The sequence below is a fragment of the Burkholderia sp. WSM2230 genome (genome assembly GCF_000472445.1).
Classification (GTDB): Bacteria; Pseudomonadota; Gammaproteobacteria; order Burkholderiales; family Burkholderiaceae; genus Paraburkholderia.
On record NZ_AXAJ01000003.1, the window covers coordinates 1 to 115,343 of the forward strand.

Consider the following 115,343-nt stretch of genomic DNA (forward strand, 5'->3'; position numbering starts at 1 on the left):
CGCTGGCGGACATCCGGCTGGACAACCTGTACGGGCCGACGGAGACGACCGTGGCCGCGCTGTACCGCCATACACGCGATGAGGACGTGCATCAGGTGACGGTGCCGATCGGTCATCCGTATCCGGGGCGCACGGCGCGGGTGCTGGACGCNTCCGGNGATGAAGCGCCGGTGGGCGGCCTGGGGGAGCTGTGCATCGGCGGGCCGACGGTGGCGCGCGGGTATCTGGGCAGACCGGCGCTGACGGCAGAGCGGTTCGTGCCGGATCCGTACGGCGCGCCGGGCGCGCGTCTTTACCGCAGCGGCGACCTGTGCCGGATGCGCGCGGACGGCACCGTCGAATTCCTCGGACGGCTCGATCAGCAGGTGAAGCTGCGCGGCCAGCGCATCGAACTGGGCGAGATCGAGGCGGTGCTGCGCCAGTGCGAGGGCGTGCGCGAGGCGGCGGTGATTGTCGTTGGCGAGGGGCAGAAGCAGAGAGTCGCGGCGTATGTGGTGGGGGAAGGCGAGAGAGCCCGGGCAGGGAACGCTCATGCGGGCGATGCACAGGCAGGTGAGAACCGGGCAGGGAACAACAGAGCCGGGGACGCTGCGAACACCCATGCAGAAAACGCAAACGCGGCGGCCTCAGCAACGCTCGACGCCGCCCATCTGCAACGTGAACTGGAACAGAGGCTGCCGGGCTACATGGTGCCGTCCTCGGTGACGGTGCTTGCGCGGCTGCCGTGGATGCCCAACGGCAAGCTCGACCGCGCCGCGCTGCCCGCGCCGCAGACGGAGGTGCGCGAGCGTATGGCGCCATCGAACGAGGTCGAATCGGTGCTGCTGTCGATCTGGAGCGCGGTGCTCGGGCGCGATGATCTCGGTGTTGCCGACAACTTCTTCGAAGCCGGCGGCGACTCGATCCAGAGCCTGCAGATCATCGCGCGGGCACGCGAGGCGGGCTGGCGGCTCACGCCGCGGCAGATCTTCGAGCATCCGACAGTCAGCGGTCTCGCGCAGCGCGCACAGCGGCTGGACACACGCGCGACGCAGGAGGTCGACGACGGCGCCGCGCTCGCGTTGACGCCGATCCAGCGGCTGTTCTTCGAGCGTTATCCGCAAGGCGAGTCGCACTGGAACCAGGCGGTGCTGCTGAAGGTCAAGGGCCGGCTCGTGCCTGCGGCGCTGGAGCGCGCGGTGGCGGCGCTGGAGGCGCGTCACGACGCGCTGCGGCTGCGGTTCGTGCGGGAGGCGGGGGAGTGGAGGCAGGTGGCGGTGCCGGCGCGGGTGGGTGAAGCCGCGCCGGTGGTAGAAGGGTCGCAAGGCTCCGACGCACCACAAGCCTCAGAAGCACCACGCGCCTCAGAAGCACCGCAAGCCTCCGGAGCATTACAACCCTCGGACCCATCGCAAACCGCGATCATCCACCACGAGAAACTGCCCTGCCTCACACACCTCACAGCCGCCTGCGAGCGTATCCAGTCGAGCCTGAACATCGAGCACGGCCCGGTGTGGCGCATCGGCCACTTCGAGACGCCAGACGAAACCCGTCTGCTGATCGCAATTCACCACCTGTCGGTGGACGGCGTCTCGTGGCGCGTGCTGCTCGAGGAACTGCAGACCGCCTACGGGCAGGCCGAACGCAACGAGCCCATCCAACTGCCCGCCGCGTCGATGCCGTGGCGTGCCTGGGTGCGCGAACTTCATCAGTATGCCGAATCATCGGAGCGCCTCGCGGAACTGGCATGGTGGCAAACGGCGCTCGACTCGCCAGCACTGCGCGCCGGTCCACTGTTTCCTGCCGTTACGCCGGAACCTCAGCCGCAAAAGACCCTGCTGAAAAAGCTCTCTCCAGAGCTGACCGCCGCGCTGCTGCGGGAAGCGCCGCGCGCGTACCGCATGCGCGTCGACGAAGTGCTGCTTGCCGCGCTCGCGCGCGCCATCGGCAATGCGCTCTCGCGCGACGAAGTGCTGATCGAACTGGAAGGCCACGGTCGAGAGGACGTGATCGACGGTGCCGACCTGAGCCGCACCGTCGGCTGGTTCACGACCCAGTACCCGCTCGCGTTGCCGCGCGGCACCGGTTCTGCGGACGCGCTCCTGCGCGTGCGCGAGCGTCTCGCGGCGGTGCCGCTGCGCGGGCTCGGCTGGGGGCTGCTCGCCTGTTGCGCGGACGCCGCGAGTCAGGCCGCATTGCGCGCGCTGCCCACGCCGGAGATCGGCTTCAACTATCTGGGCCGCTTCGATCAAACGTTCGACGGCGCAAGCCGCTTCGGCTTTGCCACCGAAGCGTCGGGCGACGCCATCGCGCCTCGCGCGAGGCTGCCGGACCGAGCCCTCGACATCAATGGCTGGATCGCCGGCGATTCGCTTACGCTCAACTGGGGCTACGCGCCGCAGTTCATGTCCGAGGCGCTTGCGGAAAAACTGCTTGCGTCGTTCGAGTCCGTGCTTCGCGAGCTGTTGGAGCATCTGCGCATCGTCGCGCCGCAATCCGAGGCGCCCGCGCTGCGTCGACCGGTTCCCGAGTCGCTAGAGACGCTGGCGCAGCACGATGCCGTCGCCGCGAGCTGGGCCGCGCGCGCCGTCTACGAGGCAAGCCTGCCTGTGCCTTGCGCCGACGCGCTAGCCGCCTGGTTCGCACGACGCCGGTCGTCAGACGCGAAGTTGCGTGCTGGCGCTGCGCTGCTGGCGGCCGTGCCGTTGAACGCGCTCGGCGCACCCTCCACCCTGTTCTGTCTGCACCCCGGCTACGGCATGGTGGGCGAATATCGGACGCTTGCGCAGGCGCTCAACGGCCACGTGACATTGATCGCGATCCAGGCGCCAGCGGTGCGCGGCGAGCCGTGGCGGGGCGACACCTTCGAGGCGCTCGCCGCGCACTACGCCGACTGCATTCAAGCGCTGCAGCCGCACGGCGACTACGCGCTCCTCGGATGGTCGTTCGGCGGCCGGCTCGCGATCGCCATTGCGGATCATTTCGAACGGCTCGGAATGGGTGTGTCGTTCGTCGGAATCGTCGATGCCGCGACGCATCGGGAGCAGGGCGCTGATTTTGCCGCGGACGCCGACGCGAGCACCACGGCCGCTGCCACCACCCCCGAACAAGGTCCGCCAGCCCCCGCGCTTGCGCTGCTCGAGCACGCGGGGCCGTCGCTGCTAGGGGACGCCCTTGCCGCCGACGCCTTGCATGCCGAGTTGATGTCGCGGCATGCGCTGCCGCGCGTCGGTTGCGATCTGCACGTGTGGCGCGCGCTGCGCATCGCCGATCCGGGGCGCAGGATGGCGTGGGCGGAGCACACGCGCGGCCGGCTGCGCGAGTTCGAGGTGGACGCGAGCCATTCGAGCATCGTCCATCACCCGCTTCTGGCCGCCCAACTCGCGCAGTGGTTCACGCTGCGTCGGTCCGAGGGTGATGCAAGGCCCGCATGATGCGGTGAACGGCGCCACCGACATCGCCACGAAGATCATCCAACCACCGCGCATGACGTAGGCGGAACACATGCGCGGCCAAACTGCGGGCGTTCGAGCTCGACGCGAGCCACCGAGCATCGTCCACCACCCGCTGCCGGCCACGCAGTTCGCGCGGTTCCACCCACGCTGTCGCCCGTTTGCCACAAAATATCCGCACTGAATGCGAACGATTATTGTTTACATTAGCATCCCATCTTGAGAAAATTGCTGGGCACGCAGGAACGGCGTTCACGCGCCGAGCCCGGCTCGGGGATACAAGAATGGGGATCAAGAAGAATGAAGGTTGAGAAAGCAGGTAAATGCAGTTCTCTGTGGGAGCGCGGTTTGCCGCACCCGCGCCCGATTTACGTCGCATTGATGTTGGGTCTCGCCAGCATTGGCGCGCATGCCCAGGAGTCGCCGGCCGCCGCCTCCGGCACCTCCACGGAACTGCCCGCCGTTCAGGTGCGTAGCTCTGCTGAAGATCCGCAAGGACCGGGCGTCGGCTATGTCGCCAAACGTTCGACGACCGGGACCAAGACGGACTCCTCGTTGCTCACGAATCCGCAGAGCGTGTCCGTCATCACGCGTCAGCAGATGGACGACCAGGGCGCGCAGACCGTCGACCAGGCGCTGCGCTACACGCCGGGCGTCTACTCGCAGGACGGTACCGACATTCGCTTCGACCAGCTGTACGGCCGCGGCTTTGCACTCGACTCGTATCTGGACGGCCTGCATCTGTATCAGTCGCCTCGTTTTGCGACGCCGCGTATCGACCCGTACTTCATGGAGCGCATGGAAGTGCTGCATGGTCCCGCTTCGGTGTTGTACGGGCAGGGCAGTCCGGGCGGTCTCGTCAACTACGTGAGCAAGCTGCCGACCGAGCAGCCGTATCACGAAGTGATGATGCAGATTGGCAACCACAACAACTATCAGCTGGGCTTCGATTTCAGCGGCCCAGTCGACAAGGACGGCACCGTGCTGTACCGGCTGACGGGCGTGGCCCGCACGGCTGAGACACAGGTCAGCGAGATCAAGGACCAGCGGCTTGCCATCGCGCCTTCGGTCACCATCCGCCCGAACCGCGATACGACGTTTACGCTACAAGGCAGTTTCCAGCGCGATCCGAACGGCGGCTTGTTCAATCCCGTGCCGGCAGGTGCAACATTGTTTAGTAACCCGAATGGTCAGCTCGGGCCGGACAAGTATTTCGGCGATCCGGACCGCGACGGCATGCACCGCACGCAGTACTGGTTCGGCTATCAGTTCGACCACGCGATCAACGACAAGATCAGCGTGTCGCAGAACCTGCGCTATCTGCATATCGACCAGCATTACTACCAGACCTCGGTGACGAGTGCGCTCGGCGCCAATCAGCGCACGGTGTCGATGTGGGGCAACGTCGACAACGAGCACTACACGCAATTCCAGGTCGACACGCACGCGCAGGCCAGGCTCGCGACAGGCGCGGTGCAGCACACGTTGCTGTTCGGTCTCGACTACCAGCGCTCGATGCTTGGCGACACCGAAGGCAATTCCGTCATCGGCACGGTCGATCTGTACAACCCGAACTTCTCCGCGCTGCCCACGCAACAGGCCAACACGCGCCTCGACTATTCGTTGAGCACGGTCGGAGTGTATGCGCAGGACGAAGCGCGCTGGCGCAACTGGGTGCTGACGTTCGGCGTTCGCCAGGACTGGACCGGCGGCAATCAGCAGACCACGTTGCTCAGTACGGGAGCCGGCACGACCTATCACTCGAACGACCACGCGTTCACCTGGCGCGCCGGTCTTGCCTATGAGTTCGAAAACGGCATCGCGCCGTATATCGGCTATTCGCGCTCGTTCCAGCCAGTGCTCGGCGCAACGTATTCGGGCGCCCCGTTTGCGCCGACCAAGGGCCGTCAGGTCGAAGCGGGCGTGCGTTATCAGCCGAAGTGGTTCGATGGATTCTTCTCGCTCGCGGCATTCTCGCTCACGCAGGACAACGTGTCGGTGACCGATCCGAACCATCCGACCAACGCGATACAAACCGGTCAGATCCGCTCGCGCGGTGTCGAATTGGAAGCGCACGCCAACGTCACCGCGGACGTGAAAGTGATTGCTTCGTACACGTATCTCAACCAGGAGGTAACGAACAGCACGATGGTCAACCTGGGCAAGCGCCCGACCATCGCGCCGCGCAACACGGCTTCGCTGTGGGCGGATTACACGTTCCACCGCGGACCGCTGCGCAACTTCGGCGTCGGCTCGGGCGTGCGCTATATGAGCAGTTCGGCAGGCGATGCAGCCAACACGTTCACGGTGCCGGGGCGCGTGCTCGTCGACCTGGGCGCGCATTACGATATCCAGAACTGGCGCCTGTCGCTCAATCTGAACAACGTGTTCGACCGCGAGTACATCTCCTACTGCACGACAGCGGCGGTGTGCTACTGGGGCGCGACGCGTACCGTGCTCGGAACGGCGCGCTACCAATGGTGACGGCAATGCGGGAGGCCCGCGCGCATGGCCTGCGGCTCACGCGGTCATGACGGCAGGCACGCGGTTTAGCGGCAAGCGGCGCCTCGCGCTTGCAGGGTTCGGCGCCACGGCGCTCGCGGCGGCAGGCGCTGCGTTCGCACGCGCGGCGGCGGACGGCCCGGCGAGCGTTCCGGTGGCCGTCCCGTCAAAAGGCGCGAGCCGCGAGCCGCCCGCTCGCGTCGTGGTGCTCGACTGGCCGCTGACCGAAGTCGTGCTGTCGCTCGGGGTCGTGCCGGTCGGCGTTTCGCGTCCCGCGTGGTATGCGAAGCTCGACGGCGTTCCGGCGTTGCCGCCGTCGGTCGTCGATACGGGCTTGCTATATCAGCCGAACTTCGAGGTGCTCGCGGAGCTGAAGCCCGAGCTCATCGTCATCACGCCGTGGCACGCGCCGCTGCGCGGCTTGCTCGAACGGATCGCGCCGACGCTCACGGTGCAGCTGTTCGGTCCCGGCATCGACGTTTATCCGGCGGTGCAGGCCGCGACTCGCAAGCTCGCCGACACGCTTGGCCGCGGGGCCGCGGCCGATGCGCTGTTCGCGCGAGCCGATGCGGGCCTCGTTGACGCGCGCGCGCGTCTCGCGGGTTTTCGCGCGACACGACGCCCTCTCTATCTGCTTCGTCCAATCGACGACCGGCATATCGCCGTGTTCGGCAGAAACAGCCTGTTTGGCGGAGTGCTCGACGCGCTCGGCATCGACAACGCATGGCAGGACGCCGCCGATCCGCAAGGCATGACGGAAGCGGACCTCGGCGCGCTCGCAAAACATGCCGATGCGCAGGTCGTCACAATCGGCGTGCCGCCCGGCGTTGCCGCACAACTCGCGCGCAGCCCGCTATGGGGCGCGTTGCCGTTCGTGAGGCAAAACCGCGTGCAGCACATCGGCCCGCTTCCCGCGCTTGGCGGCGTCGTCGCGTCGATGCGTTGCGCCGCCAGCCTCGCGAACGCACTCGAAGGAGTCACCACATGAACCGCCCGACGGCAACTCTCGCCGCCGCCGCGCCGCGCGCGTGGCGGCTGCCCGCGCTGCTGCTGATGCTGGCCGCGTGGCTCGTATATCACACGCTGTCGGCCCGGCTCCCTGTCGCGCAATGGCCAGGCGCGTTGCTGCCGGGCACCGACGCCACGCTGCCGCAACTCGTGGTGCGCTATGGCTGGCTGCCGCGTCTTGCCATCGCGCTGATTGCCGGGGCGGCGTTGTCGCTTGCCGGCGTCGTGTTCCAGCAGGTGCTGCGCAATCCGCTGGCGGAGCCGCTCACGCTCGGGGTGTCGGCGGGCGCCTATCTGGCGTTGACGATAGCCGCGGTGGTCGCGCCCGCGCTCGCCGCGGACCTGCGCTTCACGGTCGCGCTGGCGGGCGCCGCGCTCGCGATGCTCGCGGCCATGGCGATGACGTGGCGCAAGGGCTTCGCCGCGGTCTCCATCGTGCTGGCAGGGATGATCGTCAACCTGTACTGCGGCGCATTATCGGTCATCCTAACTATTGTGTTCGAGCGGTCGCTCACGTCCGTGTTCATATGGGGCGGCGGCTCGCTCGTGCAGAACGGCTGGGCCGGCGTGCTATGGCTGCTGCCGCGCGTGGTCGCGTGCGGGGTCGCCACCGCGCTGCTGGTGCGCCCCCTCACGCTGTTTTCACTCGATGACGGCAGCGCGAGCCAGCTCGGCATGTCGCTCAAATGGACGCGGCCCGTTGCGCTCGCCGTCGCCGTCACTTTGAGCGCGTTTGTGGCGAGCGCGGTGGGCGTCATCGGCTTCATTGGACTGGGCGGGCCGGTGCTGGCGCGCCTTATGGGCGCGCGGCGCGTGCGCGACCAGTTGCTGTGGGCGCCGCTCGTCGGCGCGCTGCTGTTAGCGATTGCCGACCAGGCCGTGCAAAGCCTGCCGAGCGTGCCCGGAGAACTGCTGCCGACGGGCGCTGCTGTCGCGCTTTGCGGCGGCCCGCTGCTGTTGTGGATGCTGCGCCGCGTGCACATCGAGGCGCCGCGTCCGGCGTCGGCCGATAGTGCGCCACCGCGTCGCAAGCTGACGATGCCAGCGCTGTTGCTCGGCGGTCTGCTCGTTGCCGGGGCAGTCGTATCCCTGCGTTTCTCCATGACGCTGCACGGCTGGCAATGGAGCGACGCGCAGCAATGGAGCGACGTGTGGTTCTGGCGCATGCCGCGCCTCGTTGCCTCGCTCGGCGCGGGCGTGATGGTGGCGCTTGCGGGCACCATCCTGCAACGTGTCACCGGCAATCCGATGGCGAGCCCCGATCTGCTCGGCGTTAGCGGCGGAGCGATGCTCGGCATGCTGGCCGCTGCCGTCCTCGCGGCCGCGCCGTCGACGCCCGTATTGCTTGCGGGCTCGTCGGCGGGCGCGCTGATCTGCCTCGTGACAATCGTCGCGCTTGGTCGACGCAGCGGTTTTGCACCTGAGCACGTGCTGCTCGCGGGCATCGCCATTAGTGCGTTTTCGCAGGCAGTGGTCATGCTAGCAACGGCGAGCGGCGGCGCGTATGCCAACCTGCTGCGTCCGCTGCAGTACGGCTCGACCTATCTGATCGTGCCCGCGACGGCGACCGCCGTCGGTGCCTGCACGGTGCTCGCCGTGGTCATCGCGTATCTGGGCGCGCGCTGGCTCGAGATCCTGCCGCTCGGCGCCAACGTTGCCAACGCGCTCGGCGTCGGCGCAGGACGCGCGCGGCTGATGCTGCTGGTGGTCGCCGCGGTTCTGACCGCGGGCGCGACCGTCGTGATCGGCCCGATGTCGTTTGTCGGTCTGATGGCGCCGCATCTCGCGCGCCTGATCGGCTTTCCGCGCGCACGTTCGCAGATGCTCGTGGCGGCGCTGATCGGCGGCTTGCTGATGGTGCTGTCGGACTGGCTCGGGCGGAACATGATCTTCCCGCAGCAGATGCCGGCAGGGGTGATTGCTACGCTGCTAGGCGGGCCTTATCTGATGTGGTTATTGCGTCGTTGATGCAGTGACAGGGGCCCGCTTTGGGCCGACTTGGGCAGCTTCCTCGCGATTGCTGAAGTCAGGGCGCCGAGCGCCCCGACTCATAGCCGGACGCCCTCAAAACGAAAACGTCGTATTCAGCATCACCAGCCGCGACTCGCCCACCGCGATAATCAGATTACTGTTGCTCGACGGATAGTAGGTCTTGTCGAAAACGTTCTTCACGTTCAGCTGCACGTGCGTCGGGATCTTGCCGATCTTCGTGTCGTAGGCGGCGAACACATCGGCTACGACATAACCCGGCAGCGTGAAGCTGTTCGCCGTATCGCCCGGCCGCTTGCTCACGAGCCGAGCACCGCCGCCAAAGCGCCATTGTCCGGGCAGATACGGCAGCATCGTGTCGTAGACGGCGAACAGGCTGCCGGTATGACGTGCCGCATTGACAAGGCGCGTGCCGTCGTCGCGGTCCGTCGCGTTGGTGTATGCATAGCTGCCGATCACGCTGACATGCTGCGTGAGCCGCCCGGCGAGATCCAGCTCGATACCGCGCGACCGCGCGCTGCCCACCGTTTCAGTTGTATCGCCGACGGTTACTGCCACGTTCTGCTTGTCGATCTGATAGACGGCGAGCGTGCCGGTGATGCCATGCGCGTCGAACTTGAGGCCCGTTTCAAAGACACGCCCGCGCTCCGGCGCGAGCGGCTCGCTGACCTGAGTGGCGACGTTCGGCACGAACGACTTGCTGAAGTTCGCGTACGCGGAAAGCGCGGGCGTGAGCCGGTAGACGAGGCCGAATTGCGGCAGCCACACCTGTCCATGCGAGTGATCGGCAATCACGAACGGACGGCCCACGCCCGACAGTTGCTGCCAGTTCTCCCAGCGCACGCCGCCGACCGCAATCAGCCTGTCGGTCAGATGAACTGTGTCCTGAGTGACAACCGAATAGGTGTGGACCTTGGACAGGCTGTCGCTTTGCGTGCGGCTCGGCGTGCCGCCGGGCGACAGCGTTCCATAGACGGGGTCGTACAGATCGAAGCCGGACACCGCCTTGCCGCGAATCGTATCGCCACGGAAGCTGCGCTGGCGTTCGTACTCGCCGCCCACGTACAGTTCGTGACGCATGCCCGCCAGGTTGAGATTGCCGATCACGCCGACGGTCGCGATCTCGTCCGAATCGTTGCGTTGCAGATTGGCATCGGACGAGCGGCTCATGATGCCGGTCGTGCTGTTGAACGCCGTCGCGCGCGTGATGTACTGGTCGTAGCGATCGCGGCTCCACCCGTAAGTCGCGCGCACGCGCCATTCGTCGGAAAAGCGATGTTCGATCTTCGCGCGCAGCGTTTCCTGTTCGCCCGAAGTCTGCGCCCAGGCTTCTTCGTAGCGCGTGTAGCGCAGCGCATCGTCGGGATGGCCGTTGACGAGCACCGTGCCGCGGTCGAACGGTGTCGTGTAGTCGACGTACTGATAGCTCACGTCGATCGACGTGTTTGCGTCGTGCCACGACAGCGACGGCGCGATCAGCGCGTCGCGCTGACGTCCGAAGCTGCGCCAGTAGCGCGCCGTGTTGTACTCGCCGGTCAGGCGGAACGCCAGCGTGCCGCCCGCCACCTGGCCCGGTTGACCGATAGGCCCGGTCAGATCGAAGCCCGTACCGCTGCCGCGATGGCTAGTGTAGTTCGCGGACACCGAGCCGTGAAAGGTGTCTTCCGGTTTGCGTGTGATCAGGTTAATCACGCCGCCCGGCTCCTGAATGCCGTAGAGCAGCGAAGCAGGGCCTTTGAGCACTTCGACGCGGTCTATCGTCGCAAGATAGTTGTGAAGCGTCGGCGAGCGGATGCCGTCGACGAGGATCGAGCCGTCGTCGTTCGAACCGAAGCCGCGCTTGATGAACGCATCGCGGGTTCCGCCCAGCGTGTTCGTCTGCGTGATGCCGCTCACGTTGCCGAGCACGTCGTCGAGCGTGCGCGCCTGCTGGTCCTGCATGACGCTCGAACTGACCACCGCGACGGATTGCGGAATGTCGCTGATTTTCGTCGCGATGCCGCTCGCCGTTTCGCTGGTGCGCGGCCGGTAACCGGCGGTCGGATCGGCGAGCGGCGCGGCCTGCACGGCCACCGCCGGCAGTTCGGTCGAGGCGGCGGGCTGGGCGCTCGTGCCATCGGAGGGCGCCGCGGCCAGCGCGGCGGGCGCCGTCGCCAGGTACATCAACATCGAGACGGGGAGGCGGATAGCGGAACGGCGAGGGCGGCCTGGCGGCGCCGAAGTTTTGACGAAGCGCATTGATTGTTCGGACGACGCGGTATTCCACCCCAGAGCGGTCGGGAAGGGCCGGCGCCGTCAGTTCTTATTAAGGATGCGAGAGGATAATGTAAATGAGAATGATTATCAAACAAAAACTCGATGACCCAGCCCCGAGCATGCTGGGCCGCTTGCGCCTGCCTTGTAATCAACCGTGACAGGCGGGCGCCGAGCCGATGCCCGACGCACAAGCAAGACCTATTGCGTTGCTCTAAACTAGCTGCCGCTCAAGCCAGCCACGTCTTACTACGACCTCGATGCCTCCCGTGCCTGCCGACTCCAACGACGCCACCGATTCCTCCACCGTCAGCCTGCCGAAACAACCGGCGTTTCAACGCTTCTGGTGCACGCGCATTTTCTCGTCGCTGTCGTTTCAGATGCTCGCGGTCGCAATGGGCTGGCATATCTACGCGCTCACGCACAGCGCGTTTGCGCTCGGCCTCGTCGGCCTGGCGCAGTTCCTGCCGATGTTCCTGCTGACGCTCGTCGTCGGCCACTTCGCGGACCGCTATGACCGCCGGCGCATCGCGGCCATCTGTCAAAGCCTCGAAAGCGTCGCGGCATTGCTGTTTGCGTGCGGCACTTTCGGCGGCTGGATCAGCGCGCCGGTGATCTACGTGCTCGCGGCATGCGTGGGCGCGGCGCGCGCATTTGAATCGCCGGCGGTCGCATCGCTGCTGCCGGGCGTCGTGCCGCGCGGGCAATTGCCGAAGGCGACAGCCTGGGCCACTTCGGCGAATCAGACAGCGCAGATCGCCGGTCCCGCGCTCGGCGGTCTGCTTTACGGCATCGGTCCGGGCGCCGCCTATCTCGCCTGCACGCTGTCGTTCGCGGCAGCGGCCATGGCCGTGTGGGGCATTCCGCTGCGCGCCAGGCCGGCGAGCCGCGCGCCCGTGACGCTCGAATCGGTGTTCTCCGGCATCGCGTTCATTCGCCGCGAGCCGGTGATACTCGGGGCGTTGTCGCTCGATCTGTTCGCGGTGCTGTTCGGTGGCGCGACCGCGCTGTTGCCGGTGTTCGCACGCGACGTGCTGCATACGGGGCCGCTCGGGCTCGGCCTGTTGCGCTCGGGCACGGCGATTGGCGCGCTTGCGGGCACCATCTGGCTCGCGCATTTTCCGCTGCGCAACCGGCCGGGCGCGGCGATGTTCGGCGGCGTGATCGCGTTTGGTGCGGCTACGCTCGTGTTCGGCATGTCGCATCAGTTCATCGTCTCGCTGCTTGCGCTGATGGCGCTCGGCGCGTCGGACACCATTAGCGTCGTCGTGCGTTTGTCGCTCGTGCAACTGCGCACGCCGGACGAAATGCTCGGACGTGTCAGCGCCGTCAATTCGCTTTTCATTGGGACATCGAATCAATTGGGCGAATTCGAATCCGGCGTCACCGCCGGCTGGTGGGGCGCGCGAACCGCCGTACTGGTGGGCGGCATCGCGACCATCACCGTCGCGTTGCTGTGGATGAAGCTCTTCCCCGAACTGAGAAACACGCGTTCGCTCGAGCGCGAACGGGAACTGGCACCGAGCGCGTGAGCGCCTGGGCGGGGTGCACGGCCTGACGCAGCGTGTATGCGGCTTGGCGCAGCGCTTCTCCCGTTCGGTGAGAAACTGATTCTCGCTGAAGCGGGCTTCCGCGCGACGTCTCACGCGCGTAGAGTGGGCTGCCTCACCTGCGGGACAGCCCGCCAAGGAGCTGGTTCATGACACGCCTCGAATCACTGCCGCATGTTTATCCGAGCGACATCGCCTTCACGCCCACCGTGAAGGCATTGCAAAGCCGCCATGGCTCGCGCGATGCGTATGCGCGCATGGAAGAAGAGCACGGCTGGCAAACGCGCCTCACGCCGGACGTCGCGCGTTTCATCGAGCAGCAGACGAGCGTGTTTCTCGCCACCGTGAACTCGGAAGGGCAGCCGTATATCCAGCATCGCGGCGGTCCCGCCGGTTTTCTGCATGTGCTGGACGATCACACCATTGCCTTTGCCGATTTTGCCGGCAACCGCCAGTACGTGACAGCCGGCAATCTCGCCGACAACCCGAAGGCGCATCTGTTTCTGCTCGACTACGCGCACCGGCGGCGCATCAAGATATGGGGCGAGGCACGCGTGATCGACGACGATCCCGCGCTGCTCGCGAAGCTGATGCCCGCGGGTTACAAGGCGCGCGGCGAACGCGTGCTGGCGATGACCGTGCGCGCGTGGGACGTGAATTGCCCGAAGCACATTCCGCAGCGTTTCGACGCGGGCGAGGTGGCTGCCGCGTTGCAGGAACGCGACGAGCGGATTCAGGAACTGGAGGCGGAAGTGGCCGAGCTGAGACGTCGGAAAGGGGAGGCAGGCTTCGGCACCGATCCGGTGAAAGCGTGACGCGGAGCTTGCCGCGACACGCCAGATGCGCCGCGCGCCAGCGCCCGGCGCTCCCGCAATTACCTCAGGCGGCTTCCGTAGCCGACATGAGCGCCGTCCGTATGGCGTTCGCCAGTTCACCGGCCTGGAACTTCGCGACATAGCCGTTAGCGCCGGCGTTCTTCACATGCGCCTCGTTGGCCGCGCCCGTCAGCGACGAATGGATGATCACCGGAATGTCGCGGGTGCGTTCGTCGGCCTTGATCTGACGGGTCAGCATGAAGCCGTCCATCTCGGGCATTTCCAGGTCGGTCAGCACGAGCGCGATGCTGTCCTTCACGCGCGCGCCGTTGGACTGCGCTTCGTCGGCGACCTGCTGCAAGGTCTGCCAGGCCTCTTCGCCGGTCTTGGTCATCACGAATTCGGCGCCGATCGCGGTCAACGCCTGCTCGATCAGCTTGCGGGCGAAGCCCGAGTCGTCGGCGGCGAGAATCTTTGCGCCCGGGCGAATGCCGAGCGCGTCGCCGACCGACCCCGGATCCACGCTCGGATGCTGCGATGGGAACACATCGCGCAGCACCTGCTCGACGTCGATCACCTGTGCGAGCCGCGAGTCGCCGGTATTGCCGTCGATCCGCGCAATGCTCGTGACCAGATTGCCGCCTGCCGCGCCTTCCGCGGAAAGCACCTGGTTCCATTCGAGCCGCACGATGTCGTCGACTTCCTCGACCGCGAAAGCCTGCGTGGAGCGGGCGAATTCCGTCACCAGCAGAATGTTCAGCCCGCGCGTGGGCTCGCAGCCCATTAGCCGCGGCAGGTCGATGACGGGAATGATCTGCCCGCGAATGTCCACCGCGCCCATCACGAAAGGCGACGAGCCGGCGATCGGCGTGACCGGCGGCATCGTCGAAATTTCGCGGACCTTGAACACGTTGATGCCGTAAAGCTCGTGCGCGTCGCTGCCCGGCACCGAGCCGAGCCGGTACAGCAGCAGCTCGAATTTGTTGGAACTGGTCAGGTTGGTGCGTTCATCGTGCGAGCGGTTATCTGCTGCCATCGAATCTCTCCGGGATTGCTGTGCGTGGGCGCGCGCGTGCTTTGGTGGATGCCGGCGCGCTTCTTACTGATTGTTATCGGCGCGGCTGCCGAAAAATTCAGCGCCCGGCCGGTTTTCTGCTGGCAATCCCTGGGTCGTGGTCGAATCGTTCCCACGAGCCGGCGTCATTCGTGTGAAGGTTACCTAACGTTACAGAAGCCACAGCGTCGTATCACATGGCGTGGCGCGCCGCTTCTAGAATTTTTCGGGCGATGAAAACCGCGGGGCGGTGGTACTTGAGCATGCTTCGAAGCGAGAAGCCCCCAGCTCCCGCATCGTCGCTGTTTCGCTTCCAATCCAAGGAGAACACATGATCCGCTTGCCTCTCGCCACTTTCTCGAGCGCCTGCATGGCCAGCCTGCTGATGCTCGCCGTATCGGCCACGACGGCCAGCGCCCAGACCGCGCCGGCCGCGGGTCGTCTGCATGCCGCCGACCAGACGTTCATCGCCGAGGGCACCAAGGCCGTCGCCACCCAACGCGACGCAGCGCGCATCGCGACCTCGCGCTCGACGGACCGTGACGTGAAGGCCTTTGCCGAGCGTGTCTCGGCGGACAACGCCAAAATCTCCGACGCGCTGCGCGCAGCAAGCCCGCGCGGCGTCGACGTGCCGAAGAACAACCCCGACACCGCGGTGCTCGCAAGCATCAACAACCTGCGCGGCGCCGAGTTCGACAAGACGTATATCGAGCAGGTCGCGCTCGCCGGCGAGCAGAAGGCGCTGTCCGCGTTCCAGGCCGAGATCGCTTCCGGCCGCGATCCGCAGTTGAAGGACGCGGCGCAAAAGGCGTTGCCGACCATCCAGGAGCATTACGCAATGGCGCAGGAACTGGCCAAACGCAAGCATCTGCCGACCGCCGCCCAGTAAGGTCGTGCACGCAGTGTGCAGCGCGCTCGCCGGCGACGCTCGCGCGCCGACCGGCGTAGACTGAATCTCCGTTCAAACGACGGCTATGCCACGGAGATCCATCAATGGAATATAGACATCTGGGTGCATCTGGTTTCAAGGTGCCGGTGCTGAGTTTCGGCACGGGCACGTTCGGCGGCAAGGGCGAGTTCTTTCAGGCGTGGGGCTCGACGGAGGTGGACGAGGCGCGGCGTCTGATCGACATCTGCTTCGATGCAGGCGTCACGATGTTCGATACCGCGGACATCTATTCGAGCGGCGCGTCCGAGTCGGTGCTCGGGCAAGCGCTGAAGGGCAAACGCGACAAGGCGATCATCTCGACCAAGGCGACCTTCCGTTTCGACGACGGTCCGAACAACGTCGGCTCGTCGCGCTTCCATTTGATCCAGGCGGTCGACGCGGCGCTCAGGCGCCTGCAAACCGATTACATCGACCTCTTTCAATTGCATGGTTTCGACGCCCGCACGCCGGTCGCCGAGGTGCTGTCCACGCTCGACGACCTGGTGCGCGCCGGCAAGATTCGCTACACGGGTGTGTCCAACTTTTCGGGCTGGCATCTGATGAAGTCGCTCGATACCGCGGACCGCTACGGCTATCCGCGCTATGTCGCGAACCAGACGTATTACTCGCTCGTCGGCCGCGATTACGAGTGGGAGCTGATGCCGCTCGGCATCGACCAGGGCGTGGGCGCGGTGGTGTGGAGTCCGCTCGGCTGGGGGCGTCTGACGGGCAAGCTCAAGCGCGGTCAGCCGTTGCCGGATACGAGCCGCTTGCACAAGACCGCCGACATGGGGCCGCCGGTGCCGGAAGAGTACCTGTTCCGCGTGCTCGACGCGATCGACGAGATTGCCTCGGAAACCGGCAAGACCGTGCCGCAGATCGCACTGAACTGGCTGCTGCAGCGTCCGACCGTGTCGACGGTGCTGATCGGCGCTCGCAATGAAGAGCAGCTGCGGCAGAACCTGGGCGCGGTCGGCTGGAATCTGACGCCCGAGCAGGTGGCGCGGCTCGACGCGGCGAGCGCCGTGCGGCCCGCTTATCCGTACTGGCATCAGGAAGGGTTTGTCGAGCGCAACCCGAAAGCGGTGTAAGCGGGAGGCTCACGCCCCTTTCCGCTGCGTTGGTTCGGCACTGTTGTCCAGTGTCCGAACCAGCGTTTTGCGTCAAGCCAGCCCGCCGTTCGCGCGCAATACCTGGCCATTGACCCAGCCGGCCTGCGAACTTGCGAGAAACGCCACCACCGATGCAATGTCCTCAGGTTGGCCGAGGCGCTCCAGCGGCGGCATTTTCGCGAAGTTCTGGATCTGCTCCTCGGTCTTGCCGTCGAGGAAAAGCGCCGTCGCGACCGGCCCTGGCGCCACCGCGTTCACCGTGATGTTGCGCCCGCGCAGCTCCTTCGCGAACACATGCGTGAATGCTTCCACCGAGGCCTTCGTCGCGTTGTAAATCGCATAGCCCGGCATGTTCAGCGCGAGCGTGGTGCTCGAAAAGTTGACGATGCGGCCGCCGTCGTTCATGCGGCCCGCCGCTTCGCGCAACGTGTTGAAGGTGCCGCGCACGTTGATCCCAAACGCGCGGTCGTACAGTTCGTCGCTCGTGTCGGCAAGCGGCGTCGGCTTGTTCACGCCGGCATTGTTGACCAGCACGTCAACCTTTCCCAGTTGCTGCTCCGCCGTCTCGAACATGCGGCGCACGTCGCCGGCTTTGGAGACGTCGGCTTTCACCGCGATTGCCCGGCCGCCCGCAGCGTTGAGTTCGGAGACGAGCGCATCGGCTTCGTCCGAACTTGCTGCGTAATTCACGACGACAGCGAAACCGTCGGCCGACAGGCGGCGTGCGATGGCCGCGCCGATGCCGCGCGAGGCGCCGGTCACGATAGCAATCTGAGCGTTTCTGGTCGTGTTCATGGTGCGTTTCCTGTGAAGTGTTGAGTGGGTGAACGAATGATGGATCCTTTTTCTTCTGGGATAATCTGGTCAGCGTGACCATCATCATTCCAAGCGCTTTAACAATATTCGCGAGAGGGCGCACCAGACATGGATCGTTTCGAGGAAATGCGTGTTTTCGTCCGGGTCGCCGAGCGGCAGAGCTTCACGCGCGCGTCGGACGACCTGCAGATACCGCGCGCGACCGTCACTAACCTCGTCAAGCGCATGGAGGAGCGGCTCGGGGTGCGGCTGCTCGAGCGCACCACGCGTACCGTTCGCCTGACACCGGACGGGCAGGCGTACTACGGCCGCTGTGTGCAGCTCATCGCCGATCTCGAGGAGGCCGAGGGCTCGTTCTCCAACCTCGCGCCGAAAGGACTGTTGCGGGTCAATCTGCAAGGCACGCTCGCGCGGCACTTCATCGTGCCGGCCTTGCCGGCGTTCCTTGCGCGCTACCCCGACATCGAACTGACCATCGGCGAGGACGACCGGCTCGTCGACCTCGTGCGCGAGGGCATAGATTGCGTGCTGCGCGCGGGCAACCTGCAGGATTCGTCGATGGTGGGGCGGCGCGTCGCGCACCTGCCGCAAGTTACGGTGGCGAGCCCGGCGTATCTTGAGAAGTACGGCGAGCCGGCCGATCCGCAGGCGCTCTGTGCACACCGCGCCGTCAACTATGTATCGAGCGCAACGGGCAAGCCGCTACCGCTGGAATTCAGCATCGACGGACGCAATACGCCGATACTGCTGCCGGGCGCGGTTTCGGTGACGGGCGTCGAGGTTTACACCGGCTCGGCGGTCGCCGGGCTCGGAATCGTGCAGGTGCCGCGCTACCGGGTGCGGCACGAACTGGCGGACGGGCGTCTGAAGGTCATTCTCGCCGGGTTCCCGCCGCCTTCACTGCCGGTGTCGGTGCTGTATCCGCAGAATCGGCAACTGTCGTCACGCGTGCGTGTGTTTGCGCAGTGGCTGCGCGACATTTTCGAGACGGCGGCCACGGCGTAGGGGCGGCGGCGCCTCCGAGAAAGCGCTGGTTCGGCGCGTGGAAAACTGTATAGATATACAGTATAGTGTCCAACTGCACGCGGGCGCGCGCCTCCACCTCGCCGCGCCGCTTGCGCTGAACTTGCGCGGGCGCGAGGCGTCCGTGAGAGGTGGCCCACTCATTCAGACGGTCGAAAAATTGTCATCCAACGGCATTATCAAGATTCGCGGCGCGCGCCAGCACAACCTGAAGAACGTCGATCTCGACGTGAAAACCGGCGAAATGACGGTTGTGACGGGCCCGTCGGGTTCCGGCAAGTCGAGCCTCGTGTTCGACACGCTTTACGCTGAAGGGCAGCGGCGCTACGTCGAAACGTTCAGCGCCTACGCGCGGCAGTTTCTCGACCGCATGGACCGGCCGCAGGTCGACCGGGTGGACGGCGTGCCGCCCGCCATCGCGATCGACCAGACCAACCCGGTGCGCAGTTCGCGCTCCACGGTCGGCACCATGACGGAGCTCAACGATCACCTGAAGCTCCTCTATGCGCGCGCGGCCGAGCTGTTCGACCGCAAGACGGCGCGCCAGGTGCGTCACGACACGCCGGAGACCATCTACGCGGAGCTGCTCGAGCGCACGGCCGGCAGCGACCCGCGGCTTGTGGTCACGTTTCCAGTCGAGTTGCCCGAGTCGGCTTCCGAGCAGGAGGTCGAGCAATGGCTCTCGGCAAGCGGCTATACGCGCGTCCAGGCACAGCGCGAGGTCGATTCGCCCACCGGTAAGCGCAAGCTGCTCGACGTGGTGGCCGACCGCTTTCGGGTGCGCCAGGCCGACAAGCAGCGGGTGATCGAGGCGGTGGAGGCATCGCTCAAGCGCGGTGGCGGGCGCGTCAATATCTACGTGCTGCCGGCGTCGGAGGCGCCGCTCGCGCCCGAGGCGCAACAGCCGGAGGCGGAAATCTGGCGCTTCTCAACGGGTCTGCACAGTCCGGAGAGCGATCTGCGCTATGCCGATCCGCAGCCCGCGCTGTTCTCGTTCAACTCGGCCTATGGCGCATGCGAAGTCTGCCGCGGCTTTGGCCGCGTGATCGGCGTCGACCTCGGCCTCGTCATCCCTGACGCGCGCAAGACCCTGCGCGACGGCGCGATCAAGCCGATGCAAACGCCCGCGTGGAAGGAGTGTCAGGACGATCTGATGCGCTACGCGGCCAAGGCCGACATCCGCCGTGGCACGCCGTGGGGCGAACTGACGGACGCCGAGCGCGACTGGGTCATCAACGGTTCGCCGGACTGGAACGGCAAGTGGCAAAGCCAGTGGTATGGCGTCAAACGCTTCTTCGAGTATCTCGAATCGAAAGCGTACAAGATGCATATTCGCGTGCTGCTATCCAAGTACCGCAGCTACACGCCTTGCGAAACCTGTGGCGGCGCGCGCCTGAAAACCGAATCGCTGTTGTGGCGTCTGGGCAGCAAGGCGAATGCGGATCAGGTCCTGCCGGCCGCGCAGCGCTTCATGCCGCGCGGCGTCGAATGGAACCGCGCGCAGCTCGAGGCGCTGCCGGGTCTGACCGTCCACGACCTGATGCTGATGCCGATCGAGCGCATTCGCCGCTTCTTCGACGAAATCAGCTTGCCGAGCGCCTTGCTCGACGACGCGCTCAAGCTATTGCTCGCTGAAGTGCGCACGCGCCTCAAGTATCTGTGCGACGTCGGGCTCGGTTATCTGACGCTCGACCGACAAAGCCGCACGCTGTCGGGCGGTGAAGTGCAGCGGATCAATCTGACCACCGCGCTCGGCACGTCGCTCACGAAAACGCTGTTTGTGCTGGACGAGCCCAGCATCGGGCTGCATCCGCGCGACCTGAACCGGATCGTGGAGGCGATGCACCGCCTGCGCGACGCGGGCAATACGCTGGTGGTGGTCGAGCACGACCCGTCCGTCATGCTGGCCGCGGATCGGTTGATCGACATGGGGCCGGGACCGGGCGAGCGCGGCGGCTCCATCATTTTCGACGGCGCGCCGGAGGCCATTCGCTCGTCGGGTACGCTGACGGGCGAATATCTCGGTGGGCGCCGCCATGTCGCGGACGCCGCGCACTGGTCGCGGCGCGCCGTAGATGCAGGTACGCCGCGCATCGTGCTGGAAGGCGCGAGCGAGCACAATCTGCGCGACGTCACGGTGGAGATTCCGCTGCAGCGGCTCGTCTGCGTGACCGGCGTATCGGGTTCGGGCAAGTCGACGCTGTTGCAGGACGTGCTGTATCCGGCCATGGCGCGGCACTTCGGTCTTGCGACGGAATCGCCGGGCGCGTTCCGCAATCTCACTGGCGCGGACCAGGTCACCGACGTGGTGTTCGTCGACCAGTCGCCGATCGGCAAGACCGCGCGCTCGAATCCTGCCAGCTACGTGGGCGCATTCGACGAAATCCGCAAGCTCTTCGCGAAGGCGCCGCTCGCGCAGCAACGCGGCTATGGCCCTGGCATGTTCAGCTTCAATTCGGGCGACGGGCGTTGTCCGACTTGCGGCGGATCTGGCTTCGAGCACATCGAAATGCAGTTTCTGAGCGACGTGTACCTGCGCTGCCCGGATTGCGACGGGCGCCGTTATCGCGCCGAACTGCTCGAGGTGAAAATCGAGCGCGGCGAGCAGACGCGTGCATTGAGCATTGCGGATGTGTTGGAGCTGACCGTCAGCGAGGCCGCTGCCTACTTCGCGAACGACGCGGAAGTCTTGCGGGTGCTGCAACCCATCGTCGATGTCGGTCTGGAATATGTGAAGCTCGGTCAGCCGGTGCCCACCTTGTCCGGCGGCGAAGCACAGCGGCTCAAGCTGGCGGGCTTTCTGGCCGAATCGGCGCAGGCGCGCAGCGCCCGCAACGTGAAGCAGGCGGTCGCCAGGCGGCTCTTCATGTTCGACGAGCCCACTACGGGTCTGCATTTCGACGACATCGCGAAGCTGATGCAGGCGTTCGGCAAGCTGCTCGCAAGCGGCCATTCGCTGATCGTGATCGAGCATAACCTCGACGTGATCCGCGCGGCTGACTGGATCATCGACCTCGGTCCCGAAGGCGGCGACGGCGGCGGCCGCCTGCTGTGCGCGGGCACACCCGAAGAGGTCAAGGCCTGTGCGGAATCGCATACCGGCGAGGCGCTGTTGCAGTACGACCTCGCCATGAGCGCGGCCACGCAAGCGGCAGATGCCGCGTCGCAAGGCATTCCATTACAGAAGGCGCTGAGCGCCGCACGTGCGCGCCGCGCGGTCGAAGGCGAGGACGTGGTCCGCATCGTCAATGCGCGCGAACACAACCTGAAGGCGCTGGACGTCGACATTCCGCACGGCAAGTTCAATGTGATCACAGGCGTGTCGGGTTCCGGCAAGTCGACGCTCGCTTTCGACATTCTTTTCCACGAAGGGCAGCGCCGTTATCTCGAATCTCTGAATGCGTACGCGCGCTCCATCGTGCAGCCTGCGGGGCGCCCTGAGGTCGACGCCGTGTACGGCATTCCGCCGACCGTCGCGATCGAGCAGCGTCTGTCGCGCGGCGGTCGCAAGAGTACGGTCGCAACCACCTCCGAGGTATGGCATTTCCTGCGTCTGCTGTATGTGAAGCTCGGTCTGCAGCATTGCATTCATGACGGCACGCCGGTCACGTCGCAGAGTGTCGAGTCGATCGCGGCGCAGCTGCTGCGCGATCACAAGGGGCAACACGTCGGCTTCCTCGCACCGCTCGTGGTGAACCGCAAGGGCGTCTACACCGATCTGGCGAAGTGGGCCAAAGCGCGCGGCAATACACATCTGCGCGTGGACGGCGAATTCTTGCCAGTGGACCCGTGGCCGAAGCTCGACCGCTTCCGCGAGCACACCATCGAATTGCCGGTGGCCGACCTGATCGTCTCGGCGGACAACGAATCGGAACTGCGTCAGGCGCTCGACCAGACGCTCGAAATCGGCAAGGGCGTGATGCATCTGCTTGCGCCGCTCGACGGCTTGCATGACGCTATGCACGGCGGGCTGCCCACCGCGAAGCTCGGCGCCGTGAAGGTGCTGTCCACGAAGCGTGCATGTCCGGTGTGCGGTACGAGCTATCCGGAACTCGATCCGCGCATGTTCTCGTATAACAGCAAGCACGGCTGGTGCACCACCTGTGTCGGCACGGGCCTCGCGCTCACGCGCGAGCAACGTGCCGCATACGACGACACGATTGTCGTCGACGACAATCGCGGTCGCGAACAGAGCTTGCCGTCGGAAGAGCAGGAACCCGAAGGCCTCGTCGACGAACCGTGTCCGGACTGCGCGGGCACGCGTCTGAATCCGACCGCGCGCGCTGTCACGTTCGACGCGCAGGCCATTACCGACGTCGCGCAATGGACCGTCTCGGACACGCGCGCGTGGATCGACAGTTTGCAGATGACAGGGCGTGACGCGGAAATCGCGCGAGACGTGGTCAGCGAAATCGGCAGCCGCCTGCAGTTCCTGGAGGAAGTCGGGCTCGGTTATCTGAGCCTCGATCGGGCGGCGCCCAGCCTGTCTGGCGGCGAGGCGCAGCGCATCCGGCTGGCCGCGCAGTTGGGCAGCAACCTGCAAGGCGTCTGTTATGTGCTGGACGAGCCGACCATCGGTCTGCATCCGCGCGACAACCAGATTCTTTTGAACGCGCTGCGCAAGCTCGGCGACAAGGGCAACACGCTCGTGGTCGTCGAGCATGACGAAGACACGATCCGGCGCGCCGATCACATCATCGACATTGGGCCGGGCGCCGGCAAGCGCGGCGGCACGCTGATCGCACAGGGGAGTGTGGCGGATCTCTCCGCGCAGCCCGAATCGCTCACTGGGCAGTTTCTTGCCGCGCCGATCGTGCATCCGCTGCAGCCGCGCCGCAAAGTCGTCCCGCCGGGCAAACGCGCGGCGGCGGTGCCCGAGAACTGGCTGACCGTGCACGGCGGCAAGCTGCACAATCTGCGCAACGTGACGGTGGGCATTCCGCTCTCGCGCCTCGTCGCGGTAACGGGCGTCAGCGGGTCGGGCAAGTCCACGCTCGCGCGCGACGTGCTGATGGCCAATCTGCTCGACGCGGTTGGCCGTTCAGTGTTGTCGTCGCCTGCCACGCGGCGCGCCCGCGCGGCCGCTCAGGAGCAGCCGGCCGCCAATCGTCGTTCGAGCGTGCTGGCGCGCAGTGCGCCGCGTGCGCCGCTGAACGTCACGCATGCGTGGCAGGGCTGCGATTCGATCACGGGCTGGGAAAGCATCGACCGGGTGCTGGAGGTCGATCAGACGCCCATCGGCAAAACGCCGCGCTCGTGTCCCGCAACCTATATCGGTGTGTGGGACGCGATTCGCAAGCTGTTCGCCGGCACGCTGGAGGCGCGGGCGCGCGGCTACACCGCGTCACGCTTTTCCTTCAATACGGGCGAGGGCCGTTGCCCCGCATGCGAAGGGCAGGGCGTGCGGACCATCGGCATGAGTTTTTTGCCGGACGTGAAAGTGCCATGCGACGTATGCCATGGTCAGCGCTTCAATCCGGAAACCCTGGCCGTGACCTGGCGCGGTAAGAATATCGGTGACGTGCTGACAATGGAAATCGACGAGGCTGTCGAGTTCTTTGCACCCATCTCCAACATCGCTCACCCGTTGCAGTTGATGAAAGACGTCGGGCTCGGTTACCTCACGCTCGGTCAGCCGTCGCCCACGTTATCGGGCGGCGAGGCGCAGCGCATCAAGCTCGTCACGGAATTGAGCAAGGTGCGCGACGACGTGACGCGGCGCGGTCAGAAGGCGCCGCATACGTTGTACGTCCTCGACGAGCCCACCGTCGGCCTGCATATGGCAGATGTCGCGAAGCTGATTCGTGTGCTGCATCGTTTGACGGACGGCGGGCATAGCGTCGTCGTGATCGAGCACGATCTCGACGTGATCGCCGAGGCCGACTGGATCATTGACCTCGGTCCGGAAGGCGGCGTGGGTGGAGGCACCATTGTCGCCGCGACGAATCCGGAGGGCATAGTCCAGGTTCGCGAAAGTCATACCGGTGCCGCGCTGAAGCCGGTGCTCGAACGCACCGCGAATGGCGGCGCGCCCGTCACACGCGAGGAAGCAGGCGAGGGCACGCACGGGTAGGAGAGGGTCATCAGGCTTAATGCAGTTCCGCATCCAGGCAAGGATGCGGAGCTGTTGCGCGCCTGCGGCGCACGCGAACCTTTTCCGATACCGTTAATCGTCTGCAATAAGCGCAAGCGAATTGAAGGGATTGTCCCAGACCTTAAATCCGACGAATTGCACTCCAACGTTTCATAACTGAAACATTTTCGGCGCTTCCGCGAGCTGCATATAAATCTCTAATTCCCCGTTTTGAATCGAACATCCCTAATTGCCAATGCAAAAGCGGCAGATTCAGGAGGGGCGAATAACAAATGCAATTAAAAGGGCCAATGTGGCGCATGCGGGTGTTCAGCTTTGAAACATTTTTTCGCGAGATAGAAATGCAGGCGCCGCAGTCGTCAATGCATATCACATCGTGAAGCGCCGAGCGGGCGCGGGCCGCAGACGCGCGCCCGCTGCCACTCTGCCAACGGATCATCTGCCGTGACGGTACCTTTTTCCGCCGGATATCAATGCGCTGCTATTTATTACTTGCACCAAATGAGAATATTTTTCGTCATACATTTATTGGGTGGCTATTTCCCTTCTTTTCAAATTTACTAACGCGATTCATTCGGCTAACATCGCTCATAATCCATCAAGCGGCGTTTGCCGATGTCGAATTGCGATTATCAATTCGCTGATATCGTCGGACTAACGCGCGTCCTCGTCCAACCAAGTAGACATTTTGAGGAAGACCATGTCCCACATCCACGTCGATTCCGCGAGGGTTACCTGGTTACATACGCCGACCGTCAACGTCCGTACTGCCGCGCGCCGAATTGGTGTGTTGCTGTTCGATGGTTTCTGGCTGCTGGGCCCCGGCACCGTCGTCGAAATGTTTCAGACCGCCAACGAACTGGCCGGCACGCGCCCCGGCGAAGAGCCGCCGTACGAGGTGCAGTTCCTGTCGCTTGACGGCGGCAGTGTGCCGAGTTCCTCCGCCGCGCGCATCTGGACTGACCGCATCGACACGCGCTATGGAACCGGCTTCGATGTTCTGTTCATTGCCGGTGGACACGGCGCGCACCAGGCGGCGCGCGACCAGCGGCTGCTCGGCTGGCTGCGCTCGGTACAGGCGCGCACTCGTGCTATCGAAACCATCGGCGAAGGACGGCTCGTGCTGGAAGCCGCCAATCCCGGCGAACCGGAGGCACTGCAGATTGGCCGCTATGGCCACGGCGCCGCAGATGCGATTCTCAGCGCGTCGAACGATCGCAACGACTGCGCCCGCAGCGCGCTCATGTTCATCAAACGCGATCTCGGCGCCGAACTTGCGCGCAGCGTCGCCGAGCGCGTGATGCCGGGCATGGCCGCGACATGGGTGCCGCTGCCGGCCGAGGGCGGAACGCTGAGCGTCGCCGAGAAGATCCGCGCGGCGGCGCGCTGGATGGAAGCGAACTGCGACCGTCCGGTGTCGGTTGCAGACGCGGCCCAGGTCGCCGCCATGAGCGAGCGCAATTTCCTGCGGCGCTTCAAGCACGAAATGCATGTCACACCGTCCGACTATCTCCTGCAGGTGCGTCTGCGGATTGCCTGCAACTTCCTGACCGAAACGGAATTACCCGTCGACAAGATCGCGCGCCGCAGCGGCACCGGCAACGGCGACCGTCTCGCGAAGATTTTCCGCAAGCGCATGGCATTGTCGCCAACCGAGTACCGCGCCCGCAGCCGACTCGCCTCGTCGGAGCTCTGACAGTCAGCAGCGCCTGAGAGGCAGGCGTGCAACGACCGCCGCGCGAGCGCGCGGCATCCGTTTTTGTCGAGCAGCTTCTAACGGGCACAGTGGCATGGGTAACCAGGTGTTGACAACGGCACTACCGGAAGTGAAACTTATCGAACCCGAGGTGTTTGGCGACGAATCCGGTTTCTGTTACGAGAGCTTCAGTGCCGACGAGTTCATGGGCGACGTCGCGCGCGGTTTCGACTTCGTGCAGGACCGTCACCTGCGCGCAGTGCACGGCGTGCTGCGCGGACTGCACTATCAGGTACAGCGTCCGCAAGGCCGGCTCATGCAGGTCGTGGTGGGCGAAATATTCGACGTTGCCGTGGACGTGCGGCTCAATTCGCCCAACTTCGGCAAATGGTGCGGCGCCTACCTGAGCGCGCAAAATCACCGGCAAGTGTGGGTGCCGCCGGGCTTCGCGCATGGCTTCGTGGTGCTGTCCGACGTCGCGGAATGTTTATGGAAGGCAACCGAATACTGGTTTCCCGAACTCGAGCGCTGCATCTTGTGGAGCGACCCGGATATCGGTATTGAATGGCCGGTTGACTTCGAGCCGATTGTCGGCGCGAAGGATGCCGCCGGGCGGCGTCTGTACGAAGCGGAGAACATGCCGTAACGGCGCGCGCGTTGGGAGCGTGCGCCCTTGCAGCGCCGTGTCACTTTGGGCCAATGCGTGGCTTGACGCGAGCCGACTCTCGCCCACCACTGTGCCGACACTCGCAGCTGAACTCGTGGCTGAACTCGTGACCGAACTCGTGGCCACCACCCGCGCCGACACTCGTGACCGAACTCGCTGCCGAACTCGCAGCCTAACGCGCAGCCACCACCGCACCGACACTCGCGGCCACCACCAGCAGCGTGCCCGCAATCTGCAGAACACCCATCGGCTGATGCAACACGATGAAGCCTGCTATCGCACCAATCGCAGGCTCGACGCTCATCAGGATGCCAAACGATCCCGCCGGCATATGACGCAAGGCCACCATTTCGAGCGCATACGGCAAGAGCGGAACGAGGATCGCGAGGCCTGCGGTTGCCACGAGCTGGCCGGCCGCGACATGCATGCCGCTTTCGGCAAGACCGAAGGGCGTTGCGACGAGCGCCGCCGCAATGAGCGAGACCGACAGGCCTTCGAGTCCGGCAAACAGCTTGCCGGTCTTCTTCATCAGCACGATGTAGCTGCCCCAGCCGCAGGCGGCCGCGCATGCGAGCAATACGCCAAGCGGCTCACCGATCCAGCCGGCGCGATCGCGCGAGAGCAGCACGACACCGGCGATGGCTAGCGCCGGCCATAGCAACGCACGCGCGCGGCGCACCGAGAGCGTCGCGACCGTGAGCGGGCCGAGAAAATCAATGGCCACCGCCAGTCCGAGCGGAATGCGCTGAAGCGCCGCGAAAAAGCACAACGTCATGCCCGCCATCGCGGCGCCGAGTGCGCCCGCGGCCAGCCAGTGCGTGCGCGAGTAGCTTGAAAAGCGTGGGCGCACCAGCACTGCGAGAACGAGTGCGGCCCAGCCCAAACGCAGCCACGTCGTGCTGAGCGAACCGTAGGCGGCCATAGTCGGTTCGGAAAGGGCGGCGCCGAATTGCACGCTCGACATGGACAGCACGCACAGCAAAGCGGCACCTGCCGCAGCGCTCACGGGCTTTGCGGCTTCGCGGGCCGGGTCGGCTGCGCACTTGATCGTCGTGTCCGGCATGGTGTGTTTGCATCGCTGTGAAAGGTCCACCTATCTTATCGGCTCCCACGCTACTAAGGTGGGGCATTGTCTGGCGGATCGTCTGCGCGAGCACGAGCACGAGCACGAGCACGAGCACGAGCACGAGCACGAGCACGAGCTTGCCGGCCGTGCAGTCGGCGGTCGAAGCGGGACTGGGTGTGTCCGTTTTGCTCTAAGGCAATATTCATTCGGAGTCCATGAAGATTCTCGGCCGCGCCGATGGATTGCCCGATGCGCCCGCTGCCGACTTCGGCCTCTTCATGCGCGAAGTAGCGGGCACATAGGCGGCGGCCGTGCAGACGTTTCAATGTTTTCCGTGCGAAGAATTGCATCTTGGCTTGCCCTCACGCACGCATGTGAGCGAGCCGCATGTGCCATCGGAGCAATGAAGGGAACAGGATAGTGAAGCTCGGAGAGTGCGGGGAGATGCTGAGGCCTTGCGTTTGAACAGCAGCGGCTCTTCTTTAGGCAAATGCGAGTACAACTGTGCGTGCTGCATTGCGGGAGGCCCCAGCGGGAGCGGCAACTATTGCAATACGCCGTGGCAGGTATTGCAACAGGTCGCTCGCACGCGCGCCGGGACCGGTATTCCTCCGCTTACACAGTGGATGCGGTGATCATCGCCGCATCACGCCCATCAGCAAGGTGACGAGGAAAATCACCACGAAGATGAAGAACAGCACCTTGGCGATCTCCGTCGCGCCCGCGGCAATGCCGCCAAAGCCGAATACTGCGGCGATGATTGCGATGACGAAGAAGATTGCAGCGTATCGAAGCATGAGGCCTCCCACCGATGAGTTGCTGGATTGACGTTAAACGGCGACTCGCGGGCGGCACAGCGTGCCTTGCGCAAGCGATCTGCCGGCGAGCGGAATCCAGCAATAGCTGTGCCCGTGCGTTTGCGCGCCCAGCCCGCGGCTCAGAGGAGTCGCCGCGAGCCATCTCGCCGAAACTGTCGCTTGTTTGCAACAACGGCGCCGTGGGGCTCCGCGCGCAGGCAAGCCGTTTACGGCGCGCGCAACCGCCCGCAACCGCGCGGGGCGCTTCACCGACTCGCAAAAACTGGATAAATGCTTTTGTATTCCCGCCAACGTTTGCGCGGTTTATTAACGGCTCTGATTAAACTATTTTGCTGTGCGCCGAATAAACACCGCGCACTGGACAAATCATCGCTCGCGTCCGAATCGTTAATTGGATTTTAACAAAGTTTGAACAAATTTAAAGCAATCCGCATTTTCCCGCGAGCCCGGTTTCCGGTGTGCGCCGGAAGCGTCGGCAAAAAATCCGCAAAGCCGCTTGCCAAGTGCTTGATAAGCAGGCCAGAATGCGTCGCTAGACGGATGCCTCCTGTTCCGCGCAACGCCAATTGAATCTGGGTGCGAATTGCAAAGCGCCACATTCACATTGAACGGTGTACCGACAAAAGAACTATTCGTTGAATGAGCAATAAATAGATTTTCGGGCTGAAGCGCATTGAAATTGTTGTCATGCCGCAGCCTGCGGGGCGTCAGGCATAAAATCAAATAGAGACCGGGGTGGTCATGTCAATAAAGGTTTTGTCGATTTTCGGCACGCGGCCGGAAGCCATCAAAATGGCGCCGCTCATCAAGCAGATGGAGGCCGATGCCGCAATCGACTCCATTGCGTGCGTCACGGGCCAGCACAAGCAGATGCTCGACCAGGTGCTCGAGCTCTTCGCCATCGAGCCGGACCACAATCTCGCGGTTATGTCGCCAAACCAGACGCTGAACGGGCTGGCGTCGCGTCTGATCGCCTCGCTTGACGGAGCGCTCGCGAGCGTGCAGCCCGATCGCGTGCTCGTCCACGGCGACACGACAACCGCCTCCGCGGCCGCGCTTGCCGCGTTTCACCGCGGCATTCCGATCGGCCATGTCGAAGCCGGGCTGCGCACGCGTGACCTCTCGCAGCCGTGGCCGGAAGAAATGAACCGCCGCATCGTCGACGTGATGAGCGATCTGATGTTCGCGCCCACCCCGAGCTCGAAGGAACGGCTTGCGGAGGAAACGCTGCAGGGGCGCGTCGTCGTCACCGGCAATACGGTGATCGACGCGTTGAATCTGACCGCGGCGCGTATCGACAATGACCCGGCCTTGCGCGCTTCGCTCGACGCGCGCCTGCCGTTCATCGACGACGCGCGGCCCATGCTGCTCGTCACGGGCCACCGGCGCGAGAGTTTCGGCACCGGCTTTGCCAACATCTGCGCGGCGCTCGGCGATCTGGCCGGGCGCGACACCGTGCAGATCGTCTATCCGGTTCACCTCAATCCCAACGTGCGCGGCCCCGTGCAGGAATCGCTCGGTGCCCGGCGCAACGTTCATCTGATCGATCCGCTCGACTACCTGGGCTTTGTACGGCTGATGCAGCGCGCGTCGCTGATTCTCACCGATTCGGGCGGCGTGCAGGAAGAAGCGCCCGCGCTCGGCAAGCCGGTGCTCGTAATGCGGGACGTGACCGAGCGTCCCGAAGCGGTCGCGGCCGGCACGGTGCGTCTTGTCGGCACGCAACCCGAGGCGATCGTGCGGGCGGTGAGCGCGCTCCTCGACGACGCGCGCGAGCGCGAACGTTTCGCACATCGTATGAATCCGTATGGCGACGGTCATGCGTCCCGGCGCATCGTGGCCGCGCTGACCGGGCGCCCTTTCGACGAGTTCGCGCCCGCGACGCCGGGCAGCTCGCCGGCGATCTCATTGGTCGATTCTCCAGCCATTGCCGCGATGCCGCGCGCCGTCGCGGCAGAGTTGGCGAAGTAAAACAGGAGCGAGCGCGGGCACGAGTCCGCGTTCGCGCGCGAGCAGGCAGGCGGTTTATCCCGAGGCAGGGCACATATCGGCACGGCTCGGCTTCAGCCGACGCGCGAGCGTGCCGATATAACCGATAGGACGAGTGGCGAAACGGGGCAAACCCCGCTGCGGCCGTCGAACTTCGGCAGATTACGCAGCTCACGGCAGACCGCGGCCTTACTCCTCGCTCATTCAACCATGGCGGGCAACGCTGGTTTGCCGCCCGCAGGCCGATCCAGGTCAAGACAACATGATGCTCACCACCAAGCTGCAAATCCAGGTCCCCGAGGCGCTCCGCGCCCGCCAATCCTTTGCCACAAGTCCGCGCCTGAGCGCGCTCGCCGGGCTGCTGCTATGCGCATTCGGCGCGCATGCGCAGCAACCTGCCGACCTTGCCGGCAGCTTCGCGCAACTCGGCCATGGCCGTCTTGCGAGCCGCAGCATTTCGCTGGCCGAGCTGGGCATGCGCGAACCGCTCGTGCTGCGCGCGCCGGATGCCCGCCAGGAGCTCTATCTGCCGGTGCCGGCCGGCGTGCCTCTGACGGACGCCAGCCTGCAGATCGACGGCAGCTATCTGCGCGGCAACGGCGGGCGCACGACGATGCTGGTTTCGCTCGACGGCTCGCCGGTACTCTCGCGCAGCCCCGCGCAGGAACAGGGCGACGGCTCCGCGACGCTCGGCGTGGACGGCGCCGCGCGGCCAAGCGGCTTCGTGCGCGTGGGCCTCGACTGGTCGTCGCTGATCAACGACAACATCTGCGCGGACCAGACTGCGATCGGCAATGTCTGGCGCGTCGCGCCGAGCTCGCGCCTGACCTATCGCTACGATCCCGACGCGATTGTCGATCTGCGCGGCGCGTGGAGCGCGTTGCCACACCAGCCGGTCGTGATGCTCGGCGCGCGCAGCGTGGCCGCGCCCGCGTTCAACGCAGGCTGGCGTGTCGAAGCGCTGCTGCAACGCGAAGGTCGCGCGCCGGTCACGCGCGCGTGGCCGGCCGCAGGCGATACGGTGGACCTGAGCGGCATCGAGGTGCCCGCGCCGTTGCGCGCGGTTCCCGCGTTCGCCGCGCTTGCCGCAGGCGGCTCGCACAAGCTGGCCAATCCCGCCGAGGCCGGCGCGCTGATCGCGCTCGCGCCCGGCGCGGCATTCGCACCCGACGTGATCGTTGCCGACGACACGCTGCGCGCAAGCTTGAAGACTTCCCTCGATGCGCTGCGCGAACAGGTGGCAGGCGCATCGCCCGCGGCGGCGGATGCGTTCGACGCCTGGCGCGCGCGCAGCATCGATCCGGTGGAAAAGCCGCTTGCGGCCGGCGAAGTGCGCGTCGCGCATGTGGGCGCACAAACCGCCATCGTGGTCGGCGACAACGACGGCGTCGCGGTGCTCGCCCACACGTGGCGTCCCATCGACGTCGTGAGCCGCCTCGTGGTGCATCAGATCGACAATGCGCCGGATACGCGCGGTGACCAGATCGCGCTGTCGTTGCTCGGCGGCGAGCCGCGCACGCTGGACGTGCAGGTCCGCGCGAGCTGGGACGCGAGCTTCGACCTGGGCGCCGCCTCGGGTATCGGCAAGCTGCCGGACGCCGTCGTGCTCGACGTGGCCGCGGCGCCGACCTTGGACGATTCCGGGCAAACCGCGTCGGTCTATTTCAACGACGTGCTGATCGGCTCGCAACTGCTCCGCGCCAACGGCAAGCCGCAACGCATCACCGCGCACGTGCCGCGTTTCGCGCTCGCTCCGCGCAACCAGGTACGGGTCGAGTTCCAGCGCCAGCCGGAAGGCGGTTGCCGTGCACGCGATCAGGGCCACCCGATCGCGGTCCTGCCGAGCAGCCATTTGCGTCTCGCCGACGCCAGCCTCGGCGACGATTTCACCGGCATGGTGGCGCGCTTTGCGTCGCAAGCCGAAGTGATCGTGCCGGCCGCCTATCTCGGCGATGCGACCGAGGCGCTGCCGCGCGTCGCGCGTCTCGCGAACGCGAGCGGCATTGCGCCGACGCGCGCGAGTTTTAGCGTTGCCCGCGACGGCGACACGGTGAAGCCGCAGGGCGCGTTTCTCGCCGCAGACGTCGCGCTCGTCGATGAAAAGAACATCGCGCGTCTCGCCAAAGACCGCCTGTCGTTCACCGATCCATCGGGCAAGATCCTCGCGGATCTGTCGGGCCTGAACCGCGTCGGCGTGATCGAAGTGGTGAGTTCGGGGAGCGTGCAGGGCGTGTCCTACCGTACCGTGGGCGATACGCCGGCGGTGCTGCCGGCTTCGCTGCAACTGTCGCGCGGCGACGTGGCGATCGTCGACGGCAGCGGCACGCTGCGCCAGTTCGATACGCGTCATCCGGGGCAGGTGGTCGATGCGAGCGACATGGAAGGTCCGTGGTTCATGCAGAGCTGGCTGCGCTGGGGCGTGCCGGCCGCGCTGATTGGCTTGCTCGTCGTGCTGCTGCTGGTGGCCAACATCGCGCGCCGCAGGAACCGGAACAAGTCGTGAGCATCGCGCTGATCAAATGGTACGTGGGCTACGCGGTAGCTCACTACTACCACGCGCTCGAATATGTCGCCGCGCTGGTGGCGTTCCTGATCGTGCTCTCCAGCATCGACGATCTGTTCATCGATCTCTGGTACTGGAGCCGCATGCTCTACCGCCGCCTGACGGTGGAGCGGACCTATAAGCCGCTGACCGCCGCGCAGCTCTATCAGCGCGAAGAGCAGCCGCTTGCGATCATGGTGCCCGCATGGCACGAATACGACGTGGTCGCCGCGATGATCGAAGATCTCGTGCGCGTGATGGACTACCGCAACTATGTGGTGTTCGTCGGCACGTATCAGAACGATCCGCAGACCATCGCCGAAGTCGAGCGCATGCGCCGCCGCTACAAGCAGCTACGCCGCGTGGAAGTGCCGCATGACGGACCGACCTGCAAGGCCGATTGCCTGAACTGGGTGATTCAGGCGATCTTCGCTTACGAGCGTGAGGCGGGCATCGAATTCGCGGGCGTCGTTCTGCACGACAGCGAGGACGTGCTGCATCCGGTCGAGCTGCGCTTTTTCAATTATCTGCTGCCGCGCAAGGACATGATCCAGTTGCCGGTTGCGTCGCTCGAACGCAACTGGTTCGAGCTCGTGGCCGGCACCTATATGGACGAGTTTGCCGAGTGGCACGCAAAGGACCTCGTGGTGCGCGAGAGTCTGGTGGGCTCGGTGCCGTCGGCGGGCGTGGGCACGTGTTTCTCGCGGCGCGCGCTGCTTTCGCTGATTGCCGAGACCGACAATCAGCCGTTCAACACAGAGAGTCTCACCGAAGACTACGACGTCGGCGCGCGTCTCGCGAAGATGGGCATGCAATCCATTTTCGCGCGCTTTCCGGTGCAGTTCGCGACGCGCCGCAAGGCATGGTTCGGCTTCGGCGCCGAGCGCGACATTACGGTGACGATGCCTTTGTGCGTGCGCGAGTTCTTCCCCGATACGTTTCGCACCGCTTATCGTCAACGCGCGCGCTGGACGCTCGGCATTGGCCTGCAAGGGTGGAAGCAGACCGGCTGGACCGGCTCGCTCGCGAATCGCTATCTGCTGTTTCGCGACCGCAAAGGTGTCGTGACCGCGTTCGTCGGCATCATTGCCTACGGGCTCGTGCTGCAGTTCCTGCTGTTCGCGGGCGCGAGTCTGCTGGGTCTGATGCCCGAGCTGATCGCCTCGCCGTTTGCCGACTCGCCATGGCTGCGCGCGTTGCTGTGGGTGAATGCGGTGGCCCTGGTGTTGCGAGTGGTGCAGCGCATCTACTTCGTCACGAGGCTGTATGGCTGGGAGCATGGTGTGTTGTCGGTGCCGCGCATGGTGGTCGGCAACTTCATCAATTTCATGGCGGTTTCACGCGCGTGGAAGATGTTCCTCGTGCATCTCGCGACGGGCAAGCGGCTCGCATGGGACAAGACCATGCATGACTTTCCGTCGGCGGATGGTTTCAACAATCGCCGCCAGCGTCTTGGCGAACTGCTGCTGTCGTGGCAAGCAATCGACCCCGACAGGCTCGAGCAGGCACTCGGCGAGAGCCATGCGCGCGAGGCGCCGCTTGGCCGCGTGCTGATGGCCAAAGGCTGGCTCGACGAGGAAACGCTTGCCGAAGCGATTGCGTTTCAGACGGATTTGCCGCGCGGCCGCCTGAATCTCGAACAGCTTCGCGAGGACGCCGCGTGTCTGCCGCTAGAGACAATCGTGCGGCACCGCGTGCTGCCGCAGATCGACGCTGCGCATACCGCTCATCGCCGCACGGTTCTGCTGACGGCGAGTCCGCTGTCCGACGAGGTGCTCGCTCAGCTGAGCGAGCTGATCGACGGACCGGTGGCTCAGGAGATCGTTCGCGAGGGCGAGATTGCGGCGGGTTTGCGCGTGCTGCGCGGCGTCGACATTGCAGTGCCCGCGGACGCGGGCGCTGGCCAGATGCCCGCGCGCAGCGTGCCGCTGATCGGTGATCTGCTGATCGAACATGGGCACGTGCGCCGCGAGGACTTCGAAGCCGCGATGCAGCACTATCGTCCGGACCGTCATGGCCGTATCGGCGACTACATGGTGGCGCGCGAGGTCATCTCGCTTGCCGCGCTCGACAACGTCATCCAGGAACAGCGCCGCCTGCAGGCCGCGTTGGCGGCGACAGAATGATCGACTCGATTTTGATGCGGCGCGCACACGCGCTGCCGGCGCACGCGGCTCAGCTAGCGCCGCGTTTGCGGGGACTCTTGACGCCGACGCGCGAGGCGCGCGCGCGGCTCTCCGGCACTTGCGCAACGCCGTTCGTGCTGCGCGCGATTGCCGCTGCCGCAGTGGCCGGCGCACTCGGCCTCGCGCCGAACGTACACGCGCAGAGCGGGGCCGCGACCGTGCCAAACGCGCTGCCGCTCAGCGGCGCCGCATACCGTGTCGCGCAGGAAGCCTATGCCGCGTATGCTCGCGGCGACTATGCGGGCGCCGTTGCGCGAACTCGCGAGGCCATTCGCCAGCGACCCGACGTGGTCTCGCTGCGCGTGCTGCTCGCCAACTCGCTCGCCGCACAGCGCCGTTATGGCGAAGCGAGCCGCTCGCTTGGCGAAGCAATCGCGCAACTCGGTCCCGACCCGGCGTTGACCTCGCGGCGCAAGCAGATCGACGCGTTGAATGTGTCGACGCGAGCGGTTGTGCGCGGCGGCCGTCAGCAGGCGGGCGACCCGAATGCGTTGAGCGGCGCCGCGCTCACGGCGGCCCAGCACGCGTACAAAGCTTATGCGGCGAAGGATTTCGCGGCCACCGTCAAATATGCCAACGACGCGCTCGCGCTGCGTCCCGATCTGTTGCGTCTGCATCTATTGCTGATCGACGCGGCGAGCGCCGCGGGCGACGATGCCGGTGCATGGGCCGCCAACCTCGATGCGGTGAAGCGCTTCGGCGATAACGACGAACTGCGCTTGCGGCGCGGTTTCATCGGTAGCCGGCTCGCGCCGAAGTCGGCGGCGGCCTCGTATGAAGCGCGCAAGCAGGGCGACGACGCGCGCGCTGCGGCGCTCGCGCGCGGGGCCGTCTCCTATGCGCCGGATCGCATCGGCTACCGGATGCAGTTGATCGACGCGCTGTTCGCCGCGAACGATCTGCCGGCGGTGCAGGCCGCCGCAAGCGCGGCGATCGCCGACCTTTCCGCCGACGACGCGTCGCTCATGCCGCTCACGTTGCGCGGCTACGCACTCGCGGCACAGGGCCATGCGTCTGATGCCGACGCGGACTTCGTGCGCGCCTTGAAGGTGAGCCATGCAGGCGCACGAGACCAGCGCGTGGCGCGCACCATCATCGCCGATGTCTGGATTGCCGCCCGCGACCCGCAACGCGCGCTCGATCTGCTCGCGCCGTTGCAGGCCAACAACGACGATACGGATGCCGCGATCGCGCTGCGCCGCGCGCGGGCGCGAGCTGCGTTGGCACACCCGGTCGCGGCTTCGCTCGATCCGCTGCGCCGGCCGATCATCGAGTGTCTGCTCGACGAGTACGGCTCCAGTTGCTACGTTTATCCAGCCGATCCGGGATTTGCTGCTGCACGTGCTGCACAGAAAGCGTCCGCGGCGAAGAACAAGACTGCCGCGCTGCGCGATGCGCGTGACGCGGTGCAGGCCGCGCCGGACGATCCACAGCATCGCGTGCAATTGATCGACGCGCTGGTGGCCGCGGGCGAGACGCGCGAGGCAAACGACGAAGCGCGCCAAATGGTCGATACGGGCATGCTCGACGCGCTGCCGGACATGACGGCTGCATACATCGCGCAACGAGCGGGCAACGGTCGTGTGGCCTACGAGCGCTTCAGCATGGCCGACAAGGCCGGCGCACTGCCGCCGGGCGCGGCCGCGGATGCGGGCTATGCGGCGATGCACGCGCATCGCAACCGCGAGGCCGCGCAGTATTTCGAGCGGGCCATCGACGCGAGTGCGGCGGCCTTGCCCGACACGGAAGGCATCGCCACGCCGACGCAATCCACGCCGGCGCAACTGAACGACATACGCAGCGCGCACGCGGACGTGACGCGCAACTGGGGCTTCAACGCGTCGCTCAATTATCGCGGCGCGGGCATGCAGCCCGGCTATGCGTCGTCGCCCACACCGGGCACGTCGAACAACTGGCAAAGCGGTGTCGAAGCCTACTGGCGACCGTTCGGCAGTCTCGGCGAGCGCATGTTCGAAGTCTATGCACGCGGCTATGAAAGCTTCGGCGTGAAGAACGGCGGCGCCACCGGCGTCGATACCTTGCAGGCGACGGTCGGCGCGCGCGCCAAACCGCTCACGCAAATCGACGCGATCGTCGCGTTCGAGCGCATCATTCCGATCGGCTCGCGCGTGGATCCCGACTGGCTCGCGCGCCTCGCATATTCGGGCGGCTTCGGCACCGAGCGTCGCGTGGACGTGCCTGCGTGGTGGACCACGCGCATCTACGCGGAGACGGGCACGTATCTGAACGCGGGCTCCGTGTATGCAACCACCAACGTCCAGATGGGCCGCACGTTCCGGATGGACAGCTATAGTCCGAAGTGGACCGTGTTTCCGTACCTGGTGGTGGGCGCGGACTACGATTCGAGCATCAATCACAGTATTCCGCTAGGCGCGGGCGTCGGCATCTCGACGCGCTACTGGTTCCGCGACAGTCAATACGATGCGCCGCGCTCGTATGTCGATCTGTCGGTGCAGTACCGGCTGAAAATCAGCGGCGACGAGCGCGCTCGCGGCGTGTTCTTCGGCGCGGTGTTTGCGTATTGAGGCGGCGCTTATCTGTTTCCAGGCAGTGGAGCGATTGGAGTGATATGTGGAAGTCTGACGGCAAACAGGAATCCGGTTCGCGGGATCGCTGTGCGGCTCTAGCGGGTCCGCGCTCCCGGCGCCGGCGCACGCTGATTGCCGCGGGCGCATTGACCGCCTTGCTCGGCGGCTGTGCAACGAGCCGTTCCGGCGACTCAGCTGGCCTCGCGCAAGGCGTGGTGTGGCAGCCGGACGCCGAGCATCTCGATCCACGCGGCGATTGGCAGCGTCTCGGCGCGAGCGATCTGCTCGTGCAATGGACGGCCGTGGATGGCATAGCCTATCTGCCGGGTATGGAGGCGTCGGGTTCGACGGGCTCTTCCGGCTCCGGCGCAGATACGCTTGGCGGGCTGAAAACCGCTCGCCGTTTGCCCGACTGGACCCGCATTGCCAACGAGCCGTGGGCGCGCAGTGTGATCGTCGGTCTCGCAGGTCGCTTCGACGAGACATCGGCTCGCGCGCAAGCAGCGCAACTGATCGAGCAGTCGCGCAGGCTCGTCGAGGTGCGGCCGCCGGTTCGCGTCGCGGGCTATTACTTTCCGGTAGAAGTCGATCCGACATGGAAAGACGCAGCCTCGCTCGGGCCCTTGCTCGACCGGCTACCGCGGCCTTTGTGGATCAGCGTCTACGACAATTCGAACATCGGCGGCGAGGCACTTGCCGAGTGGCTCGACGGCTGGCTGCCGCGCGACGTCGGCGTGTTTTTCCAGGACGGTTGCGGCGTCTACACGCGCGGCCCGGCCGCCGCGCGCGAGTATGCGGACGCTCTGGCCGCGCGGCTTGGCGCGCGCCGCGTGAGGATCATTGCTGAGGCGTTTCGTCCCGCCGTGGGCGGCACGTTCCGCTCAGCGAGCGCGGCGGAACTTGCGCCGCAACTGCTTGCGTATCGCGGGCATCGGGTTTATCTGTTCGATGGTCCGCACTATGTGTCGGCAAGACTCGTGCAAGAGTTGCTGGCGATTGACTGGCCGCGGAGCTAATGCGCCGGGGCGCGCTTCGTAGCGCTATAGTTGTTTCAATGCGACTGCTTCAGCGCGATTGGCTGCGGCCCGACTGTTTCAGCGCGACGGTTCGAGCGCGACTGCTTCAGCGCAACAGTTCAGCGCAACAGTTCCAGCACAATTGCCTGGTCGCAACCACCTCAACGCAACTGCGTAACAGCCAGCAACAACACCATGCTGCCGATTGCGCCGTCCAGCACGCGCCACGCGTTCGCGCGGCGAAACAGCGGCGCCAGCGCGCGGGCACCGTAACCGAGCGCGATAAACCACACACAGCTCACGGCCATCGCGCCGACCGCGAACGCGACGCGTGCGCCCTCCGGTTCCCGCGCGCCCGCCGTACCGACCAGCAGGAACGTATCCAGATAAACGTGCGGATTGAGCCAAGTGAAGGCGAGCGTCATCAGAATGATCGGCATGGCGCGTTGGGCGGGCGGCGCGGCAGAGCTGGCACCGGCGTCCATCACCGCGTGGCCGGGCCGTACCGCGCGCCGTAGCGCGTTGATGCCGAACCACGCGAGATAGGCGAGCCCCACATACAGCATGACGTGCACGAAAACCGGATAGCGCTGCACCAGCACCGACGCACCACCGACGCCCGCGCTGATCAGAATGCAGTCCGACAGCGCGCATAGTGCGACGATCTTGCCGACGTGCGAGCGCATGATGCCTTGCCTCAGCACAAAGGCGTTCTGTGCGCCGATGGTGACGATCAGCGACGCGCATAACGCCGCGCCGTGCGAAAAAGACAACCAGTTCATAGTCGATCCAGTAGACGGAAGAAGCCAACCCCGCTAGTCTGCAGAGCTGGAAGTAATAAGAAAAGCTAATTTCTCTAACGCCGATTAAGGAGCGCTAATGCTCGACTACGCGTTGCTCGACGCGCTCGCCGCCGTGGTGCGCCACGGTTCGTTCGACCGTGCCGCAAGCGAACTGAACGTGACGCCCTCCGCGGTCTCGCAGCGCGTCAAGCTGTTGGAGGAGCGCGTGGGCAGCGTGCTCGTCAAGCGCGGCCAGCCGTGCGTCGCGACGACCTCGGGCGCGTTGCTGTGCCGCCATACCGAACGCGTGCAACTGCTCGAAGCGGAATTGACGGGCCGCGTGCCCGCGTTGCCGGGCGGTCTCGTCGAAGCCTGGCCGACGCTGCGCGTGGCGGTCAACGACGACAGCGTCGGCACCTGGTTCATCGACGCCGTTGCGCCGTTTTGCGCGGAGCGTCAAATGCTGCTGGACCTCGTGATCGACGATCAGGATCACACCGCAGAGCGGATTCGCGACGGCAGCGTGCAAGGCGCGGTGACCACCCAGGCCGAACCGGTGCAAGGCTGCCGCTCCACGCGGCTTGGGCGCATGCGTTATCTGGCGGTCTGCTCGCCGGCGTTTCTCGCGCATCATTTCGCGGACGGCGTCGCGCGCGACAGTTTGCGCCGCGCGCCGTGCGTGGATTTCAATCCGAAGGATCAGTTGCAAAAGCGCTTCATGCGCCGCATCACGCGGGCGGAAGTGGATCCGCCGTTGCACTGGATTCCGCATGTCGCCGGATTTTTGCGTGCCTGCGTGACTGGGCTCGGTTGGGGCATGTGCCCCGAGCGCATGATCGCGTCGCATCTCGCGAGCGGCGAACTCGTGCAGATGGCGCCGGGCAAGCATATCGACGTGGATCTGTACTGGCAGAGCTGGCGTTTGTCGATTGGCTGGCTCGACGATTTCAGCTCGGTATTGCGCAAGCGCGCGGCCGAGTTTCTCGATTAGGCCCGCACGCGCCGCGTGCGGCGATGCGGGGGCTTAGCGGGCGCTTATCACCCGCCGCTTCGTTTATCTCTATCTGACCGCCGAGCCGCCTTCACCCGCGACCGGCTCGCCGTTGTCCGCGGCGGCGGCGTCGCGCGTTTCGGGCATGGCCGCCCACACCAGCAGCACGGCCAGCGCCCCGGCGGCGGCGAGTCCGAAAAAGGCCACCGCATTGCCGAAATGATCGGCGATGAAACCCGCCGCCGTCGTGCTCAACGTCGCGCCAATGCCCGCCGCCAGTCCGAAGAGGCCAATACACAGGTTGTAGCGCCCCTTGCCGCCCGCTACGTCGGCGGCAATCAGCGGCAGCATCACGCCGAACACAGCCGCGCTCAGACCGTCGAGCAACTGCACCGGCACGAGCAGGTAAGGGCTGCTGATTCCGGCGAACAGTAGCGCGCGGACCGGCAGCGCCGAAAAGCCGAGCAGCAGGATCGGCCTGCGTCCCCAGCGCTCGGCGGAACGGCCGACCCACGGCGACATCATCGCGACGATTGCTTGCGGCACGATGATGCACGCCGCGATCACGAGCTGCACGTTATCGCCCATGCTGGCGGTCACTTCGCCCGCGGCGAGATTGAGCATCGCCGCATTGGACAGATGGAACAGCACGATGCAGGCGGCGAACAGCAGCATCCGCCTGTCGCGCAGCAGCTCGCGCAGGCTCTCGCGCCGCTCGATCTGCGCAGGCGTCGGCGCGGCTTTTGGCAACTGGATCGTGTCGGTGCGCTGGATCATAGAAAGGGCGACCAGCGCCGGGACGGCAAGTCCCGCGGTCAGCCAGAACACCGCGCGCGGCGAATAGTATTCGCCGAACACGCCCATCAGCCCGGCGGCGACCGCACTGCCTATCGACGCCCAACGCGCGTTGCGCCCGAGCCGGTCGCCGAGATTGGCGCGCCCCACGAGCGCGAACGAAATCGCCGCGAGCGCCGGCGTCAGCATGCAGCTGGCGAATCCGTGAAAGACCTCCGCTGCAAACACCGGCAGCACCGTCGGACTCGCGGCGAGCAGCACCGCGCTCAGGATGATCGCGAAGATCGCCCACGCGGCCGCGCCTTTCTTGTTGCGCAATGCGTCGACGGCGGCGCCGCCCGGCACCTGGCTCACCATCGCGCTGATCGTGCCCACGGAGAGCGCCATGCCGATCTCGCCTTGGGTCCACTTGTGCGACGCCAGATACGACGCGATGAACGGACCGAAGCCCGTTTGCACATTGGCAACGAAGAAATTGAGCCAGTCGAGCGCGCGCAGGCTTCGCGCCGTAACCAGAGTGCGGCCTGTCATCGGACCGCCCGTGCGTTCGAGCCCGCTGCGGATGTCGCGGTGGGTGCAGGCGCTGCAGAGCCGACGGACCCGCCGGACGCGGCCGCCGCGGCCGCAGCCGGCGCGGCCGGCGGAGCCGGCGAGACCGCGCGGATCGGCTTGTCGCTCGCGTAGGGCGGCGCGGCGTTGATCTGCGCATCGCTCAGATCGATTTGCGGGTGCAGTTCCTTGTCTTTTGCGACAAAGCGCAGCGCCGACCAGTTGGCAGCAATCGTGCGCCGCTCGGTGCTCACCATCCCGTTGACGTCGAGCACGACCGCCTGCGGCTGCGCGCTTGCGTCGATCAGCACGTCGATCACGCGGCCCACCTTCGCGCCGTTCGAGCGTTCGACGGTCGCGTCGATCAGCGGCAATTGCATCGCGGCATTGGATTTGGCGGGATTCAACGGCGCAGCCGACGGGTTCAGCGTAATCGGCGCGGTCTTCGCGGTCGGCGTGAAGCGGAATGCGTTCCACGCGAAATTGACCTTGCGGTCGCCGACGCCCAGGAAACCTTGCAGATTGACCACGACTTCGCGCGGCTTGCCGCTCGCGTCCGCGATGATGTCGACCGCTCGTCCGACGACCTTGCCGTCCGGCTTCTGCACCTCGCTGTCGAGCAGCGTGCGCGCGTCGTTGCGCTCGATTGTGCGCACGAGGATGAGCGGCGGGGGCGGCGGAGGAGGCGGCGGCGGCGCGACCACGGGCGGCGGCGGCTCGACCTTGTGCGGCTTGACGACCGGCTTCTTCGGCTTTTTCGGCTGCTCGGGTTCGGCGGCTTCCGTCTCGACGGGTTCCGGCGCCGACGCGGCCACCGGCGCGCTCGCGGCTTCGACCGGCATCACCGTGGCCTCGACGATCGGCGCCTGCCGCGTGCCCCACAGCAGGCTGCTGCAGCCGGACAGCGCAAGAAGCGCCAGCAGCGCGAACGCGGCGAGAAACGTTTGACGCCAGGCTGGAAGCGAAAAGCCGCCACTCATCGGGGAGAACTCCATGGACCGGTGCGGCCGGCAAAGGGCCGCGGTTGGACAGTACGGCCAAGAGTTTAACCCGCGACGTCGGGTGGTCCCGTTTTGAGCACCGTGCGAGCGCGGGGCGGCAAGCACGCTTCGTGCCGCGCCGGTGATTGCCCGTGCGCGCGGGCGGTGTCTTCGAGACAATCCGAAGCTCTCGAAATGCTTTCATCCGGGCAATCGCTGGCGATCCGAAACCGTAGGTGTAAACGCGCGGCTCGCGGGCGCGCTTCGCCGTCGCTTAAACGATATAAGCGTCGCGACATGCCCGGCATGCCATTCATGCGATGGGAGATATATCTGCGTTGGCCTACATTTCGAGACACAAAAACCGACACAAAAAAACACAAAGCGGACCACGAGCGCGCCACCACGTGCGCCCACATTAAATCAACGCAACGAGACGAACCTGATGACGGCCACTACGACGGCCGTTTCAGCATGCTGATAAAGGAGGCACTCATCATGATGGAACCCCACGCCCAGCCGCTTTCCGAAGCCGGCGCCGAATCATTCGACACCCGGGGCCTGCTCGACCGCTACTTCGAAATTTCCGCGCGGGGCAGCTCGCAGCGCCAGGAAATCGTCGCGGGTATCACGACCTTTCTCGCGATGGTCTATTCCGTGTTCGTCGTGCCCGGCATGTTCGGCAAGGCGGGCTTCGACACCAGCGCGGTGTTCGTCGCCGTGTGCCTCACGACCGCGTTCGGCTCGCTGCTGATGGGCGTGTGGGCGCGCTTGCCGATCGCGATCGGCTGCGCCATTTCGCTGACCGCGTTCACCGCGTTCGGTCTCGTGCTAGGCAAAGGCTTGCATCCGACGGTCGCGCTCGGCGCCGTGTTCCTGATGGGCGTGGTGTTCACCGCGATCTCGGTGACAGGCGTGCGTTCGTGGATTCTGCGCAATCTGCCCACAGGCATCGCGCACGGCACGGGCATCGGCATTGGTCTTTTTCTGCTGCTGATCGCCGCCAACGACGTAGGCCTCGTCGTCAGGAATCCGGGCGCCGGTCTGCCGGTCGCGCTCGGTCATATCACGGCGTTGCCGGCGCTGATGTCGGTAGCGGGGCTCGCGGCGATCTTCGGACTGGTGCGCCGCCGCGTGCCGGGCTCGATCCTGATCGTGATCGTCGCGATTTCGGCGATTGCGTTGCTCGTCGATCCGGCCGTGTCGTTTCATGGCGTGTTCGCGGTGCCGTCGCTGAGCGCGCCGGGGCACGAGTCGCTGATCGGCGCGATGGACATCAAGGGCGCGCTCTCGATGGCGGTGCTGCCGAGCGTGCTCGCGCTCGTGATGACGGCCGTGTTCGACGCCACCGGCACCATCCGCGCAGTCGCGGGCCAGGCGGGCCAGCTCGACGAAAACGGCCGCATCATCAACGGCGGGCGGGCGCTGACGGCGGATTCGGTCAGCTCGATTTTCTCCGGCCTGCTCGGCGGCGCGCCGGCTGCGGCGTATATCGAATCGACGGTCGGCGTGGCGGCCGGCGCGAAGACCGGCATGGCGGCGGCAGTGGTCGGCCTGCTGTTTCTCGGCGTGATGTTTTTCTCGCCGCTCGCCGGCCTCGTGCCTTCGTACGCGACGGCGCCCGCGCTGATGTACGTGGGCCTGCTGATGCTCTCCAACGTCAGCAAGCTGCACATGGACGATATGGTCGACGCGATGTCGGGTCTCATGTGCGCGGTCTTTATCGTGCTGACGGCGAATATCGTGACCGGCATCATGCTGGGCTTCGCGACGCTCGTGATCGGCCGCGTGGTGAGCGGCGAATATCGCAAGCTGAACGTGGGCACCGTCGCGATTGCCATCGTGCTGGTCGGCTTCTACCTCGGCGGCTGGGCGATCTGACCGGTCAGGCGGCGCGGGCGGTTCGCCGGCACGCCGCATGTCGCACGCCGACACGCCGACACGCCGCGCAAGATTCGCCGACCGGTTGCACAATGACGCTGCATGTCACTGTGACGGAGGCGAACATGGAATCTCAGAGAGACCCGCAACACCGGACCGGTTCAAGAGAGGAATGGCTCGCGGCGAGCAGGGCGCTGCTGGCCGAGGAGAAAGCCCACATGCGCGCGGGCGACGAACTCGCGCGCAAACGCCGCGAACTGCCGTGGGTGAAGGTCGCCAAGACGTACGTATTCGACACGCCGCAAGGCGCGAAGACGCTTGCCGATCTGTTCGACGGACGCAGCCAGTTGATCGTGTATCACTTCATGTTCGGCGCGGACTGGGAAGAGGGCTGCGTCGGCTGCTCGTTCCTGTCGGATCATATGGTGGGCATCGTCACGCATCTCGAACATCACGATGTGTCGTACGTGACGGTTTCGCACGCGCCGCTCGCGAAGATCGAGGCGTTCAAAGAGCGCATGGGCTGGACGTTTCCGTGGGTGTCGTCGGCGGAAAGTGACTTCAATTTCGACTATCACGTGTCGTTCACGCCCGAACAACTCGCGAGCAAAAAGGCGTTCTACAACTTCACCGAGCAGGACGTGGGCATTGACGAACAGCACGGCCACAGTGTCTTCTACAAAGACGCGCAAGGCGATGTGTACCACACCTATTCATGCTACGGCCGCGGCGACGAGCGCTTCATTAACACGTACGCGCATCTGGACGTGACACCGAAAGGCCGCAACGAAACCAGCAGTCTTGTCGACTGGGTCAGGCATCACGACCGCTATGAAGACGAGCGGCCCCCGGGCGCTTGCGCCGCTTGCGGCTCGTGAGCGGAAAGACAGGCGGAAACGTGGTGGAGAAACCAGCGCAGAAACTGGCCGCAACTGCAGCGCTCACAACGCCATTTCGAAGGCAGGCTTGACAAACAGCTGGATCGCCATCACGGCGAGGCTCATCAAGGCCACCGACAGCGTCAACGTGCCGTACTCGTCGTAGCGTGCATCGTAAATGCATGCTACGACGAACAGAATCGCGAGTAGGTTGGTCAGCCAGTCGAAATTCAGCGCGAAGGTCATCGATAAATCCGGGCTCATGGGCGGCTCGGACGTCGAACCGCGGGGCTCAGCCGGGCCGGCAAAACCGCGCGGACCAGTTGAGCGCGATTCTATCGACCCGAGCTTACGGATTTGCAACGACGGCGCTTACACAGATTACGCCGCCTGTCCGGCCAGCATGTCGTGCTCGATCCACTCGATCACCGAAGTGCGCTTCGGCTGCCAGCCCAGCAGTTTGCGCGCGCGCTCGCCGCGCACGCGGCTGTTAGAACCGAGCCCATACGAGGCCATTTCGTAGCCCCATTCCTTCTGCGCTTCTTCGAGCGGCCAGTCTTGCGGCGCGCCGAGCTTCATCGCACGCGCAATGGCTGCGCTCATGTCTTTGAACGACGCCTCGCCGCTTTCGACGAAGTAGAACGTACCCGCCGGGCTCTTCTCCAGCGCGAGCCGGTAGAGCTCGGCGACGTCGTCGATATGCACGTTCGACCACGTGTTGCCGCCGCTGCCGACATGGCGCACCACGCCGCTTTTTTGCGCCTGTCGCACGAGCCGCGGCAACTGCACGCTGGCGCTGCCCGCCACAGCGCCGTGGCCATAGATCAGCGTATTGCAAAGCACCGCCGAGCGGATATTGCGCTGTGCCGCGTGCAGCACCTGGCGGTCGATGGCGACGCGCGCGGCCTTGTCGGCGGTCGGCTGCGGCAGTGAGTCTTCGTGATAGATGCGCGCCTCGGCCGCTTCGCCGCCGGACGCATCGCCGACGATGCTCGAGCCGCTCGTGTGCAAAAACGCTTTGCCCGAGCCCGCGAGTCCTTCGATCAGCGCGCTCACCGCGCCTGCGTGATCGCTGCTTGCCGCGTTGATGACCGCGTCGGCGGCTTGCGCTTCGGCAATCAGCAATGCGCGGTCGTCGAGTGTGCCGATAACCGGCTCGATGCCGAGCCGCTTCAACTCCTCGCCATGTTCGGGCTTGCGGATGAGACCGCGCACCTGATGACCCGCGCGCACGAGATGTGCCGCGATAGAACCGCCTATAAAACCGCTTGCGCCTGTAATGAAAATCTTCAAGACGTTCTCCTGAGTGGAAACACGATGACAGGCACGCAGTATCCGCTCTCTCGATTCTCGCAAAAAGCGTGTTAGTCTCAAATCAACCTTGACTGTGAATCAACAATGAAAACTTCCACGGACGAGTTGCAGGTGTTCGTCAGCGTGATCGACAGCGGCTCGATCACGGCGGCCGCCGAAAAACTGGGGCAGACCGTTTCGGGCGTGAGCCGCGCGCTCACGCGCCTCGAAAAGAAACTCGATACCGCGCTCGTGCGGCGCACCACGCGCCGTTTGCAATTGACGGAAGAGGGCGAAGGCTTTCTGCAGCGCGCCCGCGCCATTCTCGACGCGATGGAAGAAGCCGAGGAGTCCGTCACGCGCAAGCGCCGGCGGCCTTCGGGAAGGCTGCGCGTGGACGCGGCGTCGCCGTTCATGCTTCACTGCATCGCCCCGCATATGACGGCGTTCTCTGAGCTGTATCCGGGGATTCGTCTGGAGTTGACGAGCAACGAGCGCATCGTCGATCTGCTCGAGCAGAAGGTGGATATCGCGATCCGCATCGGCGCGTTGCAGGACTCCACGCTGCATGCGCGCGCGCTCGGCAGCAGCAAGCTGCGCGTGGTCGCAAGTCCCGCGTATCTCGCAGCGCACGGCGAGCCCAAAACGGTCGATGCATTGCGCGGGCATCGGCTGATCGGCTTTACCGCGCCCGAGCATCTGAACCGCTGGCCGTTGCGCGAGCGGCGTGGCGACAGGACAGGGAACAGAGGCACTGCAAACCGCAAGCCCGAACCGTTAAGGATCGAGCCGTCGATCACTGCATCGAGCGGCGAGACCTTGCGCCAGCTTGCGCTCTCCGGCTGGGGCATCGCCTGTCTCGCCGATTTCATGACTGGCGCCGACATCCGCGACGGACGGCTCGTGCCGATTCTCGGCAGCGCGCTGCTGGACGAGCGCCAGCCGGTCAACGCGGTGTACTACCAGAGCGCGTCGCTCACGGGGCGCGTGCAGTGTTTCCTGGATTTCATCGCGGCGCGCGTGCGGTTGTAGCGTCACGTATTTTGGACGTGTATATACAAGTTTGGCCGGCAGAAGCGTGCGGCTCCCGCACGCAGTTCCGTCCCGCGCTGTCCTCAGCGGATATGCCGGGCGGTTAAACACCTTGCGAACCCGGCCTTAGTGGAAAGTCCTGGGGCCTCAAACATTAAAAACAAGTTGTATATACAACGCGGCCCCGCTAGACTTCTTCGAAATTGTATAGACAGGACAACAACCATGATGACTTTGAAGCCCGGCCACCTGACTCTTCCGCAACTGCGCCAGATCGCGCGTGGCCACGTGCCGCTGCAACTGGATCCGGCGAGCCACGCGGCCATCGACGCATGCGCGAAAGCCGTCGCGGACATCGCCGCCAAGGGCGAGCCGGCCTACGGCATCAACACAGGCTTCGGGCGTCTTGCCAGCACGCACATTCCGCACGATCAGCTCGAACTGCTGCAACGCAATCTGGTGCTGTCGCATGCCGTGGGCGTGGGCGAGCCGATGTCGCGTCCGGTCGTGCGTCTGTTGATCGCGCTTAAGCTGTCGAGCCTCGGCCGCGGCAATTCGGGCATCCGTCGCGAAGTCATGGAAGCGCTCATCACGCTGTACAACGCAGACGTGCTGCCGGTGATTCCCGTCAAGGGTTCGGTCGGCGCATCCGGCGACCTCGCGCCGCTCGCGCATATGTCGGCGGTGCTGCTCGGCGTCGGCGAAGTGTTCGCGAAGGGCGAGCGCCTGCCGGCCACCGAAGGTCTCGCGCTCGTCGGCCTGAAGCCGCTCACCCTGCAAGCGAAGGAAGGGCTCGCGCTGCTGAACGGCACGCAGGCCTCCACGGCGCTCGCGCTCTACAACATGTTCGCGATCGAAGATCTGTATCGCACCGCGTTGGTGGCGGGCGCGTTGTCGGTGGATGCGGCGGCTGGCTCGGTCAAGCCGTTCGACGCACGCATTCACGAACTGCGCGGCCATCAAGGTCAGATCGACGCGGCGGCGGCTTACCGCTCGCTGTTGCAGGGCTCGGGCATCAACGCGTCGCACGCCGGTTGCGACAAGGTGCAGGACCCGTACAGCCTGCGCTGCCAGCCGCAAGTGATGGGCGCGTGCCTCGACCAGATGCGTCATGCGGCCGACGTGCTGCTCGTCGAAGCGAACGCTGTGTCCGACAATCCGCTGATTTTCCCGGACACCGGTGAAGTGCTGTCGGGCGGCAATTTCCACGCCGAGCCGGTGGCGTTCGCCGCGGACAATCTCGCGCTCGCCGCCGCGGAAATCGGCGCGTTGGCCGAGCGCCGCATCGCGTTGCTGATCGACGCCACGCTGTCCGGCCTGCCGCCGTTCCTCGTACGCGACGGCGGCGTGAACTCCGGCTTCATGATCGCTCACGTGACCGCCGCCGCGCTCGCCTCGGAAAACAAGACGCTTGCGCATCCGGCTTCCGTCGATTCGCTGCCCACGTCGGCCAACCAGGAAGATCACGTTTCGATGGCTACGTTCGCCGCGCGCAAGCTCGGCGACATCGCCGACAATACGGCCAATATTCTTTCCATCGAACTGCTCGCCGCCGCTCAGGGTGTCGATCTGCGCGCGCCGCACAAGACCAGCCCGAGCCTGCAAAAAGTGATGGACGTGGTGCGCAACGACGTCGCGCATTACGAGCTCGACCATTACTTCGCGCCGGACATCGCGGCCGTGACGCGCCTCGTGCAGGACGGCACGATCGCGAAGCTGAGCCCGTTCTCCTTCGCCTCCGAACAATAAGCGCACAGCGAGCGGCAACCAGATGAACGCACCGGCTTACCAGGGCATCAAGGACTTCATCCTCGCGCGCATTCATGCGGGCGAATGGGCTGAAGGCGACCAGGTGCCATCCGAAAACGAGCTTGCGCGCGAATTCAACGTCGCGCGCATGACGGTCAACCGCGCGCTGCGCGAGTTGACCTCGGAACAGGTGCTCACGCGTGTACAGGGTTCGGGCACTTTCGTCGCCCGTCCCAAGTACGAATCCACGCTGGTCGCGATCCGCAGCATTTCCGACGAAATCGTCGCGCGCGGTCATCGCTATCAGGCGAAGGTGCTGCACATCGGCGCGAGCATTGCAGACGCGGCGCTCGCCGAGGAAATGCAGGTGAACGCGGGCAGTCCGGTGTTTCATTCGCGCGTGCTGCATCTGGAAAACGACGAGCCGGTGCAGCTCGAAGAGCGCTGGGTCAACCCGGCTGTCGCACCGGACTACGCGTTGCAGGACTTCACGAACACCACGCCGAACCAGTATCTCGTGCGCGTCGCGCCGCTGCAGCGCGTCGAATACCGCATCGAGGCATTGGCGGCGGACGGCGACACGCGCGAGCTGCTGACCATGGATGAACTCGAGCCCTGTCTCGTGCTGCATCGGCGCACGTGGTCGCAAAGCCAGGTTGCGTCGATTGCGAACCTGTGGCATCCGGGCAGCCGCTACCGTTTCACCGGACACTTCTGATTCAGCTTTTAGTCAACGGTTTTTCGTCAACGAATTTTTCGTCCATCTTCGACTTATTCCGATCATCTCAGGCATTCCGAGGGCCACCATGAACAACCCGAAGCATATCGACCCGCGTCTCGATCCTACTCGCACGATTCGCGCGCCGCGCGGCGCACAAAAGACCTGCAAGACATGGATCGCGGAAGCCGCGTACCGGATGATCCAGAATAATCTGGACCCCGAAGTAGCCGAGCATCCGCACGCGCTGGTGGTCTACGGCGGCATTGGCCGCGCAGCGCGCAACTGGGATTGCTTCGACCAGATTCTCTCGTCGCTGAAAGACCTGAACGAAGACGAAACGCTGCTGATCCAGTCGGGCAAGCCGGTCGGCGTGTTCCGCACCCATGCCGACGCGCCGCGCGTGCTGCTCGCAAATTCGAACCTCGTTCCGCATTGGGCGACGTGGGAGCATTTCCACGAACTCGACCGCAAGGGCCTGATGATGTACGGGCAGATGACGGCGGGCAGCTGGATCTACATCGGCAGTCAAGGGATCGTGCAGGGTACGTACGAAACCTTCTTCTCGGTGGCCAACCAGCATTTCAACGGCGACCCGAAGGGCCGCTGGATCCTGACCGGCGGTCTCGGCGGCATGGGCGGCGCGCAGCCGCTTGCGGCCACGATGGCCGGCTTTTCGATGATCGCGGTGGAATGCGACGAGACGCGCATCGACTTCCGTCTGAAGACCCGCTACGTCGATAAAAAGGCGCAGACGCTCGACGAAGCCCTCGCGATGCTCGACGAAGCGAAGCAGGCGGGCAAGCCGGTGTCGATCGGCCTGCTCGGCAATGCTGCGGACGTGTTTGCCGAGTGCGTGGCGCGCGGCATCACGCCGGACTGCGTGACCGATCAGACGAGCGCGCACGATCCGATCCACGGCTACCTGCCGCAAGGCTGGAAGCTCGAAGACTGGCGCGAGCGCCAGAAGACCGCGCCCGAGTCGATCGTCACTCCTGCCAAGCAATCCATGGCGAAGCAGGTCCAGGCCATGTTGACGCTGCAGCAGCGCGGCGCGGCCACGCTCGATTACGGCAACAACATTCGTCAGATGGCGCTGGAAATGGGCGTGGAAAACGCGTTCGATTTCCCGGGCTTCGTGCCGGCGTATATCCGCCCGTTGTTCTGCGAAGGCAAGGGGCCGTTCCGCTGGGTGGCGCTGTCGGGCGATCCTGAGGACATCTACAAGACGGACGCGAAGGTCAAGGAACTGATTCCGGACGATCCGCATCTGCATAACTGGCTCGACATGGCGCGCGAGCGCATCGCGTTCCAGGGCTTGCCGGCGCGCATCTGCTGGGTCGGCGTGAAGGATCGCTACCGCCTCGGCCACGCCTTCAACGAAATGGTGAAGAACGGCGAACTGAAGGCGCCGATCGTGATTGGCCGCGATCACCTCGACACGGGTTCGGTGGCGAGCCCGAACCGCGAAACCGAATCGATGAAGGACGGCTCGGACGCCGTCAGCGACTGGCCGCTGCTCAACGCGCTGCTGAATACCGCGGGCGGGGCGTCGTGGGTGTCGCTGCATCACGGCGGCGGCGTCGGCATGGGCTTTAGCCAGCATGCGGGCGTTGTGATCGTCGCGGACGGCACAGATGCCGCGAAGGAGCGCCTTGGCCGCGTGCTGTTCAACGACCCGGCAACCGGCGTGATGCGTCACGCGGATGCAGGTTACGAACTCGCGCAGCAGACGGCGCGCGAGGCCGGCCTCAAGCTGCCGATGCTGGGCCGTTGAGCATGACGCTTGCGGGCAGCCAGGCGGCCGATGCGAACGCTCGGGTGAACGCTTGCATGAGCGCCGTCACATTGATCCGCGCTGCGGAGCTCGTGGCGTCGCCGTGGAAGAACGGCGGCGGCGTCACGCGCGAAGTCGCCGCGCATCCGGCAGACGCGGGGCTCGATACGTTCGTATGGCGCGTGAGCGTGGCGGATGTTGTGCAAGCCGGGCCGTTCTCGCGCTTCGCCGGAATCGATCGCACGCTGGTGCTGCTGTCCGGCGCGGGCATGCTGCTCGATGAAGCAGAAGACGACGATGTCGTGACGACCCATGCATTGACGCAACCGCTCGACATCGCGCGTTTTGCGGGCGAGGCGCGCATCGACGCACGGCTTGTCGACGGTGCGACGCGCGATTTCAATCTGATGGTGCGTCGCGGCCTGGCAGAAGGCGAGCTCGACGTGTGGCGCAGCCTTGAACAGCAAACGCAAGCTCGACGCACATTATCCGCCGACGTCGCGCTGCTGTACTGCGCGAGCGGGGCGCTGAGCATCGCATTGGGCGACGCAACCGCGGACGCAGAAGCGCACGCAGACCCCCGCGCACATGCGGACACGCAAGCGCACCGCCTGCAACCGGGCGACACGTTGCGCATCGACGCGCCAAACGCCCTGTCATGCACGATGCAAGGCGCGGGCGCGTTACTCGCAACCAGCATCCGCTACACCCAACCATGACGACGGTTCGCGCGCACGTCTGCCCCCGCGGCGCATGCGCGTGAATCTCCACAGTACGCAACAGGCAGCGAGAAGCTGCAAAGAGCATGCGATGAAGCAAACCGTCTGGCATCAATTGAATCTGTGCCCCGAGGGCGATCCCGATCACACGCTGCACGACGCCGCCATTGCGGTGGAAGACGGCAAGATTGCATGGCTCGGCGCGGCTACTGATCTGCCCGCTCGCTTCGCCGCCTGGCCACGCGAAGACTTGCACGGCGCGTGGGTGACGCCGGGGCTCGTCGATTGTCATACGCATCTGGTGTACGGCGGGCAGCGCGCCGACGAATTTGCGCAGCGCCTTGCGGGCGTCAGCTATGAAGAGATCGCGCGCCAGGGCGGCGGCATCGTGTCGACGGTGCGCGCGACTCGTGCCGCCACCGAAGAAGCGTTGTTCAGCCAGGCGGCCGCGCGGCTGGAACCGCTGCTTGCCGAAGGCGTGAGCGCGGTCGAAATCAAATCGGGTTACGGACTCGATCTCGCCAGCGAGCGCAAGATGCTGCGCGTCGCGCGCCGGCTGGGCGAGCGCTATCCGGTGACGGTATATACGACGTTTCTCGGCGCGCACGCGTTGCCGCCGGAATTCGCGGGCCGCGCCGACGCGTATATCGACGAAGTCTGCAACACGATGCTGCCCGCGCTCGCGGACGAAGGCCTCGTCGACGCTGTGGACGTATTCTGCGAGCGCATCGGCTTTTCTCTCGAGCAAAGCGAGCGCGTGTTCAATGCGGCCTCGCGCTACAAGCTGCCCGTCAAAATGCACGCGGAGCAGTTGTCGAACGGCGGCGGCACGGCGCTTGCCGCGCGATATCGCGCGCTGTCCGCGGACCACCTGGAGTTTCTCGACGAAGCAGGCGTCGCCGCAATGAAAGAAGCCGGCACGGTGGCCGTGCTGCTGCCCGGCGCGTACTACTTCATTCGCGAGACGCAACTGCCGCCGCTGGAATTGCTGCGGCGTTACGAGGTGCCGATCGCCATTTCGACCGACAGCAATCCAGGCACATCGCCCGCCACCTCGCTTCTGCTGATGATGAACATGGCGACCACGCTGTTTCGCATGACTGTGCCGGAAGTGCTGAAGGGCGTGACGTCGCACGCGGCGCGCGCGCTCGGCAAGGCCGACCGCCACGGTTCGCTCGAAGTGGGGCGTGTCGCCGACTTCGCGGTGTGGTCGGTCGATTCGCTCGCGGAACTTGCATACTGGATGGGGCGTCCGTTGTGCGCGCGCGTGGTGCGCGCGGGCGAGACCGTTTATCGCCCGCAATATGGTTCGTTGATACGCGGCGCAAACTGAAGCCAGGACCTGAGAGATGACACAACGAAAACAGTCGCTATTTGCCGAAAACGCGTATCTGCCGGATGGCTGGCGCCGCAATGTGCTGCTGGAATGGGACGCTAGCGGCACGCTCACGGCGGTCACGCCCGATATGCGCGAAGCCCCCGCAGATGCGCCGACAGCCGCAGGTCCAATATTGCCCGGCATGCCGAATCTTCACTCGCATGCGTTCCAGCGCGCGATGGCGGGTCTCACCGAATATCGCGCGGCCTCCGGCGCGGGCGCCACGGACAACTTCTGGAGCTGGCGCGACCTGATGTATCGCTTTGCCGCACGCATCACGCCCGACGGATTGGCGAGCGTCGCGCAATGGCTCTACATCGAAATGCTGAAAGCGGGCTATACGTCCGTGTGCGAATTCCATTACGTGCATCACGCGCCCGATGGCAAGCGCTACGCGAACCAGGCCGAACTCGCGCAACGGGTGGTGGACGCGGCGTCGGCGGCCGGAATCGGTATGACGATGCTGCCGGTGCTGTATCAGTACAGCGGTTTTGGCGCCCGTGCGCCGCGCGAGGATCAGCGCCGCTTCATCAATACGCCCGATAGCCTGCTCGAACTGCTCGCCACGTTGCGCGCGGCACGGCCCGAAAGCGCGGCGTTGCGCTATGGCGTGGCGCCGCATTCGTTGCGAGCGGTTTCGGAACAGTCGCTGCGCGCGCTGTTGGAGGGACTGGAGGGCACAGCGCCGGTTCATATCCATATCGCCGAACAGACCGCTGAAGTGGACGCGTGTCTGGAAGCCGAAGGCGCGCGTCCGGTGCAATGGCTGCTCGATCGTTTCGATGTCGACAGCAGGTGGTGTCTCGTGCACGCCACCCATGTGGATGCCAGCGAGACGCTCGCGCTCGCAAAGAGCGGCGCGGTCGCGGGCCTGTGCCTGACCACGGAGGCGAACCTCGGCGACGGCATTTTCCCCGCACACGACTATCTCGACGCGCAAGGGCGCATCGGCGTCGGCTCCGATAGCCATATCGGCGTCGACTGGCGCGCCGAGTTGCGTCTGCTCGAATACGGGCAGCGTCTCATCCGCCGGCAGCGCAACGTGCTGTCGTCCGCGCAGTCGCCTTATGTGGCCGACCGTCTGTTCGACGCGGCGCTCGAGGGCGGCGCCCGCGCGACGGGCCGCGCGACGGGCGCATTGCAAGCCGGCCATCGCGCGGATTGGCTCGTGCTCGACCCGGATCACCCAAGCGTAGCCGAGCATGCGCCGCATGCGTGGCTCTCGGGCCTGGTATTCTGCGAGCATGGCGAGACGCCGATCCGCGATGTGTATGCGGGCGGCGACAAGGTGGTCGATAATCGCCGGCATCGCGACGAAGAGGGCGCTTACGCGCGTTATCGCATAGCGCTCGCCGAACTGCTCAAATGACATGAAGCCCACGCGGTGCATGCTTTGCATGTATGGCATGCCCGCGCTGCCGCAACGTTCTTTCGCTCCAGGACTGACATGACTGCTCCGAATACTCCGCCGGTTTTTACGTTGCATAACGGAAGCCTGCCGCTCCTGATCTCGATCCCGCATCTGGGCACCCAGATTCCCCCGGATATTGCCGCGACGATGACACCGGTTGCGCAACGCACCGACGATTGCGACTGGCACCTGGACCGGCTCTATGCATTCGCGAAGCGGATGGGCGCGTCGATTCTCGCGCCCAGCTATGCGCGCTACGTGATCGACCTGAACCGGCCGCCCGACGGCGCGAACCTGTATCCGGGGCAGGACACCACGGGCCTGCTGCCCGTCGATACGTTCGACAAGGAGCCCTTGTACCGCGAAGGTCATCTGCCGGACGAAGCGGAGGTGGCCCGCCGCCGCGACGCATACTGGATGCCTTATCACGCCGCGCTCGCGAGCGAGCTTGCCGCCCTCAAAGCCCGCCACGGCAAGGTGCTGCTCTGGGAGGCGCATTCGATCCGCTCGCACGTACCGCGCTTTTTCGAAGGGCGCTTGCCTGACTTCAACTTCGGCACGTCGAATGGCGCGAGCGCGGTGGCGGGTTTGGCCGAGGAACTGGCGGCGCTGGTCGAGCGGCACGGCGCCTATTCGGCTGTCGCCAATGGCCGCTTCAAGGGCGGCTACATCACGCGGCACTATGGTCAGCCTTCGCAAGGCGTGCATGCGGTGCAACTGGAGTTGTCCCAGATCACCTATATGCAGGAACAGTTGCCGTATGCATACGACGAAGCGCTCGCCGCGAAGATCGAGCCTTTGCTCGAGCAACTCGTCGCCACGGCGTTGGAGCGCGTCAAGGCGGCCTGATTGCGGCGCCTGACGCATCGCGCACGATAGGCCGCAGCGCAGCGGCATGGCATGCGCATGGCGGATGAGCCAATCCGAAGGACCCGACTCGCACGGCCCGATTGAGTACGGCTGAATCCGTGCAGCCGCATTCCACGACTCCATCCCGGGCGGCCCAACTCGCGGCCGTTCGCCAAACAAAAAGCCTCGCCAGGAGCGAGGCTTTTTTATGCATGCGACGCTTGGCGTAAGCGTCTGCTGCCGTTACCCTCGATGCGAAGGTAGCAATCAACGGCAGTGGCGTTCCCAGTGGTGATGAACACGCACCTTCTTGCACACCGGGTGATGGTGGTGAGCGGCCTGTGCGGGAGCGATTGCACCGAAAGCGGCGGCGGCTGCGGCAATGGCCAGGACGATCTTCTTCATTACAAAACCCTTAATCAGTGTTGTGGAATTCGCGGTGCGGCACGACGTATGCCGCACGGTACACAAGCATGCCACACGGATGCGCGCTGTGGAGGAACGCCGCCACGACGTCAGTGTCAATTCTCAGGGCGAACTGCGTAAAACTGCCGTCTGGATTGACGTTGAGCAACGCATGCAAATTCCGGGCAGCGAGTCCGCATGACGCGTGGCGCGACGCTTGCAAGCGGGGCCATGCACCGGCTACCCTTTCAAAACGATGACGCTCGCAGGGCGTCGTCCTTACATCGGGCAAAAGATGGAAGACCCAGCGATGGAAGATTCCGACGAATTGCTGCTCCCGGTCTGGCGCGCGAATCTCGTGCTGCTCACGCGCGAGGTTGGCGCGGCGACTCGCCTCGCACGCATGATGACGTTTTCCGCGAGCTACCTGAAGTTGATGTTGTCCGGCCAGCGCGAGTTCAGCGAGGAGTTCGTGCGCGGCATAGAAGCGGTGACCGGCTTGCCGAACGGCTGGATGAACACGCCGCATACCGAAGACGAGATTCCCGCCAACGCGCGCGCCGCAATCGACAACGAGGAGCCGCTCGCGCGCTTTCGCGGCACCGCGCACCCGGTGCGAAAAAAGACCGTGCTGCGGCCGCCGGAGCCGATTTTCGGCCAGACCTCGCCGGCTAAACGCATTGAGGATGAAACGCTGGACGCCGAAGCGCATCGGCGTCAGGCGTATTTTCGCAAGGTCCGCGAGCTTGCGGTGCAGGAAGTGCGGCGCTTTGAGCGGCATCTCGCGCATGCGCCGGTCGAACTGACGTCGTTGCGATCGAGAGTGGAAGATGTGATCGCCGCCGCTGCCGATCTCGACGATCCGGTTCAGGCCGATCTTGCCGGGCGGCTCGAACAGATCGAAAAGCATCGTCATTTGCTGCTGCGGCATGTGGAGAGCTTGCAGGCTTTGCTTGGGCAACTGAGCGAGGGCGACTGATGCGCGTTCCGCTATACAGCAGCCTCACGTGGGCGCGACGCGGCAAAGAGTGCTCATGACCTGTCGCATGAACTGCGTGCGCATGGCCGCCGCGCTCGCATTGTGGGCGGCAGCGTCGGCCGCTTTTGCCGCGCCTATGCCGGGCGCGGCCTCCGTTCCATCCGCCGACGACCGCGCGCCGTACACGACGGAGAGCGACATTCATCTCTTCACGATCCAGAAAGACGGTTCCATCGAAGAACACGACGACAGCGTGTTGCGCGCGAACACCACGAGCGGCGTCGACGACATCGCGCAACGTTATGTGTGGTTCAACAAGGATATCGAGCACGTGCAACTGCTCGCCGCCGAAACTATCGACCCGGATGGCGCGACGCACGCAGTCGGTCCGGAGGCGATCCGCGACATTCAGGAGCCGCGCTCGGCGGGCGCGCCGAGCTTTCAGGACGGCGTGTTGCGCACGGTGATTTTTCCGGGCGTAGAGCCGGGCTCGCGCGTGCATCTGGCGTTTCGCAAAACCCGCGCAAAGCCCTTGCAGGCAGGCACCTTCGCGTACCTCGTGGAGCCCACCCGCGAGCCTGTGGAAGATCAGCGCCTGATTTTCGATCTTCCCGCCGACGTGCCGCTTTATGCCGACGCGCGTGGCTATACGGCACAGCCGCCGGTCACCGCGAACGGCCGCACACGTTATGAATTCCGCTACCGGCATGGGCCGTATGCGCGGCTCGAAGCGGGCGCGGTCGGCTACGCGAACTGGGGCGATCGTCTGATGATCTCGACGGTGCCCGACTTCGCGAGCTTCGCCGCACGCTACCGCGGGCCCGCGACCGACGCCACCTTCGACGACCCGGCCATCGTGCGGCTCGCGCAGTCGCTCACCGCGCGAGCCGCCGATCCGCGCGAGAAGGCGCGGATCCTGTATGACTGGATGCGGATGAACATCCGCTACGTGGCGCTTTTCCTCGGCGAGACCGCGGCGATTCCACACAAGGCCGCCGACATCCTGCGCAATCGTTATGGCGACTGCAAGGACCACGTCGCGCTGTACGGCGCGTTGCTCGCCGCCGTCGGCATTCGCAGCGAGGCCGTGCTGCTCAATCTCGGGCCGTACTACAGCTTGCCGGAAGTGCCCGGCTATGGCGCGAGCGCAATCAATCACGCAATTGTCTGGATTCCTGAACTGTCGCTGTACGCGGACACGACCGCGGGCGGCGTCGGCTTCGGCTATCTGCCGGCGGCTGTCATGGACCGGCCGGTGCTGCTGGTCGGCGCGGGCGTGCTGTCGCGCACGCCCGCCACGCAGGAACGCGAGCGCACGGCCCGCGTGCAGATCGACGTCGATGAAAACGGCACGGCGGATTACGCGTATCGGGTGGAAGACGCGGGCTTCACTGCCGAGATCGAGCGCAATATCTTTCGACGCGCATCGCGCCAGCGCACGCAGCAGATCGCCGGCAATCGTCTGTTGCAAACGGGCCTGCATGGCAGCGCGCAATTGCAGACGGGCGACGTGGCCGCGACCGACGGGCCGTTCGCGACATCGATGCAGGGCAGGCTCGAGCATTTCGTCTGGACGGACGGCACCACCGCCGTGCCGACGCTGACGAGCTTCTCCGGCGGCATGGGCTCGCAGGTGCAGGCATGGCTTGCCGAGCCCGTGCGCACGCAGCCGTGGGCATGCATCGGCGGCCAGTTCGACGAGACGCTGGAAATCACACTGCCGCGCTTTGCGAAGCTAACGGACATGCCCGCCGATACCGACGTGCAGAACCGCTACATGACGTTCTCGTCGCGCTATGTTTTCGATCCGGCGGCGCGTGTACTGCAGATCAGGCGCCAGCTTCGCGCCGCCTTCGGACACCAGATGTGCTCCGCACAGGAGTTCGCCGCGATGCACGACGACCTCGTGCGGATCGAGCGCGACCTCGACGCGCAAATCGTCGTCAAGGCCGCAAGGCTGCGTGCGGGTGCAAGTGCGAGCTAGCCGCTGAGCGCGGCGTCAGGAGACGGGAGAGAGCAATACCGCACGACGCGCCGCCCACCGGCACCGCGCGCCGCGCTAACGAGCCAGTAGTAGCAGCGAATGCTACCGCTCGCCTTGCTGGCGCAGCACTTCTTCGCGCAGACGCAGCAGCGGCGCTTTGGTTTCCTCGTCGGCCCAGGTGTCGAGATCGTCGATTGCGCGCTGGCAGCCGTCGAGCACGAGGTCGAGGTCCACCGGCACGCCGTTGTTCAGCGCGAACTCTATGGTCTCTGCAAATTGCTGGCACTCGTCCTCGCCATACGAAATGTCGAGGTTGTCCGCGATTACTTCGGCGATGTTGCTGCGCGCCTTGTCGTCGGGCGTCACCATGTCGATGATGCCGCGTGCCACCGCGGGAGAGTAGTAGAGCGCGATATCGAGCCACTGCGCGGGGTCGAAATCGGGCTGGTCGAACTGGTTCTCGAAGAACTCGATGGCTTCCTGTTCGTGCACCTCGTCGGCGTCGACGCTCATGCACAACTGCTCAAAATACTCTTCCCGCTCGCTGCGGATATAACCGTCCATCGATGCCTCGTCTGCTGAATGCCGGATGCCTGAGAAAGTGGCCGCGCGAGGCGGTTGCCTTGCGCGCGGCACGCATTATAGGACGGCCGCCCGGCGCGCAAGGTTCCATACTGCGTGACGACGGCAGCGCTGCCGGCCGCGGGGACGAGGGCCGACGAGGGCCGACGACGGCCGGCGAGGGACCACAAGCGCGCCGATGACGCGCCTAAAGGCCACAGAGACGGACCGGCTACGCAGTCTCCGCCACCCACGCGTCGAACCATTCGCGCGGTTGCGCGATTTCGTTTTGCGCGGCGACCAGCTCCAGCTCGTAGCGCCCGGCTTGCCACGTCGTCTTGACGACCGCGTTGACGGCGGCGAGCGTATGTTCGAAGGCGGCGCGAATCGTATCGCCGAGCAGCGTGCGCGCGACGAACACGGCGCTCGTCAGATCGCCCACGCCGACCGGCTGGCGCGCGAACGGATAGAGCGGGCGCTGGCCCATCCACGCCTCGCGCTCGGTAACGACCAGCATGTTGAAGCGATCCGCGGGACTGTTACGATCGAGCAGATGTTTGACCAGCACGAGCTTCGGTCCGCGCGCGATGATTTCGCGGCAGGCGGTAACGGCTTCCTCCAGCGTTTCGATGTCGCGGCCGACGAGCCGCTGCAACTCGGTGTGGTTCGGCGCCATCGCGTCGGCCATTTCCGGCATGGTGTTGACGAGAAACTCCTGGATGCCCGGCTCGACCTTGCGGCCGCTCGTAGCGCCCATTACCGGGTCGCAGAAGTACCAGGCGCGCGGGTTCGCGGCCTTCACGGCCTTGACGATTTCGAGTACCGACTGCGCCTGCTCGGGCGTGCCGAGGTAGCCCGACAGCACCGCGTCGCAGCGCGGCAGCATGCCGATTGCGCCGATGCCCTCGGCGAGTTCCTCCATCTGCCTCGCGTTGATCGCGGTGCCGGTCCAGTGGCCGTACTGCGTGTGATTCGAGAACTGCACAGTGTTGAGCGGCCACACGTTCACGCCAAGCCGACGCATCGGGAACACGGCCGCGCTATTGCCCGCGTGCCCGAAAACGACATGTGACTGAATGCTCAAAACGTTCTTTGTCATGGTATGGCTCGCGCAGACGGACGTGCGCGATCACTGAAAACGGGAGGGATGCGCGGCGACGGTGCACAGGCATAAGCTGGATACCTCGCGCGCGAGTCTGCTTCACACGATGCAAGAACAATGCACGGTCTGCATCGTGAGGAAACAATACATGAGTTTGCCGCAAGGCAGTTGATCCGTCCCCGCGCTGTTGCGCCGAACCATCACCGGGAAGGGATCAGGCCAGCTCGCGATAGAGCGCCAGATAGCGGTCCGCCGACGCGCCCCAGCCGAAGTCCTGGCGCATCGCGCGCCGCTGCGCCGCTTTCCATTCGGTGCGCCGGCCATGCAGCGCAAACGCGCGGCGAATGGCGGCCGTCAGGCCGCGCGGCGTGAAGCCCTCGAAGACGAAGCCGGTGGCGAGATCCTCCGCGAGATTTTCAAGCGAGGCGTCCACCACCGTGTCCGCAAGACCGCCCACGCAATGCACGAGCGGCAGCGAACCGTAGGCAAGCGCGTACAGCTGCGTGAGGCCGCACGGCTCGAAGCGCGACGGCACGGCAATCACGTCGCTGCCCGCAATGATCGTATGCGCGAGCTTTTCGTCGAAGCCCAGTTCCACCGCGACCGACTCCGGATGCGTCTGCGCGGCCCGCTTCAGGCCGTTTTCGAGCGCGGGGTCGCCGGTGCCGAACACCACCAGTTGACCGCCGCGCTTGACGATCTCCGGCACGGTTTCGAGCAGCAGATCGAGGCCCTTCTGCTCGGTGAGGCGGCTCACTACGCCGAAAAGCAGCGCATCGCTTTTCTGCGCGAGACCGAAGCGTTTTTGCAACGCCTCCTTGCAGGCGAGCTTGCCGGCGAGCCTCGTCGCGGTATAGCGCTGCTCGAGGAGCGCGTCGCTGGCCGGGTTCCACACCGTGTAGTCGACGCCGTTCAGAATGCCGCTCAGGTCGTGCGCGCGGCTGCGCAAAAGACCGTCAAGCCCGCCGCCTTGCGCGAGCGTCTGGATTTCGCGCGCGTACGTCGGGCTGACGGTCGTAATGCGATCGCTGTAATAGAGCCCAGCCTTCAGAAACGACAGTTGTCCGTAGAATTCGACGCCCTGCATGGCGAAGAAGTCGTCCGGCAAACCCAGCTGGCCGAACTGATGCGCCGGAAACACGCCCTGGTACGCGAGGTTGTGCACGGTAAAGACACTGCGCGCGGGCGCGCGGCCATGCTGCCGCTCGGCCGCTTTCAGATAGGCGGCCGCGAGCCCGGCATGCCAGTCGTGCGCGTGGACGATTTGCGGCGACCACGCCGGATCGAGCTGCTGCGCGAGTTGCGCGGCGACCCAGCCGAGCAGCGCGAAACGCTGCGCGTTGTCGCCGTAGGGCACGAGTTCGTCGTTCAGGTAGGGATTGCCGGGCCGGTCATACAGCGTGGCCGCGCGAATCATGTAGACGATAAGCCCGTTCGACGGCAGCGTGCCCTGTTCCAGCGTGACGCCTGGCGCATCGAAACGGCGGCCGAGTTGCGCGACCGGACGCACGTCGCGCAGGCCGGCGGCCACCGCCGGAAAACCGGGCAGCAGCACGCGGACGTCGGCGCCGCGCTCGACCAGCGCGGCCGGCAGCGCGCCCGCGACGTCGGCGAGACCGCCTGTTTTCAGGAGGGGATACAGCTCGCTGGCGACGTGCAGGGCGCGAATCGTCATAGGCTCGGTCTCGTTCCTTTGAATGCTGTCGACGGTCGACGGTGGAAGCTCGCAAGGCGCGAGCGCGTAGTTACTTCACATCCTGTTGCAGCGACTCGGGCGTGACCAGCACGACGCCGTCGTCGGTACGATAGAAACGCTCGGCGTCGCGCACCGGATCTTCGCCGATCACGGTTCCGTCGGGAATCGAGCAGCCCCGGTCCACGACCACTTTCTGCAGGCGGCAGCTCGCGCCGACGGTGACCTGCGGCAACAAGACTGCCTCATTGATGTTACAGAACGAACTCACCTTGACGTTCGACGACAACACCGAGCGCGAGATCTGCGAGCCGGAGATCACACAGCCGCCGCACACGATCAGATTGTTGCCCGAGCCTTGCAGCCCCTTCAGATCGCGCACGAACTTGGCGGGCGGCAGTTGTTCCTGGTAAGTCCAGATCGGCCAGCTGCGGTCGTAGAGGTCGAGCGTCGGAATCGTGGAAGCGAGGTCGAGATTGGCGGCCCAATAGGCGTCGATGGTGCCGACGTCGCGCCAGTACGGCTCGACGTTCGGGTCCGACGACACGCACGACATGCTGAACGGATGCGCGATCGCGGTACCTTGCGTGACGACGCGCGGCAGGATGTCCTTGCCGAAGTCGTGATCGGTATCCACGCTGGAGATGTTCTCCTCGAGCAGCGCATACAGATAGTCGGCGTTGAACACGTAGATGCCCATGCTCGCGAGCGCGGTGTCCGGGCGGCCCGGAATGGACGGAGGGTCGGCCGGTTTTTCGACGAAGCCGGTGACGCGGCGGTTTTCGTCGACGGCCATTACACCAAAGGCGACCGCGTCCATGCGCGGCACCTCGATGCAGCCGACCGTGCAATCGGCGCCGCTCTCCGCGTGATCCGCGATCATGCGCGTGTAGTCCATCTTGTAGATGTGGTCGCCCGCCAGCACGACCACATACTTTGGCCGGATCGAACGGATGATGTCGAGGTTCTGGAACACCGCGTCGGCGGTGCCGCGGTACCAGTGCGCGCCTTCCACGCGCTGTTGCGCCGGCCAGAGGTCGATGAATTCGCCGAACTCGCCGCGCAGGAAACCCCAGCCGCGCTGCAGATGACGCAATAACGAATGCGCCTTGTACTGCGTGACGACGGCGATGCGGCGGATGCCCGAGTTCAGGCAATTGGACAGCGCGAAATCGATGATGCGGAATTTGCCGCCGAAATGGACGGCCGGTTTGACACGCTTGTTGGTGAGCGGGCCGAGCCTGGTGCCGCGTCCGCCAGCAAGCACGATGGCGAGGGTGGTGCGTTGCAGATCGTTCAGCCGTGCCGGAGTATCCATGTTTGTCTCCTTCGGTTTTATCGTGGTGCCCTGCAATGGGTGCTGATTTGCTTCCCCGATGGTGCTGGTCGACCGCTTCTGCATTGAGTCGCGTTGCCGGGCCGCTGCGCTGGCGAGTCCGTCCCGTAGTTCTAGCACTGAATCGGCTCGCGCGGGCGACGTTTCTCGTGCGCTGGCCGCCCTTTGCTGATGCTGCGCTCAACTGCGTACGATCGGCCCGCGCGCGGCCGCGCTCCGTGCGCCACGACACATAGCGCGTGTGCTTGGGCGCGCAATATGCGTGCCACCGGCTGCGTGACCGGGCGGGCCGCGCCGCGCGGGTGGGCGGGATTGCGCGCGCCGCTGCGCGGTCGCGCTGGGAATCGTAGAATCGTCCGCGACCGGGCGGCATGCCGGCGCCTCGCTTGCAGCGGGCTTTCAAGGCATTGCTTGCAGTTGCCATCCGCCTTCTTTCTCTGCTCTTTTTGCATACCATGCCGATCAGCTTTCGCCGTCTTTCATCGCTTGCCGCATTGAGCGCGGCCGCGTTCTGCACCTCGCCGTTCGCGGTTCATAGCGCGTCCGCCGCTTCCCTGGGCGCGCCGCAAACGGACTTGCCGGTTGCATCGTCGGCCGCTTCGGCTAGCGCGGTGTCCGGCGCGGCCTACGGTCCGGAATTGCAGGGCTTCACCTATCCCGCGCCAGTCGGGCAATACGAGTTCACCTCGCAAGGCGTGGCGCTGCACATGGCCTACATGGACGTCAAACCGGCGCACGCGAACGGCCGCACGGCGGTGCTTCTGCACGGCAAGAATTTTTGTGCGGCGACATGGGAGGGGACCATTCGTCGCTTGAGCGAAGCGGGCTATCGCGTGATCGCGCCCGACCAGATCGGCTTTTGCAAGTCGAGCAAGCCCGAGCGCTATCAGTACAGTTTTCAGCAGCTGGCGCGCAATACCCATGCGCTGCTGGAGTCGCTCGGCGTGAAGGACGCGACAATCATCGGCCATTCGACCGGCGGCATGCTCGCCGTGCGTTATGCGCTGATGTATCCGCGCGAGACGCAGCAACTGGTGCTCGTCAATCCGATCGGGCTCGAGGACTGGAAGGCAAAGGGCGTGCCGTCGCTATCCGTGGACGACTGGTATCAGCGCGAGTTGAAGACCAGCGCCGACGGCATTCGCCGCTATGAGCAGTCCACCTATTACGCCGGCCAGTGGCGCCCGGATTACGAACCGTGGGTGCAGATGCTCGCGGGCATGTACCGTGGGCCGGGCAAGCAGATCGTCGCGTGGAATTCGGCGCTGCTCTACGACATGATCTACACGCAGCCGGTCGTCTACGAGTTCGGCCAGCTGAGCATGCCCACGCTGCTGCTGATCGGTCAGAAGGACACCACAGCGATCGGCAAGGACGCAGCGTCGCCCGAGGTGCGCGCGAAGATCGGCCACTATCCGGAGCTCGGCAAGGCCGCGGCCCAGGCGATCCCGCATGCGACGCTGGTTGAATTCGCCAATCTCGGTCATGCACCGCAGATGCAGGACCCCGATGCATTCCATAAGGCGCTGCTCGACGGAATGGCGGCGGTGCAGGGCACTCGCTGAATTCGCGAAACGCGAAAAGGCTCGGGCAGTCCCGAACCGATGCACGAAAAAAGGCGGCGCCTGACAGGCGCCGCCTTTTTCTTCACTTCGTGCCGGCGCTTTACTTCGCGCCGGCCAGTTCCTCGCGAATTTCCGCGCCGATTTCGAACGAGCGCAGCCGCGCCTTATGATCGTAAATCTGCGCGGTGAGCATCAATTCGTCCGCGTTGGTTTGCTCGATGATGGACTTCAGACTTTCGCGCACCGCATCGCGATCGCCAATCGCGCTGCACGCGAGCGAATGGGCAACCGAATTCAGTTCCATTTCCGATGCCGAAAGCCGCTCCACCGGCGGCTGCAATTGCCCCGGCGTGCCGCGCCGCAGGTTGATGAACTGCTGCTGAAGCGACGTGAAGAGACGCTGCGCTTCCTCCTGAGTGTCGGCTGCGAAGAGATTCACGCCGACCATTGCGTAGGGCTTCTCGAGCGTTTCCGAAGGACGGAACTGCGCGCGATAAACCTGCAACGCCGTCAGCATGTAATCCGGCGCAAAGTGCGACGCGAACGCAAACGGCAAGCCGAGCGCCGCCGCGAGCTGCGCGCTGAAAAGCGACGAGCCGAGCAGCCAGAGCGGCACGTGCAAGCCCGCGCCGGGCACGGCGCGCACACGCTGACCGGCGGCCGGGTCCGCGAAATAACGCTGCAATTCGACGACGTCGTCGGGAAAAGAGTCCGCGCTGTTTTGCAGATCGCGGCGCAGCGCGCGGGCCGTGGTTTGATCCGTGCCGGGCGCGCGCCCCAGGCCCAGGTCGATGCGGCCAGGATAAAGCGACTCCAGCGTGCCGAACTGTTCTGCGATTACAAGCGGCGCGTGGTTCGGCAGCATGACGCCGCCGGAACCGACGCGGATCGTCTTCGTGCCGCCCGCCACATAGCCGATCACGACCGAGGTGGCCGCGCTCGCAATGCCGGTCATGTTGTGATGCTCGGCGAGCCAGAAGCGGCGGTAGTTCCACCGTTCCGCGTGCTGCGCGAGATCGAGCGTGTTCCTGAAGGCATCCGCCGGCGTTGCGCCCGCGATGACAGGCGAGAGGTCGAGGACCGAGAAGGGGATCATTGTCTGTTCGTTTGCTGTTTCTGGCGCTTTCACGCGATGCGGCATTCTCGCAAAGCTTCCGGCTTTCTGCTGGCGACGCGGAGATGTCCACGTTTGCGGAAGGGTTTGTGCGGGTTTGGTTGCATGATCGTCCATGTCAGCCGCTGCGGCAGAACAGAAAAACCAGCCGCGAGCCGCAGCGGCGCGTCCCGCGTTACATGCAAATCCGATATAGATATGGCCGATCAATATTTAACAAGCGCATGACGCACTGCTACCGTGAAGGCCTCGAAAAGCGCGCTGCATGCACCTTGCAGCTTGCAGCGCCGTCGCCCCGCCGGGCCGCAACCATTCACGGAGGCATTCGCGTGTCCATCGAATTCATCGGCATGATCCAGACTCGCAAGGTATCGGAAACCCACGCGCCGCAAGGGCCGGTTATCGATATCGGCTACGTCGAGCAGTTCGCTCGCGCGCATGAGGCGGCGGGTTTCGACCGCATTCTCGTGCCGCATCATTCCACGAGCCCCGACGCGCTGTTGACCGTCGCGCGCGCGGCGAGCGTGACGGGCAGAGTGCACTTCATGCTCGCGCATCGTCCGGGCTTTGTTGCGCCCACGCTCGCCGCGCGGCAACTGGCCACGCTCGATCACTACTCGGGCGGCCGTCTTGCGGTGCACATCATTTCGGGCGGCGACGACGCGGAGCAGCGCCGCGACGGCGACTTTCTCTCGCACGACGAACGCTACGCGCGCACCGACGAATATCTGCAGATCGTGCGGCGCATCTGGACCGAAGCCAGGCCGTTCGATCATCACGGCAACTACTATCGCTTTGAACAGGGCTTTTCCGAAGTGAAACCCGTGCAGCAGCCGTATATTCCTGTGTATTTCGGCGGCGCTTCGGCGCCCGCGCTTGCAATTGCCGGACGTCATGCGGATGTCTACGCGCTGTGGGGCGAATCGAAGGCGCAAGTGCGCGAGCAGGTGGCGCGCGTGCGCGCCGAGGCCGCGAAACACGGGCGGAACGTGCGCTTCTCGGTGTCGTTCCGGCCGATTCTCGCCGCGACGGAAGCCGCGGCATGGCAGCGCGCCGAGCGCATCCTCGCTGAAACGAGGCGGCTGCGCGCGGCGCAAGGACTCGGCGTGGGCGGCCCCGCGCAGAGCGAGGGCGCACGGCGGCTGCTCGCGGCATCGGGCGAATCGGATCGCGCGGACGAACGCCTGTGGACCGGCATCGCGAAGGAAACAGGCGGACGTTCCAATTCGACAGCGCTCGTCGGCACGCCCGAACAGGTCGCCGATACGCTCGCCGAGTACTACGCGCTAGGCGTGACGACGTTTCTCGTGCGCGGCTTCGATCCGCTCGAAGACGCAATCGACTATGGCCGCGAACTGATTCCCGCGACGCGCGAACGCATCGCGCGCCTGGCGCAGACGGGCAGCGTTCCCGATGCCCAGACCGTGGCCGCCTGAACGGGGCTCGATCAGAGATATTCCTACCTTCCATAGCCATGTCAATGTTGCACTGCTTTGGACAGTGACCTGCAAGCCAGCGCGCGCTGACAGTGCATGACATGCGCGAGATTCGCGAGATTCGCGAGATTCGCGGGGTTCGCCAGATTCGCGAACCTCGCGCGCTCCGATCTTTCGAACTATTCTCTCCAGGGTTACCGATGACCCATACTCTGCGGTCAGACCGGCTGCGCGCGTTCGTTGGCCGGATCGCGTCGCTCGTCGACGACAAAATGCCCGAAGCGGCGCTGCTGGATGCGGGCAGCGCCGCGCTGCGCGAGCTGATTGCCCAGGACGACTGGTTGCCCGACGCGTTCGCGCAACCGCACCCCGAGCGCTACCAGCAATTCCTGCTGCATGCGGATTCGCGCCAGCGCTTTTCGATCGTCAGTTTCGTGTGGGGACCGGGCCAGGCCACGCCGGCGCACGACCACACTGTATGGGGTTTGATCGGCGTGTTGCGTGGCGCGGAAATTGCGCAGCGTTATCGTGTCACGGCGCAGGGCGTGGTTGTCGAAGAGGGCGCTCCCGAGCGTCTTGCCGCAGGCGCCGTGGATGCGGTGTCGCCGCGCATCGGCGACATTCATCGCGTGAGCAATGCATTTGGTGACCGTACGTCGATCAGCATTCACGTGTACGGTGGGAATATTGGCGCCGTGAGCCGTTCGGTGTATCCCGGCGGTGCGGCCCGCAAAACGTTTGTGTCCGGCTACTCGAACGACGTGTTGCCGAACATCTGGAATGTGTCGAAGGAGTCCCCGATCCCATGACTTTCGTGAAAGATTTTCGTACCCGGTCTTATGCAGACGTGCGCCGCGCACTGCTCGAACGCGAGGAAATTGCGTTCGTCGATGTGCGCGAGGAAGACCCGCACGCGCGCAGTCATCCGCTTTTTGCCGCGAATCTGCCGCTATCGCGGCTCGAACTGGACGCGCCGGTTCGCCTGCCGCGCCGCGATGTGCCGATCGTCGTGCTCGACGACGGTGAAGGACTTGCCGGGCGCGCCGCCGAGCGCTTCGAAAGCCTCGGCTACACGGACATCGCGTTGCTCGAAGGCGGCTTGCAGGGTTGGCGCAACGCCGGCGGCGAATTGTTCCAGGACGTCAATGTGCCGAGCAAGGCGTTTGGAGAACTGGTGGAAAGCGTGCGCCATACGCCGTCGCTGCCGGCGCAGCAGGTGCAGGCGCTGCTCGATCGCGAAGAAAACGTGGTTGTGCTCGACGCGCGCCGTTACGACGAGTATCAGACCATGAACATTCCCGGCAGCATCAGCGTGCCGGGTGCCGAACTCGTGCTGCGCGCGCGTGAGCTCGCGCCGGATCCCGCCACGCGGATCATCGTCAATTGCGCGGGACGCACGCGCAGCATCATCGGCGCGCAGTCGCTGATCAACGCGGGGCTGCCCAACCCGGTTGCCGCGCTGCGCAACGGCACCATCGGCTGGACGCTCGCGGGGCAGCCGCTCGCGCATGGCAGTTCGCGCCGGCCCAGCCCTGTTATCGACGACGCGCTTCGTCTCGTCGCGGCCGACGGCGCCCGCTCGGTCGCGGATCGCGCGAAAGTGGGCCGCACGTCGCGCGACGAAGCGCGCCGCTGGGCTGACGAAGCGGTGCGCACCGTCTATCGTTTCGACGTACGCACGCCCGAGGAATACGAAGCGGGCCACGTGCCGGGCTTTCGGTCCGCGCCCGGCGGCCAGCTCGTGCAGGAAACGGAGATGTTCGCGCCGGTGCGCGGCGCGCGCGTGATTCTCGCGGACAGCGACGGCGTGCGCGCGAACATGACCGCCTCATGGCTCGCGCAGATGAACGTCGAGGTCTACGTGGTGGACGGTTTGACTGCCGCCGACTTCGCGGAAAAAGGCGCCGCTCCCGCCGCGCGCTCTGCGCCGCAGCCGCCCGACGCGGATGAAATCGCGCCCGCCGAACTCGCCGCGCTGCTCCAGTCGCCGGGCACGGTGGTGCTCGATTTCACGAGCAGCGCGAAGTATGTGAAGCGCCACATTGCGGGCGCGTGGTTCGTGATCCGCAGCCAGCTCCAGACGGCGCTGCATAAGCTGCCGGACGCGCGCCGCTATGTGCTCACGTGCGGCAGCAGTCTGCTCGCGCGCTTCGCCGCGCCGGAAGTGGCGGCGCTGACCGGCAAGCCGGTTCAGGTGCTGACGGGCGGCACGGCGGCGTGGATCGAAGCGGGCCTGCCGGTGGAAAGCGGCGAGACGCGGATGGCGTCGCCGCGCATCGACCGTTACCGGCGTCCTTATGAGGGCACTGACAACGCGCGCGAGGCGATGAACGCCTATCTGGAGTGGGAGTATGGGCTCGTCGCTCAACTCGCTCGCGATGGCACGCACGGATTTCATGTGATCTGAGGCGGGTTGCGGGCCGTTTGCCTTTGGAGGGCGTGCAACGCGCGACGCCAAGGCCAACCCCAGAGCGAGGAATGGTCCCTGACACGCCCCGCGGCGGGTCTCAAGCAGCGCTCTTCAACCCGCGCTTTTCAAAACGCGCGCTGCTGACCTCCTTGAACTGCCGTGCGATCGCCGCACCGAACCGCTCCGCCGGCTGCTGCAATTTGCCGAGCACGCGCGGCTGCACGAGCCAGATGTCGATGAGCGGCTTGAAGTCGCTGATCGACACCACGTCGAGCATCTCGGCATAGGCGCTTGGGGCGAGCAGCGGCAGGGGCACGAGCCCAAGGCCGTGGCCGTCCGCGACAAGCTGCAACTGCAGTTCGGTGCCGAGCGTTTCAAGATTCAGCTTGAGCGCGAGACCGAGACCCGTCAGCGCGCGCTGCAGGCCGTCGCGGAATCCGCAGCCGTCCGGATTCAACACCCAACCCATCGACTGACACTCGGCGAGCGTGTGAGCGCGCTTTCGGAGCAGACCCTTGCGCGCGACCACCACGAGTTTGATGCGGCCGAGCGAGCGCGCCGACAGCGCGTCGTCGAAGGTCTTGTTGGCGGGCAGCAGCATCGCGGCGACGTCCAGCTCGCCGTCTTCCAGCTGTTCGAGCAACTGGCTGCCCCAGCCGGTGGAGACGCGCGTCTGCAAATCGGGGTAGGCGCCTTTGACCGAGCGCAGCGCTTCGCCAAGCGCAATATCGGCGATGGTCTGCGCGACGCCCACGCGCAGCGTGCCGACGGGTGGCGTGTCCGTCGCGACGATTTCGCGCAGCACGTCCAGTTCGCGCTGGATCACCCGGCATTGTTCATACACGATGCGCCCGGTCGCCGTCGCCTTGAGCGGGCGTGTGTTGCGGTCGAGCAGTTCGACGCCGAGCGCTTCCTCGAAATTCTGCAGACGGCGCGTGATGGCCGGTTGCGTGAGCCCGAGCGAGAGCGCCGCCTGCTGCAGCGACTGACAGCGAATGACCGTGACGTAAGCGTCGATTTCGTCGATCTTCATGATGCGCAATGAGGTGGTTCGTGCGCCCGATGATACCCGCGTCGCTCTTGCGGCGAGCCTGGAGGCCAACAAAAATTCGCATATTTGCTTAGAAGAATAATGCGTTTGTCTTATACAGGGCACTCGCTTATCGTCGCTGAACTTCGCTGAAAACTCACTCGCACGCCATTGCCATGATGCCTTTCCGCTCGTATTTTGCGATCTTCTCCGTCTTGCCGCGCGGGCTCATCAAGCCGCTTGCCGCCGCAGCGCTTGCGATTCCGGCAGTGTTCTGCGCCACGCCCGCCAATGCCGCGGATCTCCCTGTGCTCAGGGTCGGGGACCAGTCGTTGCAGACGCGCGGCATTCTCGAAGCCTCCGGCCAGTTGAAGAACCTGCCGTACAGGATCGAATGGTTCAATTTTCCGGCGGCGCAGCCGCTTGGCGAAGCGCTGAATGCGGGCGCCGTGGATGTGGGCGGCCTTGGAGATGCGCCGCTCATATTCGCGCTGGCCGCCGGCGCGCGCGTGCGGGCGGTGGCCGCCACGCGCTCCAACCCGCGCGATCTCGCGATTGTGGTCGGCCCGCATTCGCCGCTCGCGGATGTCGCGAGTCTGAAGGGCAAACGCCTGGCGACGACGCGCGGCTCGATTGGCCACTACCTCGCGCTCGCGGCACTGAAAAAGGCTAATCTCGCGGCGAGCGACGTCACGTTCGTGTTCCTCGCGCCCGCCGATGCCAAGGCTGCGCTCGCCTCCGGCAGCGTCGACGCGTGGTCGGTGTGGGACCCGTACACGGCGCTCGGCGAATCGCGCGATCACGACCGCATCATCGCGAACGGCGTCGGTTTGTCGGAAGGGCTCAGCTATCAGGTCGCGACCGAGACCGCGATTGCCGGCAAACGCGCGCAACTGGCGGACTTTCTGCGGCGCGTGGCGATCGGTCAGCGCTGGGCGCTCACCCATCCGGACGAGGTCGCGGCAATGCAATCGCGTGTGACGGGCTTGCCGACCGACGTGTTGAAGACGGTCTATCAGCGCGGCCAGGTGCATCCGGTTGCCATCGACGATACTGTCATAGCCGCGCAGCAGCGCACCGCCGACACGTACGAAGCGGCCAACGTGATTCGCACGCATCTGGACGTGCGCACAAGTTTCGACCGCAGCTTCCCGTTGCCCTGAATGCGCGCAACGTCGCGCTGCGAAATCCTCTGCAAATTCGGTGTAAACGCGCTCTCGTCTAAAGCCGCCGATCCCGTTAGATTAAGCTCACTTGGAAGGCTTTCTGAGGGGACCAGGGCGACCAGACAAGCAGCGGTTCGCCACTTCCGGCGATGGCGCAAGGTGAACGGCCAAGGTCGTTCATCGCCGCGCCGGGACCGGACCGCTGCGCGTCGTCCCGCCTGCCTTCTTGCTCAGGGTGGCTTTAGTCCTCGGGCTCGTGTCTTCCTTCTCCGGCGTACTGACCGTACCTGCCGTCACGACAGCTTCAATGCCCCCGGCATGGGCGACGCTTTGCACCGCGTCGCCTTTTTGCTTTCTGTTGCGTCTGTTGCTGTTTGCAATAAATCTCGCGCAGAGAGCCTGATCGTCGAAAAAACGCTTTACGTGCCGCGTTTTCCGCATGCGAGCCCGGGCATGATCACGTTCTGGCCGGCCGCGCACGCGCTCGCGGTTTTTGCATTGCGCGGTTATCCTGTAGCGCGCCCCGAGGAAAGCCCGGCGGGGAATCACTACACGACCGGTGCGGGCACTCGCGCCCGCACTGCTACAGGAAATTCGCTGTGAGCCTGAAACTGCCTATTGTCGCCATGCTGGCCGCGTGCCTCGCGCTCACCGCGTGCGACGACCAACAAAGCGAGCGCGCCGTGCAAAAAATCAAGGACCTGTTCAACGCCGTGAAGCCCGACGCATTGCTGCTCAAGGACATGACGCCGGGCGTGACGACCGAAGCGCAGATCCGCGAGCAGATGGGCAAGCCCGAAACCGAACGCACCTATACGGACGGCTCGAAGCGCTTTGAGTATCCACGTGGTCCGCAAGGTTTGAATACGTACATGGTCGACATTGACCGTGACGGTAAACTGCAATCCATCACGCAGGTGTTGACCGCGGCGAATTTCGGCAAGATACGCATCGGCATGAGCGAGGACGAAGTGCGGCGGCTGCTCGGCAAACCGGGCGAAGTCGCGGTGTTTCCGCTCAAGCCAGAGACGGTGTGGAGCTGGAAGTGGCGCGAAGGCGGCGTGACGGAGGAAGGCATTTTCAACGTGCATTTCGACCAGAATCACAAGGTGTACACGACATCGCGTTCGGACGTCGTGCGCGGGCGCTAGAAGCAAAGAGAACAGAAAGACGGGGGCATCATGATACGTCGACGTCGATACAGCCGTATCGGACTGGTACTGGGTGGCGGCGCGGCGCGCGGCTGGGCGCATATCGGTGCGATTCGCGCGCTGCACGACGCGGGCATCAAGCCCGACGTGGTCTGCGGTACATCGATCGGCGCGCTGGTCGGCGCGGTCTACGCGAACGGCGACCTCGACTGGCTCGAGGAGTGGGTCTCGCGGCTCACGTGGCAGACGGTGGTGCGCCTGCTCGACTTGCGGCTGTCGGGCGGCTTGCTCGGCGGGCGCAAGGTGATCCAGCTATTCGCCGACAAATTCAACGGCCGGTCCATCGCTCAACTCAACATGCCGTTCGCGGCGGTCGCCACCGAACTCGACTCGGGACGCGAAAGCTGGCTGCAGGACGGCAGCGTGGTTGACGCGGTGCGTGCGTCGATTGCGATTCCCGGCATTTTCACGCCGGTGTGGCACAACGGCGTGTGGCTCGTCGACGGCGGCCTGAGCAATCCGGTGCCCGTCTCGGTCGCGCGCGGCATGCGCGCGGACTGCGTGATCGCCGTCGACCTCAATAACGACATTCTCAACGGACGCGATTTCGGGGGCGCGGTGGTGGATACGCCCGCGATCGATCCGAACGCGCCGCCGCCAGTTTCGCTGCGCCGTAACGGCAAGCCGTGGCCGCGCTGGCTCGCGCCCGCCGAGGAGCGCGTCACCGACGACGTGCGCGTGCCGCCCGCGCCCAGCGCCCGCGTGCCTTCGATGCTGAGCTCCATCGCGCAAAGCATCGACATCATGCAGGTGCGGATCACGCGCAGCCGTCTGGCGGGCGAGCCTGCGGACATCCTGATCCAGCCGCGCCTGGGCGGCATGGGGATTTTCGATTTTCATCGCGCGGCGCCGGCCATCGAGGAAGGGCGCGCGGCGGTCGAATATATGCTGCCGGCTATTCGCGCGCGGCTTGGTATCGAGTAGCGGCGCGCCGTATCTATCGCAAAAGCGACCTCAAACTTGCGAAAACGCTGCGGCGCCTCCCGGGCACACTTCACGTGAACAACGCCAGTGCCCCACAGAGTCGGGCATGACAAGGCTCAGCATGCCTCGCGCGTCGCTTGCTGCGACGCAGCAAAGCGCGCGCCCGCCTTTGAGAATTTAATTTTCGCTTGCGAGACTCCGCGCCATGCCTGATGAGTCGGGGTGGCACGAGCCGACTGCATCCACGGCAATGTTCAAACGAACCTGGATGGAGACACGCGTGGTGCTATACGGCTTTGGTCCGGTGTTGCTGGCCGGCACGATCCAGACAGTCGAACTGTCGGTCCTGTCGCTCGCGGCCGCCGTGCTGCTCGGGCTCGCGGGCGCGGCGGCGAAACTCTCCCTCAACCGGCCGATGCGCGCGCTCGCCACCGGCTATACGACGTTGATCCGCTCGGTGCCCGACCTCGTTCTGATGCTGCTGCTTTTCTACAGCATCCAGATCGCGGTCAACAATCTGACGGACGCATTCGATCTGCCGCAATTCGACATCGATCCATTCGTGGCCGGTGTGCTGACGCTCGGCTTCATTTACGGTGCGTACTTCACCGAGACGTTTCGCGGCGCGTTTCTCGCCGTGCCGCGCGGCCAGCTCGAAGCGGGTAGTGCATACGGCATGAGCGGCGCCCGCGTATTCGCGCGCATTCTTTTCCCGCAGATGATGCGTTTCGCGCTGCCCGGCATCGGCAACAACTGGCAGGTGCTCGTCAAAGCGACGGCGCTGGTGTCGATCATCGGTCTCGCGGACGTGGTCAAGGCCGCGCAGGACGCGGGCAAGAGCACCTTCAACATGTTCTTCTTCATTCTGATCGCGGCGCTGATCTATCTCGCGCTGACCACTGTCTCGAACCTCGCGCTGATCTGGCTGGAACGCCGCTATTCGATCGGCGTACGGCACGCGGAGCTCTAGGACCATGATCGACATTCTCAACGAATTCTGGCGCGCGTTCCTCTACTGGGACGGCCAGCGTATGTCCGGGCTCGCGGTGACGCTGTGGCTGCTGGTCGCCTCGGTCGGCATCGGTTTTTGCCTTGCGATCCCGCTCGCGGTCGCGCGCGTGTCGAAAAAGCGCTGGCTCTCGACGCCGGTGCGCCTTTACACCTATGTGTTTCGCGGCACGCCGCTGTACGTGCAGTTGCTGCTGATTTATACCGGCATGTACAGCCTCGAATTCGTGCGCTCGCATGAACTGCTGGATGCGTTTTTCCGCAGCGGCTTTCACTGCGCGATTCTCGCGTTTGCGCTGAACACCTGTGCGTATACCACGGAGATTTTTGCCGGCGCGATCCGCTCGACCTCGCATGGCGAAGTGGAAGCCGCGCGCGCCTATGGCATGAGCTGGTTCACGATGTACCGCCGCATTGTGATACCGTCCGCGCTGCGCCGCGCATTGCCGTTGTACAGTAACGAAGTGATCCTGATGCTGCACGCCACGACGGTCGCGTTCACGGCCACCGTGCCCGACATTCTGAAGGTGGCGCGCGACGCGAATTCGGCGACCTACCAGTCGTTCGACGCATTCGGCCTCGCGGCGCTGATCTACCTCGTGGTGTCGTTCGCTCTCGTCGCGCTGTTTCGCCGCGCCGAGCGTCACTGGCTCGGTTATCTGGCGGTGCGCAGGCACTGAGCGCGCCGTGTTGGCAGCGGGCGGCGCGTTCGCGAGCGCGCCGTCGAATCCTCGATCCGTATTCTCAAAGGGAGAGCATCTTGCTCCACACCACTCAAACCCAGGCTTGCAAGCTCGCCGTGCAGGACATCCACAAGCGCTATGGCGACAACGAAGTGCTCAAGGGCGTATCGCTGAACGCGAACAAGGGCGACGTGATCAGCATCATTGGTGCAAGCGGCTCGGGCAAGAGCACCTTCCTGCGCTGCATCAATTTTCTCGAGCGGCCGAACGCGGGGCAGATCGTTGTCGACGGCGAAGCGGTCAAGACGAAGACCGACCGCGGCGGCAATCTCGAAGTGGCCGACCACAAGCAGTTGCAGCGCATTCGCACGAAGCTCGCGATGGTGTTCCAGCACTTCAATCTGTGGGCGCATATGAACGTGCTTGAGAACGTCGTCGAGGCGCCGATTCACGTGCTCGGCGTGCCGCGCCGCGAAGCCGAAGACCGGGCGCGTGAATATCTGGAGAAGGTGGGCCTCGCGCCGCGCGTTGAAAAACAGTATCCGGCGCATCTGTCGGGCGGGCAGCAGCAGCGTGTCGCGATTGCGCGGGCACTGGCAATGAACCCGGACGTGATGCTGTTCGATGAGCCGACTTCCGCGCTCGACCCCGAACTGGTCGGCGAAGTGCTCAAGGTCATGCAGAAGCTCGCCGAAGAAGGGCGCACGATGATTGTCGTCACGCACGAAATGGGCTTTGCACGCAACGTGTCGAACCATGTGATGTTCCTGCATCAAGGCCGCACCGAAGAAGAGGGTTTGCCCGCCGAGGTATTGAGCGCGCCGCGCAGCGAGCGGCTCAAGCAGTTCCTCTCCGGCAGCCTGAAGTAACGCGCGCCGCGCCGCAGCGTCGTAGACCAGCCGATGGCCCGCACGTCCAGTCCCGCACGCACCACCCAGGTTGCGATCGTCGCATTGCCGCCCGTGTCGATGTCGGGAGTCGGGCCGATTGTCGACGCTCTCAATCTCGCCAATGAAATCGACGGCCGCGCGCTGTACCGCGTGCAGGTCTGCTCGTGGGACGGCCGTGCCGTGCCGCTCGCCGGCGGAGCGCAATGGCCGGCAGACGCCGCGTTCGGCGACGCGATTGCATGCGACTGGCTGATCGTGATCACCGAACGGTTTCAGCAATTTGCCGACTATCGCCTGTTTCTCGCGAGTCTCGCGCGGGTCGGGCAACGCACGCCGCTCGTCACTGGCATTCACCACGGCGTGTGGTGGCTCGCCATGGCAGGGCAGTTGTCCGGCTATCGCGTCAGCGTGAACTGGGAAACCTATCAGCAGTTCGCCGAGCAGTTCGAGCGCTCCATCGTCACGCAGCAGATCTTCGAAATCGACCGCGATCGCGCGACCTGCGCGGGCGGTCAGGCGACCGTCGACTTCATGCTCGCGATGATCGGCCGGGATCACGGCCCCGAACTCGCGGATCGCATCGCGGACACGCTCGGTGTCGGCGTGTTGCGCGCCGGCGAAGAGCGTCAGCGCATTCCGTTCGTGACCGCGCCGGGCGAGCGCCATCCGCGGCTGAACGATGCCTTGCTGCTGATGGAAGCGAATATCGAAGACCCGCTCACCACCGATGAAATCGCGGGCCTCGTCGGCGTATCGCGGCGGCAACTCGAGCGCCTCTTTCGCCAGTATCTCGGCTCGATGCCGTCCAAATACTATCTGGGCCTGCGTCTTTCCAAAGCGCGCACGCAATTGCAGCGCACCAGCAAGTCCGTCGTGCAGATCAGCCTGGCCTGCGGGTTTTCGTCGGCGGCGCACTTTTCGAATGCATACCGCGAGCGCTTCGGCGTGACGCCGCGTGAAGATCGCCGCAACTGGATCGATCGGCAGACCGGCGCGAGCGGCGCCGCGGCGAGCGAGCCGCGCGCGGGCGCGTTGATCGAGCGGCCGGATTTCGCGGACTAGAACGCGCGCGACGCGCCGCCAGCAGTACGCGTCGCGATGGAACCCCATAGAAAGCGTCGCCTATGCGCAAGACGTATTGCGTGCGGTTTCCTACACTACCTGTATTACCTCTCACCTGTAACGAGGATTTGCCATGAACGACCTGACTGTGACACGCAAGACCTTCGACGAAGTCATGGTGCCGGTGTTTGCGCCCGCCGCCTTCGTGCCGGACCGCGGTCTCGGCTCACGCATCTGGGATACGCAAGGGCGCGACTATATCGACTTCGCCGGCGGCATCGCCGTCACCGCGCTCGGTCATGCGCATCCCGAACTGCTGAAAGTTCTGCACGAGCAGGGCAGCAAGCTCTGGCACATCGGCAATGGCTACACGAACGAACCGGTGCTGCGTCTTGCGAAACGTCTCGAAGACCTGACCTTCGCCGACCGCGCATTCTTCGCGAACTCGGGCGCCGAAGCGAACGAAGCGGCGCTGAAGCTCGCGCGCCGCGTCGCATTCGAACGTCATGGCGCCGACAAATTCGAAATCGTCTCGTTTGCGCAGTCGTTTCATGGCCGCACGTTCTTCACTGTCAGCGTGGGCGGCCAGCCGAAGTACTCGGAAGGTTTCGGACCAGTGCCGCAAGGCATCGTCCATTTGCCCTATAACGACATAGAGGCTGCGAAAAAGGCGATCGGCGCGAAGACCTGCGCGGTGATCGTCGAGCCGATTCAGGGCGAGGGCGGTGTGATTCCGGCTGATCCCGCGTTCCTCAAGGCGCTGCGCGAAGCCTGCGATCAGCACGGCGCCCTGCTCATTTTCGACGAAGTGCAAACCGGCGTTGGCCGCAGCGGTTACTTCTACGCCTACCAGGACACCGGCGTGACGCCGGATATCCTCACCACCGCGAAGGCGCTCGGCAACGGCTTCCCGATCGGCGCGATGCTCACCACGAACGAACTGGCCGCGCATTTCAAGGTCGGCGTGCATGGCACCACGTATGGCGGCAATCCGCTCGGCTCCGCGATTGCGGAGAAAGTGGTCGAGCTCGTCAGCGATCCGCAACTGCTCGAAGGCGTGCGCGCGCGCAGCGAAGTGCTGAAGGATCATCTCGCGAGACTCAATGAGCGCTTTAACCTCTTCAAGCAGGTGCGCGGCAAGGGCTTGCTGATCGGCGCGGAATTGACGGACGCCTATAAGGGCCGCGCAAAAGACTTCGTTACGGCCGCGGGCCAGCATGGCGTGATCATGCTGATGGCCGGACCGGACGTGCTGCGCTTCGTGCCGTCGCTGATCATGCCGCTTGACGACATGAACGAGGGCTTCGAGCGGCTCGCGAAAGCCATCGCCGAAGTGGTCGGCGTGAAGGCCGAAGCGGCGTCGAAATAACCGCGCGTTCAACGCATTGCACTGACTCACTGGTCACATTCATGGGTCGCATTGATGCGTCACACTCAACAGGAACGATGATGCTCTTCGTACGCCCCGGCCGCCTCGCCGATCTCGATGCGCTCGAACACATGGCGCGCACCGCACAGCCGGTGCTGCATTCACTGCCGCACGACCGGCGCGCGCTCGAAGCACGCGTCGCGTTGTCGGAAGATTCGTTTCGCGCGGACGTCGACTTTCCGGGCGAGGAGTTCTATCTGTTCGTGCTCGAAGACAGCGAGACCGGCAAGCTCATGGGCACGGCGAGCATCGTCGCGGCGGCGGGCTACTCCGATCCGTTCTACGCGTTTCGCAACGACGCGCTGATTCATGCGTCGCGCGAGCTGCATGTGAACCGCAAGATTCACGCGCTCACCATGTCGCACGAACTGACCGGCAAGAGCCGGCTCGCGGGCTATTACATCGATCCGTCGCTGCGCGGCGACGCCGCCGCGCATCTGCTGTCGCGCGCGCGGATGATGTACATCGCCGCCAATCGCAAGCGCTTTACGCCGGAGGTGTTTTCGCTGCTGCTCGGCGTGACCGACGACAACGGCGTGTCGCCGTTCTGGGAAGCTGTCGGGCGCAAGTTCTTCGGCCGTGATTTCGCTGACATCGAGATCGAATCAGGCGGGCGCAGCAGAACGTTTATCGCCGAAGTGATGCCCACGTATCCGATCTATGTACCCTTGCTGCCGGAAGCGGCGCAGCGCGTGCTGGGCGAGCCGGACGCGAACGCCTTGCTCGCGTACGAGATCCATCTCGAGGAAGGCTTCGAGACCGACCGCTTCATCGATATTTTCGATGCAGGCCCGGTGCTCACCGCGCAGGTGGACCGGAGTGCGTGCGTCACGCGCAACGAAACGCGCGTGGTGCACGAGAGCGCGGCGTCCGCGAGCGGCTCCGCGTTTCTGATCGCCCACAACGGCGCGGACGGCGAATTCCGCTGCGTGCTCGGCGATCTGCCGGCCGCGAAGAATGAAGGCGCGCCGCTCGCGCATGCGGCACGCACCGCGCTCGGCGTGCAGGATGGCGATGCGGTGCGCTGCGTGCCGCTGCATCGGCCGCAAGACGAAGAACAATCGGGAGATGCACAATGATCGTCGTTCGCGTTGTGCAACGAGGCGATGTCGACGCGCTGATGCGGCTCGCGCAGGAAACCGGCCCAGGGCTCACTACCTTCAAGCCGGATCGCGAGGCGCTCGCCGCACGCGTCGAACGCGCCCGCCGCACCATGGAAGACAAGGCCGCGCCGCACGAGGCAGGCTATTTCTTCGTGATGGAAGACACGCAAACGGGCGATGTCGCGGGCGTCTGCGGCATCGAAACAGCGGTCGGGCTGCAGCAGCCGTTCTACAACTATCGCGTGAGCACGGTGGTGCATGCGAGCCAGGACCTCGGCATCTGGACCCGCATGCGCGCGCTCAACATCTCGCACGACCTGACGGGTTACGCCGAGGTGTGCTCGCTGTTTCTGAGCCCGCGTTATCGCACGAGCGGCGTGGGCGGCTTGCTGTCGCGCTCGCGCTTCATGTTCCTCGCGCAGTTCCGCGAGCGCTTTCCGCAGCGTTTGTGCGCCGAATTGCGCGGCCATTTCGACGAGCAGGGCACGTCGCCGTTCTGGCGCGCGGTCGGTTCGCACTTCTATCAGATCGACTTCAACGCGGCGGACTATCTCAGCTCTCACGGCCGCAAGGCGTTTCTCGCGGAGCTGATGCCGCGCTATCCGGTGTATGTCGAACTGTTGCCGGAAGAAGCGCAGCAATGCGTCGGGCTCACGCATAGCGACACGATTCCCGCGCGGCGCATGCTCGAAGCGGAAGGGCTGCGCTACGAGAACCACGTCGATATTTTCGACGCCGGTCCGGTGCTCGAATGCCACATCTCCGACTTGCGCACGGTGCGCGAAAGCGTGCTGGTGCCAGCCGAGATTGCCGACGTGCCCGCGGGCGCGCCGCAGGATGCGCCGCGTTCCATGGTGTCGAATACGTCGCTTGGCGATTTTCGCGTGGGCGTCGCGGCCGGCGTGCCGCAAGACGGCGTGTTCCGGATGAACGCGCTCGAAGCGTCGGCACTCGGCGTCAAGTCAGGCGACCCGGTGCGGGTGCTGCCGCTGAAACACAAACAAGGATGATCATGAGCGAGCTTTTTATCGACGGCGAATGGGCCGCCGGCACAGGTCCCGCATTCGCGTCGCGTAACCCCGGTACTGGCGCGACCGTATGGGAAGGCAATAGCGCGTCCGCGGACGACGTGGATCGCGCAGTGCGCAGCGCGCGCCGCGCATTCGCGGCATGGTCGGCGGCGAGCCTCGACGAACGTTGCGCCGTGGTGCGCCGCTTCGCTGCGCTCGTCACAGAACGCAAAGAGGCGCTTGCGGAAGCGATTGGCCGCGAGACAGGCAAGCCCCTGTGGGAAGCGCGGACCGAAGCGGCGTCGATGGCTGCGAAAGTCGAGATATCGATTCAGGCCTACAACGAACGCACCGGCGAAAAGCGTTCGCCGATGGCGGACGGCACCGCGGTGCTGCGGCATCGTCCGCATGGCGTGGTTGCGGTGTTCGGGCCGTATAACTTTCCCGGACATCTGCCGAACGGGCATATCGTGCCGGCGTTGATCGCGGGTAATGCGGTCGTGTTCAAGCCGTCGGAACTGGCGCCCGGCGTGGCCGCGCTGACCGTGCAGATCTGGCGCGATGCGGGCTTGCCGGCGGGCGTGCTGAATCTGGTGCAAGGGGAGAAAGACACGGGCATTGCGCTCGCGAATCACCGGCAGATCGACGGACTCTTTTTCACCGGTAGTTCGGACACCGGAACATTGCTGCACAAGCAGTTCGGCGGGCGCCCGGAGATCGTGCTCGCGCTCGAGATGGGCGGCAACAATCCGCTCGTGATCGGTCCGGTCGCGGATATCGACGCCGCCGTGCATCACACGATCCAGTCGGCGTTTCTGTCGGCGGGGCAGCGCTGCACGTGTGCGCGCCGGATCCTTGTGCCCAATGACGCGTTCGGCGAGCGCTTTCTCGCGCGCTTCGTCGAGGTCACCTCGCGTATCAGTGTGGGCGAATACAACGCCGAGCCGCAGCCTTTCATGGGCGCGGTGATTTCGGCGCGCGCGGCTTCCCGGCTTGTCGCGGCACAGGAACGTCTGCTTGGCGGCGGCGCGCAAGCGTTGCTGAAAATGGAGCAGCGCGACCCGCAGCTCGGCTTCGTCACGCCGGCCATTCTCGACGTAACCGCCGTCAAGAACCTGCCCGACGAGGAGCATTTCGGACCGCTCGCGCAGATCATCCGTTACGACAGCTTCGAAGAGGCGCTCGAAAAAGCCAACGACACCCAGTTTGGTCTTTCCGCAGGCTTGCTTGCCGACGACGAATCGCTGTGGACGCATTTTCAGCGCACCATCCGCGCGGGCATCGTCAACTGGAACCGGCCGACCAACGGCGCCTCGTCCGGCGCGCCGTTCGGCGGGCCGGGCCGTTCCGGCAACCACCAGCCGAGCGCCTATTACGCAGCCGATTACTGCGCGTACCCGATGGCTTCCGTCGAAAGCGCGCAACTGCAAATGCCCGCGAGCGTCTCGCCGGGCCTTCAATTCTAAGGATCGACGATGCAAGCCACTGAAGCCAATTTCGACGGCCTGGTCGGCCCGACGCACAACTACGCGGGGCTGTCGTTCGGCAACGTCGCGTCGCAGAACAACGAGAAGTCGGTTGCAAATCCGAAGGCGGCCGCGAAGCAGGGTCTGCGCAAGATGAAGCAGTTGGCCGATCTCGGCTTTCATCAGGGCGTGTTGCCGCCGCAGGAGCGTCCGTCGATGCGTCTGTTGCGGGAACTGGGCTTTTCGGGCGACGACGCAACGGTGATCGCGCGCGTCTCGAAGAACGCACCTGAGTTGCTGGCCGCGGCGAGTTCGGCTTCGGCAATGTGGACCGCGAATGCGGCGACCGTGAGTCCTTCCGCCGACACACACGACGGCCGCGTGCATTTCACGCCGGCGAATCTGTGCAGCAAGCTGCATCGCGCAATCGAACACGAATCCACGCGCCGCACGTTGCGCGCCATTTTCAGCGACGCCGACCGCTTTGCCGTGCACGAGGCCTTGCCCGGCACACCCGCGCTCGGCGACGAAGGTGCGGCGAATCACACCCGCTTCTGCTCGGAATATGGCGCACGTGGTGTCGAATTCTTCGTATATGGCCGCAGCGAATATCGCCGCGGGCCGGAGCCGAAGCGCTTTCCCGCACGCCAGACGTTCGAGGCGAGCCGCGCGGTCGCGCATCGTCATGGTCTGCACGAAGAGATGACGGTGTACGCGCAGCAGAGCCCCGACGTGATCGACGCGGGCGTCTTTCATAACGACGTGATCGCCGTGGGCAATCGCACTACGCTGTTCTGTCACGAGCTTGCATTCGTCGAGCAGAGCGCGGTGTATGACGAATTGCGCGCGAAGCTCGCGGGCGTGAGCGCCGGATTCGATGTGATCGAAGTGCCGGACGCGCAGCTGAGCGTCGCGGACGCGGTCTCGTCGTATCTGTTCAACAGCCAGTTGCTGACGCGACCCGACGGCAAGCAGGTGCTGGTCGTGCCGCAGGAGTGCCGCGAGAATCCGCGCGTGGCCGCGTACCTGGACGAGCTCACGTCGCATACCGGTCCCATCGACGAAGTGCTGGTGTTCGACCTGCGCGAGAGCATGAAAAACGGCGGTGGTCCGGCGTGTCTGCGTCTGCGTGTGGTGTTGAACGACGCGGAACGCGCGGCGGTCACGCGAGGCGTCTGGATCGACGACACGTTGTTCGGCCGGCTCGATACGTGGATCGAAAAGCATTATCGCGACCGTCTCGCGCCGACCGACCTGGCCGATCCGCAATTGCTCGCCGAGTCGCGCACCGCGTTGGATGAACTCACGCAGATTCTCGGACTCGGATCGCTCTATGACTTCCAGCGCTGACGCTCGGCGCGGCGAGCCAGCCGCGATGCTGGACGATTTCCTCGCCTATACGCTTGCGGGCAAGCGGCCTGCCGCGAGCGCAATGCAAGGCACGTGTGCCGAAGGCGTGCGCTGGTCGTGGCTCGACGACGGCGTGCTGCTGATCGAGCCCGCCGTGCTCGCTGCCAACACGCGCAGCGTGCTCGCGTCGGCCGGCGTGCATGGCGACGAAACCGCGCCCATCGAACTGCTTTCGCACCTGGTGCGCGACATTGCGCGCGGCGAGGCCGCATTGACGTGCCGTCTGCTGGTGATTCTCGGCAACGTCGACGCGATGCGCGACGCGTGCCGTTATCGCGACGACGATCTGAACCGGCTCTTCAGCGGCCGTCATCTGCAATTGCCGCAGAGTCGCGAGGCACCACGCGCCGCGGCGCTCGAGCAGGCGGCCGCGCGGTTCTTCGCCGCGGCTTCCGATGAGCCCGGTGCACGCTGGCATATCGACATGCACACGGCGATCCGCGCGTCGGCATTCGAGCGCTTCGCGTTGCTTCCGCATACCGGCAGGCCGTTTTCGCGGGCAATGTTCGAATGGCTGGGCGAAGCGCACATCAGCGCTGTGCTGCTGCATACCACGAAGGGCAACACGTATTCGCATTTCACGGCGCAGACATGCGGGGCCGAGGCCTGCACTTTGGAACTGGGCAAGGTGCGCCCATTCGGCCAGAACGATCTCACGCGCTTTGCCGGTGCGGACGAGGCGCTGCGTCATCTGCTTGCCGGCACCAATGGGCGTGGCGACGCGCAGTTGCCGCGCGCTTTCACGGTGATCGATCAGATCACCAAGCAAAGCGATGCATTCGAATTGCTGGTCACGGCGGATGTCGCGAACTTCACGCCATTCGCCAGAAACACCCTGCTCGCGCGCGATGGGGACTACCGCTACGTCGTGCAACACGACGAAGAGCGCCTCGTGTTTCCGAATGCGATCGTGAAGCCTGGTCTGCGCGCCGGCTTGATGGTGATCGAGACCACTGAGGACACGCACGCCGCGCTGGTCTAGCGGCGCGAGTCTCAAGCGGCGCTGGCGCCTGCGCCTGCATGCGATTGTTTGCGCCAGCGCGACATCAAGTTGCAGCTTTGCACGTCGGCCCGCCGCACGTTCCCAGCAATGCGGCGGTATGAACTGCCCGCAGGCGCGGCACCCGAGCCTGTACAATCCCCGCCTCGCGGCTGCTGCGCTGCACCACAGCGGCCGCGCGAGTTTGAATCGCATTTTTGGCGCGGCAATCATGCCTGTCCGGATTCGGCTCCGTCTTGTTCAATACCGTAGAGGAACACCCGTAATGAAGATGAATTGGCGAAACACGGCTGCGCTCGCGCTATTCGCGACGGCAGCGATCACGGCAGGTTCGGCCATGGCGGCGGACATCAAGGAAGTGCGCTTCGGTGTCGAGGCGTCTTACGCGCCGTTCGAATCGAAGTCGCCATCTGGAGAACTGCAGGGTTTCGACATCGACGTCGGCAATGCCGTGTGTGCGAAGCTGAAGGCGAAGTGCGTGTGGGTCGAGAATTCGTTCGACGGCCTGATTCCCGCCTTGCAGGCGCGCAAGTTCAACGCGATCAACTCGGACATGACGATCACCGAACAGCGTCGTCAGGCGATTGATTTCACGGATCCCATCTACACGATCCCGAATCAGATGATCGCGAAGAAGGGCAGCGGTCTGCAGCCGACGGCCGCGTCGCTGAAGGGCAAGCACGTCGGCGTGCTGCAGGGCACGATTCAGGAGACGTATGCGAAGGCGCGCTGGGCGCCGGCCGGCGTCGACGTCGTGCCGTACCAGACGCAGGATCAGATCTACGCCGACCTCGCTTCGGGCCGTCTCGATGCGTCGTTCCAGGACGCGGAAGCGGCGTCCAAGGGCTTTCTGAAGAAGCCGCAAGGCGTGGGCTTCGAGTTCGCCGGTCCGGCCGTCAGCGACGAGAAGCTGCTCGGCGCGGGCGTCGGCTTCGGCATCCGCCGCGGCGACAAGGCACTCAAGGACGCGTTGAACCAGGCGCTGAAGGAACTGAAGGCCGACGGCACGATAGACCGCTTCGCGGCGAAATACTTCGACGTGAAGGTGGTGCTGAAGTAACGCTGTGCCTCGATGCTCGAACAACATCCAGAACGGCCGCTGCTTGCGGCCGTTTTGCATGGGGGCGCGCCGTTGCTCGCACGGCGCGGTTCATGTCCGTCGCGTGCTGCCAGATATTTCCAGATATTGCTTGAACGACATGCCCGCGCAAGACGGGCTGCGCTAGAATCGCCGGGCGTGCTGCGCTGGCACACTGCCGTCACAACACGCGATGCAAACGATAAACACGCCGCGCGCATGGTGATGCGGCGATAACCACAAGCCAGCAGCAAGCGCCGGGGGCGCCTCGCGGGGGATCACAATGAGCACTATTGCAGTCGGGAATCCGGGCCGTACGGGTGCCGCGGACGATACGCAGTTGAACGCCAGTTTCGCGCGGCAGCCCATCCTGAATCGGGACGGCATGCTGTGCGGCTATGAGCTCAAGATACGCGCGCCGGAATGGCCGGCAGAGGCGCTGGCCGATTTCGACCCGGACACGCAGGACGACACCGGTGGCGAAGCCGACCACCGCGACGCGCGAGCCGGCCGCGCGCCCACACCGGCGCAGCGCGTTGCGCGCGCGATCATCCGCGGACTCGTCGAGGGCAATGTGCGCGGCGCGCTGACCGGGCATCCGGCGTACATCGACACGAGCCGCGACATGCTGTTCGACGACGCGATAGAGCGCCTGCCCGCCGAGCGCTTTCTGTTTGAACTGCCGCATGACATCCACGTCGACGAAGAACTGATCGCGCGCATCGTGCTGCTGCATGGCCGGCGCTATCGCTTCGTTCTCGACGACGTCACGCAGCCCAATGAGACTTTTGCGAAGCTCCTGCCTTACGCGGAAGCCATCAAGATCGACATCACGCGCGCGCCCGCCGCGCTGTTGCCCAAGCTGACGAGTGTGCTCAAGGCGGCGGGCAAGCTGTTGATCGCCTCGGGCCTCGACGCGCAAGCCGCTTTCGAAACGGCGCACGGCCTGGGCTTCGACCGCTTCCAGGGCTATTTCTTCGCGCGTCCGCAAGCCTCGATGACGCGCCGCGTGAGCGCGCCACGCCACGCGCTCCTGAATCTGCTGCAATTGCTCGCGGGCGACCCGACGGTCGCGCAGCTCGAAGCGGAGCTCAAGCTCAACCCCGTGCTGGTGATGCATCTGATGAAGCTCGCCAATTCGAGCGGTTTCGCCGTCGGCCATAAAGTGACGACGCTGCGCGAGGCGATCAATGCAACCGGCACCGACCGCATCGCGCGCTGGACGCAGTTGCTGTTGTATGCGGACGGCCGCAAGGTCGCGCTCGAGGACGACCCGTTGCTGCAGCTCGCGGCGACCCGCGCGCGTTTCATGGAACTGGCCATCGAGCGTCTGCCGGACGCCGGCCGCGACGAAGCCGACGCGGCGTTTCTCACCGGCGTGTTTTCATTCGTCGACGCGGTGTTCGGGGGCTCGCTCGAAAGCACATTGAATGTGCTGACGCTGTCGCGTCCGATCCAGGCGGCCATTCTGCATCGCGAGGGCGTGCTCGGGCAGTTGCTCGCTGCCGTCGAGGCGCTGGAAAACGGCGCATGGGACAGGCTGGCTGCGCTGTGCGCGCAGCTTGCGCCGTTGACGGTGGAAGAGCTCGCGCAAATGGGACTCGCGGCCGGCGCCTGGGCGGGCGTCGCGGACCGCAGCGCGGAAGGTCTCGAAAGAATCGAAGACTGAGGCCGCTTTGGGAAGCACGCCGGCATGGAGCGCATGCCGGCTGCGAAACTCAATTGCGAAACCTGATTGCAAAAATCAGCTGCGAAGTTCGGCTTAAAACCCGTCGGCTTAAAACCCGTCGGCTAAAAAACCGTCGGCTAAAAAACCGTCACTAAAAAACCTGGCGTCGGGCAAACACAGAATCCGGAGAACTTACGCGATGTGATCAACGATCACGCCACGTCTTTACATCGTCTCCATTTCCCGCATCTGCCCCAGGCCGAAAAAACGGCCTAACTCCTTGGCCAGTTCGTTCAGCACGCTCATCTCCTTCTGTGAGATGCGGCGTGGCTCCTGAGTGTGTGACCAGTCGCCGTAAAGCAGCGCGACGGTCTGCTCCGTTTCGTCTACCACCGGGAGCAGCACGAAGGCGCGGGCGTCGTCGAAGGAACGGCGGAACCACTCGGGCAGCCGCGCGACCATTTTCGGATCGCGCGCATTTTCGATGAAGATGCCCACCGAGTTCGCGATTGCCAGGTGGAACACGTCGGGCTCGAACGCCGAGCTGAAGGTGAGCTTGGGCAGCGCCGCGTCGATCTTCGGGCCGAGGCCGAGACGCGCGCGGAACGTGCCGTTGCTGTGCTTGACGAACACCACGGTGCGCGCAAAGCCGAGTGCCGCGAGCACCGTTTCCGATGCCATGCCGAGAGCCGGCGCGAGCGAGCTGGTGTCGGGCAGATTGCGCAGATCTTCGACGCCTGCCGCGATGCGCGCTTCCGGATTGAGCGCCTCGCGAGCCATGGCGTCCGCGTTCGCGCGCAGCTCGACGATCTCGCGCATCACGCCGTCGCCGCCTTCCTCGCGGGCTAGCGCAACGCTCATTTCGAGCAGCGCTTCCGGGTCGGTGTTCAGCGCGCGGCTATATTCCTGCGCCAGTTCGGCAATGCGCTCTTCGCGCTCGAAGTCCGGCACGTTCTGCTGCGTGAGGACGTCGGCGACTGCCGTCGAGTAATTGGTGATGGCGCGCAGCCACTGCACCTGGCGCGGCTGCTCGGTGTCCTGCGGATCGAACTCGCCCATGCCCGAGCGGATCATGTCGGGCAGGCGCCAGCGCACCGCGGCTTCTTCGCCGATTTCGTCGAACGTCACGCCGAGCACGAGTACACATGCATCCGCTTCCAGCGTGCCGCTCTCGATGTGGCGGCGAATCTGATCCCATTCCGCGTCGAGATAGAACACCACCAGCAGCTTGCCGATCTGCCGCATCAGCGTGCAGACCACCGCTTCCTCGCCGGCGCGCAGATCGCCGCGTTCGGTCAGCTTGCGCGCGACGCAGCCCGAGAGCAGCGTGCGGTTCAGTTCGAGCTTCGCGTCGATGCGGCGCGGCGCGCTGTGATGAAAGTGATCGACGATCTTCAGGCCGACCACGAGATGGCCGACGGCGTCCATGCCGAGCACCATCAGCGCGCGCGAAACCGTCGTGATATTGCCGCCGAACGCCATATACATGGCCGAGTTCGCGAGGCGCAGCACTTTTTGCGTCAATGCGAAGTCCGACAGCACGACCTGGACGAGGCCGGTGAAGTCGAGGTCGTCGTTGTTCATTGCCGCCATGGTGGTGCGCAACGACTGCGACAGCATGGGGAAATCGCCGCGCTCGCTCATTCGCGTCCAGAGCCGGTCGAGCACCGCCGCCTTTACCATGTGAGTCCCGCAAAAGCCATACGTGTTCCAATGAATGCCATGCCGGCGCGAGGCCGGCTTATGCCGCTCTTTGAGTGCTTGACCGGCACCGCTAAGCGCTGTGCAGATGAAGCGAGCGCGCTTCGAAACGCTGCGCCAGTTCGTCGGACGGCAACGCCTGGCAGACGAGCCACCCTTGAATGTGGTCACATCCCATCTCGGTGAGCAGGCTGCGTTGCGCTTCCGTTTCGACGCCTTCGGCGACCAGTTCCAGGTCGAGCGTCTGGGCGAGGCCGACCACCGCGCTGACGATCGCCTGGTCGTTCCGGGAGGTTAGCAGATTCTCGACAAAACTCCTGTCGATCTTAAGCTTTGCAAGGGGAAACCGTTGCAGGTAAGCCAGGCTCGAATAGCCGGTGCCGAAATCGTCGACGGCAAAGCGGATGCCCATGGCCGTCAGATCTTCGAGCAGCACCTTGGCGTGCGCGGGGTCGTGCATCAGCAGGCTCTCGGTGATTTCGAAGACGAGGCGCCGCGGGTCGATGCCGGTCAGGTCGATCGCCTCGCGCACGGCGTCCTTGAAACGCGGATCGCGGAACTGCTGCGGCGACACGTTGACCGCCACGTATTGCAGCGAGATGCCCCGCGCGTCCCACTGGATCAACTGCATGCAGGCCACCTTCAGCACCCAGTTGCCGAGGAAGTTGATGAGCCCGACCGACTCCGCAAGCGGAATGAACATGGACGGCGGCACGAGCCCGTGCACCGGATGCATCCAGCGGATCAGCGCCTCCACGCCGACCACGCCGTGCGTGCGGCTGCTCGTGATCGGCTGGAAGTGCAGCGAGAACTCGCCGTTGCGCACACCGTCGTAGAGGTCCGCCTCCAGCTTCAGGCGCTCGGCGTCGGCGGGGTTGTCGTCCGGCACATAGAACGCGAGCGTGTTGCCGCCCGCCGCCTTCGCCTGCAACAACGCGTGGTCGGCCCAGCGCAGAAGATGCGAGTCGTGCGCGGCCGTGTCGTTCGCGTGGCGCACGTCCGGGTAAAGCGCAATGCCGATGCTTGCCGAGAGGTGCACCTGCTGGCCGCTGAACACATACGGCTGCTGGATCGCGGTCAAGAGGCGCCGTGCCAGCGCTTCGGCGGCCGCGGCGGCGTCTGTGCGGTTGGCGGCGGGCTTTACCAGAATCGCAAACTCGTCGCTTGCTACGCGGGCCACCGTCTCGTTCGGGCTCGTCATGTTGAGAATGCGCCGGGCGGTGTCGCGCAGCATTTCGTCGCCGGCGTCGTAGCCGAGCGCGCGGTTCACGCGCTGATAATCGTCGATGTCGAGCAGCAGCAGCGCGGCGGGTGTGCCGTGCGCGTCGGCCTGCTGTTGCGCCTCCAGCAACGCGGGAATCAGCGCGGACTGGTTGGCGAGATGGGTGAGCCGGTCCTGATGCAGCGCCTCGACGAGGCGCTCCTCGCTCGCGCGCCAGGCCGACACGTCGAAACCGGCAATCGCAAAGCCGTCCGAGCCGTTATGGCTGCTGCGCACCACGCGCAATTCGACGGTGATCGGATACGTCAGCGACTTGATGAGCCCGAGCGTCGCCTTTTCGACATTGCCGCTGGTCAGCGCGCGCTCGAGCAGCGCGTCGAGACGCGCGGCGTCGGCCTCGGCCACCAACTCATGCAGTGTGATCGTCTCCAGATACTCGCGGTGATAGCCGATGAAGCGCAGGCTCGCGTCGGACACGTAGAGGAAGCGCAGCTCGCTGTCCACATGCGCCAGCAGGTCCACGGCGCCGACCACCTGTTCCAGTTGCGGCGTGGCGGGCGGCCCGGCTTGCGGCTTGTCCTCGACGCGCCGGCCAAGCCCGAGAAGCCGGCCGACGACCGTGCGCAAGGAGCCCTGACGGGGCGCGGTGATCCTGTTCGCTTCCATGTGTGTGGTGGCAACCTGTGTTCGTCTGCGGGCGGGGCGGCTTGCCGTTCGCCTCTCGAGGGCGGCGAAAGGATATCTGGCGGGTCCCATGCGGGGTCCCACGCGGGTATCAGGCCGCCCCATCAGGACAAGATAACGACCTGCGGCCCGAAATCTTTAGTGGCGGCGCAAGAAAAACATCCGGTAAGGAAACGCGGCACGCGCTCGCAGCCGGACTGGGCCGATTCGGTTAAAGTGCGGTTGGCCGGCGTCCGTTAATACGGCAAACCCCTGTGCGGTGGCGGCGCGCCGCTGCCGCGCAGTCCTTCGAAAGCTGCACCGATGACCCATGTCTGAACTTCATTTGGTCCGGGCCTCCGCCCGGCGCATCGAGGTGCGCGACGCGACCGGCGACGAACCTGACGCGGCTAATGCTGCACAGTTCGTCTATCTGGGCCGACAGCCGATTCTCGATCGCCAGGGCGCGCTCAACGCATACGAACTGCTGTTCCGGGCCGGCGCCCACAACTATGCCGAAGTCACCAACGACGCGCAGGCGACCGCGCAGGTGGTGGCGCGCGCGCTTGGCGGAATCGGCGTGCCCGCCGTGCTCGGGCAGCATCGCGGCTTCGTCAATATCGACCGGGCGATGCTGTTCGACGACATCGTCCACGTGATGCCGCCGGAGCGCTTCGTGCTCGAAATTCTCGAAACCGTCAGGTTCGACGCGCAACTCGCGCGGCGGCTCAGCGAGTTGCGGCGCGGCGGTTTCCAGGTCGCGCTCGACGACGTGACCGAGCTATCCGACGAACTACTTGCCATGCTGCCGCATGCGGACATCGTCAAGATCGACTTCCTGCAGACTGAGCGCACGCATCTGCCAGAACTTGCCGCTGCGATGCGCGGCGAGGGCAAGACGCTGATCGCCGAGAAAGTGGAGACGCGCGAAGACTTCGCGGTTGCGCGCGATCTCGGCTTCGATCTGTTCCAGGGCTACTTTTTCGCGCGGCCCCAGGTGCTGGCCGCGCCGAAAAACCGCTCGCCGCGCCCGGGCCTGTTGCGCCTGCTCGCGCTGCTTTCGCGCGACGCGGGCATCGTCGAACTGGAAGCGGAACTGAAGCTGAACCCGAGCGTGGTGGTGCAGTTGCTGCGCCTCGTGAACTCGAGCGCGTTCGGTCTCGGACGAAATATCGCGTCGTTGCGCGAGGCGATCATTGCGACAGGCACGCGGCAGATCGCGCGCTGGGCGCAACTGCTGCTTTACGCGGACAGCGGCGATCTGCCGTGGCGCGCCGATCCGCTCGTGCAACTGGCCGGCACGCGCTCGCGCTTCATGGAACTGGCGGCCGGCTGGATGCGTCCCGCCGACGATGAATTCGCCGACGCCGCCTTCATGACCGGCATCTTTTCTCTCGTGCATGTGGTGCTCGGCAGCACGCCGAAAGCCGTGCTCGAAAAGCTCGGCCTCGCGCCGCAGATTCGCGCGGCTATCGTCGAACGGCGTGGGCCGCTCGGCACGCTGCTGCGGATCGCGGAGGCGGCGGGCGAGGGCGCCGATGCGGCGTCGATCGCGCGCGATTGGGATGCTCCGCCGGAATTCGCCGCGCTCACGCCGGAGATACTGGCCGAGCTCAATCTCTCCGCGGCTGCCTGGTTCGGCGCGCATATCGAAGAAGCGGCGGCCTGATTGGGGGTTATGGGTTGCGGATCGCCGACCGCGGGTTGGCGAGTGGGGCGTGCCGGGTGTCGAATCCGAGTGGCGAGTGGCGAGTGCGGAGTGGCGAGTGCGGAGTGCGGAGTGCCGTGCGCCGCCAACGTCGGCATTCCGGGCACGCGCAGCGCGCAGTTTTCGTGTACGTGGTCCAATAGAGGACAAGGCCAGCCGTTCATGCTTCGTTGCGCCGCTTCGTTGCGCCGCTCCACGCGGCCCGAATGCTGCACGAGTGCACAATGAATGCGCCAGGAACGCGCTATGCATCCTGCCGGACGGCGCGGCCCTAAACCCCTTCCCGCCAACGGTAAGCATCACCGCTCAAAGGACAGCAGATGAAGATAAACCTCATGCCGGCAGCGCTGGCCGCAGCCGTCTCGGTGACGTGCGCCGCCTGGTCGTTGAACGCCTGCGCGACGCTCAAACCCGGCGACACCGCTCCGCCGTTCACCGCACAGGCGTCGCTCGGCGGCAAGACGTACACGTATTCGCTTGCCGACGAGCTGAAGAAAGGACCGGTGGTGCTGTACTTCTATCCGGCCGCTTTCACGAAGGGCTGCACGATCGAGGCGCATGAATTCGCCGAGGCCGTCGACGAATATAAAAAATATGGCGCGACGGTGATCGGCGTGTCGCACGACAACATCGACACGCTGACGAAATTCTCCGTGAGCGAGTGCCGCAGCAAATTCCCTGTGGCGGCGGACGCGGAGTCGAAGGTGATCGGCGCCTACGATGCGGGCATGCCGATGTATAGCTCGATGGCCAATCGCGTCTCGTACGTGATCGCGCCGGACGGCAAGATCATCTACGAATACACGAGCCTGTCGCCCGAGAAGCACGTCGAGAACACGCTGAAGGCCGTGAAGGATTGGGCCGCGACGCACAAGCTGCCGTAAGGCTTTTTGTCGAGAGTTCGCTATGCCGATTCTGGTTGGACTATTGGCGCTGATCGCGCTGGTGTACGGCGCGGTGCGCGCGTTCGACGCATTGCAGGCAGGGTTCGGAACGTCGGTCGCCGTCGGCGTGGCGGCGCTGGCGGCTTTGCTGCTGGCGGCCGCGGTCGCTTACTGGTTGCGCCGGAGAAAGGAAGTCGCGCCGAACATCCGCGACGGCGACTGGACGCATCGGCTCGATGGCAGTTGGGGTTCGGTGCGTCTCGCTTCGGGCAAGCGCCTCTGTGAGGTTCATGTCGGCGCAGAGCAGGGCGCTTATATCTTTGCCGATCTGCTTGGCGCCGACCTGCAGCGTCACGAAGCGCAGTGGCAGCTTGCGCTGAAGGTCAAGGACACCGCGCGCGGCGTGTGGCTGTTGCCCATGCGGAGCGAGCGGCAGGGCAGGCAATGGCAGCGCATTTTCCTGCTCGCGATGCAGCAGAAGCTTTGAGGCCGCTCGAACGCGCGGCGCCGCATTGCTCGGCAGCCTTTGCATGTTTCTTCAAAAGCCGCCGCGGATGCGGGTCGCGTCACATCATGAGGCAGGCGTGATCCCGCCTCTGCGTGCCTTGCGCGACTCCCAGCGCACGCGAATCCGGTCCATGTACAGATAGACCACCGGCGTGGTGTAGAGCGTCAGCATCTGACTCATGATCAGCCCGCCGACAATCGCAATGCCGAGCGGCGCGCGCAACTCCGCGCCTTCGCCGCGCCCGAATGCGAGCGGCAGCGCGCCCAGCATCGCGGCGAAGGTGGTCATCATGATCGGGCGGAAACGCAGCAGGCACGCCTCGTGAATCGCGTCGCGCGACGAGCGGCCGTGCCGCGACGCCTCGATCGCGAAGTCCACCATCATGATCGCGTTCTTCTTGACGATGCCGATCAGCAGAATCACGCCGATCAACGCGATGATGCTGAACTCGGTCTGAAAGAGCAGCAGCGCGAGCAACGCGCCCACGCCCGCCGACGGCAGCGTCGACAGAATGGTGAGCGGGTGGATATAGCTCTCATAAAGGATGCCGAGCACGATATACACGGCGGCGAGCGCGGCCAGAATCAGGATCGGCTGGTCCGACATCGACTGCTGGAACGCCTGCGCGGTGCCCTGGAAGCTGCCGTGGATCGTCGCCGGCATGCCGATCTCGGCCATGGTCTGGTAGATCGCCTGCGTCGCCGTGGAAAGGGACACGCCCGGCGGCAGATTGAAGGAAATCGTGGAGGCGACGAACTGGCTCTGGTGATTCACCGAAAGCGGCGTATTGCCTGGCCCGAAGCTCGCGATTGCGGAGAGCGGCACCATGGTTTCCTTCGACGTGGACACTGCCGCGCCCGACGATGCGCTCGACTTGCCACTCGTCGCAATGGAATTGATCGCCTGGTTGCGCGCGGAATCGGCGGCAATCGTCGCGGCGCTTTGCGCCGTGGTGCCCGCCGTGCCGCCCGCCGAGGCACTGGTGGACGACGAGGTGGATTTGTCCGATGCCGTGACCGTGCCTGCGGGCGCGTTGGTGGTCTGTGCGCCGCTCGCGCTGCCGCCCGACGTGCTGATGTAGACCTGCTTGAGCATGTCCGGGCTTTGCCAGTACCTGGGCGCGACTTCCATCACAACGTGATACTGGTTCAGCGGGTTGTAGATCGTCGACACCTGGCGCTGGCCGAATGCGTCGTACAGCGTGTTGTCGATCTGCGCGGGCTTGATGCCGAGACGCGCCGCGCTCGCGCGGTCGATGGTCACCATCGCTTCGAGGCCGCCTTGCTGCTGGTCGGAATTGACGTCGGCCAGTTCCTTGCGCGCCTGCAACGCCTCGGTGAGCTTCGGTCCCCACAGGTACAGGTCGGGCGTGGAATCTGCGAGCAGCGTGAACTGGTACTGCGCATTCGACTGCCGCCCGCCGACCCGAATATCCTGCACCGCCTGCAGGAATGTGCGTGCGCCGGCGACGTCGCCAAGCGGCGCGCGCAGTTGCTGGATGACCTGATCGGCGGAAATCTTGCGCTCGCTCTTCGGCTTGAGCGACACGAACATGAAGCCCGAATTGGTCTGCCGGCCGCCCGTGAAGCCGACCACGCTGTCCACGGCCGGGTTCTTGCCGACAATCTCCATCATCTGCGAGAACTTGCCTTTCATGGCCTGGAACGAAGTGCTCTGGTCCGCCTGAATGCCGCCGATGAGCCGGCCGGTGTCCTGCTGCGGAAAGAAGCCCTTCGGCACCACGATGTAGAGCCAGATATTCAGGCCGATGGTGGCCAGCAGAATGAACAGGATCAGCCGCGGATGCAGCAGCGCCCAGCCGAGCGTGCGTTCGTAACCGCGCTGCATGCTCGCAAAGCCGCGTTCGAGCCAGCGCCCGAAACGGCCTTCCTGTTTCTGTTCGTGCGGCTCGCGCAAGAGGCGCGAGCACATCATGGGCGTGAGCGTGAGCGAGACGATCAGCGACACGCCGATCGCCAGCGAGAGCGTCAGCGCGAACTCGCGGAACAGGCGCCCGACGATGCCGCCCATCAGCAGAATAGGCAGGAACACGGCGACGAGCGAGATGCTGATCGACATCACCGTGAAGCCGACTTCGCGGGCGCCGAGGAACGCGGCCTTCATGCGCGGCACGCCGTTCTCGATATGCCGCGAGATGTTCTCGAGCACCACGATGGCGTCGTCCACCACGAAGCCGGTCGCGATGGTCAAGGCCATCAGCGAGAGGTTGTCGATGGAAAAGCCGAGCAGATACATCGCGCCGAACGTGCCGATGATCGATACCGGTACGGCCACGCTCGGAATCAGCGTGGCGCGCCAGTTGCGCAGGAACAGGAACACCACCATCACGACGAGCGCCACCGCGATCATCAGCGTGTGTTCGGTGTCTTTGAGCGACGCGCGGATCGTGGTGGAGCGGTCGGCGGTCGGCGTGATGTCCACGTCCGCGGGCAGCGACGCGTGCAGTTGCGGCAGCATCGCCGTAACACGGTCGATTGTCTCGATGATGTTCGCGCCGGGTTGCCGGTACAGGATCACGAGCACCGAGCGCTTGCCGTTGAAGAGGCCCAGGTTGCGCAGATCTTCGACGGAATCGACGACTTCGGCCACATCCGACAGTTTGACCGCGGAGCCGTTGCGATACGCGATCACGAGGTCGCGATACTGCGCCGCCTTGCTCGCCTGGTCGTTCGTGTAGATCTGCACGCGGTTCTGGCCGAACTCGATCGAGCCCTTCGGACTGTTGGCGTTGGCCGCGGCCAGCGCCGCGCGCACGTCTTCGAGACCAATGCCGTAGTGGAACAGCGCCTGCGGCTCCAGTTCGACGCGCACGGCCGGATTGGCCGAGCCGCTCACATCCACTTCGCCGACACCTTCCACTTGCGAGAGCGACTGCTGCAACACGGTGGCCGCGGAGTCGTACAACTGGCCCGCGGTGAGCGTTTTCGACGTGAGCGCGAGAATCATGATCGGCGCGTCGGCCGGATTGACCTTGTGGTACGTCGGGTTGCTGCGCAGGCTGGCCGGCAGGTCGGCGCGCGCGGCGTTGATCGCCGCCTGCACGTCGCGCGCCGCGCCGTCGATATTGCGGTTCAGGCCGAACTGCATCGTGATGCGCGTGGAGCCGACCGAGCTCATCGAGGTCATTTCAGTGACGTCGGCAATGGAGCCGAGATGCCGCTCGAGCGGACTGGCCACGCTGGTGGCCACGGTGTCCGGGCTCGCGCCCGGCAGCGACGCCTGGATCGAAATGGTCGGGAAGTCCACCTGCGGCAGCGGCGCGACCGGCAGCTTCATGAACGCGAAAATGCCGGACAGCGCGATGCCGATGGCCAGCAGCGTGGTGGCGACGGGGCGCGCAATAAACGGACGCGACAGGTTCATCGCCTCAGGTCCCCGCATCCGTTGCGCCGGCCGCCGGGCCACCGCGGTTGAACCGTTCGCGCGCGCGGCGTGCCAACGAGTCGAACGCGAGGTAGATCACCGGCGTGGTGAAAAGCGTGAGCAACTGGCTCACGATCAGACCGCCTGCAATCGCGATACCGAGCGGCCGGCGCAATTCCGAACCGGCACCAGTGCCGAGCATCAGCGGCAGCGCGCCGAGCAGCGCGGCGAGCGTGGTCATCAGGATCGGGCGGAAGCGCAGCAGGCACGCCTGGTAAATCGCTTCGCGCGGCGCCTTGCCTTCCTCGCGTTCGGCGTAAAGCGCGAAGTCGATCATCATGATGGCGTTCTTCTTCACGATGCCGATCAGCAGCACGATGCCGATAATGCCTATGATGTCGAGATCGTGGCCCGTGATCAGCAGCGCGAGTAATGCGCCCACGCCGGCCGAGGGCAGCGTCGACAGAATCGTGATCGGGTGAATGAAGCTCTCGTACAGCACGCCGAGCACGATATACATCGTGACGATGGCCGCGAGAATCAGAAACAGCTCGTTCGACAGCGACGCCTGGAAGGCGAGCGCCGCGCCCTGATAACGCGTCTGGAAGGACGCGGGCAGGCCGATGTCCTTCTCGGCCTGTTCGATTGCCTTGACCGCCGCGCCGAGCGACGAACCAGGCGCGAGGTTGAACGAGACCGTGGTCGCCGGGAACTGGCTCAGGTGCGTGACGAGCAGCGGTGCCGGCTTTTCGACGAACCTCGCGATGGCCGAGAGCGGCACCTGTCCGCCCGACGATGTGGACGAGGGCAGATAGATCGAATTGAGCGACTCGGTGTAATGCTGCATCGAAGGCTGCGCTTCCAGAATCACGCGGTACTGGTTCGACTGCGTGAAGATGGTCGAGACAATGCGCTGGCCGAACGCGTCGTAGAGCGCGCTGTCCACGGTGGCGGGCGTGATGCCGTAACGCGACGCCGTGGCGCGGTCGATCTCGACGTAGACCGACTGGCCGTTGTCCTGCAGATCGGTGGCGACGTCGGCGAGTTCGGGCGCCTGTTTGAGCCGCTCGAGGAGCTTCGGCACCCACGTCGTGAATTCGCCGATGTTCGGGTCCGTCAGCATGAACTGATACTGCGTGGGGCTGACAGTCGAGTCGATTGTCAGGTCCTGCACCGGCTGCATATACAGCGACGCGCCCGCAATATGTGCGACGTCCTGCTGCAATTGCCGGATCACTTCGCTCGCGGTGCTGCTGCGGTCGTCGCGCGGTTTCAGGTTGATCAGCATGCGGCCGCTGTTCAGCGTGATATTGCTGCCGTCCACGCCGATGAACGACGTGAGGCTCTGCACGTCCGGGTTCTTCAGGATCTGCGCCGCGAGTTCCTGCTGACGCTCGGCCATCGATGCATACGACACCGACTGCGGCGCCTGCGTGATCGCCTGAATCACGCCCGTGTCCTGCACCGGAAAGAAGCCCTTCGGAATGAACACGTAAAGCAGCGCGGTGAGCACGAGTGTCAGTACTGCGACGACAAGCGTTGAGCGCTGCCGGTTCAGCACCCACGTGAGTGCGACTGCGTAACGGGCGATGACCCAGTCGATCGCGCGGTGCGCGCGCGCCTCGAACCGGTGGCTCTCGTGCGGCGGCGTGTGGCGCAGCAGCTTCGCGCACATCATTGGCACGAGCGTGAGCGACACGACTGCAGAAATCACGATGGTCACGGCGAGCGTGATTGCGAACTCGTGGAACAGGCGGCCCACCACGTCGCCCATGAAGAGCAGCGGAATCAGCACGGCGATCAGCGAAACGGTCAGCGAAATGATGGTGAAGCCAATCTGCTTCGAGCCCTTCAGTGCGGCTTCGAGCGGCGATTCGCCTTCTTCCACGTAACGCGCGATGTTCTCGATCATCACGATCGCGTCGTCGACCACAAAGCCGGTCGCGATGGTCAGCGCCATCAGCGATAAGTTATCCAGCGAGAAGCCGCACAGATACATCACGGCGAGCGTGCCGATCAGCGAGAGCGGCACCGAGAGACTAGGAATGATGGTCGCGTAGACGTTGGCGAGGAACAGGTACATGACCAGCACGACGAGCACGACCGACATGGCCAGCTCGAACTGCACGTCGCGCACCGAGGCGCGGATCGTAGTGGTGCGGTCGGTCACGACCTGCACGTCGAGCGCGGCAGGCAAGGCCTGCTGCAATTGCGGCAGCAGCTTCTTGATATTGTCCACCACCTGGATCACGTTGGCACCCGGCTGGCGCTGCACGTTCAGGATGATGGCCGGCGTGCCGTCCACCCAGGCGCCGAGCTTGGTGTTTTCCGCGCCCTGCACGATGGTCGCGACGTCGGTCAGCATCACCGGGCGGCCGCTCTTGTACGCGACCACCGCGCTTTTGTAGGCGTCGGCGTCGGTCAACTGGTCGTTCGCGTTGATCGTGTAGTTGCGCGTCGGTCCGTCGAAGTTGCCCTTCGGCGTGTTGACGTTCAGGTTCGAGATGGTGGTGCGCAGATCGTCCAGGTTCAGCCCATAGGCGGCGAGCGCACGCGGGTTCGCCTGAATCCGCACGGCCGGCCGCTGGCCGCCCGACAGGCTCACGAGACCCACCCCGCCGACCTGCGAGATTTTCTGCGCAAGCCGCGTGTCGGCGAGATCCTGAACCTGCGTGAGCGGCAAGGTTTTCGACGTGATGGCGAGCGTGATGATGGGCGCGTCGGCGGGATTGACCTTGGCGTAGATCGGCGGCGCGGGCAGGTCCGACGGCAGCAGGTTGCCCGCTGCGTTGATGGCGGCCTGCACTTCCTGCTCGGCGATGTCGAGCGGCAGATCGAGGGCGAACTGCAGCGTGATGATCGACGAACCGGCCGAGCTTTGCGACGACATCTGATTGAGCGACGGCATCTGCCCGAACTGGCGCTCGAGCGGCGCGGTGACGGACGAGGTCATCACGTCCGGGCTCGCGCCCGGATAGAAGGTTTGCACCTGAATGGTCGGATAGTCGACTTCGGGCAGCGCGGAGAGCGGCAAAAAGCGCAGCGCGACGAGGCCGACCAGCATGATCGCCGCCATCAGCAGCGCGGTGCCGACGGGACGCAGAATAAAAGCGCGAGATGGATTCATGCGGTAAGTGCGGTGCCTTTATTGCGAGGCTTGCGCCGCGTGCCTGCCGTGATGGGCGCGTGCGCCGGAGGCAGCGGAGGCAACCGCGGCACCGGAGGCACCGTAGGCTGCCGCGCCGCTTGCGCCGCTGGCACCGCTTGCGCCGCTTGCGGCGGCTGCGCCCCGTGCGCCGCGCGAGCCCGAAGCGCCGCGCGGCTTATCGTCCGGAATGGTGATCTTCGCGCCTTCCTTCAGGCGGTCGGAGCCGTCGATCACGACGCGCTCGCCTACCTGCAGGCCCGACTTGATGCTGGTGCGCTCGCCGTCGACGGGACCGACCTTCACCGGCCGCACGGTCACCGTGTTGTCCGGTTTCACGACGTACACGAACTGGCCCATCGAACCGTTGAGCACCGCCGAGGTCGGCACGATCACCGCGTCCTTGATCGTGTTGACGAGCAGGCGCGTGTTGACGAACTGGTTCGGGAACAGCAGGTTCTTGCTGTTCTGGAAGATCGCGCGCAGTTTGACGGTGCCGGTGGTGGTGTCGATCTGGTTGTCGAGCGTCTCCAGCGTGCCGCCTTCGAGCGACCTGGTGTTGCTGCGGTCGTACGCGGTCACGGAGAGCTTTGCGCCCGCTTGCGTCTGCTCGAGAATCTGCTGCAGGTTGTCTTCCGACGTGGTGAAGATCACGCTGATCGGCTGCAACTGCGTAATGACGACGATGCCGTTGGTCAAACTGGGCGTCACGTAGTTGCCCGGATCGACCTGGCGAAGGCCGACGCGCCCCGACACCGGCGCGGTGATGCGCGCATAGACGAGGTCGAGCTTGTAGGTGTCGACATTGGCCTTGTCCGACTTGACGGTGCCTTCGTATTGACGCACGAGCGACGCCTGTGTATCGACCTGCTGGCTCGCAATCGAGTCTTGCGACAGTAGCGTCTGATAGCGCTTCAGATCGAGACGCGCGGTTTGCAGCAGGGCTTCGTCGCGCGCGAGTGTGCCTTGCGCGTTGTCGAGCGAGATCTGGTAGGGGCGCGGGTCGATTTGCGCGAGCACGTCGCCCTTTTTGACCATCTGGCCTTCCGTGAAATACACGTCCTGCAACGTGCCGCTCAACTGCGGCAGAACCGTCACGCTCGCGAGCGGCGTGACGGTGCCAAGGGCGGTCAGCACGACCGGCATCTCGCCTTGCGTCGCAGCGGCCACATGCACCGGCTGGGGCATGTTCGCCATCGCGCCGGGACCTCCGCGGCCCGGCCGGCCGGTATGAGCGCCGCTCGCGCCCGGCGCGGCCGCGCCGCCTGGCGAGCCCCACGGATGCCAGCGCCACAGCACGAAGCCGAGAATCAGCAGCGCGAGGACGATGAGCGCGAGGTTGCGGCCGCGATGGCTTCTCACAGCGCCGGGTGGCCGGTCGCGCCCATCCCGCGCCTCGGGCGCATGCGAGGGACGGGCGGCGGCGTCGTCGGGCGTCCTGGGGGAAGCCGGAGCGGCGGGGCGTGAAGTTTCCGAATGCTGTTGTTGTTCGTCCATCGGTTCGGTCAGTGACTGCTTGGAAGTGTGGCGTAGGCGCGATTGTGCCGCATCGGCGCCTGGCATTCGCGCGCGAGGATGCACGGCAGGCCGTTTCGACAGCGGGCAAGCCGCGCACGTTCAGCGCGATGCTACCCGAGACGCGGACAAAGGATGCCTGCGCGGTGCCACAGGAGCCTCGCGATCCGGGCTCCGGCAGGCCCTTCGGGCGGCCTTGCGCCAGAGCGCGCCGGCAGCTGCGCGGCAGGAATGCATGATCCTACGTCTCGCCCTCTGTAACAGTCCACCTGCGTATTTTTCTTTTGATTACGCCGGTTACAGGGGGCGGGGTGGGCGTGCTGACGGCGCGGCGGCGCGTTCAGTTGTCGAGACGGCGTGCCGGTGTGCCGCCGATCTCCAGCACGATGCGCGCGACGCATTCGAGCAGCGCGGGCCCGGCGCGGCTGATGAGCCAGTCGCGCGGGCACTGGTCGGCAGCGCCGCCGCAGTTGACCGCGTAGCGTTCGCCGGACGGGCCGGTGAAGCCGAGCGCGATCGCATTCAGTCCGTCATACCACTCGCCGGTGGCGACAGCGAAACCGCGCTCGATGGTTTCCTGCAGCGCCGTTTCGAGCCGCCCGCCGACGTGGCCCCAGTCGTCGCCCTCGGCGGCCTGCAGGCCGGTCAGCAGTTTTTCGCGATCCGCTTCGTCGAGCGCGGCCAGATAGGCGCGGCCGATTGCGGTGCGGCTCAGGCTCATCCGCGCGCCGACTTCGAGGCGCGACACGAGCACGGCCGAGCGTGGCCGGATCACGTCGATCACCACCATGTCGAGCCGGTCGCGCACCGCCAGATGCACCGAAAGCCGCGTGCGTTCCGCGAGTTCGATCAGGAAGGGGCGGGCACGCGCGCGAATGTCGAAGTTGCGCAAAAAACCGTTGCTGAGCTCCAGCACCGACGACGTCAGCACGAAACGTTCGCTGTCGGGCAGCCGGAACAGAAAACCGGTGCCGACGAGGGTCGCCGTGATGCGCGACACCGTGGGTTTAGGAATGCCGGTGATTTCGGTCAGTTCGCGGTTGCTGAGCGGCGCGTCCGCCGCGGCAACAGAGCGGAGCACGGTCAAGCCTCGTGCCAGCGCGGTGACCTCGTCGCCGGAGCCGTCTTTCTCTTTGACGGGGTCGGCGGCGCTGCGGGTTCGCGTTCGTGGGTTCATGTGATTTTGGAACGATATTTCAGATTATTTGCGCGTAGGCGCGCGGTGCGGCGCCCATGCGCTGGACGCCAGGCCGCGCGGCAGGCGGGGCTTGGCGCCGGAATTCTTCGTATTATTCATTGTATCGGAATAATTTTCCGCAATGCGGCAAGGCTGTTTAGATTTTGCTTGACTTAGTCAGGATAACCATAAAAAATGGAACCTCATTTCGAAACACGGTATCAGGGTTGGCGCTTTAGTGCCTGCAGCCTGCCTTTCCATTGTCGGTGGAAGTGGCTAGCGTGAACCGCTCCGCGGCGGCAGTCGGTGCTTTGCACCGCATAGATCGTGTGGTCGCCCGCCCGTTTTCGAAATACCGTCTCTCAGGTTCTAGCACGGCCCTCGGAATGGCTAGAACTTTTCAAGGCGTCACGGAAACGTGACGCCTTTTTTTTGTGCGTAAATCGGCCCACATCAAGAAGCGTGTCAATGTGACGACACGCTTCACACGGCAGCGGGCGTTTGTCCGGACTACGGAGCGACTGCGCGGTTCTCAGTTCGGCGCCCGCTCGGGCAGCTTCGACAGAAGCGGTCCAAGACCCTCGGCGATAGTCAGGTGAGAGATGACGGCATCGCGCAGTCTCTGATACGGAAGTCCCGCGAGCATCGCTGTCTGCATTGCGGCCATCACTTCTCCAGCCTCCGAACCGATCATCGTGAAACCGAGGATACGGTCATCGTTCGCGCCGACGAGTACCTTCATGAAACCCTGCGTTTCGTCGGTGGCTTCCGTTCGCAAGACGTTGCTCATCGGCAGTGTTGCGACACGAACCGGGATTCCCTGACGTTGCGCGTCGCTCTCGCTCAAGCCGACTCGCGCGAGTGGGGGATCGGTGAACAGCGTGTAGGGAATCAACCGGTCGCCGGTGCTGCGCTTGCCTCCCGCAAGATTGTCGCGGACGATTCTGAAGTCATCGACGGAGACATGCGTGAATTGCGGACTGCCGGCGACTTCGCCGATCGCCCAAACGTCGGGCGCCGACGTCTGCAGCCGCTCGTTCACGCGGATGAACCCGCGGCCGTCGAGCTCGATGCCTGCGTGCGCGAGGCCGATGTCGCGCGTGTTCGGAACGCGTCCTGCCGCAACCAGAATGTCGCTGCCATCCACAGCCTGCTTTCCGGAAGGCGTTCGTACGACAATGCGTACCTGCGTTCCCGAACGACCCTCAACGCTGAGCACGTGCGCGTCGAGCACGACCTCGATCTCTTCCGCGCGGAGAATGCGCAGCATTTCGTCGCTCACATCGGCGTCTTCGCGGGCCATCAGCCGCGTGCTGCGCTCGATGATGGTCACGCGGCTCCCGAAGCGGCGATAGGCCTGCGCCATCTCGACGCCGATATAACCGCCGCCCAGTACGATCAGGTGCGTGGGTACGCGATCGAGATCAAGAGCGCCGATGTGCGTCAGCGGCTCAGCCGCTGCCAGTCCGGGCACGTCCGGGATCGCGGCGTGCGTGCCGACGTTCACCACCACCTGATTGCCGCTTAACGTGCGCGTGCCGCCATCGTTGAGTTGGACCTCGATTGTCCTCGGTGCGACGAAGCGGCCATTGCCCATGATCAACTCGGCGCCGCTCGATGCATACGCCTGCACATGGAATGCCGCTTCCCGTTCGACCATCGCGCGCTTGCGGTCGCGAACCTTCGTCATGTCGATCGCGACGGATCCAGTCGTCGTGCCGAAGTCGCCGGCATGCCGCGTCAGATGAGCAACCCGCGCGCTCCAGATTTCATTCTTGCTGGGCAGACAGGCGACGGCCGGGCACGAGCCGCCTACCCATTGCCGTTCGACCACAGCCACGCGTTGTCCCGAGCGGCCCAGGTGCCACGCCAGCAGCTTGCCGCCCTGGCCACTGCCGAGAATCAGCGTATCGAATTGTTCGATGTGAGACATGACTTCCTCTATTCAGATTGGAGTTGAGCGAGTGCCGCGCGGACAGTGCTTCGTCCTTCGGCACGAGATTCTTCGCAGGCGAGCGGATATGTCACGGCATGACATTTCCGCTCGCCAACGCGCCGCTTATTTGACCGACGGAAAATCGACGTCGGTGTCGTTGATGCGATTGAATGTGTTAGTGAAAATCGTCATGGCAATCGCCAGCGCTATCTCGGCCAGCTGAGTGTCGCTGTAGCCCGCCGCGCGAATGGCTGCAAATTCGCTTTCGCTGATCGTGCCGCGCGTGGTTTGCAGGTTCAGAACGAAGTGGATCAGCGCATCGCGCTTCGTATCGCCCGTGGGCTGTCCCGCGCGAATCCGGTCGAGGGTGTCGCGCGACAGGCCCGCCATCTTGCCGAGCATCACGTGTGCGGCGACACAGTAGTCACAACCTGTCTGCTCGCTCACGAGGACCTTGATAGTCTCCAGGTCCTGCTTGCTCAGACTGCTGGAGGCGAGGGCGCCTTCGGCGTCCAGCGCAGCGTTCAATGTGACGGGCGCGAGATGGCCGAGTGTGGCGAACAGGTTCGGCACGCTGCCGCCGGCGACTTTGCGGACTCGCGCGTAGACTTCAGCGGTGGCGCCAGTGGCGTTCGTAATAGCCGGAATTGCAATGCGACTCATGGTGGACCTCATTCGGTGGTGGTTAGGAGCCTCCACTGTAGGTCTACTGGATGAGCTTATTGAGTCTCTAAATTCTCAATATCATGCTCAAAAGTATCATTCTGGGAAAAACATGTCGCCCTCACTGGATTGGTTGAGCCGTCTGCTCGGCATGATGACCGTACGCGGTCAGCTTGAACTTCGGTGCTCGTATGGCGCACCGTGGCAAGTCATCTATGCGGATTCGGGCGCGGGCGAAATGCCTTATCACATCGTGCTGGCCGGCTCGGCCATTCTGGAGACGCCCGGCAGCGGCAAGCCGCAGCAGCTGTGCGCCGGTGACATCGTCATGCTGCCGCAAGGCTCCGCCCATAAGCTTCATGACGGCAGCGGCGCGCGGCCGAAACCTGCACGTGAACGCATGGGCTTGAACCTCACCATCAGCGAAAACAAAGGCGCGGGAGAGCGTCTGGACATGTTGTGCGGACGTATTGTTCTGGCGCCTCCGCATGACCGCTTGATTCGCGAGTATTTACCGACGCGGCTCGTCATCCGGACGTCGACCGCAAGGGCGAGCGGGCAGGGCGGGGCTCTCGACCAGTTGAACGGTCTCGTCGCACTCATGCGGGCGGAATCCAGCGCCGACAATCTCGGGGGCTACGCAATGATGAATGCGCTGTCGGCGGCTCTGTTCGCGCTAACTCTGCGTGTCAGCAGCGAGTCCGACGAGGCCCCTACCGGCCTGCTTGCGCTCGCTGGGCACTCGCGTCTATCGCCCGCACTCGCGGCCATTTTCAACGACCCGGCACGAGATTGGACCCTGCCGGAGTTGGCGAGACTCTGCAGCATGTCGCGTGCTACGCTGATCCGGCACTTTCAGGACAAGGTAGGACGCTCGCCCTTCGATCTCCTGACCGATGTCCGGATGGCGCTGGCCGCCAATGAACTGAAAAGGCCCGGCATTTCGACCGAGGCCGTGGCTGAAACTGTCGGCTATCAATCCGTGGCCGCATTCAGGCGCGCCTTCAGCCAGCATTTCGGTCTGACACCGGCAGACTGGCGCCGCTCACAGTTGGACAAGCAGCAGGTTGCCGTCGGAAGTTGAGAGCGAGGCAGGTTCCTTGCCGGCGCCTGCTGTACGCTGCAAATCCGAAGTCAAGCCGCCCCTGAACCCAGTCGGGTCGGCGGCACCTGTGGCATTCGAAGCGCCCGAACCGTTAATCTGCAGATAAGCGGCAGCCACCTTTAACGGACCATAGTCGTAGGTTGTGCCCGCGCTGTAGGCGCGGTTAACGGCAAAGCCGTTCTGGCTGTTGCTGAATGCGTACATGCCGCCGAACTTGAAACCGGAATAGTTGTTCTGCGCAACGAAGGTTCATGAACGCTGACGCGCACATCACATTGATGTTATTTGCGATTCCTGAATATTTTCGTATTCCTATCGTCCGATTCATCGACATTCGCTGCGCGAACCTCGCGCCTATAGGAGCAGCGGGGCCAGCACCCGGCAAACCGTTGCGACAACTGTTTCTGCCTGGAAGCTCCTGCCGTCGATGGCCATGGCCACAATGGCGGCACGGCGTTATGGCGGAAGGCGAAAGAAAATGTCAAAAAGGTAATCAGACTGTCACTACGCGGTCAACGCCACATCAAGACAATGGGTGCCTTGTGAATCAGATCGGCTGGGCCCATCGGTTCTCGACCAACGGGTCAGGTAACCAGAACTTCAAACGCTCAAGAGCAAAACGTGAAGAGAATCCTCGATCTGGCTATTGGCGCCATTGTCTTTTCCGCATTGACTTTTGCGACTGTTGAGGCCGCCTACGCGCGCGGCGGACCCCGTGAGGAATATGCGAAGAAGGACGAGAGTACGACCCAGCCGGAGCCACCCGCTTCGGACGCAGACGGCACGGCGACCCAAAAAGACTCGAGTACTTGCACACGCCGCTGAAAAGATCACGTGTGGCATGTAAGGTGGTTGCGCCTTGCGGCGAGGCTCGGCGGATCGATTGTCCGAGGGGAAAACGATCTTTCTTGCACGACGCTTTCCGGGACCGCCTGGAACGCCTCAACCGCTACCAACGATCCCATGAATCAATTAGCCTCAATTCGCATTTTCGCCAAGGTTGCAGAGTGCTTGAGTTTCGCTGAGGCGGCAAAACAGCTGGGCATTTCAGCTTCGGTCATCACGCGCAGCGTCGCGGGGCTCGAACAGCATCTCGGTGTGCGGCTCGTTAGCCGCACCACCCGCCGGGTTTCGCTGACGCCCGCCGGGCAAATGTATTGTGAGCATTGTGTGGGACTGCTAAGGCATCTGGCGACAATGGACGAATGCGTGAGCGTTGCCGCTGCTCAGCCTGCCGGACTTTTGCGGATTGCAGCGTCTTCTTCGTATGCTTGCACCGACCTTCCAGACGTACTCGCAGGCTACAAGGCAAAAGAGCCGCGTACACAGTTCCATCTGACCGTGTTCGATAACATGACGGATGTTACGGCGGCGGACTTCGACGTGTGCTTTAGCGCCGAGCGCCGGTTGCGCGATTCGTCACTGGTTTGCCGGGCGCTCGCACAGACACAGGAGGTGATCGTGGCGAGCCCAGCATATCTGGCACGTCGGCGAGCGCCGCGCACGCCGGCGGATCTATCTTCGCATGATGTCCTGATCGCTTCGGATTCCCCCAGCCGCTACTGGGAATTCCGTGACAAGCACGGCACCCAGCGCGTGGTGGTGCGACCGATCCTGAACATGCAAAACCCTCTGCTTGTTAAGCGCTCGGTCGAGGCCGGCCTCGGCATTGCGCGGCTATCTCGCTCGGTCGTTCAACGCGAGCTCGCAGAGGGATCATTGAGCCCGCTGTTAGAAAACGCCAAACTGTGCGGCGACGAAAAGACGGTATGGATTCTTTACTCCGGACAACCGCATATGGCAATGGCAATCCGGGACTTTGTGGACTTCACGGTACAGCGCTACCGCCAGACACCAGGTGAAAGCAAGCGCGAAACAGTCGTTCCTGTGGGGCGGGTACAACGCTACTTCAGCAATACTGAACTGCTGTGGACCGGCATTTTGTAGGTACTAAAGTGCGAACGCCTTTCGCCGGATTCCATCGCATGCGCGTTGTCGGCAGATGGATCCCGGCGAGGTCTTCAAACAAACACCAGGAACCTACTCTCATGAAACGACTACTCGTTACGGGCGCGGCGCTCGGTTGCACGATCGCGCCAATGGCCGCAATGGCACAAAGCAGCGTCACTCTGTATGGTCTGATCGACGAAGGGCTCAACTACACGAACAACACCAAAGGTGGTTCTGCTGTGCAAATGCAAAGCGGCTTTGCGCAAGGCAGCCGGTGGGGCGTGAAAGGAAGTGAAGATCTCGGTGCTGGAGTCAAAGCTATATTCCAGTTGGAGAACGGTTTTGACGTCAATTCCGGAGCGCTGGGCCAGGGCGGGCGGATGTTCGGTCGGCAAGCCTATGTGGGCTTGAGTTCGCCGCAACTGGGCACCCTGACAATGGGTCGTCAGTACGACTCCGTGGTGGACTACCTCGCTCCGCTTACTGCGAATGGCAACTGGGCGGGCTATCTTCTGTCGCATCCGTATGACAACGACAATACGGACAACTCTTTCCGCCTGAACAACAGTGTGAAGTACGCGAGCAACAATTATGGCGGCCTTTCGTTTGGCGGCCTTTATGGTTTCAGCAACCAGGCGGGCGGGTTTGCGAACAACCGGTCGTATAGCCTCGGGGCTCAATACGTCGGTGCGTCACTATCGGTTGCCGCCGCGTACATGCAGATAAACAATCCTGGCGGAACCGCGGCCGGTTCGCTCGCCACGGACGATACGGACTTCTTCGCGGCGCGTGAGCAGGTGTGGGGCGCAGGTATCAACTACACCATCGGTCCGACCTTGCTTGGTTTTGTGTATACGCACACCACGCTTAACGACGCAACGGGGTCGGTGTATGTAGGCAACTTTGCCAATCCCGCCAGCAGCCTGAAGTTCGACAACTTCGAGGTGAACGCGAAATATCAATTCGTCAAGAACGCGTTCGTTGGTGCGATGTACAACTACACGCTCGGACACTTCAATGGCGCTGCCGGTGATTCAAAGCCGAAGTGGCACCAGTTCGGGCTGATGGCAGACTACAATCTGTCGCCTCGTACCGACGTCTACGTGCAGGCCATGTATCAGCATCTGGCTGGGGGCAATGCCTCCGCTGCGCCACTCAACACGGCCTTCATTACCGGCGCGGATTCACCTTCGACGACGGCAAATCAGGTCATTACCCGTGTAGCTATCCGGCATCAGTTCTGACGTCATACGGCAACCGGCGCATCCGTATGCGCTGTTCTTCTCTCGCGCATGAATCCGTCCTTGCGCGAGAGTGCGAACCGGTTGCGTATGCATCACTCGGAAGCAGTGCTCGACCCAGCTTGCGTCGCGGCCGACGCCATGGCGCCGCCGGAGCCGTTCGGATGCTGGATTGCGTAGATTTCCTTGTTGCGGGCAATCGTCGCAACAGAAGGCGGATAGTCGTCGTCGCGCGTAGGCACGAGTCCCTCGGCTTGTGCCTGCTCCAGTTGTGCACGCACGTCAGCACGCGTTGGCCCGGGCGTGGTGGTCTGCGCGAAAGCGCTCGCGCCGAAAACGAGGCCGAGCGCGGTGACTGCAACAGAGCGTAGCAACTTCATGGTGTCTCTCCAGAACATTTATAGAAGAGTGGATGGAGTCCACGGGCTTCATTCTGGCGATTCGACCTGTCCCGACTCTGACCAGCGGATTACGGTTTGGTTAACTCTTCTCGTTAGCAGCGCGCTGTTTATCCTGACCTTTGCACAGCCCTGCACAAGCACCACCTGTCCAATAGCGACCGTAGGTCGTACTCGCGATTTTGCGTCGGGCTAGAATCGCGTCCGCAGACCGATGGTGGCAGCAACCTGACTGTTGTTTGACGATGCGGAAAGGCCCGTGATGTCCGCGGTAATACCCGAATTACCGGTACCGCTCACGTGCTGATAAACACCCTCGAGATAGACATCAACGCTTGGGCAACGAGTAGTCTGTGCGCAGACTATACGCACCGATACCTGTCGCGTTGTGCAGGCTGGTCTGCGTGATGACGAGGCCTGCTACCGCCGGACCGAATGAGTAGTTGACGCCTGCACCGAAAGTCCGCTGAGTGCCTGCTATGAACGTCGCGTCGTCGGTCACTGCACCACCCGCGAATGTCGTTCCTGAATTGTTCAGTTGCAAATAGGACAAAGCGATAAAACTTCGGAGCACTTGCCGACAAGGCTCATGGAATTCCGAAGCTTCGTTGTTGCACTTGAACAACGCGGACATGACCCGGCGCCAGTCTTTCTTCCGCGTCTTGACACCCGCATGCGAAGGTTTAGGCGTGACGATTGCTGGCGACTCAGCACAAGCCAGGTAACCCGGTCAAGACATCCGGAATCCCGGAAGTAGCGAAGCCTGGCGCGGTTGAAGCGAAGGATCCGTACTATGAGCACACTGGAGACAAAGCGGTCGATTATCCCGGCTCTCGCGCTGCTGCTCGCCGGTTGCGCGACCGGCGGCATGCCGTACGCCGGGCCGCACCTCAGCCCGACAGAGTGTCGCGACCTCGCGGCGCTAAGGACAAACGCGCCCCCCACAATGGCGGAACACCAGAGCGAACTGGCAGCCCTGAGGAAAGCGGGCTACGACCCGTCGCCCTGGTATGACGATCCGTACTACCCGGATGATCTGCAAGCGGCACAGCGCCTCGTCGACTATTGGTTCCGAACCGAGTGTCAGCAGCTTGCGCCCGGCTGAGGCCAGCCATAAACCAGGTTGCGCTCCAGGTCGCATTTTTCCGCGCGCCTTCGTTATGGAAAGTCCATTCGCATCACACATCGAGCGCTTGCCATAGCGGGGCCAGGATTTGCTTGCCTCATTCTCATAAGGTGGCCTACATGAGCGGCGACAAGTTGATCGAGCCCGAAACCGCTGTCTGCGATTCTGTTGGACGGTCGCGGACCAGTCGGCTCGACACCGGACTGATCAGAGGACCTAAACTGCGCGCTGTCCGCATTATCGTGATCGCTCACACTGATCGGCTCGCTCTCTGAAGAAAAACTGAAGATGCGATTACTGTCCAGTAAGAATGCGGCCGGTGCGCAAAGAGCAACCAAAAGCTGCGCTGTCTGCAACGACGAAATCGTGCAGCAGTGATTTGGCCAACTAATCGACGCGGAGCGATCCGTAACATCTGCTGGCTCGCAAGGGCGCACGTGGCAGCGAGCGAACTCTTTCTCTGCGGATCGAACAGCGCGAATGTGATTGCCGCGCCTGGGAAAACGATAGGAGCGGTCCCCAAGAGCGGTGCATATCCTGTATCTGTGACCACGGAATCGTGGTCCGCAGGCGTGCGCTGCATCTGCGGCGAATCACTCAACAGCGATTGCAGGGAGACATACGATGTCAAGGTCTACATGGATGCGTGCCACGGTCGCATGCGCGATCGCTGTGCTCGGCGGCTGCGGCGGCGACGATCTTAATCAGACAGGACCGCGCCTGGTGGCGGATATTGCAGTGCCGAACGTGAAGGCGGGAGTCAATTTTTCATTTGATATCGGAACGGTGAGCGGTAGCCGCTACTACTTTACCGATCGCAACAACGCTTCTCTTGACGTCGTCGACATCCCGACAAAGACGTTCGTGAAAGCTATTCAGGGCAGCGGAAACCTCGCGTTCGCGGGCCTTGGACCAGGGCCGAGTGCCACATCCGGACCCGACGGCGCGACGCCGGTCGGCGGCCTTGTTTATGCTGGCGACGTCAACTCGGTCAAGATCGTCGACCCTGCCGCGGGCAGCGTGCTCAGGAGCATCCCCGTCAGCACCACTGGCGTGAGAGCAGACGAAGGCTGCCTTGACCCGACCCACGGCATCTTCATGATTTCAAGTCCCGAGGAGCCGACGCCGTTCGCCACCTTCATCAACACCAGTACGCAAAGCGTAATTGGGAAGGTTACCTTTACGGACACCTCGGGCAAGCCCACCGCCGGCCTCGAGGCCTGCGTATACGATGTGGCGAGCGATAACTTTTATGTGAATGTCGACGGCAGCACGGCCAATCCGCACGGAGAACTGGTCAAGCTGCCTGGCGCCGCGATTCGCGCAATACCGTCTGGGGGCTCGCAGAATTACACCAGCCTCTCCGGTGTTGCTATGTACCCCGAAGGAAATTGCGATCCAACCGGC

85 protein-coding genes and 1 pseudogene (1 of these 86 running past the window's edge) are annotated in these 115,343 nt (G+C 64.6%); 58 read left to right on the forward strand and 28 right to left on the reverse strand.

Going from position 1 to position 115,343, the window contains the following annotated elements:
• The 4 genes from A3AC_RS0108505 to fhuB all read left to right on the forward strand — a co-directional run.
• Positions 1-3,413: condensation domain-containing protein (locus A3AC_RS0108505; protein ID WP_025598352.1), on the forward strand; the 3,413-nt coding region annotated here is incomplete at its 5' end.
• 318 nt (positions 3,414-3,731) lie between these two features.
• Positions 3,732-5,915: a TonB-dependent siderophore receptor gene (locus A3AC_RS0108510; protein WP_025598353.1), complete on the forward strand. Its 2,184-nt coding sequence runs from the start codon at positions 3,732-3,734 to the stop codon at positions 5,913-5,915.
• Positions 5,916-5,961: 46 nt separating this feature from the next.
• Positions 5,962-6,921, forward strand: a complete 960-nt coding sequence (locus A3AC_RS0108515; RefSeq protein ID WP_025598354.1) for an ABC transporter substrate-binding protein — start codon at positions 5,962-5,964, stop codon at positions 6,919-6,921.
• On the forward strand, positions 6,918-8,909 hold the full coding sequence (fhuB, locus tag A3AC_RS0108520; RefSeq protein WP_025598355.1) for a Fe(3+)-hydroxamate ABC transporter permease FhuB: 1,992 nt from the start codon (positions 6,918-6,920) through the stop codon (positions 8,907-8,909). Before A3AC_RS0108515 ends, fhuB begins: the two co-directional genes overlap by 4 nt.
• A 96-nt stretch (positions 8,910-9,005) precedes the next feature.
• On the opposite strand, the gene A3AC_RS0108525 is transcribed toward fhuB, so the two are convergent.
• Positions 9,006-11,093 carry a TonB-dependent siderophore receptor gene (locus A3AC_RS0108525; protein WP_025598356.1) on the reverse strand — a complete coding sequence of 696 codons (2,088 nt, stop codon included), beginning with the start codon at positions 11,091-11,093 and terminating at the stop codon, positions 9,006-9,008.
• A gap of 350 nt (positions 11,094-11,443) precedes the next feature.
• Between A3AC_RS0108525 and A3AC_RS0108530 the strand changes: the two genes are divergently transcribed.
• A complete protein-coding gene (locus A3AC_RS0108530; protein WP_025598357.1) occupies positions 11,444-12,715 on the forward strand; it encodes an MFS transporter in 1,272 nt (423 codons plus the stop codon).
• 167 nt (positions 12,716-12,882) lie between these two features.
• Entirely contained in the window at positions 12,883-13,548 is a 666-nt protein-coding gene (locus A3AC_RS0108535) for a pyridoxamine 5'-phosphate oxidase family protein (protein WP_025598359.1), read from the forward strand.
• A 64-nt stretch (positions 13,549-13,612) separates the two neighbouring features.
• On the opposite strand, the gene A3AC_RS0108540 is transcribed toward A3AC_RS0108535, so the two are convergent.
• Positions 13,613-14,584, reverse strand: coding sequence for a chemotaxis protein CheV (locus A3AC_RS0108540; protein ID WP_025598360.1), 972 nt, complete (start codon positions 14,582-14,584; stop codon positions 13,613-13,615).
• Between the two features lie 349 nt (positions 14,585-14,933).
• Between A3AC_RS0108540 and A3AC_RS0108545 the strand changes: the two genes are divergently transcribed.
• Positions 14,934-15,491: a DUF4142 domain-containing protein gene (locus tag A3AC_RS0108545; RefSeq protein WP_025598361.1), complete on the forward strand. Its 558-nt coding sequence runs from the start codon at positions 14,934-14,936 to the stop codon at positions 15,489-15,491.
• Between the two features lie 104 nt (positions 15,492-15,595).
• Positions 15,596-16,621, forward strand: coding sequence for an aldo/keto reductase (locus A3AC_RS0108550; protein WP_025598362.1), 1,026 nt, complete (start codon positions 15,596-15,598; stop codon positions 16,619-16,621).
• A gap of 72 nt (positions 16,622-16,693) precedes the next feature.
• Here the strand turns inward: A3AC_RS0108550 and A3AC_RS0108555 are convergent, their stop codons facing one another.
• Positions 16,694-17,437 carry an SDR family oxidoreductase gene (locus A3AC_RS0108555; protein ID WP_025598363.1) on the reverse strand — a complete coding sequence of 248 codons (744 nt, stop codon included), beginning with the start codon at positions 17,435-17,437 and terminating at the stop codon, positions 16,694-16,696.
• 129 nt (positions 17,438-17,566) lie between these two features.
• On the opposite strand from A3AC_RS0108555, the gene A3AC_RS0108560 reads away from it, so the two are divergent.
• From A3AC_RS0108560 to rfbC, 4 genes are all read left to right on the forward strand, one after another.
• Positions 17,567-18,463: a LysR family transcriptional regulator gene (locus A3AC_RS0108560; RefSeq protein WP_025598364.1), complete on the forward strand. Its 897-nt coding sequence runs from the start codon at positions 17,567-17,569 to the stop codon at positions 18,461-18,463.
• A gap of 178 nt (positions 18,464-18,641) precedes the next feature.
• Positions 18,642-24,554 (forward strand): excinuclease ABC subunit UvrA, encoded by a 5,913-nt coding sequence (gene uvrA, locus A3AC_RS0108565; RefSeq protein ID WP_025598365.1) that lies wholly within the window; start codon positions 18,642-18,644, stop codon positions 24,552-24,554.
• A 721-nt stretch (positions 24,555-25,275) separates the two neighbouring features.
• Positions 25,276-26,271 carry a GlxA family transcriptional regulator gene (locus A3AC_RS0108575; protein WP_025598366.1) on the forward strand — a complete coding sequence of 332 codons (996 nt, stop codon included), beginning with the start codon at positions 25,276-25,278 and terminating at the stop codon, positions 26,269-26,271.
• A gap of 94 nt (positions 26,272-26,365) precedes the next feature.
• Positions 26,366-26,917, forward strand: coding sequence for a dTDP-4-dehydrorhamnose 3,5-epimerase (gene rfbC / locus A3AC_RS0108580; RefSeq protein ID WP_025598367.1), 552 nt, complete (start codon positions 26,366-26,368; stop codon positions 26,915-26,917).
• Positions 26,918-27,110: 193 nt separating this feature from the next.
• Here the strand turns inward: rfbC and A3AC_RS0108585 are convergent, their stop codons facing one another.
• The gene (locus tag A3AC_RS0108585; RefSeq protein ID WP_025598368.1) at positions 27,111-28,001 is read right to left on the reverse strand and encodes an EamA family transporter; all 891 of its coding nucleotides are present in this window, start codon (positions 27,999-28,001) and stop codon (positions 27,111-27,113) included.
• A 50-nt stretch (positions 28,002-28,051) separates the two neighbouring features.
• Between A3AC_RS0108585 and A3AC_RS30950 the strand changes: the two are divergent.
• A pseudogene (locus tag A3AC_RS30950) lies at positions 28,052-28,411 on the forward strand (hypothetical protein); the annotation flags it as partial.
• Positions 28,412-28,639: 228 nt separating this feature from the next.
• On the opposite strand, the gene A3AC_RS29870 reads toward A3AC_RS30950, so the two are convergent.
• Complete coding sequence (locus A3AC_RS29870; protein ID WP_006051149.1) at positions 28,640-28,801, reverse strand: DUF1328 domain-containing protein; 162 nt, start codon at positions 28,799-28,801, stop codon at positions 28,640-28,642.
• A gap of 762 nt (positions 28,802-29,563) precedes the next feature.
• Between A3AC_RS29870 and wecB the strand changes: the two genes are divergently transcribed.
• The 5 genes from wecB (at position 29,564) to A3AC_RS0108620 (ending at position 39,104) form a co-directional block, all read left to right on the forward strand.
• Positions 29,564-30,793, forward strand: coding sequence for a non-hydrolyzing UDP-N-acetylglucosamine 2-epimerase (wecB, locus tag A3AC_RS0108600; protein ID WP_035474951.1), 1,230 nt, complete (start codon positions 29,564-29,566; stop codon positions 30,791-30,793).
• A gap of 280 nt (positions 30,794-31,073) precedes the next feature.
• Positions 31,074-33,314 (forward strand): cellulose biosynthesis cyclic di-GMP-binding regulatory protein BcsB, encoded by a 2,241-nt coding sequence (locus A3AC_RS0108605; RefSeq protein WP_025598370.1) that lies wholly within the window; start codon positions 31,074-31,076, stop codon positions 33,312-33,314.
• On the forward strand, positions 33,311-35,479 hold the full coding sequence (locus A3AC_RS0108610) for a glycosyl transferase family protein (protein ID WP_035474952.1): 2,169 nt from the start codon (positions 33,311-33,313) through the stop codon (positions 35,477-35,479). Before A3AC_RS0108605 ends, A3AC_RS0108610 begins: the two co-directional genes overlap by 4 nt.
• Positions 35,476-38,085 carry an NfrA family protein gene (locus tag A3AC_RS0108615; protein ID WP_025598372.1) on the forward strand — a complete coding sequence of 870 codons (2,610 nt, stop codon included), beginning with the start codon at positions 35,476-35,478 and terminating at the stop codon, positions 38,083-38,085. Before A3AC_RS0108610 ends, A3AC_RS0108615 begins: the two co-directional genes overlap by 4 nt.
• Positions 38,086-38,129: 44 nt before the next feature.
• Entirely contained in the window at positions 38,130-39,104 is a 975-nt protein-coding gene (locus A3AC_RS0108620; RefSeq protein ID WP_025598373.1) for a hypothetical protein, read from the forward strand.
• A gap of 161 nt (positions 39,105-39,265) precedes the next feature.
• Here the strand turns inward: A3AC_RS0108620 and A3AC_RS0108625 are convergent, their stop codons facing one another.
• Entirely contained in the window at positions 39,266-39,886 is a 621-nt protein-coding gene (locus A3AC_RS0108625; protein ID WP_025598374.1) for a LysE/ArgO family amino acid transporter, read from the reverse strand.
• Positions 39,887-39,983: 97 nt separating this feature from the next.
• On the opposite strand from A3AC_RS0108625, the gene A3AC_RS0108630 reads away from it, so the two are divergent.
• Entirely contained in the window at positions 39,984-40,877 is an 894-nt protein-coding gene (locus A3AC_RS0108630; protein ID WP_025598375.1) for a LysR family transcriptional regulator ArgP, read from the forward strand.
• A gap of 69 nt (positions 40,878-40,946) precedes the next feature.
• Here A3AC_RS0108630 and A3AC_RS0108635 read toward each other — a convergent pair whose 3' ends face one another.
• Together A3AC_RS0108635 and A3AC_RS0108640 are read right to left on the reverse strand one after the other, a co-directional pair.
• Positions 40,947-42,203 carry an MFS transporter gene (locus A3AC_RS0108635; RefSeq protein ID WP_025598376.1) on the reverse strand — a complete coding sequence of 419 codons (1,257 nt, stop codon included), beginning with the start codon at positions 42,201-42,203 and terminating at the stop codon, positions 40,947-40,949.
• Positions 42,200-43,201: a PRC-barrel domain-containing protein gene (locus tag A3AC_RS0108640; protein ID WP_025598377.1), complete on the reverse strand. Its 1,002-nt coding sequence runs from the start codon at positions 43,199-43,201 to the stop codon at positions 42,200-42,202. The genes A3AC_RS0108635 and A3AC_RS0108640 overlap by 4 nt, the downstream gene beginning before the upstream one ends.
• A 498-nt stretch (positions 43,202-43,699) precedes the next feature.
• On the opposite strand from A3AC_RS0108640, the gene A3AC_RS0108645 reads away from it, so the two are divergent.
• Positions 43,700-45,082 (forward strand): NCS2 family permease, encoded by a 1,383-nt coding sequence (locus A3AC_RS0108645; protein ID WP_025598378.1) that lies wholly within the window; start codon positions 43,700-43,702, stop codon positions 45,080-45,082.
• 125 nt (positions 45,083-45,207) lie between these two features.
• Complete coding sequence (locus A3AC_RS0108650; protein WP_025598379.1) at positions 45,208-45,960, forward strand: DUF899 domain-containing protein; 753 nt, start codon at positions 45,208-45,210, stop codon at positions 45,958-45,960.
• Between the two features lie 63 nt (positions 45,961-46,023).
• On the opposite strand, the gene A3AC_RS0108655 is transcribed toward A3AC_RS0108650, so the two are convergent.
• Entirely contained in the window at positions 46,024-46,206 is a 183-nt protein-coding gene (locus tag A3AC_RS0108655; protein ID WP_025598380.1) for a hypothetical protein, read from the reverse strand.
• Positions 46,207-46,341: 135 nt separating this feature from the next.
• Positions 46,342-47,253 (reverse strand): NAD-dependent epimerase/dehydratase family protein, encoded by a 912-nt coding sequence (locus tag A3AC_RS0108660; protein WP_025598381.1) that lies wholly within the window; start codon positions 47,251-47,253, stop codon positions 46,342-46,344.
• 105 nt (positions 47,254-47,358) lie between these two features.
• On the opposite strand from A3AC_RS0108660, the gene A3AC_RS0108665 reads away from it, so the two are divergent.
• The 8 genes from A3AC_RS0108665 to hutG all read left to right on the forward strand — a co-directional run bounded on the left by A3AC_RS0108665 (position 47,359) and on the right by hutG (position 56,886).
• The gene (locus A3AC_RS0108665; RefSeq protein ID WP_025598382.1) at positions 47,359-48,285 is read left to right on the forward strand and encodes a LysR family transcriptional regulator; all 927 of its coding nucleotides are present in this window, start codon (positions 47,359-47,361) and stop codon (positions 48,283-48,285) included.
• Positions 48,286-48,510: 225 nt separating this feature from the next.
• Complete coding sequence (hutH, locus tag A3AC_RS0108670; RefSeq protein ID WP_025598383.1) at positions 48,511-50,034, forward strand: histidine ammonia-lyase; 1,524 nt, start codon at positions 48,511-48,513, stop codon at positions 50,032-50,034.
• A gap of 22 nt (positions 50,035-50,056) precedes the next feature.
• Positions 50,057-50,752 (forward strand): histidine utilization repressor, encoded by a 696-nt coding sequence (gene hutC, locus A3AC_RS0108675; protein WP_025598384.1) that lies wholly within the window; start codon positions 50,057-50,059, stop codon positions 50,750-50,752.
• A gap of 88 nt (positions 50,753-50,840) precedes the next feature.
• Positions 50,841-52,529, forward strand: a complete 1,689-nt coding sequence (hutU, locus tag A3AC_RS0108680; RefSeq protein WP_025598385.1) for a urocanate hydratase — start codon at positions 50,841-50,843, stop codon at positions 52,527-52,529.
• A 2-nt stretch (positions 52,530-52,531) separates the two neighbouring features.
• Complete coding sequence (locus A3AC_RS0108685) at positions 52,532-53,248, forward strand: HutD family protein (protein ID WP_025598386.1); 717 nt, start codon at positions 52,532-52,534, stop codon at positions 53,246-53,248.
• Between the two features lie 91 nt (positions 53,249-53,339).
• Complete coding sequence (hutI, locus tag A3AC_RS0108690; protein ID WP_025598387.1) at positions 53,340-54,581, forward strand: imidazolonepropionase; 1,242 nt, start codon at positions 53,340-53,342, stop codon at positions 54,579-54,581.
• A gap of 16 nt (positions 54,582-54,597) precedes the next feature.
• Positions 54,598-55,995 (forward strand): formimidoylglutamate deiminase, encoded by a 1,398-nt coding sequence (locus A3AC_RS0108695; protein WP_025598388.1) that lies wholly within the window; start codon positions 54,598-54,600, stop codon positions 55,993-55,995.
• Positions 55,996-56,073: 78 nt separating this feature from the next.
• Positions 56,074-56,886 carry an N-formylglutamate deformylase gene (hutG, locus tag A3AC_RS0108700; RefSeq protein ID WP_025598389.1) on the forward strand — a complete coding sequence of 271 codons (813 nt, stop codon included), beginning with the start codon at positions 56,074-56,076 and terminating at the stop codon, positions 56,884-56,886.
• A 267-nt stretch (positions 56,887-57,153) separates the two neighbouring features.
• Here hutG and A3AC_RS30635 read toward each other — a convergent pair whose 3' ends face one another.
• The gene (locus A3AC_RS30635) at positions 57,154-57,291 is read right to left on the reverse strand and encodes a hypothetical protein (RefSeq protein ID WP_198017978.1); all 138 of its coding nucleotides are present in this window, start codon (positions 57,289-57,291) and stop codon (positions 57,154-57,156) included.
• Between the two features lie 310 nt (positions 57,292-57,601).
• Between A3AC_RS30635 and A3AC_RS0108710 the strand changes: the two genes are divergently transcribed.
• Positions 57,602-58,270, forward strand: a complete 669-nt coding sequence (locus A3AC_RS0108710; protein ID WP_025598391.1) for a hypothetical protein — start codon at positions 57,602-57,604, stop codon at positions 58,268-58,270.
• Positions 58,271-58,325: 55 nt separating this feature from the next.
• Positions 58,326-60,254: a DUF3857 domain-containing transglutaminase family protein gene (locus A3AC_RS0108715; protein ID WP_025598392.1), complete on the forward strand. Its 1,929-nt coding sequence runs from the start codon at positions 58,326-58,328 to the stop codon at positions 60,252-60,254.
• 102 nt (positions 60,255-60,356) lie between these two features.
• Here the strand turns inward: A3AC_RS0108715 and A3AC_RS0108720 are convergent, their stop codons facing one another.
• The 4 genes from A3AC_RS0108720 to glgC all read right to left on the reverse strand — a co-directional run bounded on the left by A3AC_RS0108720 (position 60,357) and on the right by glgC (position 64,928).
• Positions 60,357-60,818, reverse strand: coding sequence for a hypothetical protein (locus A3AC_RS0108720; RefSeq protein WP_013339733.1), 462 nt, complete (start codon positions 60,816-60,818; stop codon positions 60,357-60,359).
• Positions 60,819-61,047: 229 nt separating this feature from the next.
• A complete protein-coding gene (gene pdxY / locus A3AC_RS0108725; protein ID WP_025598394.1) occupies positions 61,048-61,914 on the reverse strand; it encodes a pyridoxal kinase PdxY in 867 nt (288 codons plus the stop codon).
• 217 nt (positions 61,915-62,131) lie between these two features.
• Positions 62,132-63,592: a glycogen synthase GlgA gene (gene glgA / locus A3AC_RS0108730; RefSeq protein ID WP_025598395.1), complete on the reverse strand. Its 1,461-nt coding sequence runs from the start codon at positions 63,590-63,592 to the stop codon at positions 62,132-62,134.
• 70 nt (positions 63,593-63,662) lie between these two features.
• Entirely contained in the window at positions 63,663-64,928 is a 1,266-nt protein-coding gene (glgC, locus tag A3AC_RS0108735) for a glucose-1-phosphate adenylyltransferase (RefSeq protein ID WP_025598396.1), read from the reverse strand.
• A 473-nt stretch (positions 64,929-65,401) separates the two neighbouring features.
• Here glgC and A3AC_RS0108740 point away from each other — a divergent pair, with 473 nt between their 5' ends.
• Positions 65,402-66,511 (forward strand): alpha/beta fold hydrolase, encoded by a 1,110-nt coding sequence (locus tag A3AC_RS0108740; RefSeq protein ID WP_025598397.1) that lies wholly within the window; start codon positions 65,402-65,404, stop codon positions 66,509-66,511.
• Positions 66,512-66,611: 100 nt separating this feature from the next.
• Here the strand turns inward: A3AC_RS0108740 and A3AC_RS0108745 are convergent, their stop codons facing one another.
• Positions 66,612-67,607 (reverse strand): LLM class flavin-dependent oxidoreductase, encoded by a 996-nt coding sequence (locus tag A3AC_RS0108745; RefSeq protein ID WP_025598398.1) that lies wholly within the window; start codon positions 67,605-67,607, stop codon positions 66,612-66,614.
• 347 nt (positions 67,608-67,954) lie between these two features.
• On the opposite strand from A3AC_RS0108745, the gene A3AC_RS0108750 reads away from it, so the two are divergent.
• From A3AC_RS0108750 to A3AC_RS0108760, 3 genes are all read left to right on the forward strand, one after another.
• Positions 67,955-69,061: an LLM class flavin-dependent oxidoreductase gene (locus tag A3AC_RS0108750; RefSeq protein WP_025598399.1), complete on the forward strand. Its 1,107-nt coding sequence runs from the start codon at positions 67,955-67,957 to the stop codon at positions 69,059-69,061.
• Positions 69,062-69,261: 200 nt separating this feature from the next.
• Complete coding sequence (locus A3AC_RS0108755) at positions 69,262-69,870, forward strand: cysteine dioxygenase (protein WP_025598400.1); 609 nt, start codon at positions 69,262-69,264, stop codon at positions 69,868-69,870.
• Positions 69,867-71,468: a rhodanese-related sulfurtransferase gene (locus A3AC_RS0108760; protein ID WP_025598401.1), complete on the forward strand. Its 1,602-nt coding sequence runs from the start codon at positions 69,867-69,869 to the stop codon at positions 71,466-71,468. The genes A3AC_RS0108755 and A3AC_RS0108760 overlap by 4 nt, the downstream gene beginning before the upstream one ends.
• Positions 71,469-71,568: 100 nt before the next feature.
• On the opposite strand, the gene A3AC_RS0108765 is transcribed toward A3AC_RS0108760, so the two are convergent.
• A complete protein-coding gene (locus A3AC_RS0108765; RefSeq protein ID WP_025598402.1) occupies positions 71,569-72,504 on the reverse strand; it encodes a LysR family transcriptional regulator in 936 nt (311 codons plus the stop codon).
• Between the two features lie 173 nt (positions 72,505-72,677).
• Between A3AC_RS0108765 and A3AC_RS0108770 the strand changes: the two genes are divergently transcribed.
• From A3AC_RS0108770 to A3AC_RS0108845, 15 genes are all read left to right on the forward strand, one after another.
• On the forward strand, positions 72,678-73,664 hold the full coding sequence (locus A3AC_RS0108770; RefSeq protein ID WP_025598403.1) for an ABC transporter substrate-binding protein: 987 nt from the start codon (positions 72,678-72,680) through the stop codon (positions 73,662-73,664).
• A 602-nt stretch (positions 73,665-74,266) separates the two neighbouring features.
• Complete coding sequence (gene bamE, locus A3AC_RS0108780; protein WP_025598405.1) at positions 74,267-74,818, forward strand: outer membrane protein assembly factor BamE domain-containing protein; 552 nt, start codon at positions 74,267-74,269, stop codon at positions 74,816-74,818.
• Positions 74,819-74,848: 30 nt separating this feature from the next.
• The gene (locus A3AC_RS0108785) at positions 74,849-75,802 is read left to right on the forward strand and encodes a patatin-like phospholipase family protein (protein ID WP_025598406.1); all 954 of its coding nucleotides are present in this window, start codon (positions 74,849-74,851) and stop codon (positions 75,800-75,802) included.
• A gap of 280 nt (positions 75,803-76,082) precedes the next feature.
• Complete coding sequence (locus A3AC_RS0108790) at positions 76,083-76,772, forward strand: ABC transporter permease (protein ID WP_025598407.1); 690 nt, start codon at positions 76,083-76,085, stop codon at positions 76,770-76,772.
• A gap of 4 nt (positions 76,773-76,776) precedes the next feature.
• Positions 76,777-77,490, forward strand: coding sequence for an ABC transporter permease (locus tag A3AC_RS0108795; RefSeq protein WP_025598408.1), 714 nt, complete (start codon positions 76,777-76,779; stop codon positions 77,488-77,490).
• An 80-nt stretch (positions 77,491-77,570) separates the two neighbouring features.
• Positions 77,571-78,362: an ABC transporter ATP-binding protein gene (locus A3AC_RS0108800; RefSeq protein ID WP_025598410.1), complete on the forward strand. Its 792-nt coding sequence runs from the start codon at positions 77,571-77,573 to the stop codon at positions 78,360-78,362.
• Between the two features lie 33 nt (positions 78,363-78,395).
• On the forward strand, positions 78,396-79,445 hold the full coding sequence (locus tag A3AC_RS0108805; protein WP_025598411.1) for a GlxA family transcriptional regulator: 1,050 nt from the start codon (positions 78,396-78,398) through the stop codon (positions 79,443-79,445).
• Between the two features lie 133 nt (positions 79,446-79,578).
• Entirely contained in the window at positions 79,579-80,814 is a 1,236-nt protein-coding gene (locus A3AC_RS0108810; RefSeq protein ID WP_025598412.1) for an aspartate aminotransferase family protein, read from the forward strand.
• An 80-nt stretch (positions 80,815-80,894) separates the two neighbouring features.
• A complete protein-coding gene (aruF, locus tag A3AC_RS0108815) occupies positions 80,895-81,953 on the forward strand; it encodes an arginine/ornithine succinyltransferase subunit alpha (RefSeq protein ID WP_025598413.1) in 1,059 nt (352 codons plus the stop codon).
• Positions 81,950-82,987, forward strand: coding sequence for an arginine N-succinyltransferase (astA, locus tag A3AC_RS0108820; protein ID WP_025598415.1), 1,038 nt, complete (start codon positions 81,950-81,952; stop codon positions 82,985-82,987). The genes aruF and astA overlap by 4 nt, the downstream gene beginning before the upstream one ends.
• A 2-nt stretch (positions 82,988-82,989) precedes the next feature.
• Positions 82,990-84,453, forward strand: a complete 1,464-nt coding sequence (gene astD, locus A3AC_RS0108825; protein WP_025598416.1) for a succinylglutamate-semialdehyde dehydrogenase — start codon at positions 82,990-82,992, stop codon at positions 84,451-84,453.
• A 9-nt stretch (positions 84,454-84,462) separates the two neighbouring features.
• Positions 84,463-85,803 carry an N-succinylarginine dihydrolase gene (gene astB, locus A3AC_RS0108830; RefSeq protein ID WP_025598417.1) on the forward strand — a complete coding sequence of 447 codons (1,341 nt, stop codon included), beginning with the start codon at positions 84,463-84,465 and terminating at the stop codon, positions 85,801-85,803.
• Positions 85,787-86,845 carry a succinylglutamate desuccinylase gene (astE, locus tag A3AC_RS0108835; RefSeq protein WP_025598418.1) on the forward strand — a complete coding sequence of 353 codons (1,059 nt, stop codon included), beginning with the start codon at positions 85,787-85,789 and terminating at the stop codon, positions 86,843-86,845. Before astB ends, astE begins: the two co-directional genes overlap by 17 nt.
• 283 nt (positions 86,846-87,128) lie before the next feature.
• Positions 87,129-87,923, forward strand: coding sequence for an ABC transporter substrate-binding protein (locus A3AC_RS0108840; protein WP_025598419.1), 795 nt, complete (start codon positions 87,129-87,131; stop codon positions 87,921-87,923).
• A 301-nt stretch (positions 87,924-88,224) separates the two neighbouring features.
• A complete protein-coding gene (locus A3AC_RS0108845; protein ID WP_025598421.1) occupies positions 88,225-89,610 on the forward strand; it encodes an EAL and HDOD domain-containing protein in 1,386 nt (461 codons plus the stop codon).
• 225 nt (positions 89,611-89,835) lie between these two features.
• On the opposite strand, the gene A3AC_RS0108850 is transcribed toward A3AC_RS0108845, so the two are convergent.
• Both A3AC_RS0108850 and A3AC_RS0108855 read right to left on the reverse strand, forming a co-directional pair.
• Positions 89,836-91,293 carry an HDOD domain-containing protein gene (locus A3AC_RS0108850; RefSeq protein ID WP_025598422.1) on the reverse strand — a complete coding sequence of 486 codons (1,458 nt, stop codon included), beginning with the start codon at positions 91,291-91,293 and terminating at the stop codon, positions 89,836-89,838.
• 91 nt (positions 91,294-91,384) lie between these two features.
• Complete coding sequence (locus tag A3AC_RS0108855; protein WP_025598423.1) at positions 91,385-93,199, reverse strand: putative bifunctional diguanylate cyclase/phosphodiesterase; 1,815 nt, start codon at positions 93,197-93,199, stop codon at positions 91,385-91,387.
• Between the two features lie 328 nt (positions 93,200-93,527).
• Here A3AC_RS0108855 and A3AC_RS0108860 point away from each other — a divergent pair, with 328 nt between their 5' ends.
• From A3AC_RS0108860 to A3AC_RS0108870, 3 genes are all read left to right on the forward strand, one after another.
• A complete protein-coding gene (locus A3AC_RS0108860) occupies positions 93,528-94,865 on the forward strand; it encodes an EAL and HDOD domain-containing protein (RefSeq protein ID WP_025598424.1) in 1,338 nt (445 codons plus the stop codon).
• Positions 94,866-95,224: 359 nt separating this feature from the next.
• Positions 95,225-95,788: a peroxiredoxin gene (locus A3AC_RS0108865; RefSeq protein ID WP_025598425.1), complete on the forward strand. Its 564-nt coding sequence runs from the start codon at positions 95,225-95,227 to the stop codon at positions 95,786-95,788.
• 22 nt (positions 95,789-95,810) lie between these two features.
• Positions 95,811-96,275 carry a hypothetical protein gene (locus A3AC_RS0108870; RefSeq protein WP_025598427.1) on the forward strand — a complete coding sequence of 155 codons (465 nt, stop codon included), beginning with the start codon at positions 95,811-95,813 and terminating at the stop codon, positions 96,273-96,275.
• Positions 96,276-96,359: 84 nt separating this feature from the next.
• Here the strand turns inward: A3AC_RS0108870 and A3AC_RS0108875 are convergent, their stop codons facing one another.
• The 6 genes from A3AC_RS0108875 to A3AC_RS0108905 form a co-directional block, all read right to left on the reverse strand.
• Entirely contained in the window at positions 96,360-99,680 is a 3,321-nt protein-coding gene (locus A3AC_RS0108875) for an efflux RND transporter permease subunit (protein ID WP_025598428.1), read from the reverse strand.
• Positions 99,681-99,684: 4 nt separating this feature from the next.
• Complete coding sequence (locus A3AC_RS0108880; RefSeq protein WP_025598430.1) at positions 99,685-102,807, reverse strand: MdtB/MuxB family multidrug efflux RND transporter permease subunit; 3,123 nt, start codon at positions 102,805-102,807, stop codon at positions 99,685-99,687.
• Positions 102,808-102,825: 18 nt separating this feature from the next.
• Positions 102,826-104,322 (reverse strand): MdtA/MuxA family multidrug efflux RND transporter periplasmic adaptor subunit, encoded by a 1,497-nt coding sequence (locus A3AC_RS0108885; RefSeq protein ID WP_025598431.1) that lies wholly within the window; start codon positions 104,320-104,322, stop codon positions 102,826-102,828.
• A gap of 358 nt (positions 104,323-104,680) precedes the next feature.
• Positions 104,681-105,517, reverse strand: a complete 837-nt coding sequence (locus A3AC_RS0108890; RefSeq protein ID WP_025598433.1) for an IclR family transcriptional regulator — start codon at positions 105,515-105,517, stop codon at positions 104,681-104,683.
• A 532-nt stretch (positions 105,518-106,049) separates the two neighbouring features.
• Positions 106,050-107,450, reverse strand: coding sequence for a mercuric reductase (locus A3AC_RS0108900; RefSeq protein WP_025598434.1), 1,401 nt, complete (start codon positions 107,448-107,450; stop codon positions 106,050-106,052).
• 126 nt (positions 107,451-107,576) lie between these two features.
• The gene (locus A3AC_RS0108905; protein ID WP_025598435.1) at positions 107,577-108,116 is read right to left on the reverse strand and encodes a carboxymuconolactone decarboxylase family protein; all 540 of its coding nucleotides are present in this window, start codon (positions 108,114-108,116) and stop codon (positions 107,577-107,579) included.
• Between the two features lie 112 nt (positions 108,117-108,228).
• Here A3AC_RS0108905 and A3AC_RS0108910 point away from each other — a divergent pair, with 112 nt between their 5' ends.
• Positions 108,229-109,200: a cupin domain-containing protein gene (locus A3AC_RS0108910; protein WP_025598436.1), complete on the forward strand. Its 972-nt coding sequence runs from the start codon at positions 108,229-108,231 to the stop codon at positions 109,198-109,200.
• Here A3AC_RS0108910 and A3AC_RS31280 read toward each other — a convergent pair.
• Positions 109,162-109,425: a hypothetical protein gene (locus tag A3AC_RS31280; protein ID WP_442856485.1), complete on the reverse strand. Its 264-nt coding sequence runs from the start codon at positions 109,423-109,425 to the stop codon at positions 109,162-109,164. The genes A3AC_RS0108910 and A3AC_RS31280 overlap by 39 nt on opposite strands.
• 759 nt (positions 109,426-110,184) lie before the next feature.
• Between A3AC_RS31280 and A3AC_RS0108915 the strand changes: the two genes are divergently transcribed.
• The gene (locus A3AC_RS0108915) at positions 110,185-111,168 is read left to right on the forward strand and encodes a LysR family transcriptional regulator (protein ID WP_025598437.1); all 984 of its coding nucleotides are present in this window, start codon (positions 110,185-110,187) and stop codon (positions 111,166-111,168) included.
• 101 nt (positions 111,169-111,269) lie between these two features.
• Entirely contained in the window at positions 111,270-112,415 is a 1,146-nt protein-coding gene (locus tag A3AC_RS0108920; RefSeq protein ID WP_025598438.1) for a porin, read from the forward strand.
• Between the two features lie 92 nt (positions 112,416-112,507).
• Here A3AC_RS0108920 and A3AC_RS0108925 read toward each other — a convergent pair whose 3' ends face one another.
• Both A3AC_RS0108925 and A3AC_RS31215 read right to left on the reverse strand, forming a co-directional pair.
• Positions 112,508-112,792 (reverse strand): DUF4148 domain-containing protein, encoded by a 285-nt coding sequence (locus A3AC_RS0108925; protein ID WP_025598439.1) that lies wholly within the window; start codon positions 112,790-112,792, stop codon positions 112,508-112,510.
• A 346-nt stretch (positions 112,793-113,138) separates the two neighbouring features.
• On the reverse strand, positions 113,139-113,444 hold the full coding sequence (locus A3AC_RS31215; protein WP_025598440.1) for a hypothetical protein: 306 nt from the start codon (positions 113,442-113,444) through the stop codon (positions 113,139-113,141).
• Between the two features lie 159 nt (positions 113,445-113,603).
• Between A3AC_RS31215 and A3AC_RS0108935 the strand changes: the two genes are divergently transcribed.
• Both A3AC_RS0108935 and A3AC_RS0108940 read left to right on the forward strand, forming a co-directional pair.
• Positions 113,604-113,915 (forward strand): DUF4148 domain-containing protein, encoded by a 312-nt coding sequence (locus tag A3AC_RS0108935; protein ID WP_025598441.1) that lies wholly within the window; start codon positions 113,604-113,606, stop codon positions 113,913-113,915.
• 663 nt (positions 113,916-114,578) lie between these two features.
• Positions 114,579-115,343: the 5' portion of a YncE family protein gene (locus A3AC_RS0108940; RefSeq protein WP_035474958.1), read on the forward strand. 447 nt of this gene lie beyond the right edge of the window; the window shows 765 of its 1,212 coding nt (coding positions 1-765); the start codon lies at positions 114,579-114,581; its stop codon lies off the right edge, out of view.

Bases quoted from the DNA above. Each gene is read 5' to 3' on its own strand.
- A3AC_RS29870 (WP_006051149.1), bottom strand. From the start codon at position 28,801: ATGCTTCGATACGCTGCAATCTTCTTCGTCATCGCAATCATCGCCGCA.
- A3AC_RS0108855 (WP_025598423.1), bottom strand. From the start codon at position 93,199: ATGGAAGCGAACAGGATCACCGCGCCCCGTCAGGGCTCCTTGCGCACG.
- A3AC_RS0108795 (WP_025598408.1), top strand. From the start codon at position 76,777: ATGATCGACATTCTCAACGAATTCTGGCGCGCGTTCCTCTACTGGGAC.
- A3AC_RS0108695 (WP_025598388.1), top strand. From the start codon at position 54,598: ATGACACAACGAAAACAGTCGCTATTTGCCGAAAACGCGTATCTGCCG.
- A3AC_RS0108720 (WP_013339733.1), bottom strand. From the start codon at position 60,818: ATGGACGGTTATATCCGCAGCGAGCGGGAAGAGTATTTTGAGCAGTTG.
- glgA (WP_025598395.1), bottom strand. From the start codon at position 63,592: ATGACGATTCGCGCCCTGCACGTCGCCAGCGAGCTGTATCCCCTCCTG.
- A3AC_RS0108550 (WP_025598362.1), top strand. From the start codon at position 15,596: ATGGAATATAGACATCTGGGTGCATCTGGTTTCAAGGTGCCGGTGCTG.
- A3AC_RS0108625 (WP_025598374.1), bottom strand. From the start codon at position 39,886: ATGAACTGGTTGTCTTTTTCGCACGGCGCGGCGTTATGCGCGTCGCTG.
- A3AC_RS0108630 (WP_025598375.1), top strand. From the start codon at position 39,984: ATGCTCGACTACGCGTTGCTCGACGCGCTCGCCGCCGTGGTGCGCCAC.
- A3AC_RS0108925 (WP_025598439.1), bottom strand. From the start codon at position 112,792: ATGAAGTTGCTACGCTCTGTTGCAGTCACCGCGCTCGGCCTCGTTTTC.
- A3AC_RS0108655 (WP_025598380.1), bottom strand. From the start codon at position 46,206: ATGACCTTCGCGCTGAATTTCGACTGGCTGACCAACCTACTCGCGATT.
- A3AC_RS0108605 (WP_025598370.1), top strand. From the start codon at position 31,074: ATGATGCTCACCACCAAGCTGCAAATCCAGGTCCCCGAGGCGCTCCGC.
- astE (WP_025598418.1), top strand. From the start codon at position 85,787: ATGACTTCCAGCGCTGACGCTCGGCGCGGCGAGCCAGCCGCGATGCTG.
- A3AC_RS0108850 (WP_025598422.1), bottom strand. From the start codon at position 91,293: ATGGTAAAGGCGGCGGTGCTCGACCGGCTCTGGACGCGAATGAGCGAG.
- A3AC_RS0108810 (WP_025598412.1), top strand. From the start codon at position 79,579: ATGAACGACCTGACTGTGACACGCAAGACCTTCGACGAAGTCATGGTG.
- A3AC_RS0108620 (WP_025598373.1), top strand. From the start codon at position 38,130: ATGTGGAAGTCTGACGGCAAACAGGAATCCGGTTCGCGGGATCGCTGT.
- A3AC_RS0108715 (WP_025598392.1), top strand. From the start codon at position 58,326: ATGACCTGTCGCATGAACTGCGTGCGCATGGCCGCCGCGCTCGCATTG.
- A3AC_RS0108545 (WP_025598361.1), top strand. From the start codon at position 14,934: ATGATCCGCTTGCCTCTCGCCACTTTCTCGAGCGCCTGCATGGCCAGC.
- A3AC_RS0108535 (WP_025598359.1), top strand. From the start codon at position 12,883: ATGACACGCCTCGAATCACTGCCGCATGTTTATCCGAGCGACATCGCC.
- A3AC_RS0108910 (WP_025598436.1), top strand. From the start codon at position 108,229: ATGTCGCCCTCACTGGATTGGTTGAGCCGTCTGCTCGGCATGATGACC.
- A3AC_RS0108770 (WP_025598403.1), top strand. From the start codon at position 72,678: ATGATGCCTTTCCGCTCGTATTTTGCGATCTTCTCCGTCTTGCCGCGC.
- astD (WP_025598416.1), top strand. From the start codon at position 82,990: ATGAGCGAGCTTTTTATCGACGGCGAATGGGCCGCCGGCACAGGTCCC.
- A3AC_RS0108890 (WP_025598433.1), bottom strand. From the start codon at position 105,517: ATGAACCCACGAACGCGAACCCGCAGCGCCGCCGACCCCGTCAAAGAG.
- A3AC_RS0108885 (WP_025598431.1), bottom strand. From the start codon at position 104,322: ATGGACGAACAACAACAGCATTCGGAAACTTCACGCCCCGCCGCTCCG.
- A3AC_RS0108745 (WP_025598398.1), bottom strand. From the start codon at position 67,607: ATGATCCCCTTCTCGGTCCTCGACCTCTCGCCTGTCATCGCGGGCGCA.
- A3AC_RS0108840 (WP_025598419.1), top strand. From the start codon at position 87,129: ATGAAGATGAATTGGCGAAACACGGCTGCGCTCGCGCTATTCGCGACG.
- A3AC_RS0108880 (WP_025598430.1), bottom strand. From the start codon at position 102,807: ATGAATCCATCTCGCGCTTTTATTCTGCGTCCCGTCGGCACCGCGCTG.
- A3AC_RS30635 (WP_198017978.1), bottom strand. From the start codon at position 57,291: ATGAAGAAGATCGTCCTGGCCATTGCCGCAGCCGCCGCCGCTTTCGGT.
- A3AC_RS0108755 (WP_025598400.1), top strand. From the start codon at position 69,262: ATGACCCATACTCTGCGGTCAGACCGGCTGCGCGCGTTCGTTGGCCGG.
- A3AC_RS0108875 (WP_025598428.1), bottom strand. From the start codon at position 99,680: ATGAACCTGTCGCGTCCGTTTATTGCGCGCCCCGTCGCCACCACGCTG.
- A3AC_RS0108585 (WP_025598368.1), bottom strand. From the start codon at position 28,001: ATGCCGGACACGACGATCAAGTGCGCAGCCGACCCGGCCCGCGAAGCC.
- A3AC_RS0108860 (WP_025598424.1), top strand. From the start codon at position 93,528: ATGTCTGAACTTCATTTGGTCCGGGCCTCCGCCCGGCGCATCGAGGTG.
- A3AC_RS0108785 (WP_025598406.1), top strand. From the start codon at position 74,849: ATGATACGTCGACGTCGATACAGCCGTATCGGACTGGTACTGGGTGGC.
- astA (WP_025598415.1), top strand. From the start codon at position 81,950: ATGATCGTCGTTCGCGTTGTGCAACGAGGCGATGTCGACGCGCTGATG.
- wecB (WP_035474951.1), top strand. From the start codon at position 29,564: ATGTCAATAAAGGTTTTGTCGATTTTCGGCACGCGGCCGGAAGCCATC.
- glgC (WP_025598396.1), bottom strand. From the start codon at position 64,928: ATGGATACTCCGGCACGGCTGAACGATCTGCAACGCACCACCCTCGCC.
- A3AC_RS0108765 (WP_025598402.1), bottom strand. From the start codon at position 72,504: ATGAAGATCGACGAAATCGACGCTTACGTCACGGTCATTCGCTGTCAG.
- A3AC_RS0108525 (WP_025598356.1), bottom strand. From the start codon at position 11,093: ATGTACCTGGCGACGGCGCCCGCCGCGCTGGCCGCGGCGCCCTCCGAT.
- A3AC_RS0108540 (WP_025598360.1), bottom strand. From the start codon at position 14,584: ATGGCAGCAGATAACCGCTCGCACGATGAACGCACCAACCTGACCAGT.
- A3AC_RS0108575 (WP_025598366.1), top strand. From the start codon at position 25,276: ATGTCCCACATCCACGTCGATTCCGCGAGGGTTACCTGGTTACATACG.
- A3AC_RS0108920 (WP_025598438.1), top strand. From the start codon at position 111,270: ATGAAACGACTACTCGTTACGGGCGCGGCGCTCGGTTGCACGATCGCG.
- A3AC_RS0108555 (WP_025598363.1), bottom strand. From the start codon at position 17,437: ATGAACACGACCAGAAACGCTCAGATTGCTATCGTGACCGGCGCCTCG.
- A3AC_RS0108530 (WP_025598357.1), top strand. From the start codon at position 11,444: ATGCCTCCCGTGCCTGCCGACTCCAACGACGCCACCGATTCCTCCACC.
- A3AC_RS31280 (WP_442856485.1), bottom strand. From the start codon at position 109,425: ATGTACGCATTCAGCAACAGCCAGAACGGCTTTGCCGTTAACCGCGCC.
- A3AC_RS0108905 (WP_025598435.1), bottom strand. From the start codon at position 108,116: ATGAGTCGCATTGCAATTCCGGCTATTACGAACGCCACTGGCGCCACC.
- A3AC_RS0108805 (WP_025598411.1), top strand. From the start codon at position 78,396: ATGGCCCGCACGTCCAGTCCCGCACGCACCACCCAGGTTGCGATCGTC.
- A3AC_RS0108510 (WP_025598353.1), top strand. From the start codon at position 3,732: ATGAAGGTTGAGAAAGCAGGTAAATGCAGTTCTCTGTGGGAGCGCGGT.
- A3AC_RS0108900 (WP_025598434.1), bottom strand. From the start codon at position 107,450: ATGTCTCACATCGAACAATTCGATACGCTGATTCTCGGCAGTGGCCAG.
- hutC (WP_025598384.1), top strand. From the start codon at position 50,057: ATGAACGCACCGGCTTACCAGGGCATCAAGGACTTCATCCTCGCGCGC.
- hutG (WP_025598389.1), top strand. From the start codon at position 56,074: ATGACTGCTCCGAATACTCCGCCGGTTTTTACGTTGCATAACGGAAGC.
- hutI (WP_025598387.1), top strand. From the start codon at position 53,340: ATGAAGCAAACCGTCTGGCATCAATTGAATCTGTGCCCCGAGGGCGAT.
- A3AC_RS0108560 (WP_025598364.1), top strand. From the start codon at position 17,567: ATGGATCGTTTCGAGGAAATGCGTGTTTTCGTCCGGGTCGCCGAGCGG.
- A3AC_RS0108650 (WP_025598379.1), top strand. From the start codon at position 45,208: ATGGAATCTCAGAGAGACCCGCAACACCGGACCGGTTCAAGAGAGGAA.
- A3AC_RS0108615 (WP_025598372.1), top strand. From the start codon at position 35,476: ATGATCGACTCGATTTTGATGCGGCGCGCACACGCGCTGCCGGCGCAC.
- aruF (WP_025598413.1), top strand. From the start codon at position 80,895: ATGCTCTTCGTACGCCCCGGCCGCCTCGCCGATCTCGATGCGCTCGAA.
- A3AC_RS0108845 (WP_025598421.1), top strand. From the start codon at position 88,225: ATGAGCACTATTGCAGTCGGGAATCCGGGCCGTACGGGTGCCGCGGAC.
- hutH (WP_025598383.1), top strand. From the start codon at position 48,511: ATGATGACTTTGAAGCCCGGCCACCTGACTCTTCCGCAACTGCGCCAG.
- A3AC_RS0108935 (WP_025598441.1), top strand. From the start codon at position 113,604: ATGAGCACACTGGAGACAAAGCGGTCGATTATCCCGGCTCTCGCGCTG.
- A3AC_RS0108665 (WP_025598382.1), top strand. From the start codon at position 47,359: ATGAAAACTTCCACGGACGAGTTGCAGGTGTTCGTCAGCGTGATCGAC.
- rfbC (WP_025598367.1), top strand. From the start codon at position 26,366: ATGGGTAACCAGGTGTTGACAACGGCACTACCGGAAGTGAAACTTATC.
- A3AC_RS0108635 (WP_025598376.1), bottom strand. From the start codon at position 42,203: ATGACAGGCCGCACTCTGGTTACGGCGCGAAGCCTGCGCGCGCTCGAC.
- A3AC_RS31215 (WP_025598440.1), bottom strand. From the start codon at position 113,444: ATGTCCGCGTTGTTCAAGTGCAACAACGAAGCTTCGGAATTCCATGAG.
- A3AC_RS0108760 (WP_025598401.1), top strand. From the start codon at position 69,867: ATGACTTTCGTGAAAGATTTTCGTACCCGGTCTTATGCAGACGTGCGC.
- A3AC_RS0108685 (WP_025598386.1), top strand. From the start codon at position 52,532: ATGACGCTTGCGGGCAGCCAGGCGGCCGATGCGAACGCTCGGGTGAAC.
- A3AC_RS0108515 (WP_025598354.1), top strand. From the start codon at position 5,962: ATGACGGCAGGCACGCGGTTTAGCGGCAAGCGGCGCCTCGCGCTTGCA.
- A3AC_RS0108645 (WP_025598378.1), top strand. From the start codon at position 43,700: ATGATGGAACCCCACGCCCAGCCGCTTTCCGAAGCCGGCGCCGAATCA.
- A3AC_RS0108870 (WP_025598427.1), top strand. From the start codon at position 95,811: ATGCCGATTCTGGTTGGACTATTGGCGCTGATCGCGCTGGTGTACGGC.
- pdxY (WP_025598394.1), bottom strand. From the start codon at position 61,914: ATGACAAAGAACGTTTTGAGCATTCAGTCACATGTCGTTTTCGGGCAC.
- A3AC_RS0108915 (WP_025598437.1), top strand. From the start codon at position 110,185: ATGAATCAATTAGCCTCAATTCGCATTTTCGCCAAGGTTGCAGAGTGC.
- A3AC_RS0108865 (WP_025598425.1), top strand. From the start codon at position 95,225: ATGAAGATAAACCTCATGCCGGCAGCGCTGGCCGCAGCCGTCTCGGTG.
- A3AC_RS0108640 (WP_025598377.1), bottom strand. From the start codon at position 43,201: ATGAGTGGCGGCTTTTCGCTTCCAGCCTGGCGTCAAACGTTTCTCGCC.
- A3AC_RS0108740 (WP_025598397.1), top strand. From the start codon at position 65,402: ATGCCGATCAGCTTTCGCCGTCTTTCATCGCTTGCCGCATTGAGCGCG.
- A3AC_RS0108710 (WP_025598391.1), top strand. From the start codon at position 57,602: ATGGAAGATTCCGACGAATTGCTGCTCCCGGTCTGGCGCGCGAATCTC.
- fhuB (WP_025598355.1), top strand. From the start codon at position 6,918: ATGAACCGCCCGACGGCAACTCTCGCCGCCGCCGCGCCGCGCGCGTGG.
- astB (WP_025598417.1), top strand. From the start codon at position 84,463: ATGCAAGCCACTGAAGCCAATTTCGACGGCCTGGTCGGCCCGACGCAC.
- hutU (WP_025598385.1), top strand. From the start codon at position 50,841: ATGAACAACCCGAAGCATATCGACCCGCGTCTCGATCCTACTCGCACG.